The 110,737-nt window shown below is 64.0% G+C and carries 113 protein-coding genes, 2 tRNA genes and 2 pseudogenes (2 of these 117 cut by a window edge); 65 read left to right on the top strand and 52 right to left on the bottom strand.

The window, feature by feature from the left end:
- Positions 1-653, bottom strand: the 5' portion of a protein-coding gene (locus J4E58_RS32215; protein WP_370686818.1) for a methyl-accepting chemotaxis protein. It extends 211 nt beyond the left edge of the window; 653 of the gene's 864 nt are visible here — the first part of the coding sequence; its start codon is at positions 651-653; its stop codon lies beyond the left edge, outside the window.
- Positions 648-1,400: pseudogene (locus tag J4E58_RS32210) on the bottom strand (MCP four helix bundle domain-containing protein); the annotation flags it as partial. The gene J4E58_RS32215 and the pseudogene J4E58_RS32210, both read right to left, overlap by 6 nt.
- 405 nt (positions 1,401-1,805) lie before the next feature.
- Here J4E58_RS32210 and hpaB point away from each other — a divergent pair.
- From hpaB to J4E58_RS07435, 6 genes are all read left to right on the top strand, one after another.
- A complete protein-coding gene (hpaB, locus tag J4E58_RS07460; RefSeq protein ID WP_087090616.1) occupies positions 1,806-3,368 on the top strand; it encodes a 4-hydroxyphenylacetate 3-monooxygenase, oxygenase component in 1,563 nt (520 codons plus the stop codon).
- Between the two features lie 75 nt (positions 3,369-3,443).
- Positions 3,444-3,956, top strand: coding sequence for a 4-hydroxyphenylacetate 3-monooxygenase, reductase component (gene hpaC / locus J4E58_RS07455; RefSeq protein ID WP_007930913.1), 513 nt, complete (start codon positions 3,444-3,446; stop codon positions 3,954-3,956).
- Positions 3,957-4,274: 318 nt separating this feature from the next.
- On the top strand, positions 4,275-5,252 hold the full coding sequence (locus J4E58_RS07450; protein WP_087090614.1) for a helix-turn-helix transcriptional regulator: 978 nt from the start codon (positions 4,275-4,277) through the stop codon (positions 5,250-5,252).
- 136 nt (positions 5,253-5,388) lie between these two features.
- The gene (locus tag J4E58_RS07445) at positions 5,389-6,264 is read left to right on the top strand and encodes a transporter (protein WP_087090612.1); all 876 of its coding nucleotides are present in this window, start codon (positions 5,389-5,391) and stop codon (positions 6,262-6,264) included.
- 36 nt (positions 6,265-6,300) lie between these two features.
- Positions 6,301-7,464 carry an MFS transporter gene (locus J4E58_RS07440; RefSeq protein WP_087090610.1) on the top strand — a complete coding sequence of 388 codons (1,164 nt, stop codon included), beginning with the start codon at positions 6,301-6,303 and terminating at the stop codon, positions 7,462-7,464.
- A 147-nt stretch (positions 7,465-7,611) separates the two neighbouring features.
- Entirely contained in the window at positions 7,612-8,730 is a 1,119-nt protein-coding gene (locus J4E58_RS07435; RefSeq protein WP_087090608.1) for a class II histone deacetylase, read from the top strand.
- A gap of 276 nt (positions 8,731-9,006) precedes the next feature.
- On the opposite strand, the gene J4E58_RS07430 is transcribed toward J4E58_RS07435, so the two are convergent.
- A complete protein-coding gene (locus J4E58_RS07430; protein ID WP_087090606.1) occupies positions 9,007-9,969 on the bottom strand; it encodes a helix-turn-helix domain-containing protein in 963 nt (320 codons plus the stop codon).
- Positions 9,970-10,255: 286 nt separating this feature from the next.
- Here J4E58_RS07430 and J4E58_RS07425 point away from each other — a divergent pair, with 286 nt between their 5' ends.
- From J4E58_RS07425 to J4E58_RS07400, 6 genes are all read left to right on the top strand, one after another.
- Positions 10,256-10,789 (top strand): 2,4'-dihydroxyacetophenone dioxygenase family protein, encoded by a 534-nt coding sequence (locus tag J4E58_RS07425; RefSeq protein WP_087090604.1) that lies wholly within the window; start codon positions 10,256-10,258, stop codon positions 10,787-10,789.
- A 38-nt stretch (positions 10,790-10,827) separates the two neighbouring features.
- A complete protein-coding gene (locus J4E58_RS07420; protein ID WP_053261466.1) occupies positions 10,828-12,093 on the top strand; it encodes an MFS transporter in 1,266 nt (421 codons plus the stop codon).
- Positions 12,090-13,154, top strand: a complete 1,065-nt coding sequence (locus tag J4E58_RS07415) for a 2,3-butanediol dehydrogenase (RefSeq protein WP_053261467.1) — start codon at positions 12,090-12,092, stop codon at positions 13,152-13,154. The genes J4E58_RS07420 and J4E58_RS07415 overlap by 4 nt, the downstream gene beginning before the upstream one ends.
- Positions 13,155-13,305: 151 nt before the next feature.
- Positions 13,306-14,607 carry a carbohydrate porin gene (locus J4E58_RS07410; protein ID WP_102673005.1) on the top strand — a complete coding sequence of 434 codons (1,302 nt, stop codon included), beginning with the start codon at positions 13,306-13,308 and terminating at the stop codon, positions 14,605-14,607.
- Positions 14,608-14,639: 32 nt separating this feature from the next.
- Positions 14,640-16,319 (top strand): GMC family oxidoreductase, encoded by a 1,680-nt coding sequence (locus J4E58_RS07405; RefSeq protein ID WP_087090602.1) that lies wholly within the window; start codon positions 14,640-14,642, stop codon positions 16,317-16,319.
- A 226-nt stretch (positions 16,320-16,545) separates the two neighbouring features.
- Entirely contained in the window at positions 16,546-17,520 is a 975-nt protein-coding gene (locus J4E58_RS07400) for a helix-turn-helix domain-containing GNAT family N-acetyltransferase (protein ID WP_087090600.1), read from the top strand.
- Positions 17,521-17,526: 6 nt separating this feature from the next.
- On the opposite strand, the gene J4E58_RS07395 is transcribed toward J4E58_RS07400, so the two are convergent.
- Together J4E58_RS07395 and hpaA are read right to left on the bottom strand one after the other, a co-directional pair.
- Positions 17,527-18,621, bottom strand: coding sequence for a DUF1176 domain-containing protein (locus J4E58_RS07395; RefSeq protein WP_087090598.1), 1,095 nt, complete (start codon positions 18,619-18,621; stop codon positions 17,527-17,529).
- A 71-nt stretch (positions 18,622-18,692) separates the two neighbouring features.
- The gene (hpaA, locus tag J4E58_RS07390; RefSeq protein ID WP_087090596.1) at positions 18,693-19,604 is read right to left on the bottom strand and encodes a 4-hydroxyphenylacetate catabolism regulatory protein HpaA; all 912 of its coding nucleotides are present in this window, start codon (positions 19,602-19,604) and stop codon (positions 18,693-18,695) included.
- A 236-nt stretch (positions 19,605-19,840) separates the two neighbouring features.
- On the opposite strand from hpaA, the gene J4E58_RS07385 reads away from it, so the two are divergent.
- From J4E58_RS07385 to hpaI, 8 genes are all read left to right on the top strand, one after another.
- Complete coding sequence (locus tag J4E58_RS07385; RefSeq protein ID WP_087090594.1) at positions 19,841-20,527, top strand: fumarylacetoacetate hydrolase family protein; 687 nt, start codon at positions 19,841-19,843, stop codon at positions 20,525-20,527.
- 9 nt (positions 20,528-20,536) lie between these two features.
- Positions 20,537-21,337, top strand: a complete 801-nt coding sequence (locus tag J4E58_RS07380; protein ID WP_007923540.1) for a fumarylacetoacetate hydrolase family protein — start codon at positions 20,537-20,539, stop codon at positions 21,335-21,337.
- Positions 21,338-22,798: a 5-carboxymethyl-2-hydroxymuconate semialdehyde dehydrogenase gene (hpaE, locus tag J4E58_RS07375; protein ID WP_087090591.1), complete on the top strand. Its 1,461-nt coding sequence runs from the start codon at positions 21,338-21,340 to the stop codon at positions 22,796-22,798.
- 140 nt (positions 22,799-22,938) lie between these two features.
- Entirely contained in the window at positions 22,939-23,796 is an 858-nt protein-coding gene (gene hpaD / locus J4E58_RS07370) for a 3,4-dihydroxyphenylacetate 2,3-dioxygenase (protein WP_087090589.1), read from the top strand.
- Positions 23,797-23,886: 90 nt separating this feature from the next.
- A complete protein-coding gene (locus J4E58_RS07365; protein ID WP_087090587.1) occupies positions 23,887-24,276 on the top strand; it encodes a 5-carboxymethyl-2-hydroxymuconate Delta-isomerase in 390 nt (129 codons plus the stop codon).
- Positions 24,277-24,421: 145 nt separating this feature from the next.
- Positions 24,422-25,729, top strand: a complete 1,308-nt coding sequence (locus J4E58_RS07360) for an MFS transporter (protein ID WP_087090585.1) — start codon at positions 24,422-24,424, stop codon at positions 25,727-25,729.
- 2 nt (positions 25,730-25,731) lie between these two features.
- Complete coding sequence (gene hpaH, locus J4E58_RS07355; RefSeq protein WP_087090583.1) at positions 25,732-26,535, top strand: 2-oxo-hept-4-ene-1,7-dioate hydratase; 804 nt, start codon at positions 25,732-25,734, stop codon at positions 26,533-26,535.
- An 11-nt stretch (positions 26,536-26,546) separates the two neighbouring features.
- The gene (gene hpaI, locus J4E58_RS07350) at positions 26,547-27,347 is read left to right on the top strand and encodes a 4-hydroxy-2-oxoheptanedioate aldolase (RefSeq protein ID WP_087090581.1); all 801 of its coding nucleotides are present in this window, start codon (positions 26,547-26,549) and stop codon (positions 27,345-27,347) included.
- 172 nt (positions 27,348-27,519) lie between these two features.
- Here the strand turns inward: hpaI and J4E58_RS07345 are convergent, their stop codons facing one another.
- Together J4E58_RS07345 and J4E58_RS07340 are read right to left on the bottom strand one after the other, a co-directional pair.
- Positions 27,520-28,662, bottom strand: coding sequence for a glycerate kinase (locus J4E58_RS07345; RefSeq protein ID WP_087090579.1), 1,143 nt, complete (start codon positions 28,660-28,662; stop codon positions 27,520-27,522).
- A 248-nt stretch (positions 28,663-28,910) separates the two neighbouring features.
- Positions 28,911-30,038, bottom strand: a complete 1,128-nt coding sequence (locus tag J4E58_RS07340; RefSeq protein ID WP_087090577.1) for a sugar diacid recognition domain-containing protein — start codon at positions 30,036-30,038, stop codon at positions 28,911-28,913.
- Between the two features lie 181 nt (positions 30,039-30,219).
- On the opposite strand from J4E58_RS07340, the gene J4E58_RS07335 reads away from it, so the two are divergent.
- Positions 30,220-31,530, top strand: coding sequence for an MFS transporter (locus J4E58_RS07335; protein ID WP_087090575.1), 1,311 nt, complete (start codon positions 30,220-30,222; stop codon positions 31,528-31,530).
- Between the two features lie 215 nt (positions 31,531-31,745).
- Positions 31,746-33,647 carry an acyl-CoA synthetase gene (locus J4E58_RS07330; protein WP_087090573.1) on the top strand — a complete coding sequence of 634 codons (1,902 nt, stop codon included), beginning with the start codon at positions 31,746-31,748 and terminating at the stop codon, positions 33,645-33,647.
- Between the two features lie 258 nt (positions 33,648-33,905).
- Here J4E58_RS07330 and J4E58_RS07325 read toward each other — a convergent pair whose 3' ends face one another.
- Positions 33,906-34,316, bottom strand: a complete 411-nt coding sequence (locus J4E58_RS07325; RefSeq protein WP_007921777.1) for a hypothetical protein — start codon at positions 34,314-34,316, stop codon at positions 33,906-33,908.
- Between the two features lie 161 nt (positions 34,317-34,477).
- Here J4E58_RS07325 and J4E58_RS07320 point away from each other — a divergent pair, with 161 nt between their 5' ends.
- The 3 genes from J4E58_RS07320 (at position 34,478) to rarD (ending at position 37,556) form a co-directional block, all read left to right on the top strand.
- Positions 34,478-35,377, top strand: coding sequence for a LysR family transcriptional regulator (locus tag J4E58_RS07320; RefSeq protein WP_087090571.1), 900 nt, complete (start codon positions 34,478-34,480; stop codon positions 35,375-35,377).
- Between the two features lie 103 nt (positions 35,378-35,480).
- Entirely contained in the window at positions 35,481-36,488 is a 1,008-nt protein-coding gene (locus J4E58_RS07315) for an aldo/keto reductase (RefSeq protein WP_087090569.1), read from the top strand.
- A 186-nt stretch (positions 36,489-36,674) separates the two neighbouring features.
- Positions 36,675-37,556: an EamA family transporter RarD gene (gene rarD, locus J4E58_RS07310; protein WP_009044210.1), complete on the top strand. Its 882-nt coding sequence runs from the start codon at positions 36,675-36,677 to the stop codon at positions 37,554-37,556.
- Between the two features lie 131 nt (positions 37,557-37,687).
- Here the strand turns inward: rarD and hpaR are convergent, their stop codons facing one another.
- The 3 genes from hpaR to J4E58_RS07295 form a co-directional block, all read right to left on the bottom strand.
- The gene (gene hpaR, locus J4E58_RS07305; protein ID WP_007921772.1) at positions 37,688-38,110 is read right to left on the bottom strand and encodes a homoprotocatechuate degradation operon regulator HpaR; all 423 of its coding nucleotides are present in this window, start codon (positions 38,108-38,110) and stop codon (positions 37,688-37,690) included.
- Positions 38,111-38,254: 144 nt separating this feature from the next.
- Positions 38,255-39,331 (bottom strand): 4-hydroxyphenylpyruvate dioxygenase, encoded by a 1,077-nt coding sequence (gene hppD, locus J4E58_RS07300; protein ID WP_087090567.1) that lies wholly within the window; start codon positions 39,329-39,331, stop codon positions 38,255-38,257.
- A 254-nt stretch (positions 39,332-39,585) separates the two neighbouring features.
- Entirely contained in the window at positions 39,586-40,533 is a 948-nt protein-coding gene (locus J4E58_RS07295; protein ID WP_087090565.1) for a DMT family transporter, read from the bottom strand.
- A gap of 79 nt (positions 40,534-40,612) precedes the next feature.
- Here J4E58_RS07295 and J4E58_RS07290 point away from each other — a divergent pair, with 79 nt between their 5' ends.
- From J4E58_RS07290 to J4E58_RS07280, 3 genes are all read left to right on the top strand, one after another.
- Positions 40,613-41,488, top strand: a complete 876-nt coding sequence (locus tag J4E58_RS07290; protein ID WP_087090563.1) for a LysR family transcriptional regulator — start codon at positions 40,613-40,615, stop codon at positions 41,486-41,488.
- Between the two features lie 120 nt (positions 41,489-41,608).
- Positions 41,609-43,147, top strand: a complete 1,539-nt coding sequence (locus tag J4E58_RS07285; protein ID WP_087090561.1) for an EAL domain-containing protein — start codon at positions 41,609-41,611, stop codon at positions 43,145-43,147.
- A gap of 245 nt (positions 43,148-43,392) precedes the next feature.
- Positions 43,393-43,758, top strand: coding sequence for a histone-like nucleoid-structuring protein, MvaT/MvaU family (locus tag J4E58_RS07280; protein ID WP_007921761.1), 366 nt, complete (start codon positions 43,393-43,395; stop codon positions 43,756-43,758).
- A 227-nt stretch (positions 43,759-43,985) separates the two neighbouring features.
- Here the strand turns inward: J4E58_RS07280 and J4E58_RS07275 are convergent, their stop codons facing one another.
- Positions 43,986-44,513 (bottom strand): DUF4946 domain-containing protein, encoded by a 528-nt coding sequence (locus tag J4E58_RS07275; RefSeq protein ID WP_087091159.1) that lies wholly within the window; start codon positions 44,511-44,513, stop codon positions 43,986-43,988.
- 195 nt (positions 44,514-44,708) lie between these two features.
- Here J4E58_RS07275 and gloA point away from each other — a divergent pair, with 195 nt between their 5' ends.
- On the top strand, positions 44,709-45,230 hold the full coding sequence (gene gloA, locus J4E58_RS07270) for a lactoylglutathione lyase (RefSeq protein WP_007921757.1): 522 nt from the start codon (positions 44,709-44,711) through the stop codon (positions 45,228-45,230).
- Positions 45,231-45,391: 161 nt separating this feature from the next.
- Here the strand turns inward: gloA and ahpF are convergent, their stop codons facing one another.
- From ahpF to J4E58_RS07255, 3 genes are all read right to left on the bottom strand, one after another.
- Complete coding sequence (ahpF, locus tag J4E58_RS07265; RefSeq protein ID WP_087090559.1) at positions 45,392-46,957, bottom strand: alkyl hydroperoxide reductase subunit F; 1,566 nt, start codon at positions 46,955-46,957, stop codon at positions 45,392-45,394.
- A gap of 123 nt (positions 46,958-47,080) precedes the next feature.
- On the bottom strand, positions 47,081-47,644 hold the full coding sequence (gene ahpC, locus J4E58_RS07260) for an alkyl hydroperoxide reductase subunit C (protein ID WP_007921754.1): 564 nt from the start codon (positions 47,642-47,644) through the stop codon (positions 47,081-47,083).
- Positions 47,645-47,795: 151 nt separating this feature from the next.
- Entirely contained in the window at positions 47,796-48,734 is a 939-nt protein-coding gene (locus J4E58_RS07255) for a site-specific integrase (RefSeq protein WP_102673004.1), read from the bottom strand.
- A gap of 178 nt (positions 48,735-48,912) precedes the next feature.
- Here J4E58_RS07255 and J4E58_RS07250 point away from each other — a divergent pair, with 178 nt between their 5' ends.
- Positions 48,913-49,947, top strand: coding sequence for a DNA-binding protein (locus J4E58_RS07250; RefSeq protein ID WP_087090555.1), 1,035 nt, complete (start codon positions 48,913-48,915; stop codon positions 49,945-49,947).
- Here J4E58_RS07250 and gorA read toward each other — a convergent pair.
- The gene (gene gorA, locus J4E58_RS07245; protein ID WP_087090553.1) at positions 49,944-51,302 is read right to left on the bottom strand and encodes a glutathione-disulfide reductase; all 1,359 of its coding nucleotides are present in this window, start codon (positions 51,300-51,302) and stop codon (positions 49,944-49,946) included. The two genes, J4E58_RS07250 and gorA, sit on opposite strands and share 4 nt — an antisense overlap.
- A 131-nt stretch (positions 51,303-51,433) precedes the next feature.
- Positions 51,434-52,273: a UTP--glucose-1-phosphate uridylyltransferase GalU gene (gene galU / locus J4E58_RS07240; protein ID WP_007921743.1), complete on the bottom strand. Its 840-nt coding sequence runs from the start codon at positions 52,271-52,273 to the stop codon at positions 51,434-51,436.
- A gap of 362 nt (positions 52,274-52,635) precedes the next feature.
- Between galU and J4E58_RS07235 the strand changes: the two genes are divergently transcribed.
- Positions 52,636-52,824, top strand: coding sequence for a hypothetical protein (locus J4E58_RS07235; RefSeq protein ID WP_007921742.1), 189 nt, complete (start codon positions 52,636-52,638; stop codon positions 52,822-52,824).
- A gap of 155 nt (positions 52,825-52,979) precedes the next feature.
- Positions 52,980-53,261 (top strand): hypothetical protein, encoded by a 282-nt coding sequence (locus tag J4E58_RS07230; RefSeq protein ID WP_053261497.1) that lies wholly within the window; start codon positions 52,980-52,982, stop codon positions 53,259-53,261.
- Between the two features lie 12 nt (positions 53,262-53,273).
- Here the strand turns inward: J4E58_RS07230 and J4E58_RS07225 are convergent, their stop codons facing one another.
- The 4 genes from J4E58_RS07225 to J4E58_RS07210 all read right to left on the bottom strand — a co-directional run bounded on the left by J4E58_RS07225 (position 53,274) and on the right by J4E58_RS07210 (position 55,698).
- Positions 53,274-53,504: a hypothetical protein gene (locus tag J4E58_RS07225; RefSeq protein ID WP_007921740.1), complete on the bottom strand. Its 231-nt coding sequence runs from the start codon at positions 53,502-53,504 to the stop codon at positions 53,274-53,276.
- A gap of 68 nt (positions 53,505-53,572) precedes the next feature.
- Positions 53,573-54,496, bottom strand: a complete 924-nt coding sequence (locus tag J4E58_RS07220) for a c-type cytochrome (protein WP_087090551.1) — start codon at positions 54,494-54,496, stop codon at positions 53,573-53,575.
- Positions 54,493-55,164 carry a c-type cytochrome gene (locus J4E58_RS07215; RefSeq protein WP_007921737.1) on the bottom strand — a complete coding sequence of 224 codons (672 nt, stop codon included), beginning with the start codon at positions 55,162-55,164 and terminating at the stop codon, positions 54,493-54,495. The genes J4E58_RS07220 and J4E58_RS07215 overlap by 4 nt, the downstream gene beginning before the upstream one ends.
- Positions 55,165-55,347: 183 nt before the next feature.
- The gene (locus J4E58_RS07210; protein ID WP_053261499.1) at positions 55,348-55,698 is read right to left on the bottom strand and encodes a hypothetical protein; all 351 of its coding nucleotides are present in this window, start codon (positions 55,696-55,698) and stop codon (positions 55,348-55,350) included.
- A gap of 176 nt (positions 55,699-55,874) precedes the next feature.
- Between J4E58_RS07210 and J4E58_RS07205 the strand changes: the two genes are divergently transcribed.
- The 5 genes from J4E58_RS07205 (at position 55,875) to ada (ending at position 59,028) form a co-directional block, all read left to right on the top strand.
- Entirely contained in the window at positions 55,875-56,177 is a 303-nt protein-coding gene (locus J4E58_RS07205; RefSeq protein WP_007921735.1) for a DUF1883 domain-containing protein, read from the top strand.
- 34 nt (positions 56,178-56,211) lie between these two features.
- A complete protein-coding gene (locus J4E58_RS07200; RefSeq protein WP_007921734.1) occupies positions 56,212-56,382 on the top strand; it encodes a hypothetical protein in 171 nt (56 codons plus the stop codon).
- A gap of 110 nt (positions 56,383-56,492) precedes the next feature.
- Complete coding sequence (locus J4E58_RS07195) at positions 56,493-57,209, top strand: 2OG-Fe(II) oxygenase (protein ID WP_007921733.1); 717 nt, start codon at positions 56,493-56,495, stop codon at positions 57,207-57,209.
- Positions 57,199-57,867 (top strand): DNA oxidative demethylase AlkB, encoded by a 669-nt coding sequence (alkB, locus tag J4E58_RS07190; RefSeq protein WP_087090549.1) that lies wholly within the window; start codon positions 57,199-57,201, stop codon positions 57,865-57,867. The genes J4E58_RS07195 and alkB overlap by 11 nt, the downstream gene beginning before the upstream one ends.
- An 87-nt stretch (positions 57,868-57,954) precedes the next feature.
- A complete protein-coding gene (ada, locus tag J4E58_RS07185) occupies positions 57,955-59,028 on the top strand; it encodes a bifunctional DNA-binding transcriptional regulator/O6-methylguanine-DNA methyltransferase Ada (protein WP_087090547.1) in 1,074 nt (357 codons plus the stop codon).
- Here the strand turns inward: ada and J4E58_RS07180 are convergent.
- Entirely contained in the window at positions 58,992-59,480 is a 489-nt protein-coding gene (locus tag J4E58_RS07180; protein ID WP_087090545.1) for a GyrI-like domain-containing protein, read from the bottom strand. The two genes, ada and J4E58_RS07180, sit on opposite strands and share 37 nt — an antisense overlap.
- Positions 59,481-59,529: 49 nt before the next feature.
- The gene (locus tag J4E58_RS07175) at positions 59,530-60,513 is read right to left on the bottom strand and encodes an MDR family oxidoreductase (protein WP_087090543.1); all 984 of its coding nucleotides are present in this window, start codon (positions 60,511-60,513) and stop codon (positions 59,530-59,532) included.
- A 272-nt stretch (positions 60,514-60,785) separates the two neighbouring features.
- Here J4E58_RS07175 and J4E58_RS07170 point away from each other — a divergent pair, with 272 nt between their 5' ends.
- The 7 genes from J4E58_RS07170 (at position 60,786) to J4E58_RS07140 (ending at position 67,808) form a co-directional block, all read left to right on the top strand.
- Positions 60,786-61,850 carry a nitronate monooxygenase family protein gene (locus J4E58_RS07170; protein WP_087090540.1) on the top strand — a complete coding sequence of 355 codons (1,065 nt, stop codon included), beginning with the start codon at positions 60,786-60,788 and terminating at the stop codon, positions 61,848-61,850.
- A gap of 194 nt (positions 61,851-62,044) precedes the next feature.
- Positions 62,045-62,812: a molybdate ABC transporter substrate-binding protein gene (gene modA, locus J4E58_RS07165; RefSeq protein WP_007921726.1), complete on the top strand. Its 768-nt coding sequence runs from the start codon at positions 62,045-62,047 to the stop codon at positions 62,810-62,812.
- Positions 62,813-63,493 (top strand): molybdate ABC transporter permease subunit, encoded by a 681-nt coding sequence (gene modB / locus J4E58_RS07160; RefSeq protein ID WP_009044232.1) that lies wholly within the window; start codon positions 62,813-62,815, stop codon positions 63,491-63,493.
- Between the two features lie 3 nt (positions 63,494-63,496).
- Positions 63,497-64,585 (top strand): molybdenum ABC transporter ATP-binding protein, encoded by a 1,089-nt coding sequence (modC, locus tag J4E58_RS07155; protein WP_087090538.1) that lies wholly within the window; start codon positions 63,497-63,499, stop codon positions 64,583-64,585.
- An 87-nt stretch (positions 64,586-64,672) separates the two neighbouring features.
- On the top strand, positions 64,673-65,701 hold the full coding sequence (locus tag J4E58_RS07150; protein WP_087090536.1) for a DNA topoisomerase IB: 1,029 nt from the start codon (positions 64,673-64,675) through the stop codon (positions 65,699-65,701).
- A gap of 186 nt (positions 65,702-65,887) precedes the next feature.
- Positions 65,888-67,528: an ABC-F family ATP-binding cassette domain-containing protein gene (locus tag J4E58_RS07145; RefSeq protein ID WP_087090534.1), complete on the top strand. Its 1,641-nt coding sequence runs from the start codon at positions 65,888-65,890 to the stop codon at positions 67,526-67,528.
- A 70-nt stretch (positions 67,529-67,598) separates the two neighbouring features.
- A complete protein-coding gene (locus tag J4E58_RS07140; RefSeq protein WP_007921709.1) occupies positions 67,599-67,808 on the top strand; it encodes a hypothetical protein in 210 nt (69 codons plus the stop codon).
- Positions 67,809-68,051: 243 nt separating this feature from the next.
- On the opposite strand, the gene J4E58_RS07135 is transcribed toward J4E58_RS07140, so the two are convergent.
- Entirely contained in the window at positions 68,052-68,372 is a 321-nt protein-coding gene (locus J4E58_RS07135) for a YbjQ family protein (protein WP_038578481.1), read from the bottom strand.
- Between the two features lie 210 nt (positions 68,373-68,582).
- Between J4E58_RS07135 and J4E58_RS07130 the strand changes: the two genes are divergently transcribed.
- The gene (locus J4E58_RS07130; protein ID WP_087090532.1) at positions 68,583-68,909 is read left to right on the top strand and encodes an isochorismate lyase; all 327 of its coding nucleotides are present in this window, start codon (positions 68,583-68,585) and stop codon (positions 68,907-68,909) included.
- Between the two features lie 63 nt (positions 68,910-68,972).
- Here the strand turns inward: J4E58_RS07130 and J4E58_RS07125 are convergent, their stop codons facing one another.
- Entirely contained in the window at positions 68,973-69,173 is a 201-nt protein-coding gene (locus J4E58_RS07125) for a hypothetical protein (RefSeq protein ID WP_007921704.1), read from the bottom strand.
- A 114-nt stretch (positions 69,174-69,287) separates the two neighbouring features.
- Entirely contained in the window at positions 69,288-69,491 is a 204-nt protein-coding gene (locus J4E58_RS31850) for a DUF6021 family protein (RefSeq protein WP_007921703.1), read from the bottom strand.
- A gap of 405 nt (positions 69,492-69,896) precedes the next feature.
- Between J4E58_RS31850 and osmE the strand changes: the two genes are divergently transcribed.
- Positions 69,897-70,265, top strand: coding sequence for an osmotically-inducible lipoprotein OsmE (osmE, locus tag J4E58_RS07120; RefSeq protein WP_087090530.1), 369 nt, complete (start codon positions 69,897-69,899; stop codon positions 70,263-70,265).
- Positions 70,266-70,744: 479 nt separating this feature from the next.
- Here osmE and J4E58_RS07115 read toward each other — a convergent pair whose 3' ends face one another.
- Together J4E58_RS07115 and J4E58_RS07110 are read right to left on the bottom strand one after the other, a co-directional pair.
- On the bottom strand, positions 70,745-71,257 hold the full coding sequence (locus J4E58_RS07115; protein WP_087090528.1) for a fimbrial protein: 513 nt from the start codon (positions 71,255-71,257) through the stop codon (positions 70,745-70,747).
- Between the two features lie 416 nt (positions 71,258-71,673).
- Positions 71,674-72,117, bottom strand: coding sequence for an anti-virulence regulator CigR family protein (locus tag J4E58_RS07110; RefSeq protein ID WP_007921700.1), 444 nt, complete (start codon positions 72,115-72,117; stop codon positions 71,674-71,676).
- 115 nt (positions 72,118-72,232) lie between these two features.
- Here J4E58_RS07110 and J4E58_RS07105 point away from each other — a divergent pair, with 115 nt between their 5' ends.
- From J4E58_RS07105 to J4E58_RS07090, 4 genes are all read left to right on the top strand, one after another.
- Positions 72,233-72,694: a hypothetical protein gene (locus tag J4E58_RS07105; protein WP_007921699.1), complete on the top strand. Its 462-nt coding sequence runs from the start codon at positions 72,233-72,235 to the stop codon at positions 72,692-72,694.
- 241 nt (positions 72,695-72,935) lie between these two features.
- Entirely contained in the window at positions 72,936-73,109 is a 174-nt protein-coding gene (locus J4E58_RS07100) for a hypothetical protein (protein ID WP_172963006.1), read from the top strand.
- A gap of 307 nt (positions 73,110-73,416) precedes the next feature.
- Positions 73,417-73,746 (top strand): hypothetical protein, encoded by a 330-nt coding sequence (locus J4E58_RS07095; RefSeq protein ID WP_087090526.1) that lies wholly within the window; start codon positions 73,417-73,419, stop codon positions 73,744-73,746.
- Positions 73,747-73,915: 169 nt separating this feature from the next.
- Positions 73,916-74,344, top strand: a complete 429-nt coding sequence (locus J4E58_RS07090) for an N-acetyltransferase (protein WP_087090524.1) — start codon at positions 73,916-73,918, stop codon at positions 74,342-74,344.
- Positions 74,345-74,448: 104 nt separating this feature from the next.
- Here the strand turns inward: J4E58_RS07090 and J4E58_RS07085 are convergent, their stop codons facing one another.
- Together J4E58_RS07085 and J4E58_RS07080 are read right to left on the bottom strand one after the other, a co-directional pair.
- Positions 74,449-74,835 carry a DUF5329 domain-containing protein gene (locus tag J4E58_RS07085; protein WP_087090522.1) on the bottom strand — a complete coding sequence of 129 codons (387 nt, stop codon included), beginning with the start codon at positions 74,833-74,835 and terminating at the stop codon, positions 74,449-74,451.
- Between the two features lie 69 nt (positions 74,836-74,904).
- Positions 74,905-75,102: a hypothetical protein gene (locus J4E58_RS07080; RefSeq protein WP_178082609.1), complete on the bottom strand. Its 198-nt coding sequence runs from the start codon at positions 75,100-75,102 to the stop codon at positions 74,905-74,907.
- A gap of 336 nt (positions 75,103-75,438) precedes the next feature.
- Here J4E58_RS07080 and J4E58_RS07075 point away from each other — a divergent pair, with 336 nt between their 5' ends.
- Positions 75,439-75,831 (top strand): hypothetical protein, encoded by a 393-nt coding sequence (locus J4E58_RS07075; RefSeq protein ID WP_037033833.1) that lies wholly within the window; start codon positions 75,439-75,441, stop codon positions 75,829-75,831.
- Positions 75,832-75,882: 51 nt separating this feature from the next.
- On the opposite strand, the pseudogene J4E58_RS07070 reads toward J4E58_RS07075, so the two are convergent.
- The 4 genes and pseudogenes from J4E58_RS07070 to J4E58_RS07055 all read right to left on the bottom strand — a co-directional run.
- Positions 75,883-76,044 (bottom strand): annotated as a pseudogene (locus tag J4E58_RS07070) (DUF1993 family protein); the annotation flags it as partial.
- A gap of 179 nt (positions 76,045-76,223) precedes the next feature.
- Complete coding sequence (locus J4E58_RS07065) at positions 76,224-76,373, bottom strand: hypothetical protein (protein ID WP_007921689.1); 150 nt, start codon at positions 76,371-76,373, stop codon at positions 76,224-76,226.
- Positions 76,374-76,562: 189 nt separating this feature from the next.
- Positions 76,563-76,799, bottom strand: coding sequence for a YceK/YidQ family lipoprotein (locus J4E58_RS07060; RefSeq protein ID WP_087090518.1), 237 nt, complete (start codon positions 76,797-76,799; stop codon positions 76,563-76,565).
- Between the two features lie 215 nt (positions 76,800-77,014).
- Positions 77,015-77,101, bottom strand: a tRNA-Leu gene (locus tag J4E58_RS07055).
- A gap of 1,131 nt (positions 77,102-78,232) precedes the next feature.
- Between J4E58_RS07055 and J4E58_RS07050 the strand changes: the two genes are divergently transcribed.
- Both J4E58_RS07050 and J4E58_RS07045 read left to right on the top strand, forming a co-directional pair.
- Positions 78,233-78,955: a molecular chaperone gene (locus J4E58_RS07050; RefSeq protein WP_087090516.1), complete on the top strand. Its 723-nt coding sequence runs from the start codon at positions 78,233-78,235 to the stop codon at positions 78,953-78,955.
- Between the two features lie 196 nt (positions 78,956-79,151).
- Positions 79,152-80,069: a fimbrial protein gene (locus J4E58_RS07045; RefSeq protein ID WP_087090514.1), complete on the top strand. Its 918-nt coding sequence runs from the start codon at positions 79,152-79,154 to the stop codon at positions 80,067-80,069.
- A 314-nt stretch (positions 80,070-80,383) separates the two neighbouring features.
- Here the strand turns inward: J4E58_RS07045 and J4E58_RS07040 are convergent.
- Positions 80,384-80,457, bottom strand: a tRNA-Cys gene (locus tag J4E58_RS07040).
- A gap of 495 nt (positions 80,458-80,952) precedes the next feature.
- Between J4E58_RS07040 and J4E58_RS07035 the strand changes: the two genes are divergently transcribed.
- Both J4E58_RS07035 and J4E58_RS07030 read left to right on the top strand, forming a co-directional pair.
- Positions 80,953-81,927, top strand: a complete 975-nt coding sequence (locus J4E58_RS07035) for a quinone oxidoreductase (protein WP_087090512.1) — start codon at positions 80,953-80,955, stop codon at positions 81,925-81,927.
- Positions 81,928-81,985: 58 nt separating this feature from the next.
- Complete coding sequence (locus tag J4E58_RS07030) at positions 81,986-82,924, top strand: LysR family transcriptional regulator (RefSeq protein WP_087090510.1); 939 nt, start codon at positions 81,986-81,988, stop codon at positions 82,922-82,924.
- Between the two features lie 6 nt (positions 82,925-82,930).
- Here J4E58_RS07030 and J4E58_RS07025 read toward each other — a convergent pair whose 3' ends face one another.
- Positions 82,931-83,824 carry a LysR family transcriptional regulator gene (locus J4E58_RS07025; RefSeq protein WP_087090508.1) on the bottom strand — a complete coding sequence of 298 codons (894 nt, stop codon included), beginning with the start codon at positions 83,822-83,824 and terminating at the stop codon, positions 82,931-82,933.
- Between the two features lie 85 nt (positions 83,825-83,909).
- On the opposite strand from J4E58_RS07025, the gene J4E58_RS07020 reads away from it, so the two are divergent.
- Positions 83,910-84,686, top strand: coding sequence for an NAD(P)H-dependent oxidoreductase (locus J4E58_RS07020; protein ID WP_087090506.1), 777 nt, complete (start codon positions 83,910-83,912; stop codon positions 84,684-84,686).
- Between the two features lie 67 nt (positions 84,687-84,753).
- On the opposite strand, the gene J4E58_RS07015 is transcribed toward J4E58_RS07020, so the two are convergent.
- Entirely contained in the window at positions 84,754-85,533 is a 780-nt protein-coding gene (locus J4E58_RS07015; RefSeq protein ID WP_087090504.1) for an SDR family oxidoreductase, read from the bottom strand.
- Between the two features lie 35 nt (positions 85,534-85,568).
- The gene (locus J4E58_RS07010) at positions 85,569-85,964 is read right to left on the bottom strand and encodes a heme-binding protein (RefSeq protein WP_087090502.1); all 396 of its coding nucleotides are present in this window, start codon (positions 85,962-85,964) and stop codon (positions 85,569-85,571) included.
- A 94-nt stretch (positions 85,965-86,058) separates the two neighbouring features.
- Here J4E58_RS07010 and J4E58_RS07005 point away from each other — a divergent pair, with 94 nt between their 5' ends.
- Positions 86,059-86,982, top strand: coding sequence for a LysR family transcriptional regulator (locus J4E58_RS07005; RefSeq protein ID WP_087090500.1), 924 nt, complete (start codon positions 86,059-86,061; stop codon positions 86,980-86,982).
- 14 nt (positions 86,983-86,996) lie between these two features.
- Here J4E58_RS07005 and J4E58_RS07000 read toward each other — a convergent pair whose 3' ends face one another.
- Positions 86,997-87,557, bottom strand: coding sequence for a TetR/AcrR family transcriptional regulator (locus J4E58_RS07000; RefSeq protein ID WP_256583110.1), 561 nt, complete (start codon positions 87,555-87,557; stop codon positions 86,997-86,999).
- Positions 87,558-87,833: 276 nt separating this feature from the next.
- Here J4E58_RS07000 and J4E58_RS06995 point away from each other — a divergent pair, with 276 nt between their 5' ends.
- The 6 genes from J4E58_RS06995 to J4E58_RS06970 all read left to right on the top strand — a co-directional run bounded on the left by J4E58_RS06995 (position 87,834) and on the right by J4E58_RS06970 (position 93,318).
- The gene (locus J4E58_RS06995; RefSeq protein ID WP_087090496.1) at positions 87,834-88,862 is read left to right on the top strand and encodes a hypothetical protein; all 1,029 of its coding nucleotides are present in this window, start codon (positions 87,834-87,836) and stop codon (positions 88,860-88,862) included.
- Positions 88,863-88,892: 30 nt separating this feature from the next.
- Positions 88,893-89,837, top strand: coding sequence for a DMT family transporter (locus J4E58_RS06990; protein WP_087090494.1), 945 nt, complete (start codon positions 88,893-88,895; stop codon positions 89,835-89,837).
- Complete coding sequence (locus J4E58_RS06985) at positions 89,834-90,622, top strand: glutathione S-transferase family protein (protein ID WP_087090492.1); 789 nt, start codon at positions 89,834-89,836, stop codon at positions 90,620-90,622. The genes J4E58_RS06990 and J4E58_RS06985 overlap by 4 nt, the downstream gene beginning before the upstream one ends.
- Positions 90,612-91,055 (top strand): thioesterase family protein, encoded by a 444-nt coding sequence (locus J4E58_RS06980; protein WP_087090490.1) that lies wholly within the window; start codon positions 90,612-90,614, stop codon positions 91,053-91,055. Before J4E58_RS06985 ends, J4E58_RS06980 begins: the two co-directional genes overlap by 11 nt.
- Before the next feature lie 12 nt (positions 91,056-91,067).
- Positions 91,068-92,354 (top strand): cation:proton antiporter, encoded by a 1,287-nt coding sequence (locus J4E58_RS06975; RefSeq protein WP_087090488.1) that lies wholly within the window; start codon positions 91,068-91,070, stop codon positions 92,352-92,354.
- Between the two features lie 151 nt (positions 92,355-92,505).
- Positions 92,506-93,318 (top strand): enoyl-CoA hydratase/isomerase family protein, encoded by an 813-nt coding sequence (locus J4E58_RS06970; RefSeq protein ID WP_087090486.1) that lies wholly within the window; start codon positions 92,506-92,508, stop codon positions 93,316-93,318.
- Between the two features lie 130 nt (positions 93,319-93,448).
- On the opposite strand, the gene J4E58_RS06965 is transcribed toward J4E58_RS06970, so the two are convergent.
- Positions 93,449-95,044, bottom strand: coding sequence for a serine/threonine-protein kinase (locus J4E58_RS06965; RefSeq protein ID WP_087090484.1), 1,596 nt, complete (start codon positions 95,042-95,044; stop codon positions 93,449-93,451).
- Positions 95,045-95,381: 337 nt separating this feature from the next.
- On the opposite strand from J4E58_RS06965, the gene J4E58_RS06960 reads away from it, so the two are divergent.
- Positions 95,382-96,143 carry an alpha/beta hydrolase gene (locus tag J4E58_RS06960; RefSeq protein WP_087090482.1) on the top strand — a complete coding sequence of 254 codons (762 nt, stop codon included), beginning with the start codon at positions 95,382-95,384 and terminating at the stop codon, positions 96,141-96,143.
- Between the two features lie 29 nt (positions 96,144-96,172).
- Here J4E58_RS06960 and J4E58_RS06955 read toward each other — a convergent pair whose 3' ends face one another.
- The 3 genes from J4E58_RS06955 to J4E58_RS06945 form a co-directional block, all read right to left on the bottom strand.
- Complete coding sequence (locus J4E58_RS06955) at positions 96,173-96,388, bottom strand: DUF3079 domain-containing protein (protein WP_087090480.1); 216 nt, start codon at positions 96,386-96,388, stop codon at positions 96,173-96,175.
- A 127-nt stretch (positions 96,389-96,515) separates the two neighbouring features.
- Positions 96,516-99,659: an efflux RND transporter permease subunit gene (locus tag J4E58_RS06950; protein ID WP_007923598.1), complete on the bottom strand. Its 3,144-nt coding sequence runs from the start codon at positions 99,657-99,659 to the stop codon at positions 96,516-96,518.
- A gap of 12 nt (positions 99,660-99,671) precedes the next feature.
- Positions 99,672-100,868 carry an efflux RND transporter periplasmic adaptor subunit gene (locus J4E58_RS06945; RefSeq protein ID WP_087090478.1) on the bottom strand — a complete coding sequence of 399 codons (1,197 nt, stop codon included), beginning with the start codon at positions 100,866-100,868 and terminating at the stop codon, positions 99,672-99,674.
- A gap of 96 nt (positions 100,869-100,964) precedes the next feature.
- Between J4E58_RS06945 and soxR the strand changes: the two genes are divergently transcribed.
- The gene (gene soxR, locus J4E58_RS06940; protein WP_087090476.1) at positions 100,965-101,450 is read left to right on the top strand and encodes a redox-sensitive transcriptional activator SoxR; all 486 of its coding nucleotides are present in this window, start codon (positions 100,965-100,967) and stop codon (positions 101,448-101,450) included.
- A 54-nt stretch (positions 101,451-101,504) separates the two neighbouring features.
- On the opposite strand, the gene J4E58_RS06935 is transcribed toward soxR, so the two are convergent.
- From J4E58_RS06935 to J4E58_RS06895, 9 genes are all read right to left on the bottom strand, one after another.
- Positions 101,505-102,200, bottom strand: a complete 696-nt coding sequence (locus J4E58_RS06935; RefSeq protein ID WP_172963005.1) for an anaerobic ribonucleoside-triphosphate reductase activating protein — start codon at positions 102,198-102,200, stop codon at positions 101,505-101,507.
- A complete protein-coding gene (gene nrdD / locus J4E58_RS06930; RefSeq protein WP_087090474.1) occupies positions 102,197-102,364 on the bottom strand; it encodes an anaerobic ribonucleoside-triphosphate reductase in 168 nt (55 codons plus the stop codon). Before nrdD ends, J4E58_RS06935 begins: the two co-directional genes overlap by 4 nt.
- 32 nt (positions 102,365-102,396) lie before the next feature.
- Positions 102,397-104,415 (bottom strand): ribonucleoside triphosphate reductase, encoded by a 2,019-nt coding sequence (locus J4E58_RS06925; protein ID WP_087090472.1) that lies wholly within the window; start codon positions 104,413-104,415, stop codon positions 102,397-102,399.
- A gap of 1,264 nt (positions 104,416-105,679) precedes the next feature.
- Positions 105,680-106,672: a GTP 3',8-cyclase MoaA gene (gene moaA, locus J4E58_RS06920; protein ID WP_087092099.1), complete on the bottom strand. Its 993-nt coding sequence runs from the start codon at positions 106,670-106,672 to the stop codon at positions 105,680-105,682.
- A gap of 10 nt (positions 106,673-106,682) precedes the next feature.
- Complete coding sequence (locus J4E58_RS06915; protein WP_087092100.1) at positions 106,683-107,648, bottom strand: peptidylprolyl isomerase; 966 nt, start codon at positions 107,646-107,648, stop codon at positions 106,683-106,685.
- A gap of 10 nt (positions 107,649-107,658) precedes the next feature.
- Positions 107,659-108,339, bottom strand: coding sequence for a respiratory nitrate reductase subunit gamma (gene narI, locus J4E58_RS06910; RefSeq protein ID WP_007928747.1), 681 nt, complete (start codon positions 108,337-108,339; stop codon positions 107,659-107,661).
- Positions 108,332-109,087, bottom strand: a complete 756-nt coding sequence (gene narJ, locus J4E58_RS06905; RefSeq protein ID WP_087092101.1) for a nitrate reductase molybdenum cofactor assembly chaperone — start codon at positions 109,085-109,087, stop codon at positions 108,332-108,334. Before narJ ends, narI begins: the two co-directional genes overlap by 8 nt.
- Positions 109,088-109,089: 2 nt before the next feature.
- On the bottom strand, positions 109,090-110,628 hold the full coding sequence (gene narH / locus J4E58_RS06900; protein ID WP_087092102.1) for a nitrate reductase subunit beta: 1,539 nt from the start codon (positions 110,626-110,628) through the stop codon (positions 109,090-109,092).
- 9 nt (positions 110,629-110,637) lie between these two features.
- A protein-coding gene (locus tag J4E58_RS06895; protein ID WP_087092103.1) for a nitrate reductase subunit alpha crosses the window boundary here: on the bottom strand, positions 110,638-110,737 show its 3' end. Its footprint extends 3,668 nt past the window's final position; only the last 100 of its 3,768 coding nucleotides appear in the window; its start codon lies off the right edge, out of view; the stop codon is at positions 110,638-110,640.

Genomic DNA, 110,737 nt, shown 5'->3' with positions numbered 1-110,737 from the left:
GATTCGGCGATCTGCTCCAGGGCCACGCCGGCGGCGCGGGCCATTTCCAGGGTGTTCTGGGTGCGTTGGTTGCTTTGCTGCATCGACTGCACCGCCTCGCCCGTGCCGTTCTGGATGCCAGCGACCATCTTTTCGATTTCCTGAGTCGATTGCGCGGTGCGATGGGCCAGGGCCCGCACCTCGTCGGCCACCACCGCGAACCCGCGCCCGGCCTCGCCGGCGCGGGCCGCCTCGATGGCTGCGTTGAGGGCCAGCAGGTTGGTCTGCTCGGCGATGGCGCGGATCACATCGAGCACCTTGCCGATGTCGCGGCCCTGGGTGGCCAGGCCTTCGATCATCAGCGAAGTGCTCTGCACGTCGTGGGTCATGGTCTGGATCGCGTCGACGGTTTCCACCACCCGGTCGCGGCCTTCGCGGGCAGCCTGGGTCGACTGGTGCGAGGCTTCGGAAGTCGACACAGCGTTGCGCGCCACCTCTTCCACGGCGGCGGTCATTTCGTTGACCGCGGTGGCCGCCTGTTCGATTTCGTTGTTCTGCTGCTGCAAGCCACGGGAGGCTTCCTCGGTGACCGCGCTGAGTTCTTCCGAGGCCGAGGCCAGCTGGGTGGCCGAGCCGGAGATTTGCTCGATGGTCTTGCGCAGGTTGCCCTGCATCTCGTTCAGCGCCACCAACAGGCGGGCCGGCTCGTCCTTGCCGTCGACCTCGATGGCCTTGGTCAGGTTGCCCGCGGCGATGGTCTGCGCGGCCAGCAGCGCGCGGTTCAACGGGGTGACGATGCTGCGGGTCAGCAGCAGGGCCAGCACCACCGTGAGCAGGGCCGCGACCACCGCCACGGCGATGATGCCGGTGATGGCGCCGTGGTAATGCTCACCGGCCAGGTCAGACGCCTGGGTGGCCCCGGCCTTGTTGATCGCCACCAGTTTGTTCAGCTGTTCGCCCATCTGGTCGGTGCCGTCCTTGATCCGCGTATTGATCAGGGTGCGCAGCTCCTCGAGCTTGTTCTGTCGAGACAGCTCCAGCATGTCGTTCTGCGCTTGCAGGTACTTTTCCAGGGTGGCCGCGAAGGTCTTGTACAGGGCCACTTCCTCTTCCCCCGCCGGCAAGGCGGCGTAGCTGGCCTGGGCCTGCTTGAGCTTGTCCACCAGCACGCCGATACGCGTCTGCGCTTCCTGCAGGCCGGCCGGCTCGCGGTTGACCAGTACCCGGAACGAGAGAATCCGCAGGCGCAGCATGTTTTCGGTGACGTTGCCGAGGAACCCTACGCTGGGCAGCTGGTTGCTTTCCATTTCCAGGGAGGCCTGTCGGATGATCGACATGCGGTTGACAGCGAACACACCCAGCGCGATGACCAGCAACGCGATGAACGCAAAACCGAGGAAAGCTCGAGGCGCGATATTCATATTACGTAGGGACATAGGATGACTCTCGGGAATTGAGGACTGCGAGCATCCATGCACTGAACCCTGTCACCAGCGATGGCTGGCGGCCTGACAGGTGGGCGCCACTGTTGTAGTTGGTCTGTGGGCCTAATAGCGATATCGGCCGGGCTTTAGGTTTTTTGCAGGCCCCGGCGAAAATATTTTTCGTCGCCGCGAAAGTGTTTCAACGGTGAAACGGGTGGCCTTGCCGGATCGGTTCCGCGTCCATGATCTGCCCCATGACCAGGCCCATGACCTACTCCATGACCAGCCCCATGAAAAGTGCAATTCATTCGCCGGAAAAGCCATTCAGTCGCCGCCCCGTCCTGCCCATCATGGGCCCCAGCTCGCAATGGCAATTCATAACAACAACGACTGGAGTGGATGATGAAACCCGAAGACTTCCGTGCCGAGACCAACCGCCCGCTGACCGGCGCCGAATACCTGGCCAGCCTGCGCGACGATCGCGAAATCTACATTTATGGCGACCGGGTCAAGGATGTGACCAGCCACCCGGCGTTCCGCAACTCCGCCGCCTCCATGGCGCGCCTCTATGACGCCCTGCACGACCCCGAGACCAAGGACAAGCTGTGCTGGGCCACCGACACCGGCAACGGCGGCTACACCCACAAGTTCTTCCGCTCGGCGCAAAGCGCCGACGACCTGCGCCAGCAGCGCGACGCCATCGCCGAGTGGTCGCGCCTGACCTACGGCTGGATGGGCCGCAGCCCGGACTACAAGGCCGCCTTCGGCAGCGCCCTGGGGGCCAACCCGGAGTTCTATGGCAAGTTCGCGGACAACGCCCGCACCTGGTACAAGCGCATCCAGGAAGCCTGCCTATACCTCAACCACGCCATCGTCAACCCGCCGATCGACCGCGACAAGCCGGTGGACCAGGTCAAGGACGTGTTCATCTCGGTGGACGAAGAAGTCGAAGGCGGGATCATCGTCAGCGGCGCCAAGGTGGTGGCCACCAACTCGGCCCTGACCCACTACAACTTCGTCGGCCAGGGTTCGGCGCAGCTGTTGGGGGACAACACCGACTTCGCCCTGATGTTCATCGCACCGATGAACACCCGCGGCATGAAGCTGATCTGCCGCCCGTCCTACGAACTGCAGGCCGGCATGACCGGTTCGCCGTTCGACTACCCGCTGTCCAGCCGCTTCGACGAGAACGACGCGATCCTGATCATGGACAAGGTGTTCATCCCCTGGGAAAACGTGCTGATCTACCGCGACTTCGAACGCTGCCGGCAGTGGTTCCCGCAAGGCGGTTTCGGCCGGCTGTTCCCGATGCAGGGCTGCACCCGGCTGGCGGTCAAGCTCGACTTCATCACCGGGCTGCTGGTCAAGGCCTTGCAGTGCACCGGCTCCCTGGAGTTTCGCGGGGTGCAGGCGCAGGTTGGCGAGGTGGTGGCCTGGCGCAACCTGTTCTGGTCGCTGACCGACGCCATGCACGGCAACGCCAGCGAATGGCTCAATGGCGCCTTCCTGCCCAGCGCCCAGGCCTTGCAGGCCTACCGGGTCCTGGCGCCCCAGGCCTACACCGACATCAAGAAGATCATCGAGCAGGTGGTGGCCAGCGGCCTGATCTACCTGCCGTCCGGCTCCCGCGACCTCAAGGACCCGATGCTCAACCAGTACCTGAGCACCTATTGCCGGGGTTCGGCGGGCATGGGCCACGAGGAGCGAATCAAGATCCTCAAGCTGCTGTGGGATGCCATCGGCACCGAGTTCGGCGGCCGCCACGAGCTGTACGAAATCAACTACGCCGGCAGCCAGGACGAAATCCGCATGCAGTGCCTGCGCCATGCCCAGGCCACCGGTTCGATGAAAGCCATGACCGATCTAGTGGACCAATGCCTGGGCGACTACGACCTCGACGGCTGGACGGTGCCGCACCTGACCAATCCGGACGACATCAATATGCTCGACCGCATCCGCCAATAAGCGCCGCCCGACCTGAATGACCCGCGGGGCGCCCCCCGATTGCCGGCGCCCGCGGGTTCACCCGAGGAATCTGTCATGACTCAACTCGATCCCAAGCAACAGGCTTTTCGCGATGCCATGGCGCACATGACCGCGGCGGTCAACGTCATCACCAGCAACGGCCCGGCCGGACGCTGCGGCATCACCGCCACCGCGGTCTGCTCGGTCACCGACAGCCCGCCCAGCCTGATGGTCTGCGTCAACCGCAACAGCGCGCTGAACCCGGTGTTCAAGCGCAACGGCCAGCTCTGCGTCAACGTGCTCTGCGGCGAACACGAAGAGGTCGCCCGGCACTTCGCCGGCATGACCGGAGTGGAGATGGAGCAGCGCTTCAGCCTGCACCCCTGGCGCGACGGCCAGGGCGCCCTACCGGTGCTCGACGGCGCCCTGGCCAGCCTGCAGGGACGCATCACCGAGGTGCAGGAAGTCGGCACCCATTCGGTGATGCTGGTGCAGCTGGATGAAATCTGCGTGCGCGAACACGGCGACTCGCTGGTGTATTTCAGCCGTGGTTTCCATCGTTTGCAGCGGGCCGTCCAGGCGGCGTGATCTTCTGATCTTCTGATCTTCTGATCTTCTGTAGGAGCGGCAGGTCGACGCTCGATTGCTCGCGATAAATCTACAACGATAACGCGCGTTGTCAGGTCCATCGCCGCTGCGCGGCTATCGCGGGCAAGCCTCGCTCCTACAGGGATTACGCCACCCTTCATCTCCCATGCCATCCGCCTTCATCCTGCATCTGTAGGATAGCGATCCCCCGCCAACCCGACGATACTCGTGCCCAGGCCCTGCCCACGTCCCTGGACGTTCCGGTCCCTACTGACTCCGTGACGAAAACAATAAGAACGTCGCACAGAGGAACACCCGATGAGCCGTCATGATCATGCTCACGCCAGCCTGCTGGAAGCCTTCAGCTCGCTGACCCTGGAGTTGCAGCGCCTGGCGCAGCACAAGGACATCGAACATTTCCATGGCCATGCGCTGAACCGCATCGGCCAGTTGCTGCCCTTCGACAGCGCCTGGTGGGGCCGCGCCGCGCTGATCGACGGCCTGCCGGAAGAACACAGCTCCTACCTCCATCACTTGCCCCCCAGCTACCTGCCGGACTGGCAGTCGATCAAGCACGTCGACGTCACTGTCGGCCGGGTCCATGCGCACCCGGGCCGGGCGGTGATCGTCGACATGCGCGACCCGGCCAACGGCCCCGGCCTGAACTGGCTGGGCACGACCTATGGCATCGGCGAGTTGCTGTGCGTGGTGTACATCGACCCGCAGACCCACCTCAGCGACCACCTGGCGCTGTACCGCGCCCCCGGCGCCAAACGTTTCGACGCCGACGACTGCCTGCTGCTGAACAACCTGATGCTGCACCTGGTGGCCGCGGTGTCGGCCAACCAGATCCGCACCCTGGTGGCCATGCGCGAAACCCTCACCAGCCCGCGCAACCTGGCGCTGGCGGTGTGCGACCAGCGCGGCACCCTGCACTGCGCCGAACGCGGCTTCGTCGACCTGCTGCTCGGCGAGTGGCCGGACTGGAGCGGTCCCTGCCTGCCCGTGCCCATGGCCGATGGCGGTTACGAAGGCCGGCACCTGCAATTCGAGGCCTCGCCGGTGGGCGACCTGTTCCTGCTCGCCGCCCGCGGCCGCACGCTGCTGACCCAACTGAGCCCACGGGAAAACGACGTAGCCCTGGGCTTCGGCGAAGGCAAGACCTACAAGGAAATCGCCCGCGAGCTAGGCCTGTCGCCGAACACCGTGCGCCATCACATCCGCGCCATCTACAACAAGCTCGGGGTCAAGGATAAGACCCGCATCGCCCATCTGCTGCACGCCCCACCCAACTGACGTTTACCTCCCTCGCTGACTGACTTTCGCGCTGTCGTTTTGACGGCCACGGGCCGCTCTTGCCCTTTTTCCAGCCACTGCCGCGTACCGGCGAGCACTTCGCCGCACAACAACTCAAAGAACAGAGGTTACGCCCATGACCAGAACGCTTGCGCACCACACCGCCCTGGCCGTCACCGGCGCCCTGCTGAGCCTGAACGCCAGCGCCGCCGACCTCAACGCCCGCGACTTCTTCGGCGCGCCCTCGGGCACCAGCCTGGGCGTGCTGTACCTGCCGGCGACCCGCGCCGACGACTTCCACGGTCCTGCCGACAGCACCGGCAAGGCCGAGCTGAAGGTCAACGCCCTGGCCTATCGCCAGGTATTTTTCACCGACATCTGCGGCACCCTGTGCACCCCGCAATTCATCGTGCCTTTCGCCGATATCGACGCGCGCCTGCCCGGTGCCAATCGCCACACCGGGGAAAGCGGCTTCGGCGACCCGCAGGTCGGCGGCACCCTGTTTTTCATCAACGACCCGGCCAGCCGAACCTACAGCGGCCTGCTGACCCTGATCACCCTGCCGGTGGGCGAATACCACGGCGACAACCCGGATGTCTCGCCGGGCGCCAACCGCTGGGGCGCGACCTTCGTTTACAACTACACCCAGGGCGTCGGCGAGAAGTGGGTGCTGGAAGCCAACCTCGAAGCCCAGCTCTACGGCAAGAACGACGATTACTTCGGCAGCGACCTGAAGCAGGACCCGCTGTACCGCCTGCAAGCCTTCGCCTCCTATGACTTCACCAGCAGCACCTACGGCGCCCTGCGGCTGATCCACGCCGACGGTGGCGAGCTGCGGATCAACGACCAGCGCATCGACGACACCCACAAGCGCTACACCCAGGTCGGCTTCGAGGTCGGCCACTGGCTGGACCAGCAGAACCAGCTGATGTTCGGCCTCTCGCAAAACGTCGCCACCCGTAACGGCTACCACGGCACCGACGCCTTGCTGCGTCTGGTCCACGTGTTCTGAAGCGTTTTTCCGGAGCTACCCACCATGACGCCCCCCATGATCGACAAGAGCCAGGCGCTCACCGGCGAGCAGCCGCACACCGCTTCATCCCTGGCGTTGCTGGCGGCCATCGTGCTGTTCGCCGCCATCACCCCGACCATCCTCATGACCGCCCCGGCGGTGGCCGCGCAACTGGCCAGCCAATGGCAACTGAGCCCGTCGCAGATCGGCGACCTGTTCTCCACTGAACTGGGGGCCATGAGCCTCGCCACCCTGCCCGCCTTCTGGTGGCTCAAGCGCGTCGACTGGCGCCGCGCGGCGCTGCTGGCCGGGGCGCTGTTCATAGTCACTAACCTGCTGTCGATCTGGGCCCAGGATTATGGCGCGCTGCTGGCCCTGCGTTTCTGCAGTGCCCTGGCCGGCGGTTCGCTGATGATCATCTGCCTGTCCAGCGCCGCCTCCACCGCCAACCCCAGCCGGACCTACGGCCTGTGGGTCATGGGCCAACTGGTGGTCGGGGCAATCGGCCTGAGCATTCTGCCGCGGTTGTTCGAGCATTACGGCCTGGCGGCCTGCTACCTGCTGCTGGCGCTGCTGATGAGCCTGTGCCTGCCCCTGGCGCGCTACTTTCCCCAGGGCGCGCCGCCCCCGGAAAAAACCGCGGGGCAGGCAGCCGCCGCACCGAAGTGGAAGGCCCTGTGCGGCATTCTCGGCATCCTCGGCTTCTATATCAGCCTCAGCGGGGTCTGGACCTTTATCGGTTCGATCAGTGCCAAGGCCGGCATCTCCGCGCAAGCCAGCGGCGAGCTGCTGGCCGTCGCCACGGTCATGGGCATCGTCGGCGCCGGCTGCGCCTCGCTGATCGGCAATCGCCTGCCGCGCCTGCTGTTGCTGCTGTTCGGCTACAGCCTGATGGCCGGCTCGGTGCTGTTGCTGCTGGGCGCGCCGCCCCTGGCGCGCTTCGCCCTCGCCGCTCTGGTCTTCAAGTTCACCTGGACCTTCATCCTGCCGCTGATCCTCGCCTGCCTGGCCGACCTCGACCGCTCCGGCAAGCTGATGAACGCCTCCAACCTGGTGATCGGCGGCGGCCTGGCCATCGGCCCCGCGCTGGCCGGGCGGTTGATCGAAAGCACCGGTGGCTTCCAGCCCCTGCTGATCGGCGGGGCCGGCCTGACCCTGCTGTCGCTGGCGCTGATCCTCGGCTGCCGGCGCAATCCCTGAATCCCCTGAACCCCTGTAGCCGCTGCCGAAGGCTGCGATAGGTCCGAAGGACCTCTGGCGCCCGGGAGATCGCAGCGACCGTTCCGGTCGATCGCAGCCTGCGGCAGCGGCTACAAATTTTCGCCCCATAGATAGATGGATATGCCCATGCCCCGTAAAACCGCGTTTTTCTTCGATGAACTCAGCCTCTGGCACAGCGCCGGGCTGCATGCGCTGACGCTGCCGGTGGGCGGCTGGGTGCAACCGCCCGCCGCGGCCGGGCACGCCGAATCGCCGGAAACCAAGCGCCGCCTGAAAAGCCTGCTGGACGTCTCCGGCCTGACCCGCCACCTGCTGGTGCGCAGCGCCACGGCCGCCACCGAGGAGGACCTGCTGCGGGTGCACAGCGCCGAGTACCTGCAACGCTTCAAGGCCCTGAGCGAGGCCGGTGGCGGCGAACTCGGCCCGCAAGCGCCGATCGGCCCGGGCAGCTACGAAATCGCCCGGCTCTCCGCCGGCCTGGCCATCGCCGCGGTGGACGCGGTGCTCGGCGGCGAAGCCAACAACGCCTACTCGCTGTCGCGTCCGCCGGGGCACCATTGCCTGGCCGACGGCGCCATGGGCTTCTGCTTCCTGGCCAATATCGCCATCGCCATCGAGGCGGCCAAAGCCAGGCGCGGCCTGGGCAAGGTCGCGGTGATCGACTGGGACGTGCACCACGGCAACGGCACCCAGTCGATCTTCGAGGAGCGCGGCGACGTGCTGACCCTTTCCCTGCACCAGGACGGCTGCTTCCCGCCCGGCTACAGCGGCGAACAGGACCGTGGCCGCAGCGCCGGGCTGGGGGCCAACCTCAATATCCCGCTGCTGCCCGGCAGCGGCCACGATGCGTACCTGTATGCCCTGCAACGCATCGTGATCCCGGCCCTGGAGCGCTTCGAGCCGGAGCTGATCATCGTTGCCTGCGGCTACGACGCCAACGCGGTCGACCCGCTGGCGCGGATGCTGCTGCACAGCGACTCGTTCCGCGCCATGACCCGCCAGGTGCGCGAAGCCGCCGAGCGCCTGTGCCAGGGCCGCCTGGTGCTGGTGCATGAGGGCGGTTACTCCGAAGCCTATGTGCCCTTCTGCGGGCTGGCGACGGTCGAGGAGCTGGCCGGCGTCAGGACCGCGGTGACCGACCCGATGCTGGAGTTCGTGCAGCTGCAGCAGCCCAATCCTGGGTTCCAGGCCTTTCAACGCCAGCTGATCGACGATCTGGCACAAACCTTCCTCAACGACCACTGACCTGTAGCCGCTGCCGCAGGCTGCGATCGACCGGAACGGGCGTAGCGATCTCCCGACCGCTGGAGGTCCTTCGGACCTATCGCAGCCTGCGGCAGCGGCTACATGGGTTTGCGAATCTCGCTTGAGGCTGGCCGTAACGAGGCTTAAATGCCGCGAAATGCATCTGGCTGGCCACCGACCTGTAGCCGCTGCCGAAGGCTGCGATCGACCGGAACGGGCGTAGCGATCTCCCGACCGCAGGAGGTCCTTCGGACCTATCGCAGCCTACGGCAGCGGCTACAGGGTTTTGCGGACTTCGCTTGGGGTCTGGCCGTAATGGGCCTTGAACGCCCGGGCGAAGTGGGCCTGGCTGGTGAAGCCATGACGGTAGGCGATTTCGCCGATATCCAGGCCGGCTCCCCGTGGGCTGCTCAGCAGGTCATGGGCCTGTTGCAGGCGTTTTTCCAGGATAAAGCGGCTGGGCTGGCTGTCTTCCAGGGCGAACAGGCGGCTCAGGTGCCGTGGCGAAATGCCGGTCTGCGCGGCCACCCGTTCGCAGCTCAGGCCGGGGTCGGCCAGCTGTTCGCTGATGCACTGCTTGGCCGCCAGCAGATAGGACGCGCTCAGGGCATTGATCCGCCGCTCTCCCGCCTGCCCGGCGATCAGGCTGGCCAACAGCTCCAGCGTCTGGTTCTGATAACTCTCGGCGTCCTCGCTCAGCGGCTGCTGGAAAAAGCCTCCGGTGCGCTCGCCCAGGGTGCGCAGCAACAGGCGCTGCACCCCACTTTGCCCGCCGATCTTCAGCGGACGGTCGAAACGCTTGAGGCAGCGCTCGGCGAACAGCGCCTGGGGAATGTCGAAAATGAACTGGCGCATCGGCCCGGAGAACCCGAACAGATAGGGTTTGTCGGTGCGGTAGACGATCAGCTCGCCCGGTTCGAGCAACTGGCAGGCGCCATCCTGATAGAAGAACGAGCCGCTGCCGGTGACGAAGGACACGAACACCGACTCCTTGGGCACCGCGCGGATCATCGAGTTGTCACGCTCGACTACGTGCTCGTTGCCCTCGATCCGCGCCAGGCGCATGCCCTCCAGCTGCAGGTTGTCCTGGCTGGCGGCAAAACCGCTTTCACAAAAGGAAGTGCATTTGAGGCCGACCAGGGTGGAGGCGTTGTAGTCCTCCCAGAAGGCCAGCCGCTGGTCCAGGGCGATGCTCTGGGTGCAGGCATGCCGGGTTTCGAGCAAGGCGCATGGAGACATTTTTATTCTTCTCATGGCTAGGAAGCATTCCCGGTCGGCAAGGCAGTGACCGGATTCCGAGGCCGCGACAGGTGGCGCTCGCGGCGATTCATTAACATATGAAGCTTATGCCCTGTCAACGTGAAACGCAGTGGGCACAAGTCGATTGCCAGGGTAAACGGCGTCCCTGAAGCCTGTAGGAAAAGTCTCGTCCGATCCAGTCAACAATCCCGTCCGATTGGATAAAACCCCGCCCGCGCACCGCGCCTAAAGTCGCCTCGACTCCCACAACGAATAGAGGCCGACCATGCCCGAAGCCGCCCGCCGTGAATTCTGGAAAGACCTGCAACCGATCGCCAATTGCTTCAAGCCGGACGCCAAGCCCGAGGTCTACCTGGCCAATGCCGCCAGCGACGACCTGAAGCTGTATGTGCCCTTCACCGAAACCGTGTCCTCGCGGCCGCTGTGGATCTCGCCGAGCGAGAACCGCTGGTGCGACATCCTCATGGCCAGCAGCGCCGGCCTGGTGAACCGGCATTACCACCCCCACGAAGTGTTCGCCTACACCCTGTCCGGCAAGTGGGGCTACCTGGAGCACGACTGGACCGCCACTGCCGGCGACTTCGTCTACGAGACCCCGGGCGAAGGCCACACCCTGGTGGCCTACGAGCACGAGCAACCGATGCGCGCGTTTTTCATCGTCAAGGGCCCGCTGATCTGGCTCGACGAACAGGGCGAGCCGGACGGTTATTTCGACGTGCACTCCTACATCGCCCTGTGCCGCGCGCACTACGAAAAGATCGGCCTCGGCGCGGCCTATATCGACACGCTGTTTCGCTGAAGTCTCGACTTCACCTGTCCCTCCCGCGGAGAACGACCATGGCTTACAACAACAATAAAGCCGGTTACGAGAACATCCTGCTGGGCGTGCTGTTCCTGACGTTCGGCTTCGTCTTTTTCGATCGCCTGGCCCTGTCCTTCCTGTTCCCCTTCATGGCCGACGAGCTGCAACTGAGCAACAGCCACCTGGGCATGCTGTCGTCGATCCTGGCCCTGGCCTGGGCGGTGTCCGGCGCACTGGTCGGGGCCTGGTCGGACCGGCGCGGCAAGCGCAAGCCGCTGTTGATCGTCGCGGTGATCCTGTTTTCCCTGTGCTCGGCGCTGTCGGGGCTGGTCACCGGTTTTCTCAGCCTGCTGCTGTTCCGCGGCATCATGGGCCTGGCCGAAGGGCCGATCCTGCCGCTCTCGCAATCGCTGATGGTGGAGGCCTCCTCGCCCCATCGCCGGGGCCTGAACATGGGCCTGCTGCAAGGCTCGGCGGCCGGGCTGCTGGGCGCGGTGATCGGCCCGCCGGTGCTGATCGCCCTGGCCGAAGCCTACGGCTGGCGCCATGCCTTTATCGTCTCGCTGATCCCCGGGCTGCTGATCGCCCTGCTGATCTGGCGCTATGTGCGCAACGACGCGCCGCCGGCACCGATCACGGACAACGCTCCTGCTGCTCCGGTCAACCGCCTGGCCCTGCTGAAAAGCCGCAACATTGTGCTCTGCACCCTGATCAGCTGCGTGTTCCTCACCTGGTTCGTGATCCTGATTTCCTTCACCCCGACCTTCCTGGTCAAGGTCCGCGGCTACAGCCCGGCGAGCATGGGCACGGTGATGAGTTGCCTGGGCGGCGCCTGGGTGCTGTGGGGCTTCGGCGTGGCGGCGATTTCCGACCGTTTCGGCCGCCGCCCGACCCTGGTGCTGTTCTCGCTGATCGCCGCCTGCTGCCCGATCGCCCTGCTCTACGCCAACAGCCCGCTGCTGATGGGCGTGCTGATGCTGCTGACCTACACGGGCCTGGGCTGCTTCACCCTGTTCATGGCGACCATCCCGGCGGAAACCGTGCCCCGTGAGGTCATGGCCACCGCCCTGGGCATGATCATGGGCATCGGCGAGCTGGTGGGCGGTTTTGTCTCGCCGACCATCGCCGGCTTTGCCGCCGACCGTTTCGGCCTGTCCATCGTCATGTGGATCTCCTGCGGCGGCGCCCTGCTGGCGGCGCTGCTGGCACTGTTCCTCAAGGAAACCGCGCCGGCGGTCCTGGCGCGCAGCCGCCGCGCCGAACCTTCCCCCTCTCCTGTCCTGCAAGGAAACCAGCCATGAAAGCATTGCGTTGGCATGCCGCCCGCGACCTGCGCCTGAGCGATCTGCAACTGCCGCAGCCCGGCCCGGGCGAGGTGCTGGTCAAGGTGGCCTACTGCGGTATCTGCGGCAGCGACCTGCACGAATACGCCGACGGCCCGCACTCGATTCCACAACAGGTGCCCCACCCGCTGTCCGGTTGCCGCGCGCCGCTGACCCTCGGCCACGAGTTCTGCGGCCAGGTCCTGGCGGTGGGCGCGGGCGTCGACCGGGTCCGGGTCGGCAGCCGGGTGGCGGTGGAGCCGGAGTACCGCTGCGGCGATTGCCAGTACTGCCGCGTCGGCCAGTACAACCTCTGCCAGTCCATGGGGTTTATCGGCCTGATGGGCGACGGCGGTTTCGCCGAACAGGTGCTGGTGCCGGCGTACATGCTGCACCCGCTGCCGGATTCGGTGAGTTTCAAGCAGGCCGCGGTGCTGGAGCCGGCGGCGGTGGCCTTTCACGCGCTGAACCAGAGCAGCCTGCTGGCCGGCGACAGCTGCGTGGTGTTCGGCCTCGGTCCTATAGGCCTGCTCTTGATCCTGCTGGCGCGCTTGCGCGGCGTGGAGCGGATCTTCGCCGTGGACATCAGCCCGGAACGCCGGCGGCTGGCCCGCGACTTCGGCGCCCAGGAAGTGCTCGATGGCCACGCCGCCGACCTGTCGCAACGCCTGCACGAACTGAGCGGTGGTGGCGTCGACACGGCCTTCGAGGCCGCCGGCAGCCAGCAGACCCTGAGCCTGGCCCTGCACTCGCTGCGCAAGGGCGGCGAGGTGGTGCTGGTGGGCCTGATGGGCGAGGTCAGCGTCGATGCCTTCCACCTGGTCAACCACGAACTGCGCCTGCTCGGCAGCGTGGGCTATCGCAACGCCTACCCGCCGCTGATCGAGCTGCTGGCCAGCGGCCGCCTGGACCTGACCCGCGCCGTGACCCGCTGCGTGACCCTGGACCAGGCCGTGGAGCATGGCTTCGAGGCACTGCTGCGGGACAAGAGCCAGATCAAGGTGCTGGTCAATCCCAACCCCGAGCTGGCCAAGGCATGACCTGTAGCCGCTGCCGCAGGCTGCGATCGAGGACGCAGTCCTCGCCAGCGCAATCGGCAGCACCCTGGTAACCCGTTGGCGAACGCTGCGCGTCCGATCGCAGCCTTCGGCAGCGGCTACTCACAAAAACAACAAGAAACGAGTACCGACCATGAAAAGCACTCCCCTGCTGTGCCCGCTGCTGACGGCGGCGCTGTTCACCCCGTTGTGCCACGCCGAGACTCCAGCACCCAACCGCGAAGGCCCGCTGGCCGGGCTCGGCGAGCAACTGGCCGGCTACGGCATCCGACCCCATGTGCAGTTCTGGAGCCTGTCGATGAACAACCTCGACACCGGTCCGCGGCAACACAGCTTCGGCAACAGCGGCGACCTGTTCGTCGGCGCCGACTTCGACCTCGATACCCTCGCCGGCCTTACAGGCGCGGCCGTTCATTTCGAGGAAACCTTCTTCATCCTCGACACCGCCACCGGCCAGCCGACCTCGCGCAACTGGCAAGGCGCCGCCGGCAGCTATTTCGCCGGCGCGCCGATCCACAACGACATCACCAGCAACCAGCTGAGCCTGCTGACCTACCAGCAGACCTGGCTCGACGGCCAGCTCGACATGAGCCTGGGACGCACCAACGCGCGGCGCTACTTCTATATCTACAACTGCGAAACCGTGGTCACCTGCAACGACCCGATCATCGATTCGTCCACCGGCATCCTGCCGCCGCCCTACGGCAGCTGGGGCGGCTACCTGAAGTACCAGCCGACGCCGGGTTTGTATGTGCATGCCGGGGCCTTCGAATCGAACCCGGTGGACTACCTGAAAAAACGCAAGGGCCTGGACTTCAGCACCGACGACGCCAGCGGCACCAGCCTGTTGCTGGGCATCGGCAGCAAGCACGACGGCGCCTACAGCGCCCACTATGAACTCAATGGCTACTACAACACCGCCAACCAGCACGACCCGCTGACCGGCGCCAGCGAGCACGGCACCGGCGGCGCCTTCTTCAAGTTCCAGCAAGGCTTCTGGCGGGCCGACGGCGGCCAGCGCACCGCGCCCCAGGCGCTGCTGGCGTTCGGTTCGCTGTCCCTGGCGGCCGACGACAAGCAGCCCTTCAGCCATTTCGCCGAGATCGGCCTGACTTACCTGGCGCCCTTCGACCGCGCCCAGGACAAGCTCAACCTCAAGGCCAGCTACCTGCGCCTCAACGACCACCAACTGCGCTTCCAGCAACAGGCGCGGATCGCCAACGGCGGCGACCACCGCCTGGGCGAACGCAACGTGTACGCCATCGAGGCCAACGGCCACTTCGCCCTGACCCGGCACCTGGCGCTCGAACCCAGCGTGCAGTACCTGATCAACCCGGACAACTTCTACAACCCCGAGGCCCGCGAGCTCAGCGGCAACGGTTTTGTCGTCGGCCTGCAAGTCATGTACGACGTCGGCGCGGCGCTGGGGTTGTAAACCTGCTTTTCACTGCCAACGAGGTATCTCCCATGACTGACTCTGCCCCGCGTTCGTTCGACTACATCGTGGTCGGGGCCGGCTCGGCCGGTTGCGTGCTGGCCAACCGGCTGTCCGCCGATCCGCAGCTCAGCGTCTGCCTGATCGAAGCCGGCCCCAGCGACCGCAGCCTGTTTCCCGGCGCCTATGTGCGCACCCCGGCGGGCATCATCCGCCTGATCGCCAACCCGAAGTGGAACTGGATGCATCAGTTCAGCTCCCAGGCCGCCAGCGGCGAGCGCCCGATCCCCTGCCCCCGCGGCCGACTCTGGGGTGGCTCCAGCGCGATCAACGGCATGATCTACATCCGCGGCCACCGCAGCGACTACGACCGCTGGGCGGCGGCCGGCAACCAGGGCTGGAGCTACGACGAACTGCTGCCGTACTTCCTGCGCTCGGAGCATTTCGAGCCCGGCGCCTCGCCCTGGCACGGCCAGGGCGGCGAACTCAACGTCGCCGCGCAACGCAGCCCGAGCCCTATCAATGAGGTGTTCTACCAGGCCGCCCAGGAACTGGGCTGGCGCTACAACCCGGACTTCAACGGCGAGGAACAGGAAGGCTACGGCCCCTTCCACGTCACCCAGATCAACGGCGAGCGTTGCAGCGCCGCGCGGGCCTTCCTGTACCCGGCGCTGTCGCGGCCCAACCTCAGCGTACTGAGCTCGACCCTGACCCACCGCGTGTTGCTGGAGGGCAATCGCGCCTGTGGCGTCGAGGTCAGCCAGGATGGCGCGGTGTTCCGGCTGCAGGCCCGGCGCGAAGTGATCCTCAGCGCCGGGGCGATCAACTCGCCGCAGCTGCTGTTGCTCTCCGGCATCGGCCCGGCCGAGGAACTGGCGCGCCATGGCATCGCCCAGCGCCATGAACTGCCGGGAGTCGGCCACAACCTGCAGGACCATCAGGACGTGGTGCTGATGTACCGCTGCGACAGCGAGCTGACCTACGGCGTGTCGGCCAAAGGCCTGCTGCCCCTGGCCCGTTCGCCCTGGCAGTACCTGAGCCGGCGCAGCGGCCCGCTGACCTCCAATACCGTGGAGTCCGGCGGCTTCCTGCGCCTGCATCCCGAGGACGCCGCCCCGGAGCTGGGCCTGATCGTCGCCCCGGCGCTGAAAAACCAGCCCCAGCGCCTGGTGCCGCTGGGCCATGGGGTCAGCCTGCACATCGCCGTGATGCACCCGCACAGCCGTGGCCAGGTCCGGCTCAATTGCGCCGATCCCCATGACAAGCCGATCATCGACAGCAACTTCCTCAGCCACCCGGAAGACCTGCGCAAGCTGGTGGCGGGCGTGCGCCTGGTGCGCCAGCTGGCGGCGAGCCAGGCCTTCTCCCGGCGCCTCAAGGGCGAACTGGTGCCCGGCCCGCAGGTCGAGAGCCAGGCGCAGATCGAGCAGTGGATTCGCGACAGCCTGGGCACCGTGTTCCACCCGGTCGGCACCTGCAAGATGGGCCATGACGCCCAGGCGGTGGTCGACGACCAGTTGCGGGTCCACGGCGTGCAGGGCCTGCGGGTGGCCGACGCGTCGATCATGCCGAGCCTGACCACCGGCAACACCAACGCGGCGGCGATCATGATCGGCGAAAAGGCCGCGGACCTGCTGCTGGGTAAAGCGCCACCAATCATTCAGATCCCTGCTCGCCTGGAGCAACAGGCATCCACGCTGGCCATTGGCTGAAAGACGGCCCCTGTAGGAGCGAAGCTTGCTCGCGATGGTCGTTAACGATAACGCGTACAGATTGGATAAACGCGGCGCCCTCAAGCCTATCGCGAGCAAGCTTCGCTCCTACAGGGGATCACCTGCGCTTGACTGATCGGTGTTGACCCAGGCGCCCGCGTCCCTATGGATTTTGCCATCGGGCAGACATATAGTTGCACGATACAACAATATATGGAGCCTCGCCATGTCCTCCCCTTCGCCGCTGGTGGATCAGATCCGCAATGAATCGCGCAAACTGGTGCGCGAGCTGGGCTTTATGGGCGCCACCCTGGCCGGCTCCGATCTGCCGCCCTCGGCGGTGCATGCGCTGATCGAACTCGACCTGCACGCCCCGCTCACCGCCGCCCAGTTGGGCAAGACCCTGAATTTGGAAAAGTCCTCGGTCAGCCGCCTGCTGGGCAAGCTCATCGAGCGCGGCGATATCCAGGAAAGCCCCAGCCCCACCGATGCCCGGGAAAAGCACCTGGGCCTGACCGCCAGCGGGCGCAAACAGGTCGCCACGCTCCATGCCTTCGGCAGCGCCCAGGTGCAACAGGCGCTGCGCTTGCTGGCGCCCCGCGAGCAAAGCCAGGTAGTCGCCGGACTGCGCAGTTATGGCCAGGCGCTGCAGGCCTGCCGCCTGGGCCATGCGCAGATCGCCGCGGCCACCCCGACCGTGCTCCGTGGCTATCGGCCGGGCATGATCGGCCGCATCACCGAGCTGCATGCGCACTACTACTCACGCCTGGTGGGTTTCGGGCAGTTCTTTGAACAGCGCGTCGCGGCGGGTCTGGCGGAGTTCAGCGAGCGCCTGGACAACCCCGATAACGGCGTCTGGCTGGCGGTGCTGGACGAGCAGATCGTCGGCTCGATCGCCATCGACCTCGGCGACACCGCGGATCGCCCTCAGGCCGACAGAGTCGCCCATCTGCGCTGGTTTATCCTCGACGAGGCGACCCGTGGCACCGGCACCGGTCGCCTGCTGCTCAAGGCGGCGCTGGAGCATTGCGACCGGGTGCGGGCAACCTCCTGCTATCTATGGACCTTCAGCGGCCTGGACGCCGCCCGGCACCTGTACGAAGCCTTCGGCTTCCAACTGGTGGAGGAACAGCCGGCGGCGCAATGGAGCAAGACCGTGCTGGAGCAGAAGTTCGCGCGCCGCCATCCAGGCCTGGCCTGAAACGCCTCAGCGGTTGGCTGGCGGCGCGATGTTCCACAGCCGCGGCCAGTCTTCGGAGGACAAGCCATTGCAGGTCGGCATCTGCCGGTAATCGCTGAGCTGGAAGCTTTCACCGTCGAACAGCCAGCGCCCGGTTTCACCGCAGTCGCCGATGCCGCGCGCCAGATAGAAGGTGGTCAGCATCCCGGTCTTGGGGTCGTAGTGGGCGCCGCCCGAGCCGTCCGCGTTGTTCATGGGCAAGGCTTGCCGGCGCAATTCCTCGAGCTGCGGCGGGTTACCGCGCGACCAGCTGCTGATCAGGTAGTCGCAGTTGTAGGCCGCGCAGTCGCTCAGCACCACCGTCAACGCCCGCTGCGCGGTCAGCGGATAGACCTCGACCTGGGGCTCGGCCACAAAGTCTTCATCGTCGTTGGGCGTGCCTGGCGCGGCGAATTTCACCGCGGCCGCCGAGATCCGCGTGCGCTGCGCCTCCGTCAGTTCCGGTGCCCCCGGATAAGCCCGCAGCTGCGCCGGCAGCGGCCGCGCCGGCACCTCGCTGGCCGGACGCTGGCCTGGCCGCCACAGCGCCGTCACGCCATCGACCCGGCCCTGTACCGAGTCCATCAGCAGCAGCGCCGCCGACAACCCGGACAATGGCACCCGGGCTTCGTCGTTCCCCTCCAGCTTCAGTTCCTCGGCATTGCGCAGGCGTTCCAGCCACTGGCGGGCCCGGGCCGGGTCGGCGATTTCATAGCGGGTGACCTGGATCTGCGCGCCCTTCTTCTCCGGCAACAGCACCAGGGCATCCAGCAGTTGCGGCTCCAGCGCTTGGCCGTCGAGGCGCAAGGCAGTCAGCTCGGCGGGGTCGCCGCGCTGGTCCAGGCGTATTTCCAGCGGGCCGTCGGGGCCGGCGCGACGCTGGATATGCAGGGTCAGGCTGCTGTACTGCACACCGTGCTCACCGTTGGGCGCGCTCAGGGCGTGGCAACTGCGCAGGTTGTCGCAGCCGGTGATCCATTCCTTGGTCTGGCGCAGCAACGGCACCTTTTCCGCGGCGCTCTGCGCCAGCGCCTGGGCGGCGCTGGCGGTCAGCAAAAGAACCATCAGGGTGCGCTGCAACATGGGACTTTCCTTGTCGGGTAAAAGCGCCGATTGTCCCACGCAGCGCGCTGGCGCTCCCAGCTTTTTTGCCCTCAGGACGAGGGTTTCGCCGCGCCCTGGCGCGCCCGGTATTCCCCCGGCGTCATCTTCGCGTAGCGCTGGAAGAACCGGCTGAAATACGCCGGGTCCTTGAACCCCAGTTGGTAGCAGATTTCGTTCACCGAACTGGCGGTGAACAGCAGCAGGCGCTTGGACTCCTGCATCAGGCGCTCGTACACCAGGCGTTTCGACGGCAGGTCGGCGATGCGCCGGCAGACATCGTTGAGACGCGCCTCGGTGACGCCGATCTGCCCGGCATAGCGCGACAGCGGCCAATGCTCCAGATAGCAGGCTTCGATCAGTTCGTTGAAGCGATGGAAGATGTGCAGGTCTTCATGCCGCGCCGGGCGGGCCTTGAGGGAATTGGCCGAAAGCCTGAGCAGGCTGATCAGGATCAACCGGGTCAGGGCCTCCAGCGCCGGCGCGTGCCCGGCGCCCTGCCCGGCGACTTCCTCCTGCAACTCATCGAACAGCAGCGCCAGGCGCCGCGCCTCGCCGGCGAACCCCGGGTCCAGGCGCGCCAGGGCCACGCAGGCCGGCGCCACCTGGGGGCCGCTGGCGAGACGGCTGTCGGCTTCGATCAGCTCCCACACCAGCTGCTGGCGCACGGTCAGTACGTGGCCTTCACTGTCGGCCTCGGTGACGAAGGAATGGGCAATGGTCGGCGGCGTGAGGAAAAACATCGGCCCCGATTCCAGGTATTGCTGGTCGTCGAGGTAGACCCGCACCGCGCCGCTTTTCACGTAGTGCACCTGGAAAAACCGGTCGTGGCGGTGCACCGGCATGTTGCGGCCGAAGAACCCGGCCAGGTTGCTCAGCTTGTCGTAATGCACCTGCGAGTCGGCGTAGCGCTGGTCGTAGACCTGGCCGATGTTGATATTGGGGATCGGCTGGCGATCGCTCATGGTGGCATGTCTCTTTTTTCGCTCGCGGTGCTTTTTATTTTCGCCCGCGGCGCTTTTATTTTTTACCTGCGGCAAGCGCCCACATCCTGCGTGATTCGCGGCCTGTTCACCAGTACGGGGCAGACAGTTGGTGATCGGCTCCTGGCCGGCGCTTGACGATCGTTAACATATTAAATATAACGTTAACACATTAACGAAATCACCTCGTCTTCCGCGATGCTCAGGAGAACACCACAATGAGCCGTGCACTGCATGAAGTCGCCACCGGCACCCTGTTCGGCGTCGCGCTGAACTACCAGGGCCTGTTGCGCAGCCACCTGGAATCCTTCACCCAGCCGCCCTACCAGAAGCCACCGGTCAAGCCGGTGCTGTTCATCAAGACCCCCAACACGCGCAATGTCCACGGCGGCGCCGTGATCTATCCGCAAGGCGTCGAGCGCCTGCAACCCGGCCCGGCGCTGGGCGTGGTGATCGGCAAGAGCACCAGCCGGGTCAGCGTGGAAAACGCCCTGCAGCACGTGGCCGGCTACACCATCGTCAACGAGTTCAGCCTGCCGGAAGACAGCTACTACCGCCCCGCCGTCAAAGCCAAGGGCCGCGACGGTTTCTGCGCCTTCGGCCCGGAACTGGTGCCCGCGGCCCAGGTGCGCGATCCCCATGATCTGGAATTGAAACTGTGGGTCAACGGTGAACTGCTGCAACGCAACAGCACCGCCAACTTCGTGCGCGGCATACCGCAATTGATCGCCGAACTCAGCGAGTTCATGACCCTGCATGAGGGCGACGTGCTGATCACCGGCACCCCCGAAGGCCGGGTCGACGTCAAGCCCGGCGACCGCATCGAAGTGGAGATCAGCGGCCTGGGCCGTCTCGCCAATCACGTTGTCGCGGAAGAAATAGCCGCCGAAGTAGCCGCCGAATAAGGAGCTGCCATGAAACACGCCCGCATCCGTTATCAAGGCCAGGTCCACGAGGTCGTGGTCAACGCGCCCAACAGCGTGAAACTGGCCGATGGCCGCGTGCTCGCCGAGGATCAGGTCGAGTGGCTGCCACCGGCCACCGGCAGCATGTTCGCCCTGGGCCTGAACTACGCCGACCACGCCGCCGAACTGGCCTTCAAGCCGCCGACCGAGCCGCTGGTATTCATCAAGTCCCCCGGCACCTACACCGGCCACAACCAGGTCACCTGGCGCCCGGACAACGTCGCCTACATGCACTATGAGTGCGAACTGGTGGCGGTGATCGGCAAGACCGCGCGCAACGTCAAGCGCGAGGACGCCCTGGATTACCTGGCCGGCTACACGGTGTGCAACGACTACGCGATCCGCGACTACCTGGAAAACTACTACCGGCCCAACCTGCGGGTGAAGAACCGCGACGCCACCACCCCGGTCGGGCCGTGGATAGTCGACGTCGCCGACGTGCCCGAGCCGAACCGGCTGAAGCTGCGCACCTGGGTCAACGGTGAGTTGCGCCAGGAAGGCAGCACTTGCGACATGATCTTCGACATCCCCTACCTGATCGAATACCTGTCCAGCTTCATGACCCTGCAACCGGGCGACATGATCGCTACCGGCACCCCGGAAGGCCTGTCCGACGTGGTGCCCGGCGACGAAGTGGTGGTAGAAGTCGAAGGCGTCGGCCGGCTGGTCAACCGCATCGTCAGCGAGGCGGAGTTCTTCAGGATCAAGGCACAACACGACACGCAACTGGCGGCCAAGGAGCACGCATAAATGATCAAACACTGGATCAACGGCCGCGAGGTCGAAAGCCAAGACACCTTCGTCAACTACAACCCGGCCACCGGCGAGGCCATCGGTGAAGTGGCCAGCGGCGGCGCCGGGGAAATCGCCCAGGCGGTCGCGGCGGCCAAGGAAGCCTTTCCGAAATGGGCCAACACCCCGGCCAAGGAACGGGCGCGGCTGATGCGCAAGCTGGGCGAGCTGATCGACCGGAACGTGCCGCACCTGGCGGAGCTGGAAACCCTCGACACCGGCCTGCCGATCCACCAGACCAAGAACGTGCTGATCCCGCGCGCCTCGCACAACTTCGACTTCTTCGCCGAGGTCTGCACCCGCATGGATGGCCACAGCTATCCGGTGGACGACCAGATGCTCAACTACACCCTGTACCAGCCGGTCGGCGTCTGCGCGCTGGTGTCGCCGTGGAACGTGCCGTTCATGACCGCCACCTGGAAGACCGCGCCGTGCCTGGCGCTGGGCAACACGGCGGTGCTGAAGATGTCCGAGCTGTCGCCGCTGACCGCCAACGAACTGGGGCGCCTGGCGGTCGAAGCCGGCATTCCCAATGGTGTGCTGAACATCGTCCAGGGCTACGGCGCCACCGCCGGCGATGCCCTGGTGCGCCACCCGGACGTGCGGGCCATTTCCTTCACCGGCGGCACCGCCACCGGCAAGAAGATCATGCAGACCGCGGGGCTGAAAAAGTACTCCATGGAACTGGGCGGCAAGTCGCCGGTGCTGATCTTCGAAGACGCCGACCTGGAGCGCGCCCTGGATGCGGCGCTGTTCACCATCTTCTCGCTCAACGGCGAACGCTGCACCGCCGGCAGCCGGATCTTCGTCCAGGAAAGCGTGTACCCGCAGTTCGTCGCCGAGTTCGCCGCCCGCGCCAAGCGCCTGATTGTCGGTGACCCGCAGGACCCGAAGACCCAGGTCGGCTCGATGATCACCCAGGCCCACTACGACAAGGTCACCGGCTATATCCGCATCGGCATCGAAGAAGGCGCCACCCTGCTCGCCGGTGGCCTGGAGCGCCCGGCCAACCTGCCGGCGCACCTGGGCCGTGGCCAGTTCATCCAGCCGACGGTGTTCGCCGACGTCGATAACCAGATGCGCATCGCCCAGGAAGAGATCTTCGGCCCGGTGGTCTGCCTGATCCCGTTCAAGGACGAGGCCGAGGCCCTGCGACTGGCCAACGACACCGAGTACGGCCTGGCCTCCTATATCTGGACCCAGGACATCGGCAAGGCCCATCGCCTGGCCCGTGGCATTGAGGCCGGCATGGTGTTCATCAACAGCCAGAACGTGCGCGACCTGCGCCAGCCTTTCGGTGGGGTCAAGGGCTCCGGCACCGGCCGCGAAGGCGGCGAGTACAGCTTCGAGGTGTTTGCCGAGATCAAGAACATTTGTATCTCCATGGGCAGCCACCACATCCCGCGCTGGGGCGTGTAAGGTTTTGAGATCCTGTAGCCGCTGCCGAAGGCTGCGCTCGTCTCGGAACGAGACGCCGCTCTTTGAAGTCCCTGCGGGACTTATCGCAGCCTGCGGCAGCGGCTACGGGCCGAACAATAAGATGTTTCAGGAGAAGCACCATGGGCGAAGTCGTCATGGCCGCCAAGGTCTGCCACGTTCCATCGATGTACCTGTCCGAACTGCCGGGCAAGCACCACGGCTGTCGTGAAGCAGCGATCGCCGGGCACAAGGAAATCGCCCGTCGCGCCCGTGAGCTGGGGGCCGACACCGCGGTGGTGTTCGACGTGCACTGGCTGGTCAACAGCGGTTACCACATCAACTGCGGCGAGCACTTCAAGGGCACCTACACCAGCAACGAACTGCCGCACTTCATCAAGAACATGGACTACGACTACCACGGCTGCCCGGAACTGGGCGAGCTGATTGCCGCCCAAGCCAATGCCGCCGATGTGCGCACCCTCGCCCACAACATCCCCAGCCTGGAGCTGGAGTACGGCACCCTGGTGCCGATGCGCTACATGCACATGGACGTACCGCCGGAGCAGCATTTCAAGGTAATTTCCATCGCCGCCTGGTGTGCCTGGCACAAGCTCGAAGACAGTTTCACCTTCGGCGCCGCGGTGCGCCGGGCCATCGAGAAGAGCGACCGCAAGGTCCTGGTGCTGGCCTCAGGCTCCTTGTCGCACCGTTTCTCCGACGACCGCGAGGCCGAAGCCAACATCCACAACTGGACCCGCGAGTTCGACAAACAGATGGACCTGCGAGTGGTCGAGCTGTGGCAACAGGGGCGTTTTCGCGAGTTCTGCTCGATGCTCCCGGACTACGCCGAGCACTGCTTCGGCGAAGGCCGGATGCACGACACCGCCATGCTCCTGGGCCTGCTCGGCGGCCCCGAATACAACCGGCCGGCGGAAATCGTCACCGCGCCTTTCGGCAGCTCCGGCACCGGCCAGATCAACGCCATTTTTGAGATTTGAAGCAGCGGCAAGCTGCAAGCCACAAGCCGCAAGAGGGTTATCTTGCCGCTTGCAGCTTGTAGCTTGCCGCTGCCTCCAAAGGAGGCCCCTATGCCGCATTTCATCGCTGAATACACCGACAACATCGAGCAAGCCGCCGACCTGCCAGGGCTGTTCGAGAAGGTCCATGACTGCCTCGGGGCCAGCGGCGTGTTTCCGCTGGGTGGTATCCGCAGCCGCGGCGTGCGCCTGGACACCTGGCGCATGGCCGACGGCAAGCACGACTACGCCTTCGTCCATATGCGCCTGCAAGTCGGCGCCGGGCGCGACCTGGCGACAAGACGCAAGGTCGCCGAGGACCTGTTCGAGATCATCAAGGCGCACTTCGCCGAGCTCCAGGCCCAGCGCCTGCTGGCGCTGTCGTTCGAAATGAGCGAGCTGGATGCCGAGCTGAACTTCAAGCACAACAACGTGCATGAGTTTCTCAAGCGGCAAGCGTGACCTGTAGCCGCTGCCGCAGGCTGCGATAAGGCCGAAGGCCTTCAGCGAGCTTGAAGTCGCTGCGGCCGTCCCGGCCGATCGCAGCCTTCGGCAGCGGCTACAGAGTCCGTGCCCTATCGACAAGAACAATAAAAGAGACCCGCCCATGTCCAGCTCGACCCTTGCCCTGCCCAGCGCGGTGGAGACCAACGACACCTATCGCCGGATCACCTGGCGGCTGATGCCCCTGCTGTTCACCTGCTACATCTTCGCCCACCTGGACCGCATCAACATCGGCTTCGCCAAGTTGCAGATGACCCAGGACCTGGGCTTCAGCGACAGCGTCTACGGCTTCGGCGCCGGCCTGTTCTTCATCGCCTATGCGCTGTTCGGCGTGCCCAGCAACCTGGCTTTGGACCGGGTCGGGCCGCGCCGCTGGATCGCCACCTTGATGGTGGTCTGGGGCCTGCTGTCCAGTGCCATGCTGCTGGTGGACAACGCCGCCGGCTTCTACCTGTTGCGCTTTCTGCTGGGGGTGGCCGAGGCCGGGTTTTTCCCCGGCATCCTGGTGCTGCTCAACCGCTGGTTCCCGGCCAGCCGCCGCGGCCAGGTGACCGCGCTGTTCGCCATCGCCGTGCCCATGGCCGGGGTGATCGGTGGGCCGCTGTCGGGCTGGATTCTCGAAAGCTTTCACGACCTGGGCGGGATGCGCGGCTGGCAATGGATGTTCCTGATCGAAGGCCTGCCGGTGGTCCTGCTCGGCCTGGTGGTGCTCAAGGCGCTGCCGGAAAGCATCGACAGCGTCGCTTGGCTGAGTGCCCCACAAAAGCAGCAACTGCACGCGGCCCTGAGCGAGGAGGAACAGCACAAGCCGATCACCCGCTTCGCCGGCATCCTCCAGGACAAACATATCTGGCTGCTGGTGTGCATCTATTTCGCGGTGATGCTGGCGGTCAACACCATCGCCTTCTGGATGCCGACCCTGATCCACCACGCCGGCATCGCCCGCGACAGCCGCGTCGGCATGCTCAGCGCCCTACCGTACCTGGCCGGCTGCCTGTTCATGATCGGTGTCGGCCGTTCCTCCGACCGCCTGCGCGAACGGCGCTGGCACCTCGGCGTGCCACTGCTGATGTCCAGCCTCGGCCTGATCGTCGCAGGCGTCGCCCCGGACAACGCCTGGCTGGTGATGGCCGGGCTGCTGGTGGCCGGCATGGGCGCCAGCGCCGCGCTGCCGATGTTCTGGCAACTGCCGCCGGCCTTTCTCGCCAGCAACACCCAGGCCGCGGGAATCGCCCTGATCAGCTCCTTCGGCAGCATCGCCGCCTTCCTCGCGCCCTACCTGATCGGCGTGGTCCGCGACGCCACCCAGAGCGCCAGCCTCGCCCTGTATGCCCTGGCCCTGCTGATCGCCTTCGGCGCCTGGCTGGTATTGCGGGTGCCAGCTCTTATCGTCAATCCCCAGGAGAAATAACCATGCTCAGCCTTTCGGACATCCAGCAGGCCGCCGCCCGCCTCGACGCCGCCGAACGCAATCGGGAACAGATCGCCCAGCTGTCGCTGGAGTTTCCCGGCATCACTATCGAGGACGCCTACGCCATCCAGCGCAGTTGGGTGGAACACAAGATCCGCGCCGGGCGCAAGCTGGTCGGGCACAAGATCGGCCTGACCTCGCGGGCCATGCAGGTGTCGTCGAACATCAGCGAACCGGACTTCGGCGCCCTGCTGGACGACATGCTGTTCGAGGAAGGCAGCGACATTCCGTTCCAGCGCTTCATCGTGCCGCGGGTCGAGGTGGAACTGGCGTTCATCCTCGGCAAGCCGCTCAAGGGCCCGAACTGCACGCTGTTCGATGTGCTCGACGCCACCGAATGGGTGATCCCGGCCCTGGAGATCATCGACGCGCGCATCCAGCAGGTCGACCCGCAAACCCAGGTTACGCGCAAGGTGTTCGACACCATCTCCGACAACGCCGCCAATGCCGGGGTGGTCATGGGCGGCCGCGCGGTGCGCCCCAACGATATCGACCTGCGCAAGGTGCCGGCGGTGCTCTATCGCAACGGCGTGATCGAGGAGTCCGGGGTGTCCGCCGCGGTACTCAACCATCCGGCCAAGGGCGTGGCCTGGCTGGCCAACAAACTGGCGGCCTACGACGTCGGCCTGGAGGCCGGGCAGATCATCCTCGGCGGTTCCTTCACCCGCCCGGTGGCGGCCCGCCCCGGCGATACCTTCCACGTCGACTACGATCAGCTCGGCAGCATCGCCTGCCGTTTTGTCTGAGGAGAACGCTCATGCAACTGCCGATCAATCATTTCAAGCAACGCCTGCGCCAGGACGCGCCGCAGATCGGCCTGTGGCTGGGCCTGGCCAATGCCTATTGCGCGGAGCTGGCGGCCAACGCCGGTTTCGACTGGCTGCTGCTGGACGGCGAACACGCGCCCAATGACCTCAACAGCCTGCTCGGCCAGTTGCAGGCCATCGCGCCCTACCCGGTGCAAGGCATCATTCGCCCGCCGGTGGGCGACACCGCGCTGATCAAGCAACTGCTGGACATCGGCGCCCAGACCCTGCTGATCCCCATGGTCGAAAGCGTCGAGCAGGCCCGGCAGCTGGTACGCGCCATGCGTTATCCGCCCGCGGGCATCCGTGGTGTCGGCAGCGCCCTGGCCCGGGCCTCGCGCTGGAACAGCATCCCCGGTTACCTGGACCAGGCCGATGAGCAGATGTGCCTGCTGCTGCAGATCGAGAACCTCGAAGGCCTGGCCAACCTGGATGCCATCGCCGCCCTGGACGGGGTCGATGGTTTGTTTATCGGCCCGGCCGACCTCTCGGCGGCCATGGGCCATCGCGGCAACCCGGGGCATCCCGAGGTGGTCGCGGCGATCGAGGACGCCATCGCGCGCATCCGCAAAGCCGGCAAGGCGGCCGGGATCCTCAGCGCCGACCGGACATTGGCGCAGCGCTATATCGAGCTGGGAGCGAACTTCGTCGCCGTGGGAGTGGATACCACGGTGCTGATGAAGGGCTTGCAGGGCTTGCTGGGGCAGTACAAGGAGGTGGCGACGCCTACCTCGGGTGGCGGGGTCTACTAACCCCTGTAGCCGCTGCCGAGCCCCGCGAGGCTGCGATCGGTCGCGCAGCGGCCGCAACGGGGCCAACGCGGTTATCCAGACCCAAAGCAATCACAGGTTTTGCGCCTGCTGCGCAGTCGATCGCAGCCTCGCGGGGCTCGGCAGCGGCTACAGGTCTGCGCCCGCAATGGCCTCAACCCTGGCGCGCCGCCAGGCGCCAGACCCGGGCGATGTCCGCCGCCCTGTCGCGCAACAAGCGCGGCGCCTCGGCACAGGCCTGCTCCAGGGTCATGGGGCCAGAGGCCAGGGCAAAGGCCGCATCCACCCCGTGCTCATACATCTGCTCGTAGCCCTCGCCCAGGGTCCCGGCGATCACGATCACCGGCACCTGGTGCTGCTTGGCGATGCGCGCCACGCCAAAGGGGGTCTTGCCGCGCAGGGTCTGGGCGTCGAAGCGACCTTCGCCGGTAATCACCAGGTCCGCGCCCTGCACGGCTTCGGCCAGCCCCACCAGCTCGGCCACCACTTCCACCCCTGGACGAAACCGCGCGCCGAGGAACGCCTTGGCGGCGAACCCCAGGCCACCGGCGGCGCCGCTGCCCGGTTCGTCGCGCACGTCCTTGCCCAGCACCCGCGCGGCCTGGTCGGCGAACTGGCCGAGGGCGCGGTCCAGTTGTTCGACCTGCTGCGGCGACGCGCCCTTCTGCGGGCCGAAAATCGCCGAGGCGCCGTGAGGACCACAGAGCGGGTTGTCGACGTCGGCGGCGATCTCGAAACGCACCTCGGCCAGGCGTGGATCGAGGTGGCTCAGGTCGACCCGCGCGACCCGCGCCAGGGCCAGGCCGCCCAGGGGCAAGGCCTGGCCATCGCGATCCAGCAGGCGCACGCCCAGCGCCTGCAAGGCACCACTGCCGGCGTCGTTGGTGGCGCTGCCGCCGATGGCCAGGATCACCCGCCGCGCGCCGGCATCCAGGGCCGCGCGGATCAGCTCGCCGGTGCCGAGGGTGCTGCTGGTACAGGCATCGCGCTGGCCCGGCGGCACCAGTTGCAGGCCACTGGCCTCGGCCATTTCGATGATCGCGGTGTGGCTCTGCGGCAGCCAGCCCCAGCGCGCCTCCACCGGTGCGCCCAGCGGTCCCTGGACCCGGGTGGTACGCAACTGGCCCTCACAGGCATCGAGGATCGACTCCACGGTGCCTTCGCCGCCGTCCGCCATCGGGCACTGGATCAGCTGCGCGTCCGGCCACACCCGCGCCAGGCCGTCGGCGATGGCGCTGGCCACGCCAGAGGCACTCAGGCTGTCCTTGAAGGAGTCGGGGGCGATGATGATTTTCATGGGCTATCTCCGGTTCTTATGGCGCCCATGCTGCCAGTTGGCAGCGACCTTGACCCCGGTCCGCTGCACAAGTGTGGGGCGGCTTTATTGTTCATTTTCACAATAGCTGCATCGCCCGCGTCTGTAGCCGCTGTCGAGCCCTGGCGAGGCTGCGCACGACCGCGCAGCGGTCGCAGAACCGCGCCACACCGATAGACACGGGGCGCTGCCCCGATCGCAGCCTACGGCAGCGGCTACAGGGCCTGGCATTACAACGGGGATGGCTCGGTCTGCGGCAACAACTGCACCCCCAGGTACAGCGCCAGCATGCCGTCGAGCTTGAGCGGGTCGACGCCGCTGAGCTCGGCGATGCGTTCCATGCGGTAGCGCAGGCTGTTGCGGTGGATGCCCAGGGCGTCGGCGCAGGCCTGGCTCTGGCCGTCGTGATCGCACCAGCTGCGCAGGGTCGCCAGCAGCTGGCCATTGGCATCCTTGGCGATGACCTTGCGCAAGGGGTTGAGCAACTCGTCCAGGGCATCGTCATTGCGGTGGCGCCAGAGCATCACCGGCAGGCGGAAACGATTGAGGGTCAGCAAGCGCGACTGGGGCAGCACATCACGGCCATAGGCGAGCAAGTCGCCGACCCGCCGGTAGCAACGGCGCAGCCCCGCCAGCCCGTCGGCCTGGCCGCCCACGGCGATGCGCAGGATGTTCCAGCCCAGGCTGTCGAGTTTCTCCAGCAGCCGTGGGTTGTCGACGCTCAGGGTCGCCGGCCGGCACCACAGCAACGAGGACTTGGCCGAGCTGACGCACCAGCTGTCCGGGTAACGGGACATCAGCCAGGTACTCAGGGCCTCGACGGTCTGCGCCCCGCCCTCCTGGGGCTGGCCCAGTTCGAACAGATAAGGCGTGCGCGGCAACTGCGGCTTGAGGCCCATCTGCTGCGCCTCGTCCACCAGCCGCGGCGAATCCCCACTGTCGCTGAGCAACAGCGCCAGCAAGTCGTCGCAACGCTGGCGGCGCCATTGCTGTTCGGCCTGCTGGTGGCGCTGGCCCACCAGCATCTCGGCGGTCATGCGCACCAGCTCGGCATAGGTGCGCAGCAGTTCCGGCTCGCCGGTGATGCCCAGCACGCCGATCAACCGCTGGTCGTGCAGCAGCGGCAGGTTGATCCCCGGTTGCACGCCCTTGAGGTGCTTGGCGGTCTGCGCGTCGATCTCCACCACCCGGCCGTTGGCCAGCACCAGTTGCGCGCCTTCGTGGCGGGTATTGATGCGCTCGGGCTCGCCGCTGCCAAGGATCAGGCCCTGGCTGTCCATGACGTTGACGTTGTAGGGCAGGATGGCCATCGTCCGGTCGACAATGTCCTGCGCCAGGTCGTGATCCAGTTCGAACATAGCGGCGTATTCCTAGGAAAGCGGGCTCGGGGCGATGACAAAGGCTTGTTCACCGGCACAGGGGATGCCGGCAAAGCCTGTGCGCCGGCACAAAGACAGCGGCCCATGGGGTGACCGAGACTCTCGGGGCGATCAACGTTAACCTCGCATCGCAAAAAATCATAATAAAGAGAGACACGCCATGTCACAGAGCGCCGCTGCCACCCTGGCCACCGATGACGATAAAAACGCCGTCTACAAGCGCATCACCCTGCGCCTGATCCCCTTCATCTTTATCTGCTACCTGTTCAACTACCTGGACCGGGTGAACGTCGGCTTTGCCAAGCTGCAGATGCTCGATGCCCTGAAGTTCAGCGAAACCGTCTACGGCCTCGGTGCCGGGATCTTCTTCATCGGCTACGTGCTGTGCGGCGTGCCGAGCAACCTGGCGCTGAACAAGTTCGGCCCGCGGCGCTGGATCGCGCTGATGATGATCGCCTGGGGCACGCTGTCGACCTGCCTGCTGTTCGTCACCACCCCGACCCAGTTCTACAGCCTGCGCCTGCTCACCGGCGCCGCCGAAGCCGGCTTCTTCCCCGGCGTGGTGCTGTACCTCTCGCAGTGGTTCCCGAGCTTTCGCCGCGGGCGCATCATGGCCCTGTTCATGTCGGCGATCCCGGTGTCCGGCCTGCTCGGCAGCCCGTTCTCCGGCTGGATCCTCAACCACTTCGCCGCGGGCCAGGGTGGCATGGCCGGCTGGCAGTGGATGTTCCTGCTGCAGGGCATCCCCACGGTGATCCTCGGCGTCCTGGCGTACTTCCTGCTCAATGACAACTTCGCCCACGCCAAATGGCTGAGCCCGCAGGAACGTGCGCTGCTGGAAGCCGACCAGGCCGAAGACGCCGCGAGCAAGCCGCGCACCAGCGGCGACTCCCTGGCGGCGGTGTTCAAGAACCCGGCCATCTGGGCTTTCGGCCTGATCTACTTCTGCATCCAGAGTGGCGTGTACGCCATCAACTTCTGGCTGCCGTCGATCATCAAGAACCTCGGCTTCAGCGACAACCTGGTGATCGGCTGGCTCAGCGCCATTCCCTATCTGCTGGCGGCGCTGTTCATGCTGATGGTCGGTCGCTCGGCCGACCTGCGCCAGGAACGCCGCTGGCATTTGGTGGTACCAATGCTGATGGGCGCCATCGGCCTGGTGATCGCGGTCAACTTCGCTGCCAACCCGACCATCGCCATCCTCGGCCTGACCATTGCCACCATGGGCGCCCTCACCGGCCTGCCGATGTTCTGGCCGGTGCCGACCGCGCTGCTCAGCGCCGGCGCCGCCGCGGGGGGCCTGGCGCTGATCAACTCCATGGGCCAGATGGCCGGTTTCCTCAGCCCCTACATCGTCGGCTGGGTCAAGGACAGCACCGGCTCCACCGATGCCGCGCTGTACCTGCTGGCCGGTGTCATCGTCGCTGGCAGCCTGCTGGCGCTGCGCATGACCCGCACGCTGAAACGCTGAGCCATACCTCCGAGCCTGCCACCGGGCCTGCCCTCTGGCGGGCCCGGCTTCCCGGGACAAGCCGCGGGTTTGTCACCGCCTCGCTACAAAAAGCAACAGCCGACCTCAGCGCCCCCGTGGTATATCGGACAGACGTCCGGCCGCGGCAGTTTTCCATTGGCTGGATCGATTGATGACTCCCTCGCAGACCTTACCGAAGGAAGACCCACACGATCATGACCGCGCCCATCTCCCTCGCCCGCCTCAGCGATATCCAAGCCCTCGAACAACAACAGCCCCTGGCCCAGCGCAATCTTCCCGCCAGCACCTATGAACTGCTGCAACGCTCGGCCAGCCGTTTCGGCGAGCGCACCGCCCTGACCTTCCTGCCCCAGGGCAGCATCCAGGACCAGCCCTGGAACATCAGCTACGCCGAGTTGTTCGCCCAGGTCACCCGTACCGCCAACGCCCTGCACCGGCTGGGCATCCGCCCGGGCAAGGCGGTGTCGTTCCTGTTGCCCAACCTGCCGCAGACCCATTACGTGATCTGGGGCGGCGAGGCCGCCGGGATCGTCAACGCCATCAACCCGCTGCTGGAGCCTGCGCACATCGCCGAACTGGTCCGCGCCTCGCGCACCACGGTGCTGGTGACCCTGGCGCCCTTCCCCGGTACCGACCTCTGGCAAAAGGTCGCCAACCTGCGCGAACGACTGCCGGAGCTGGAGGCCATCGTCACCATCGACCTGGCCAACCTGCTGCCCGAGCCGCAACGCAGCGCGATCCAGAGCCAGCGCCCGGCGATGCCGGAAGACGTGCTGGACTTCGACAGCCTGCTGGCCGCCTGCCCCGCCGACCACCTGGAAAGCGGCCGGGCGATCCAGCCGGACGACATCGCCTCGTACTTCCACACCGGCGGCACCACCGGCACGCCGAAACTGGCGCCCCACAGCCACCTCAATGAAGTGGCGATGGCCGAGATCATTAGCCTGCACGGCGACTACGACAGCAGCGATGTGCTGCTCTGCGGGCTGCCGCTGTTCCATGTCAACGGCGTGATGGTCACCGGCCTGTCCGCCTTCCACCGCGGCGCCCGGGTGCTACTGGCCGGCCCCCAGGGCTACCGCAACCCGACCCTGATCAAGGATTTCTGGCAGTTGGTGGAGCGTTATCGGGTCAGCTGTTTCAGCGGCGTACCGACCATCTATGCGGCCTTGCTGCAGGTGCCCAACGACGGCATCGATGTCTCCAGCCTGCGTTTTGCCGTGTGTGGCGCCGCGCCCATGCCGGTGGAACTGATCCGTCAGTTCGAAGCGCGTTCGGGGCTGAAGATCATCGAAGGCTACGGCCTCACCGAAGGCACCTGCGCCACCAGTTGCAACCCCCAGGACGGCGAGCGCCGCCCCGGCTCCATCGGCCTGCGCCTGCCGTACTGCGAGGTCAAGATCGCCGTGCTCGACAACGACGGCCATTACCTGCGCGACGCCGCTACCGACGAACCCGGCAACGTCTGCCTGCGCGGGCCGACGGTGTTCAAGGGTTATCTGCAAGCCGACAAGAACCAGGGCCTGTGGCTCGACGGCGGCTGGTTCAACACCGGTGACCTGGGGCGCATCGACCGGGACGGCTACATCTGGCTGACCGGACGCAGCAAGGACCTGATCATCCGCGGCGGCCACAATATCGACCCGCAGATGATCGAAGAAGCCCTGCACCGCCATCCGGCCGTGGCCATGGCCGCGGCGGTGGGCAAGCCGGACATCAAGGCCGGCGAGCTGCCGGTGGTGTACGTCCAGCTCAAGGCTGGCGCCAGCGCCGCCCCGGCCGAATTGCTGGAGCACGCCGCGCGGCATATCCACGAACGGGCCGCGCTGCCCAAGGACGTCTGGCTGCTCGAGCAGATCCCCTTGACGGCCGTGGGCAAGACCTTCAAGCCGGCCCTGCGCCTGGACGCCATTCGCCGGGTGTTCGAAGACGAGGTGCGCCAGGTTGCCGAGGGTATCCGCGTCGAAGCCGTCAGCGACGATCGCCACGGGCAACGGGTGGATATCCATGTGCCCGGCCTGGATGCCACCCGCCGCGCGGCCCTGGAGCAGCGTCTGAGCAGTTATGCGGTGCGCTACCAGTTGCATTCGGCCTGAATTGCCGGCGGCCCCGGCCATCGGGGTCGCCGCGCTTCAAGGCATTCACCTGTAGCCGCTGCCGCAGGCTGCGATCGGTTTGGGCGGCACTCCGTGCGAAGCAGCCGTGACTGGAGAGAAGCCGTTTTGCTGACAGACCGCGTCATGGCTGATGGCGAGTCCTGCGGCCTCGATCGCAGCCTGCGGCAGCGGCTACAGTTTCGGCTTCTGCGCTGACGGACCAGATGCTTGCGACCCCCGTATTGGCGCGGCCATGTTTCAGGCCGGCGCGCCGCCATCCGCCGCATAGCGATACCCCGGATGCAGGTCGGGGCTCGCCGGTGCGTCCAGTTCCAGTACCAGGCCACCCGGTATCCGCACGAAAATCTGCCAGGTGCCGTCCTGCGGTACTTGCGCCACCTGATGCGGCAGGCCGCTGGCCTGGACCCGCTGCAATACCTGCGCGGCATCCTCCTCGGTCCTGAAGGCGATATGGCTAAGCGCGGTCTCGGCGAAAGTCGGTTGCTCGATCACGTGCACCAGCGCCTGCCCGTCCTGGTACAGCCAGCGTCCGGGAAAGGGAAACGGCGGGCGCCGTCCAGCCTGCAGCCCGAGCAGGGCCTGGAATGCCTGCTGCAAGGCATCGCCCTCGGCGGTGTTGAAGGCCAGATGGTCGAAGTGCCAGGTCATGACACACCTCCACCACCGATGACGGCGGAGCGATCCGGCAAGAACGTACTGAGCGTTTTCATGGGGTCACCCTGGTGCGATGGAAGTGACTGCATATTCTCAGCTTGATAATCGAGGAAAAATCCCGGTAAAACGCAAGGATCTTTAAAGGATTTTTAGCAATGAGCTCGATTCTCGACCTTGAGGTCTTCGTCCGTACCGCCGATTCCGGCAGCATTTCCGCCGCCGCCCGCAGCCTGGAATTGACCCCCGCCGCCGCCAGCATCGCCCTCAAGCGCCTGGAAACCCGCCTGGGCATGCGTTTGCTGGCGCGTTCGACCCGCAGCATGCGCCTTACCGAAGAAGGCCGGCGCTACCTGGACAGCGTGCGCGTGGCGCTGGCGGCCCTGGCGGAGGGCGAACAGGCGCTGAAGCAACAGAGCCAGGGCCTCAGCGGCGTGCTGCAACTGGCGGCGCCGTCGGACTTCGGGCGCAACCTGCTGCTGCCCTGGCTGGACGACTTCAAGCGCGAACACCCGCATATCCGCCTGCAACTGTTGCTCAACGACCGGCACAGCGACCTGTTCCGCGAAACCGTCGACATCGCCCTGCGCTTCGGCGTGCCCAGCGATTCCAGCCTGGTGGCGCTGCCGATCCTGCCGCGGCATCACCGGCTGGCTTGTGCCAGCCCCGATTACCTGGCGCGCCACGGCACCCCGCAGACGCCCGCCGAACTGGGCGAGCACAGTGCTCTGATCTATCTGCGCAATGGTCGCCCCTACAACAGCTGGCATTTCAGCCGCGACGGCGAGGTGCAGGAGGTCCAGGTGCGCGGCGACTACCTCAGCGACGACGGCGAAGTGGCGCGGCGCTGGGCCCTGGCCGGCCATGGCATCGCCTACAAGGCCTGGCTGGATGTGGCCAGCGATATCCGCGCCGGGCGCCTGGTACCCCTGCTCGGCGACTGGCAAGGCGAAAGCGTGCCGCTCAACCTGCTGTGCCCGCACCGTTTGCAGGTCTCGGAACGGGTGAAGGTACTGCAACGCTTTTTGCAGGCCCGCTGCCAGTTGCTGGCCGGATAATTCAGATTGCCCCCTACGCCCGTTCTGGTATTTGATGGGCGTCCCATGACCGGTCGCTGGCCGTTGTCGCGCCGGCCTTACCTCACGCACAAGGATTTCGTACATGAGCTATCGCATCCTCGGCCATTCCGGGCTGCACGTGTCCCCCCTGACCCTCGGCACCATGATGTTCGGCGAACAGACCAGTACTGAGGACTCCCTGCGCATCATCGACAAGGCCTGGGACCAGGGCATCAATTTCATCGACACCGCCGACGTCTACACCAGCGGCCGCTCCGAAGAGATCGTCGGCGAAGCCATCGCCAGCCAGCGTGACCAATGGGTGCTGGCGACCAAGGTCGGCTTCGGCCCCGTCGATGGCGTGCCCAACCGCAGCGGCCTGAGCCGCAAGCACATGTTCAATGGCATCGACGCCAGCCTGACCCGCCTGGGCACCGATTACATCGACATCTACTACCTGCACCGCGAAGACCACAACACGCCGCTGGAAGTCACGGTGTCGGCCATCGGCGACCTCCTGCGCCAGGGCAAGATCCGCTACTGGGGCCTGTCCAACTACCGCGGCTGGCGCATCGCCGAGGTGATCCGCGTCGCCGACCGGCTCGGCGTCGACCGACCGGTGATCAGCCAACCGCTGTACAACATCGTCAACCGCCAGGCCGAGACCGAACAGATCACCGCGGCCCAGGCCTACGGGCTCGGCGTGGTGCCCTACAGCCCGCTGGCCCGTGGCGTGCTCAGCGGCAAGTACGCGCCGGATGTCGCCCCCGACAGCAACAGCCGCGCCGGGCGCCAGGACAAACGCATCCTGGAAACCGAATGGCGCGTCGAGTCGCTGCGCATCGCCCAGCAGATCCAGCAGTACACCCAGGGCCGTGGGGTCGGCATGGTCGAGTTCGCCATCGCCTGGGTGCTGAACAATGCCGCGGTCAGCTCAGCAATCGTCGGCCCGCGCACCGAGGAACAGTGGGACGCCTACACCAAGGCGCTGGACGTGAAGATCAGCGCCGAGGATGAAGCCTTCATCGATTCGCTGGTCACTCCGGGGCATGCCTCGACCCCGGGCTTCAACGACGTCAGCCACTTCGTCTCCGGACGCACGCCACGCTGACCTCCCCCACAGCGGTGGCCCCTTCCGCGGGCCACCTGCTGCCGCGCTGCCGGTCAGTGGCGGCAAACGGGATATTTTCCCGTAACTTGCGATAAATCCGAGTAAACGTCTCGCGCCAAACCCTCTATATTCCCCGCAGTTTTTCCCTCCATCCCATTTGCCTGGTTCAGGTCACACGAGGACAGCTTGTCTAAAGGTATTGCTCTATCGGTCTTGGCGTCGGTGCTGTTTGCCGTCATGTATTTCTACACCTCCTTGCTGGCCCCGCTGACCGGGGTGGAGATTTTCGGCTGGCGCATGCTGCTTACCGCCCCATGCATGACGGTATTCATGCTGGTGAGCGGCGAATGGCGGCATGTCGGCGCCATCCTCAAGAGACTGCTGGGCCAACCGCTTCTGCTGCTGGCGCTGCCGCTGTCCGCGGCGCTGCTCGGGGTGCAGCTGTGGCTGTTCATGTGGGCACCGTTGAATGGCTACAGCCTGGACGTGTCGCTGGGGTATTTTTTGCTGCCGCTGACCATGGTCCTGACCGGGCGCATCGTCTACGGCGAACAGCTGTCGCGGCTGCAAAAGATCGCCGCCGGCCTGGCGACCCTGGGGGTGCTCAACGAGTTGTATCAGGTGGGCAGTTTTTCCTGGGCGACGCTCGTGGTGGCCATCGGTTATCCCGTCTATTTCGTGCTGCGTAAACGCCTGGCCGCCGACAACCTGGGCGGCCTGTGGCTCGATATGGCCCTGCTGTTGCCGATCGCGCTGTGGTTCGTGCAAGGCGGCGAGCAGGGTTTTGCCGTGGTCGATCAACACCCCTGGCTGTACCTGCTGATTCCGTTGCTGGGGTTGATCAGTGCTTCGGCGCTGGTGGCCTATATCATCGCCAGCCGTCTGCTGCCCTTCAGCCTGTTCGGCTTGTTGAGCTATGTCGAACCGGTGTTGCTGCTGGCCGTGGCCCTGCTGCTGGGGGAAAGCATCAAGGCCGGGGAATGGCTGACCTACCTGCCGATCTGGCTGGCGGTGCTGGTGCTGGTGTACGAGGGGTTCAAGCACTTGATGCGCCAGCGCAGAAGCTGATGCGGCTGTTGCTGTTGCTGTTGCTGTTGCTGTTGTAGGAGCGAAGCTTGCTCGCGATGAATGCGACGCGGATCACCTGTTGCTCCGAGTTGTCGGCATCGCGGGCAAGCCTCGCTCCTACGGAAGATGGGTCAGGGTTTGATCTGCTTCAGTTCGTTGAGCAGGGCCAGCAAGGCCTGCATCTTCTCCTCGCCGAACTGCTGTTGGATGCGCTGGTAGTTGATTTCCATGTCGCCGCTCATGGACTCGAAACAGGCCTCGCCCTTTTCCGTCAGGGTGATGAACAGGCGGCGCTGGTCCTCGGGGGATTTGCGCCGGCTGACATATTCGTCGCGCTCCAGGCGGGTCAGCACACCGGTCATGCTCGGAGGCAGGATGCAAGCCATTTTCGCCAGTTGATGACTTTCCAGTTCGCCGTTCTGGCGCAGGATGCGGATCACCCGCCACTGCTGCTCGGTCAGGTCGTGCTGGTTGAGGGATGGGCGAAAAAACGCCATGGCCGCTTCGCGGGCCTGGAGCAGGGTCAATGTCAGGGAAGGTCTTGGGTTGGTCATGTGCGGGTCGTTCACAGGGCTGGATGGCGACGCGGAGCGTCACAAAGACCGAACATTAACACATTCACAATCGCCAACCGACAGGCAAGAAAAAGCCCGGTCGAGAATGCCCCGACCGGGCTCGATTGTCAGGCAGGCCGCGACTTAGTCGGTGGACAGCACGCCACGACGGACCTGGTCGCGCTCGATCGATTCGAACAGCGCCTTGAAGTTGCCTTCGCCGAAACCATCGTCGCCTTTACGCTGGATGAATTCGAAGAACACCGGGCCCATCAGGGTTTCCGAGAAGATCTGCAGCAGCAGGCGCTTGTCGCCCTCTTCCGAGGAGCCGTCCAGCAGGATGCCCCGCGACTGCAGCTCGCTCACCGGCTCGCCGTGGTTCGGCAGGCGGCCTTCGAGCATTTCGTAGTAGGTATCCGGTGGCGCGGTCATGAAGCGCATGCCGATCTTCTTCAACTGATCCCAGGTCTTGATCAGGTCGTCGGTGAGGAAGGCCACGTGCTGGATGCCCTCGCCGTTGAACTGCATCAGGAACTCTTCGATCTGCCCCGCGCCCTTGGACGACTCTTCGTTCAGCGGGATGCGGATCATGCCATCGGGCGCGGTCATGGCCTTGGAGGTCAGGCCGGTGTATTCGCCCTTGATGTCGAAGTAACGGATCTCGCGGAAGTTGAACAGCTTCTCGTAGAAGCCGGCCCAGTAAGCCATGCGCCCGCGGTACACGTTGTGGGTCAGGTGGTCGATGATCTTCAGGCCGGCGCCTTTTGGATGACGGTCGACGCCTTCCAGGAACACGAAGTCGATGTCATAGATCGAGCTGCCTTCGCCGAAGCGGTCGATCAGGTACAGCGGCGCGCCGCCGATGCCTTTGATCGCCGGCAGGTTCAGTTCCATCGGACCGGTTTCGATGTGGATCGGCTGGGCGCCGAGTTCCAGGGCACGCTTGTAGGCCTTTTGCGAATCCTTGACGCGGAACGCCATGCCGCACACCGACGGACCGTGCTCGGCGGCGAAGTACGAAGCGACGCTGTGGGGCTCGTTGTTGAGGATCAGGTTGATCGCGCCCTGGCGATACAGGTGCACGTCTTTGGAGCGGTGGGTCGCGACTTTGCTGAAACCCATGATCTCGAAGATCGGCTCGAGGGTATTGGGGGTCGGCGATGCGAATTCGATGAATTCAAAGCCCATCAGGCCCATCGGGTTTTCGAAGATATCTGCCATGGTTTGGCGCCTCATCATTGCTTTTGGAATTAACGGATCGTCAGTGGCTGGCAATGCTGAGGAAGGCAGGTGGCGCGCAAGAGATGCCCCGCACGCTGCGCGCGAGGAAATCACCGTAAATCAGTTGAAACCCGAGAATCTTCATGTCGACCCTTGTCTTACCGGCTGGGGGGCGAGGCTTCTGCTGCCAGAAGACTTTATTATTGTATGCGTAACCAGATTCTACACAGCGTAAAACTGTTTGTCCGCACTCTCTATAAAATCCGCTTTTTTTCCAGGCCCGCAAGGGGTTTGTTGCACTGGTAAATGCCCCACAGGATCAACCCGCCGCCCAGGCACATGGCCAGGCTCAGGCGTTCCTCCAGCAGCAGCGCGCCTAGGATCACCGCGGTCAGCGGATTGAGCGCGATAAACACCCCCGAGCGGGTCGCACCGATCTTGCGCAGGCCGTCGTAATACCAGATGTAAGCCAGGGCCGAACCCAGCACGCCGAGGTACAGCAGGCTCAGGCCCTGCTCCAGGGTCAGGCTCACCAGCGCTTCGAGCCGTACCTCGCCGCGCAGGGCCGCGGTGCTGCAGAGCATTGCCGTGCCCAGCAGGATCGAATAGGTCACGGTCTGCAACGGGCCCAGGGTCTGGTTCAGGGTGCGCGAAAACAACGAATAGACGCCCCAGCCCAGCACGCAGCCGAAAATCAGCAGGTCCCCGCGCCAACTGCCCGGCCCGCTGGACAAGGCCCCCGGATCGCGGCTGAGGATCACCACCCCCGCTCCACCCAGGCACAAGGCAATGCCGAACAGCTTGGCGCCACTCAAGCGCTCCTTGAACAGCGCCCAGGACGCCAGGGCGATCACTGCCGGATTGAGGGCGACGATCAACGAGGCACGCGAGGCATTGATCGACTGTAGGCCCTCGAAGAAACACAGGTTGTAGAAGAAGATCCCGAAAAACCCCAGCAGCGCCAGCTGGGCGAACTGCGCCAGGCTCGGGCGCACCAGGGCAATCCGGGCGATCGCCATGAACAACAGCAAGGCCAGGCTGGCCAGGAGAAAGCGCAGGCTGGCGGCCAGCAAAGGCTCCAGGGTGCCGGCCAACAGGCGTCCGGCGACGAAGGTGCCGCCCCAGATCATGGTGACCGCCGCCAGTTTGCAATACACCGGCCAATCGGAAGGCCCGGCACAGGTTTGATCGACAGTTTTCATAAGACCCCGAGGCGCGGATAAAGGAAGGTTCGGGTATTCTTCGACTAATGCCTGATCATCGTAAAATGAGCTTTTACTCATGACCCTGAGCCAACTGCAGATCTTCTCCCTGGTGGCCGAGCTGCGCGGTTTCACCAGCGCCGCCAGCCGGCTGGGTATCAGCCAGTCCGCGGTGTCCCACGCGCTCAAGTCCCTGGAGCAGGAGTTGGGGGTCGAGCTGATCCGCCGGCATCAATCGCTGGTGGAGCTCACTGATATCGGCCAGCAATTGTTGCTGCGGGCCCGTGCCATCCTCGGCCTGGCCGCCACCATGGAACAGGAAGCCGCCGATGCCCGCGGCATGAAACGCGGCACCTTGCGCATCGGCTCGTTCGGCCCGACCTCATCAATGAAACTGCTGCCGGCGATCCTCCAGCGTTACCGCCAGGCCCATCCCGGTATCGAGGTGCACATCGACGAGGGGCCCGACCGCCAGGTACTGCAATGGCTGGAGGAGCGGCGCATCGATATCGGCTTCGTGGTACTGCCCCAGGAACGCTTCGACTGCTTCGCCCTGGTGGAAGACCAGATGGTGGCGCTGATCCCCAGCCAGCATGGGCTGGCCAGCAAGGACTCGGTGAGTCTCGCCGAGCTGTGCGACGACCCGTTCATCCTCACCGAGGCCGGTTCCGCCGAGCTGGTTTCCCGGCTGTTCCTCGCGGCCAGGCTCAGCCCCAACATCCGCTATCGCAGCTCGCAACTGCTCAGCACCCTGGAGACCGTGGCCCGCGGCGAGGCCCTGACCCTGGTCGCACAATTGTCGCTGCCCGAGGCCAGCGACCCGCGCTATCAGATCAAGCCGCTGTCACCTCCCGCCCGGCGCCAGGTAGGGCTGGCGGTGCTGGACCGGCGGCAAGCGTCACCAGCGACCCTGGCCTTTATCGAGCAGGCACGGAGTCTGTATCGCGGTGACTGAGCGCAACCCGGAGGCGCCGTCTATCATGCCCATGGACCGGATGCCGCCGGACCTGCCGCCATACCGCCCAGCGGCTTTTGAGCGTTCTCTGGCCCCCACTTCGCCACAGGTTTTTCCTCCATGCCATTGACCGCCAAAGGCCCGTTGAAACGCTCCACCCGCAACCTGCGAACCCTGCTGATCGGCTTGCTGCCGGTGGTGCTGGGCGTGGCGATCCTTTATATGCAGGCCGAGCGCGCGCTGACTCACAGCAGCCAGCAGACTGCCGAGGAAGCGATCCGCCAGTTCGACCTGATGCTCGATAACGCCGACCTCGCCGCCCGGGCACTGATGGCGCAAGTCGGCCAGCCCTGCGACGACTTCCGGCAACTGGCCCTGCGCGAACAGGTGACCCGCCGCCCGTTCGTGCGCTCGACCAATCTGGTGTGGCGCAATGACAATTACTGCAGCTCGCTGCTCGGCCAATCCTCGTTCCTACTGGACCCGGCGGACTATGTCGACGGTAAGCTGTGGTTGATGGACGGCAATCAGGTCACGCCCAATACCGCGCTACTGGTCTATCGCCTGCAAGAGGGTGAACGCGCGGTCCTGGCCACCATCGACGGCTATCACCTGAGCAACGCCTTGCGCCTGATCAGCCGCTTTGCCGAACTGCAACTGCAAGTCGGCCCCTACTGGCTGGCCGACGATGGCCAGGTCCATGAATCCATCGCTCCGCCGCCCCCAGTCACCCCTTATCAGATGGCCTCTTCGCGCTACCCCTACAGCGTCAATGCGGGGTTTCCCGAGGGCGATATCTGGCTCTACATGAAGTCCCAGTACCCTGCCCTGTTCAGCCTGTTGATCTTCTTCGGGGTGCTGGCGGCGGCCCTTGGCCACTGGCTGCAAAAACGCTCGTCGTCGCCCAGCCATGAACTGCAGCGCGCCCTGGAAGCGGCGGAGTTCATCCCGTACTTCCAGCCCGTGGTGCGCGGCGACACGAAACAGTGGGCCGGCATCGAAGTGCTGATGCGCTGGAAACATCCCCGGGAAGGCCTGGTGCGTCCGGACCTGTTCATTCCCTTCGCCGAGCACTCCGGCCTGATCGTGCCCATGACCCGTTCGCTGATGCAGCAGACCGCCCTGCTGCTGGCGCCCCACGCCCCGGCCTTCATCGACGACTTTCATATCGGTATCAATATCACCGCCAGCCATTGCCAGGACCTGGAGTTGCTGGAGGACTGCCGGCAGTTTCTCGGCATGTTCCCGCCAGGCAAGGTAAGACTGGTCCTGGAACTGACCGAACGCGAACTGATAGAACCGACCGCGATCACCCACAGCCTGTTCGAGGAACTGCACAAGTTGGGGGTAATGATCGCCATCGACGACTTCGGTACCGGCCATTCAAGCCTGGGTTACTTGCGCAAGTTCAATGTCGATTACCTGAAGATCGACCAGAGCTTCGTGGCCATGATTGGAGTCGATGCCCTGTCCCGGCACATACTCGACAGCATCATCGAACTCTCGGGCAAGCTCGAACTGGGGATAGTCGCCGAGGGCGTGGAAACAGTGGAACAACAGGACTATCTGGCCGCCCATGGCGTCGACTTCCTGCAGGGCTACTTATTCGGCAGGCCAATGCCCGGGGAAGAATTCCTACAAGCACTGGCGCGCCACTAAATAGCCATTTTTCATGAAGATTTATTGAACTCGGTAATTGTTTCGCGCACCAATTTGAATCAGAAAATGACAAATTGCGTGCATCAACAACGACATGATTTACTTGCGCCAGATTAACTACTACAATTTTTCAAGCCTGTACAAGATTCACAGGTGGGCCATTATAATCGAGTCGTTCTAAGGCTCTTGGCTTATAGCTTTGTTTGCGGTTGGTATCAGCCAAATACACTATTGGAGTAAAGATATTGTCCAGACTCGCTGAATTTCGTGCAGCAGAAAAGGCCCTTCAAGAACAGCTCGCCCAGCTGGAATCCCTGAAGAACGACGCCGGACTCAAGAAAGAAATCGAGTTCGAAGAAAAGCTCCAGGGCCTGATGAAGACCTACGGCAAAAGCCTGCGCGACATTATCGCCATTCTCGATCCTAATCCGGGCAAATCCGCTCTGCCGCTCTCGGGCGCGCCGAAAACCCGTCGTGCACGCGTGGTCAAGGTTTACCAGAACCCGCACACCGGCGAGTTGATCGAAACCAAGGGCGGCAATCACCGTGGCCTTAAAGCCTGGAAAGAACAGTACGGCGCCGCCACTGTAGATTCCTGGCTGCGCGGTTAAGCAACCGATGTATATAAAAGACCCTGCCAATGCAGGGTCTTTACCTTTAAGCCAAGGCTCTTTGTTTCGAAATCGAATAAGTTGCAACCCCTAGATTGCCTGAGCGGCCATAAACACCCAGTCGGAACTGCACCTGCCTACCAATCCCCCTGCTTGATCCTACAACTTTGTACTTAGTTCAAAGGCGCGAACCACGCCGATCGACGTAGGACAATCGCCCCCCTCCACTAAAGTTTCAGGCTACTTCGCACCCCTCGGATTTCCTCTTGGCTTTCGGCATAAATCGCAGCCTGTCCGGCATAAGACAATACATAGGCCTTATCGCCATCGACAGCCGCCACCAGTGTTTGCGACAACACATGACGGCCGTTTTCGGTAATGGTGCAAGTGGTTTCCAGCGCCACCAGACGACTCAATGTCGTGTCATGAATACGCGTGCATACACTTTGATAACCGCCGCGCCCGAAGTCCTTCTGCACCGACTTGCGCATTTCCAGCAAGACCGCCTGCAGATTGACCTGATGTCCGCTTTCAACTTGAGTCATGGTCAACTCCATGACCATCAGCGGCGTGCCGCCGGCATCGTTCTTCACCGCGCGCTGGCGGAATACCTTGGCCGGTTGTTCTTGCGCCTGTGGCAACTCTTCGATCTGCCAGCCGCTGGGCCAGGTGATCACCGGGTCCGCCGCCTCGGCCAGGGCCGGAACCAGAAGCCAGGGTGCAAGCAGACACAGGGTTTTGAACGATAAGCGCATGGTCATGAACACGTAAGGGACGAGCCTTGAAGTCTGAGGCTGGCACGAGTATCGAGCAACAGATTCGTAGCTTTGTGTTTGGTGCGCCCTGCCGCTCTTGCGTATTATTGGCCGACCGCAAGGACGCCCGAAGCCCTGCAAGCCAAGGGGCTCATTAGCATGAGTATTCTTGCCCACTTCTTTTCCGGAGGGCCCATGAGCCTGCACGAACTCAATACTTTCCCCGGCGTAACCGCCCAGCCTGACACCGCCACCGCCAACTTCGTGTTCAACCACACCATGCTGCGGGTCAAGGACATCACCAGGTCCCTGGACTTCTACACCCGGGTCCTGGGTTTCTCGCTGGTGGAAAAACGCGACTTCCCCGAAGCCGAATTCAGCCTGTACTTCCTCGCCCTGGTGGACAAGGCGCAGATCCCGGCCGACGCCGCGGCCCGTACCGAGTGGATGAAGTCGATCCCCGGCATCCTCGAGCTGACCCACAACCACGGCACCGAGAACGATGCGGACTTCGCCTATCACAACGGCAACACCGACCCGCGCGGCTTTGGCCATATCTGCATTTCGGTGCCGGATATCGTCGCCGCCTGCGAGCGCTTCGAAGCCCTGGGCTGCGATTTCCAGAAGCGCCTGAACGACGGCCGCATGAAGAGCCTGGCCTTTATCAAGGACCCGGACGGCTACTGGGTTGAAATCATCCAGCCGGCACCGCTGTAACTTGCGCTTCCTGCGGGAGCGGGACGCGCCCACGGTAGGCAGCGACTTGGCTGATCCAGCGCGTCATCCTTGATCGCGAGCAAGCTTCGCTCCTACAGAAGCCACCAACAAAAAACCCCATGAGCCAAGGCTCATGGGGTTTTGTTTTTTCCGCGGTCGGCTCAGGCCGGCGCGGAGGTGCGGATCAGGTGGTCGAAGGCGCTCAGCGAGGCCTTGGCGCCCTCGCCTACCGCGATCACGATCTGCTTGTACGGCACGGTGGTCACGTCACCGGCGGCAAACACGCCGGGCAGCGAAGTCTCGCCACGGGCATCGACAATGATTTCGCCACGAGGCGACAGCTCGACGGTGCCCTTGAGCCAGTCGGTGTTCGGCAGCAGACCGATCTGCACGAAGATACCTTCCAGGTCGACGGTGTTGAACTCGCCCGAATCGCGGTCCTTGTACACCAGGCCGGTGACCTTCTGGCCGTCACCCTTGACTTCGCTGGTCAGCGCACTGGTGATCACGTTGACGTTCGCCAGGCTGTACAGCTTGCGTTGCAGCACGGCATCGGCGCGCAACTTGCTGTCGAACTCCAGCAGGGTCACGTGGCTGACGATACCCGCCAGGTCGATGGCCGCTTCGACGCCCGAGTTACCGCCACCGATCACCGCCACGCGCTTGCCCTTGAACAGCGGACCGTCGCAGTGCGGGCAGAAGCACACGCCCTTGGCCTTGTATTCCTGCTCGCCGGGCACACCCATCTCGCGCCAGCGGGCACCGGTGGCCAGGATCAGCGACTTGGCCTTGAGGCTCGCGCCGCTTTCGAAACGCACTTCATGCAGGCCGCCGACTTCCTTGGCCGGCACCAGCGCACTGGCACGCTGCAGGTTCATGATGTCGACGTCGTACTGGCGAACGTGCTCTTCCAGGGCGCTGGCCAGTTTCGGCCCTTCGGTTTCCTGGACCGAGACAAAGTTCTCGATGGCCATGGTGTCCAGCACCTGGCCGCCGAAACGCTCGGCCGCGACACCGGTACGGATGCCTTTGCGGGCCGCGTAGATCGCCGCCGACGCACCGGCCGGGCCACCGCCGATCACCAGGACGTCGAAGGCGTCCTTGGCACTGATTTTTTCCGCCTGTTTCTCGATGGCCCCGGTGTCGAGCTTGCCGAGGATCTCTTCCAGGCCCATGCGGCCCTGGCCGAAGTTCACGCCATTGAGGTAGACACTGGGGACCGCCATGATCTTGCGATCGTTGACTTCGTCCTGGAACAGCGCGCCGTCGATGGCGACGTGGCGGATGTTCGGGTTCAGCACCGCCATCAGGTTCAGCGCCTGGACCACGTCCGGGCAGTTCTGGCAGGACAGCGAGAAGTAAGTCTCGAAGTTGAACTCGCCTTTGAGGGCGCGGATCTGTTCGATCACTTCGACACTGGCTTTCGAGGGGTGGCCGCCGACTTGCAGCAAGGCCAGCACCAGGGAAGTGAATTCGTGGCCCATGGGGATACCGGCGAAACGCAGGCTGATGTCGCTTCCCGGGCGATTGATCGAGAACGATGGTTTACGCCCATCGCTACCGTTGTCGAGCAAGGTAATCTGGCTGGAAAGACTGGCAACGTCTTTCAGCAATTCGAGCATTTCCTGGGATTTCGCACCGTCGTCGAGAGAGGCAACGATCTCGATCGGCTGGGTGACCCGTTCCAGGTATGACTTCAACTGGGCTTTAAGATTGGCGTCCAACATACGGGCGATTTCCTTTTATTCAGATCGAAAAAAAACGCCCGAGCGAATCTCGCCCGGGCGTTCTTGAGGGCGGTGCAGCTGACTTAGGTGCGGCGGTCCGCCCTGCTGTAGCGAGTCACAGGCTTAGATCTTGCCGACCAGGTCCAGGGAAGGAGCCAGGGTAGCCTCGCCTTCTTTCCACTTGGCTGGGCAGACTTCGCCTGGGTGGGCAGCGACGTATTGAGCGGCCTTGATCTTGCGCAGCAGCTCGGAAGCGTCACGACCAACACCGCCGTCGTTGATTTCAACGATCTTGATCTGGCCTTCAGGGTTGATCACGAAGGTGCCACGGTCAGCCAGACCGGCTTCTTCGATCAGCACGTCGAAGTTGCGGGAGATAGCCAGGGTCGGGTCGCCGATCATGGTGTAGCGGATCTTGCCGATGGCTGGCGAAGTGTTGTGCCAGGCAGCGTGAGCGAAGTGGGTGTCGGTCGAAACGCTGTAGATTTCCACGCCCAGTTTCTGGAATTCGGCGTAGTTGTCTGCCAGGTCTTCCAGCTCGGTTGGGCAAACGAAGGTGAAGTCAGCCGGGTAGAAGAACACGACGGACCATTTGCCTTTCAGGGTGGCGTCCGACACTTCGATGAACTCGCCATTCTTGAAGGCGGTTGCTTTGAACGGTTTGACTTGGCTGTTGATGATAGGCATCGGTGATTCTCCATCAGTGGGTAAAAACTTGGGTTGAAAACTTGATGGGGAGAATCCTAACCAATGCTCCCAGCCAAGGCTCATTGGCAAAGCTGATGCTGCTGATTAGGTTTGGCTATTAGCGCGCAGTATTAATAGAAGAAATGCGTATTTACTCGCCGACCGGCTTTTCCTGGGTCAGGGCCATGCCGAGAAACGGGCTGGCCTCGACGTAACGCATGGCCGACTTGATGTCCTTCCAGCCGACATAGCTCATCAGCGACTTGAGGTCCCAACCGCTGCGATGGGCCCAGGTGGCAAAACCGCGGCGCAGGGAGTGGCTGGTGTATTGCTCGGCGGCGACCCCGGCGCGCTCCAGTGCCTGGCGCAATAACGGAATCACACTGTTGGCGTGCAGCCCCTCCTCGCCCAGATGGCCCCAGCGGTCGATGCCACGAAACACCGGGCCACGCACCAGGGCGGCGACGTTGATCCACTCGATATAGGCCTGGACCGGGCACAGCCGGCGCAACGCCGGGGTGTGCCAGGTCTTGCCGAGGTTGTCGCGGTCGCTCTTGCTGCGGGGCAGATACAGGCTGATGCCGGAACCCGCCACCGCCTGCACATGCTCGACCCGTAGCCGGCACAACTCGTCGCTGCGAAAGCCACGCCAGAACCCCAGGAGAATCAGCGCGCTGTCACGCCGCGCCCGCAGCAGCGCCGGCTGGTTGTCATCGAGCCGGGCCTGGGTGGCTTCCTGCTCCAGCCAGGCGATTACCTGCTCCAGATGCTGCAACTGCAAAGGCTCGGCCTGTTTCTCCTGCGCCGGGTGCAGCGCGCGAATGCCCTTGAACACCTGGCGCACCACCGGGGCCTTGGTCGGGTCGACGAAACCCTGGCTGTTGTGCCACTGCGCCAGGGCCGAGAGCCGCAACTTCAGGGTGTTGATCGATAACTCCCCCGCATACGCCACCAGATAACGCGCCACGCTGTCGCTGGTCGCCGGCAGAAACCCGCCCCAGGTGACCTCGAAATGCTCGATGGCCGCCCGGTAACTGCGTCGGGTGTTGTCGCGGGTCGCGGCGTGCAGATAACGATCCAGATCACTCATGGCTTGCTCGACTCGTCTTGCGTACGGAAATGGCGGGTTGCAACAGGGCGTTCTGGTCATGACACGGGGTAATACCAGTATATCCCATGTCAATAATTCGAATATTTATCTTTGATTTTATTGTACAATTACACTTTATACATACCACGTAAAAAAGTACGTAATCGTAGGAGATCCCATGGCTCGTGGCGGCGTTAACAAGGCGGTGGTGCAAATCGCCCGTTCGGCAATCCTCGCTCGCGGCGAACACCCCAGCATCGATGCGGTGCGCATCGAAATGGGCAATACCGGCTCGAAAACCACCATTCACCGCTACCTGAAGGAGCTGGAGCAAAGCGAAGCCCGCCGCGCCGCGCCGCAGGAAGCCCTGGAAGAAGAACTGACGGAACTGATCCAGCGCATGGCCCAGCGCCTGCGCGAACAGGCTCAGGAGCCCGTGGCGCAGGCCCAGGCGCAAGTGGAGGAAATGAACCAGGAACTGGCGGCGCAGCAGGCCGCGTCCGAGCAGGCACAGGCCCAGTTGCGGCAGCAACTGCAGACCCAGGCTGCAGCCCTGGCCAGCGAAAGCACGCTGCTGCAGGAAACCCGCTCCACCCTGCAGAGCGAACAGACGCGCAATGCCGGACTGAACCAGGCCCTGGCCGACTTCGAATTGCGCCTGAAAGACAAGGACGAGCAGATTCGTTCACTGGAAGAAAAGCACCTGCACGCCCGGGACGCCCTCGAGCATTACCGCAGTGCGGTCAAGGAGCAGCGCGAGCAGGACCAGCGCCGCCATGAAGGCCAGCTGCAGCAAGCGCAACAGGAACTGCGCCAGGCCCAGCAAAGCGCATTGGTGCGCCAGGACGAGATCACCCAACTGCACCGCGACAACGAACGCCTGACCAGCGAGCAACGCGCCACCCAGAAAGAGTTGCGCCAGGCACAGGAGCAGGCACAGAAAACCGACAGCAAGCTTGGCCAGTTGCTGGAGCAATCCACCCGCCTGAACAGCGAACACACCCTCCTCCAGGAACGCCTGCGCGTCGCCTTGCTGGAAAGTCATGAGTTCAAGCAGAACCTGGAGCAGCAGTTGCAGGACAATCGACAACTGGAACTGCGTGTCGCCAAGGCCGAGGCCAGCCTGGAGGCCCTGCAACTGGCTGCCGCAGCGAAGACCGAGGCGCAGCCAGAAACAGAAGAGCAGCGGCCGGAACCGCCAGAGCAAGCTTAACCGGCGACCGGCGTGCGCATGGTGACGAACTCTTCGGCGGCCGTCGGGTGCACCCCGATGGTTTCGTCGAAGTCACCCTTGGTGGCGCCGGCCTTCAAGGCAATCGCCAGGCCCTGGACGATCTCGCCGGCGTCGGGGCCGACCATATGACAGCCCAGCACCTTGTCGGTCTCGGCATCCACCACCAGCTTCATCAGCGTGCGCTCCTGGCACTCGGTCAGGGTCAGCTTCATCGGCCGGAAGCGGCTTTCGAAGATCTGCACCTTGTGCCCGGCTTCCCGCGCCTGCTCTTCGGTCAGGCCGACGGTACCGATATTCGGCAGGCTGAACACCGCGGTCGGGATCATGTTGTAGTCCACCGGGCGATACTGTTCCGGTTTGAACAAACGCCGCGCCACAGCCATGCCTTCGGCCAGAGCCACCGGCGTCAACTGCACGCGCCCGATCACATCGCCAATCGCCAGGATCGACGGCTCGGCGCTCTGGTACTGCTCATCAACCTCAATGAAGCCACGCTTGTCGAGCTTCACCCCGGTATTTTCCAGCCCCAGGTTGTCGAGCATCGGCCGCCGGCCGGTGGCGTAGAACACGCAATCGGTAGCCAGCTCGCGACCATCCTTGAGCGTGACCTTCAGGCTCCCGTCGGCCTGCTTTTCGATGCGCTCGATATCGGCATTGAACTGCAGGTCGAGCCCACGCTTGGTCAGCTCTTCCTGCAAGTGCTTGCGCACCGCACCATCGAAGCCACGCAGGAACAGCTCGCCGCGATACAGCAGCTTGGTATCCGCGCCCAGGCCGTGGAAGATCCCGGCGAACTCCACCGCGATATAACCGCCGCCCACCACCAGGATGCGCTTGGGCAGTTCCTTGAGGAAAAACGCCTCGTTGGAGCTGATGGCGTGTTCGCGCCCCGGAATGTCCGGGATCTGCGGCCAGCCGCCGGTGGCGATCAGGATGTGCCTGGCTGTGTAGCGCTGGCCATTGACCTCCACCTGGTGCGGGTCGATCAGCCTGGCGTGGCCTTCGTGCAGGGTCACGCCACTGTTGAGCAGCAGATTGCGATAGATGCCGTTCAGGCGATTGATCTCGCGATCCTTGTTGGCGATCAGCGTGGCCCAGTCGAAGTCGGCTTCGCCCAGGCTCCAGCCGAAGCCTGCGGACTGCTCGAAGTCTTCGGCGAAGTGGGCGCCGTACACCAGCAGTTTTTTCGGCACGCAGCCGACGTTGACACAGGTGCCGCCCAGATAGCGGCTTTCGGCGACCGCGACTTTCGCGCCAAAACCCGCGGCGAACCGCGCCGAACGCACACCGCCGGAACCGGCGCCAATTACATAAAGATCAAAATCGTAGGCCATTTCACTCTCCCAGGCAGGCTGACAGCATAACCGCAGATGCGTATCCGGTCAGCGCTAGAGGATTTACATAGGGGCATAAAACGAAAAAGCCACCCGAAGGTGGCTTTTCAGTACAAGGACCAAGCGGGCTATCAGTAAGCCTTGCCAGTCTTGTAGAAGTTCTCGAAGCAGAAGTTGGTCGCGTCGATGTAGCCTTCGGCGCCACCGCAGTCGAAACGCTTGCCCTTGAACTTGTAGGCAATCACGCAGCCGTCCTGGGCCTGCTTCATCAGGGCGTCGGTGATCTGGATCTCGCCACCCTTGCCCGGCTCGGTTTCTTCGATCAGCTTGAAGATGTCCGGGGTCATGATGTAGCGACCGATGATCGCCAGGTTCGACGGCGCATCTTCCGGCTTCGGCTTCTCAACCATGTTGCGTACGCGGTACAGGTCATCGCCGATCAGGTCGCCGGCAATCACCCCGTACTTGCTGGTTTCTTGCGGGTCGACTTCCATGATCGCGACGATGGTGCAGCGGTACTGCTTGTACAGCTTGACCATCTGCTTCAGCACGCCGTCACCTTCGAGGTTGACGCACAGGTCGTCCGCCAGCACCACGGCGAACGGCTCGTCACCGATCAGCGGACGACCGGTCAGGATCGCGTGACCCAGGCCTTTCATTTCGGTCTGGCGGGTGTAGGAGAACGAGCACTCGTCCAGCAGACGGCGGATACCGACCAGGTATTTTTCCTTGTCGGTGCCCTTGATCTGGTTTTCCAGCTCGTAGCTGATGTCGAAGTGGTCTTCCAGGGCGCGCTTGCCGCGACCGGTGACGATGGAGATTTCGTTCAGACCGGCATCCAGTGCTTCTTCAACGCCGTACTGGATCAGTGGCTTGTTCACCACCGGCAGCATTTCTTTGGGCATGGCTTTAGTCGCTGGCAGGAAGCGAGTACCGTAACCGGCTGCTGGGAACAAGCATTTCTTGATCATATGAGTCCTTAAAAGGGCTGTACGTACGAATTTCGGCGCAGTCTAATCAGGCCGCGTGCGCCTTACAATGGGTCGCAGTGGCTAACCGCTGCCATCTAAGAGAAATATTGCCGCGGATAGTTCCCCATATAGCTCCCCACCTTGTTCTGCACATAGCTGCGCACATTGTTCTGCACGCTCCGCACATAGTTTCGAACAGGCTTGCAAACATGGCCTTGCAGCATCGTACAGATAGCCCGCGCCGTAAACCGCCATCTGGCTGCAAAGCCTTAATTTTCTGCGTCCCGCCCTTGTCCGCACTCTTACAGGAACTCGTTTACCGCTATCATGGCGCCCTTGAATCCCGCCAACGAGGCAGATAGATGTCGGCAACAAAAAGCGTAAACGGTTACCAGATCAAGCAGTTGAAAGACGGCCAGTGGTGGTTGGTCAGCGCCCAGGGCGAGAACGTCGCCGGACCTTTCGCCAGCGAGGCGATGGCGGTCGAAGTGGCATCGGTGTTCGAGGATTCCGCAGGCCACGCCTCGGCACGTCGCAGTCCCAAGTCCTGAGACGGCCTCTGCACTGAAGAGCCCTGCCCCGCGCAGGGCTTTTTCATGCCGATCTATACCGCAGTGGCGGTTCGCTATAGCATCTCGTCCCAGACGCTTGCCAAGGGTGTCCAGCCCTCCCCCGGGGCTCAAACTTCTCGACGACGACCACACCCATGCACAAACTTCTGGCACTGACTGCAGTACTGGCCCTGAGCGGATGCGCCACCGTTTCCGATACCTACCTGGAAAACGGCGAGCAAGGCCTGAGCATCGATTGCTCCGGCGAAGCCAGCTCCTGGGCCAGCTGCTATGAAAAGGCCGACGCCTCCTGTGCCGGCACCGGCTATCGGATCGTTGGCACCGACGGCACGCCGTCGCTCAAGGAAAGCGACAAGACCCTGGGGGCGGACGTTGGCAACTACAAAAGCCGCAGCGTGGTGGTGGTCTGCAAGTAGCAGGCGCACGGCCTACATATGAATCTCGGCAAACTTGATGCCCAGGTTGCGAATGGTTTCGATCAGGTCGTCCAGTCGGTCGAATGACTCGACTTCATCGTTGTCATCCACCAGAAAATAGCTGCGCCCCGCGCTTTTCTTGAAGAATACGATCCATTCCCCGGAATTCGCCGGATTCTGAATCACATGGGTCGCAGAGATATGCCCCTCTGCATGCCTCTCCCGGACTGTTTCGCGCTTCATGCTTTCTCCCAAAAAACGATGCCGCCGAAACCTGGGTTTCGACGGCATCTTTGACAATGGCCGACAGTTTATCGGATGCCCTGGCCAATCAGCACGCCATCTACCGTCTGGCCATACAGATTGACCCCGTCGTTGGCGTGGAACTTGAGCCGGGTCTTCTCGATGGAGCCCTCCACCAGCCGCGGGTCCTGCGGTCGTTCATGGCGGTTGACGAACGCCGCCACGTCCCAGGCCTGTTGGTCGCTCAAACTGCCGGCCTTGCCCAGGGGCATGTTGTATTTGATAAAGGACGCGGCCGTGTTGATCCGGTGCATGCCCGCGCCCCAGTTATAGGAATCCTTGCCCCAGAGCGGCGGCATGACATAGTCCGCGCCGACCTTCTGGCCCTGGCCGTTATCACCATGGCAGACCGCGCATTGCGCCCGGTATACCTGCTCGCCACGGGCCAGGTCGTAGCCCTGGGCCGGCTGCGGCACCTCGGGGTAACCCCGCCCGGGCAACTCGACAGCGATCGGCGCCTTGCTCGCCAGCCAGTAGGAATACACCGACAACGCGGTGATCTCGTAGCTGTCGGCGGCCGGCGGCGTGCCATTCATGCTGAACTGGAAGCAGCCCTGCAAGCGTTCGGCGTAGGTGTTCACCTTGTTGTTCTTCTTGCGATACGCCGGGTACATCGGATAGGCGCCCCACAGCGGCGCGGAGTTGGCCAGCCGCCCCTGATCCAGGTGGCAGTTGCTGCAATTGAGCCCATTGCCGACGAACTTCGGTGCCAGGCGTTTGGTATCGACGAACAGCGCATAACCGTCGCGGACCATCTTGCCGTAGGCATTGTCCGGTAGCTCGCTCTCCGCCGGTGGCTGGAAATACCCGGGATGGGCAGCGTTCACCACCGGTTCCCGCAACTGTGATTGGTCCTCCATGGCAACCGCAGCGCCATAAGCCTGGGCCGTCAGCAAGGCGAGGGAAAAGCCCAATAGAAGATCACGCTTCATGGCTTGGACTCCTGGTTATCGGCCTTGGCCAACTGACTGCCGACCTTGGCGAAATAATCGGCCACCGCCGTGATTTCCTCGGGGCTCAGGGCCTTGGCGATGTGTCCCATCAGGTCGTTCGGGTCGTTGCGGCGCGTGCCGTCGCGCCAGGCATTCAATTGCCCGGCGAGGTACGCCGCGGGTTGCCCGGCCAACGGCGGAAAGGCGTCTCCCACGCCCACGCCACCCGGCCCATGACAGGTCACGCACTCCGGAACCTGCCGCTCCCAGGCGCCGCGCAAGGCCAGCCTCGCCCCCACGCCTTCAGCCAGGGAACTGCGGTTGATCGGCGCTGGCGTCGCAGCCGGCATGGCCGCCAGGGTCTGGCTGACCGCGTCTATCTCGTCATCGCTCAGGGCCTTGGCCAGTGGCTGCATGACCGGGTTGCTGCGCGCACCGCTGCGAAAATCTTCCAGCTGCTTGCGCAGATAACCCGCCGACAATCCCGCCAGGCGCGGAAACCCGGCGGCCGCCAGGCCCAGGCCATCGCCACCATGACAGGCCAGGCACGCCGTGGCACCGGGCTGCGCTCCACCCTGGGTAAAGACTTTCTGCCCATCCACGGCCTGGGCATTGGCGACAAAAAACAGCATCAGGCTGCTCAGCAGTATTCGATCCACGGGGATCATGGCGAACTCCATTTTTCTAGTTATATTCTTAGGCTTATTTTATATAAGCCTACAAAGAGTAGGCCAATAGACCTTTGGCTACAACGCGAAACCAGCCGGGCCTGCCTTGCCACCGGGCACAAAAAAACCCGCCCTCACCACGGAATCCGGGCCAGGGCGGGCTGTTGAAAAATCGCTTGGCCATCAGCCGGAAATGCAGTCCTCCGCCGCCTTGCGGATATCGCCCGGACGCATGGGCACATTGGACATGCTTTCATGCAGCTTGATGCTGCTGCCGCCGGAACGCTCCTCGATATCGAATACCGCGGTCGGGCCCGACGAGACTTTCTGCGGAACGATAATGCGCATGCCGTCCTTATGCGGTTCGACCTGCAACTGGCCACGGCTGTCAGCCAGTTTGTCGCTGACGCACTTGGCGTACTCCTGCGGCTTTTTCCCTGAAATCACGTTCAGGGTGGGCAATGTCTGGTTAATATCCGAGACCGTCGCACAGCCACTGATCGCCAAGGCCAGAATCAACACACCCCACTTCATACATTTCCTCCAATAAAGACCGTCCGACCGCAGAAATGGCATTTTTCTCCGGATCAGTCAGATTTATCCTAAATAATCGGCAAATAACTGTTTTAAATTGTCAAAGCCGCCTGCCGCGGCCTGATAAACTGCGCCATCGTTTTGATTTTGTAGCAAAAGCCCTTCTGGAGGCGCCCATGAAATTTATCCACCAGCGCGAGCACCTCAACGAAGACGATATCGTCGTCATCGAATGCTCCCAGGTCTGCAACATCCGCCTGATGAACGACGCCAACTTCCGAAGCTTCAAGAACGGCGGACGTCACACCTATCATGGCGGTGCGTTCGACAAGTTCCCGGCCAAGATCACCGCGCCGAGCACCGGCTTCTGGAATATCACCATCGACACCGTCAACCGCCGGCCCATCAGCGTTACCCGCAAGCCGAACCTGACCCACTCGATCAAGATCATCCGCCGGTCCAGCTCGAAACTGCGCTGAACCCCGCCCCAGCCCGCGACCAACAGGTATCACCGTGGCCCAAACGACCAAGTACGTCATCAAATACAAACTCAACGGCGAGCGCCGTTTCGAGTTCGCCCAGCTGGAAAGCGGCACTCAGGAAGAAGCCAAGGCCGCGCTGGAAGCCCTGCATGGCCAGACCGACGACGTCATCAGCGATGTCAGCGTGAGCAAGGCGCTGTAAGTCCCTGCTCCTAGAACCTGTGACGAATTCGAGCGCAAGCAGCGGAGTGTGAGCGGCCCGCGCACTTCCCAGAATGGCGGGCCTCAGCCTCTACTCCGGGAACCGCCAGCATGTCCGCCCCCTCCCTCGAACAACGTCTCGCCTGCCTGGACTGGGCCTCGATCGAGCAGCAGCTCGACCAGGACGGCAGCGCGGTGATCGGCAACCTGCTCAGCGCCGAGCAATGTCATGAGCTCGGCAGTCTGTATCCCCACAGCGAGTTGTTTCGTTCGCGGGTGGTCATGGCCAGGCACGGTTTCGGCCGCGGCGAATACCAGTATTTCGCCTACCCCTTGCCGCAACGGGTCGCCGAATTGCGCGGCCAGTTCTATCCGCGCCTGGCGCCGCTGGCCAATCGCTGGAACCAGCTGATGAATATCCCCGTGCAATATCCGCCCCGGCATGAAGATTTTCTCCAGCGCTGCCACGCCGCCGGTCAGCAGCGGCCGACGCCCTTGTTGCTGCAATATGGCCCACAGGATTACAACTGCCTGCACCAGGACTTGTATGGCGACAACGTATTCCCCTTGCAGGTCGCGATCCTCCTATCCCGTCCCGGGATCGATTTCACTGGCGGTGAATTCGTCATCACCGAACAGCGCCCGCGCATGCAGTCACGGCCGCAGGTCATCGGTCTGAAGCAGGGTGATGCGCTGATCTTCGCCGTGCATCATCGTCCGGTAGCCGGCGTGCGCGGCCATTACCGGGTGACGTTGCGCCATGGCGTCAGCCGCCTGCACAGCGGTCGCCGCCATACGCTAGGAGTGATCTTCCACGATGCCCAGTAATTTCACCGGCGAGCTGTTCGGCGAACCCGAGCTGCAACAGGCCCCGCGCACCGAACAGGTCGGCCCGCAGTCCTTTGTGCTTCGTGGCTTCGCCCTGCCCTGGGTCGAGCGCCTGCTGCCGGCCCTGCGTGGCGTGCTACGCGCCGCGCCGTTCCGGCAGATGGTCACGCCGGGCGGTTTCACCATGTCGGTGGGCCTGAGCAGTTGTGGCCAGCTGGGCTGGACCACTGACCGCAGCGGCTACCGTTACACCGCCATCGATCCGCAGAGCGGCCAGCCCTGGCCGGCGATGCCCGAGGTGTTGCGCGAACTGGCCCGGGCCGCCGCGACCCAGGCCGGCTTTGCCGGGTTCGAACCGGACGCCTGCCTGATCAATCACTATGTGCCCGGCGCCCGCATGTCCCTGCACCAGGACAAGGACGAACGCGATTACGATGCACCGATCGTCTCCGTTTCCCTGGGCTTGCCGGCGGTGTTTCAGCTGGGTGGCGAGCGCCGCAGCGACCGCCCGTTGCGGGTGCCGCTGCTGCATGGCGATGTGGTGGTCTGGGGCGGTGTCGACCGTCTGCGTTATCACGGCGTGCTGCCACTCAAGGAAGGCACGCACCCGCTGCTGGGCCCACGGCGCATCAACCTGACCTTTCGCCGGGCCGGTTGATCCCGCGAGAATTCAAGCGCAAGACTCAGAGTGCCAGGCACCCTGCCCTTGGTTAATCTGAGCGACATCCGCCACCGAGTAGAGCCCATGACCATGGTCCAGCCCAAGCCCACCACCGCCAGCGATCCACGCTGGCTCGCCGTCCTGGCCCGTGATGCGAGCGCTGATGGCCAGTTCGTCTATGGGGTAAAAACCACCGGGGTCTACTGCCGCCCCAGCAGCCTGTCGCGCCTGCCACGGCCGGAGAATGTCGAATTCTTCGACACCGCGGAGCAAGCCGAAGCCGCTGGTTACCGGCCGAGCAAACGCAGCGCCAGCGACCAGACCCAGGTGGCCGCGTACCATGCCAGCCTGGTAGCCGCCGCGTGCCGGCAGATCGAGTCGGCCGAAGCGCTGCCCAGCCTGAAACAGCTGGCCGAGCAAGCCGGCATGAGCAGCTTCCACTTTCACCGGGTGTTCAAGGCCGCCACCGGGCTGACCCCGAAAGGCTACGCCAGCGCCCACCGTTCGCGGCGGGTGCGGCGCCAGCTGGAGCACGGCCACTCGGTGACCGACGCGCTGTACGACGCCGGCTTCAATTCCAACAGCCGCTTCTACGAAACCGCCGACCAGTTGCTCGGCATGAAACCCAGCGACTACCGCGCCGGCGGCCTGAACGCCGATATCCGCTTCGCCGTCGGCCAGTGCTCCCTGGGCGCGATCCTGGTCGCCCAGAGCAACCGCGGGGTCTGCGCGATCCTGCTGGGCGACGACCCCAATGCCCTGGTGCAGGATCTGCAGGACAAATTCCCGCGGGCCAACCTGATCGGCGCCGACCAGGGTTTCGAGCAACTGGTGGCCAAGGTGGTGGGGTTTATCGAAGCACCGGCCATTGGCCTGGACCTGCCGCTGGACCTGCAAGGCACGGTGTTCCAGGAGCGGGTGTGGCTGGCTCTCAAGGAGATTCCGCCGGGCAGCACCGCCAGCTACGCCGAGATCGCCCAGCGTATCGGCGCGCCGAAATCCTTTCGCGCCGTGGCCCAGGCCTGTGGGGCCAACAGCCTGGCGGTGGCGATCCCTTGCCACCGGGTGGTGCGCAGCGACGGCAACCTGTCCGGCTACCGCTGGGGCGTGGAGCGCAAGCGTCAGTTGCTCGAACGCGAGAACTCGTCCGAGGCCTGAATGCCGATGTACACCGACACCGATTCCGGCCCGGTGTACACCTCGAAGTCTGTGGCGAAGCGCCGGCGGACCTGCGGGTTGTCCTCGAAGTAAGCCCAGACCAGGCCCCAGGTCTGGATCACCACGTCGGGCATCGGCCCCTTGGCGGAGAACGCCAGGTACTCGCCGCCCTGCACCTGCACCAACGGATAACCGGCGTTGCCTTCGCCCACCGCTACGCCGGCGGTGACATCGAAGTACCCCGAGGCATCGGACTCGTAGTTGGAGTACACGCCATAGATGAACGAATCCGACTGCCGGTGACCGATGCTGTCGAACAAACCTTCGACAAAAAACCGCTCCCACATCGGCCCGATCCGCGCGCTGTCCGCTTGTTGCTCGTCGGCATTGCAGGTGCGTACCTGCAAGCCCGAGACACAGAACGGCTGAACCTCTCGCAGTTTGACATCCATGCTGGGTACTCCTGTCTGGCGTTTATCTGGGTGACCGGCGCGCACGGTATCAGCGATTCACATCCACCACCACGCGCCCGCGCAGCTCGCCGGCCAACAGGCGCGACGCGGCAGCGATGGCTTCACTGAGGCCGATCTCATGGCTGATCAACGGCAGCAGGGCCGGGTCCAGATCGCGGGTCAGGCGCTGCCAGGCCTCGATCCGCCGGGCCTTGGGCTGGGTCACGCTGTTGATCCCGGCCAGGGTCACGCCCCGCAGGATGAAGGGCGCCACCGACGCCGGGAAGTCCATGCCCTGGGCCAGCCCGCAGGCGGCCACGGTGCCGTTGGCCTTGGTGCTGGCGCAGGCATTGGCCAGGGTATGGCTGCCCACCGAGTCGATCACCGCCGCCCAACGCTCCTTGGCTAACGGCTTGCCCGGCGCGGACAGGCTGGCGCGGTCGATGACCTCGCTGGCGCCCAGGCGCTTGAGGTAGTCCTGCTCGGCAATGCGCCCGGTGGACGCCACCACCCGATAACCCAGCCGGGCCAACAGGGCTATGGCAAAGCTGCCGACCCCGCCATTGGCCCCGGTGACCAGCACCTCGCCCTGGTCCGGGGTCAGGCCGTGGCGCTCCAGCGCCAGGATACTGAGCATCGCCGTATACCCCGCCGTGCCGATGGCCATGGCCTCGGCCGCGCTGAACGCCTGGGGCAAGGGAATCAGCCAGTCGCCGTCCAGCCGTGCCTTCTGCGCCAAGCCGCCCCAATGCCCTTCACCCACGCCCCAACCGTTGAGCAGCACCGAGTCGCCGGGCTGATAGTCCGGGTGGCTGCTGGACTCGACAATGCCTGCCAGATCGATCCCCGGCACCATGGGAAACTTGCGCACCACCGGGCTGCTGCCGGTGATGGCCAGGCCGTCCTTGAAGTTCAGGGTGCTGTAGGCCACCCGCACCGTCACGTTGCCCTCGGGCAGCTGCTCTTCGCCAATACCACGCAGCGCCGCGCGATAACCGGCGTCGTCTTTCTCGATCAAAATACCCTTGAACATCACTGCCTCCCACCAGGCCCATGGCCGGGCCGTGAACTTGAGTTTCAGGTTACAAAGTCGCCACCTTCCCAGCCCGGGCGCAAAAAATCCACGCTCTTTTCGTCGTAGGACGCTCGCGCCCTGACCTGTCTGTAGGAACGAGGCTTGTCCGCGATAGCGTTATCACTGGCAACCCGGGTAGCGGCCAAAGTCGACTGGCCTTGATCGCCTGTCTCCTGATACAAACCCCGGGTTGCCGTCCTTCTTTTTTTGACGTCGGAGAATCATTCAACATGAGTCAATGGCCTGACACCCGTATTCTCGACCTGCTGGGCATCGAACTGCCGATCCTCCAGGCGCCAATGGCCGGCGCGACCACTACCGCCATGGTGATCGCCGCCGCCCAGGCCGGTGGTCTGGGTTCCCTGCCCTGCGCCATGCTGACGGCCGAGCAGATCCGCCAGGATGTCCAGAGCATCCGCCAGGCGACCCGCGCGCCGCTGAACCTGAATTTCTTCTGCCACCAGAACCCGACACCCGACCCGGAACGGGAAACCCGCTGGAAAAATACCCTGGAACCCTACTACCGCGAGCTCGGCGTCGATTTCGATGCGCCGACCCCGGTCAGCAGCCGCGCGCCCTTCGACACCGTCAGTTGCGAACTGGTGGAAGAACTGCGCCCGGAAATCGTCAGCTTCCACTTCGGCCTGCCGGAGCCGGCCCTGCTCGCGCGGGTCAAGGCCACCGGGGCGAAGATCCTGTCATCGGCCAGCACTGTCGATGAAGCCGTCTGGCTGGAACAGCACGGCTGCGATGCGATCATCGCCATGGGCTACGAGGCCGGCGGCCATCGGGCGATCTTCCTCAGCGAAGACCTCAACAGCCAGGTCGGCACCATGGCCCTGGTGCCGCAGATCGTCGATGCGGTGCGGGTGCCGGTGATCGCCGCCGGCGGGATCGGCGACGCCCGCGGCATAGTCGCGGCCTTTGCCCTCGGGGCCTCGGCGGTGCAACTGGGCACCGCCTACCTGTTCACCCCGGAAGCCAAGGTCAGTGCCGCCCACCACAAGGCCCTGCGTACCGCCAAGGAGAGCGAAACAGCCCTGACCAACCTGTTCACCGGGCGCCCGGCGCGGGGCATTCTCAACCGGGTGATGCGCGACATCGGCCCGATCAGCCCCCTGGCGCCGGCCTTCCCCCTCGCCGGTGGCGCGCTGATGCCGCTGCGCGCCAAGGACGACGCCGACTTCGCCAGCCTCTGGTCCGGCCAGGCATTGCGCCTCGGGGTCGAACTGCCGACCGCGGAACTGACCCGCACCCTGGCCGCCCAGGCCCTGGCCAAGCTGACCGGCCGCTAAACCCGGCACGCCGCGACTGCGGTCGCGGCGTTTTGCGCAAAACCTCCATTTGCCCTCAAGGCCGCGCGACCTTTGCAGTTCCGTTCGCTGGCGATTCGCTATATATTTCCATATACAGCGTTTCACCCACCCCCGGTGCCGTCCATTTCCAATACCGCCAACCGCCCAACGTCCCTTCGCCAATGGAGCTGTTCATGAACCGTCGTCTCTCAGGTTTTGCCCCGACCTGCCTTGCCGCCTTGCTCGCCGCCTGCGCTTTGGGCCCGGCCCAGGCCGCTGAAGTGCAGGTGGCGGTCGCCGCCAACTTCACCGCGCCGATCCAGGCCATCGCCGCCGACTTCGAGAAAGACACCGGGCACAAGCTGGTGGCCGCCTATGGCGCTACCGGGCAGTTCTATACCCAGATCAAGAACGGCGCGCCGTTCGAAGTGTTCCTCGCCGCCGACGACAGCACCCCGGAAAAACTCGACAGCGAAGGCGCCACCGTCAAAGGCTCGCGCTTCACCTACGCCATCGGCACCCTGGCGCTGTGGTCGGCCAAGGCTGGCTACGTCGACAGCCAGGGCCAGGTGCTCAAGGCCAACCAGTACCAGCACCTGTCCATCGCCAACCCGAAAGCCGCGCCTTACGGCCTGGCCGCCACCCAGGTATTGGCCAGGCTGGGCCTGAGCGAGCAGGTCAAGGGCAAGCTCGTCGAAGGCCAGAACATCACCCAGGCCTATCAGTTCGTCTCCACCGGCAACGCCGAACTGGGCTTTGTCGCCTTGTCGCAGATCTACAAAGACGGCAAAGTCAGCAGCGGCTCGGCCTGGATAGTCCCGGCCGAGATGCACGACCCGATCAAACAAGACGCGGTGATCCTCGACAAGGGCAAGGACAACCCGGCGGCCAAGGCCCTGGTTGACTACCTCAAGGGACCGAAAGCCGCTGCCATCATCCAGTCCTACGGTTACCAACGCTAAATGCCGCTATCGAGTGCCGACTTTTCCGCCATCTGGCTGACCCTGCAACTGGCGTCGCTGACGACCCTGATCCTGCTGATCGTCGGTACGCCGATTGCGTTATGGCTGTCGCGCACTCGCTCGTGGCTGCGGGGACCGATCGGCGCCATCGTCGCCCTGCCCCTGGTCCTGCCGCCGACGGTGATCGGCTTTTACCTGCTGCTCGCCCTCGGCCCCAACGGCTCTATCGGCCAGCTCACCCAGGCCCTCGGCCTGGGCACCCTGACCTTCAGTTTCAGCGGCCTGGTGATCGGCTCGGTGATCTATTCCATGCCCTTTGTCGTGCAGCCGCTGCAGAACGCCTTTACCGCGATCGGCACCCGTCCGCTGGAAGTGGCGGCGACCTTGCGCGCCAACCCCTGGGACACCTTCTTCAGCGTAATCCTGCCGCTGGCCAGGCCCGGCTTCATCACCGCGGCCATTCTCGGGTTCGCCCACACCGTCGGCGAGTTCGGCGTGGTGCTGATGATCGGCGGCAATATTCCCGAGAAGACCCGGGTGGTCTCGGTGCAGATCTACGACCATGTCGAAGCCCTGGAATACGCCCAGGCCCACTGGCTGGCCGGTGCCATGCTGGTGTTCTCGTTCCTGGTGTTGCTGGCGCTGTACTCCAGCCGCAAACCCCGCGCTGGCTGGAGTTGAATCGTGAGTGCATCGATCCATGTGCGCCTCAAGCGCACCTATAAAGATTTCAGCCTCGACCTCGACCTGGAGTTGCCGGGCCGTGGCGTCACCGCGTTGTACGGGCATTCCGGCTCCGGCAAGACCACCTGCCTGCGCTGCATCGCCGGCCTGGAACAGGCCGAGCAGGGCCTGGTGCGGATCAACGACGAAGTCTGGCAGGACAGCCAGCGCCAACTGTTCGTGGCGCCGCACAAACGCTCCCTGGGTTATGTGTTCCAGGAAGCCAGCCTGTTCACCCACCTGTCGGTGCAGGCCAACCTGGAGTTCGGCCTCAAGCGCATCCCGCGCGCGCAGCGTCGTGTGGACATGGCCCAGGCCACCGAATTGCTGGGCATCGGCCATCTGCTGCGGCGCCACCCGCACAACCTGTCCGGCGGCGAACGCCAGCGTGTCGGCATTGCCCGCGCGCTGCTCACCAGCCCGCGGCTGCTGCTGATGGACGAACCCTTGGCGGCCCTCGACAGCAAACGCAAAGGCGAGATCCTGCCGTACCTCGAACGCCTGCATGACGAGCTGGAAATCCCGGTGCTGTACGTCAGTCACTCGCAGGATGAAGTGGCGCGCCTGGCCGACCATATCGTCCTGCTGGAAAACGGCCGCGCCCTGGCCAGCGGGCCGATCGGCGAAACCCTGGCCCGTCTCGACCTGCCCCTGGCCCTGGGCGACGACGCCGGAGTGGTGATCGAAGGCCAGGTCAGCCACTACGACGCCGGCTACCAACTGCTGGCCCTGCAACTGCCCGGCAGCCAGCTGCGGGTGCGGGTCGCCCATGCGCCGATGGCCATCGGCAAGCACTTGCGCTTCAAGGTCCAGGCGCGGGACGTCAGCCTCAGCCTGCAAGCCGGCGAGCACAGCAGCATCCTCAACCGCCTGCCGGTGAAGGTCAGCGGCGAAATCCCCGCCGACAACACCGCGCATGTCCTGGTGCGCCTGGATGTCGCCGGCAACCCGCTGCTGGCACGGATCACCCGCTACTCCCGCGACCAGCTGGAGCTGCACCCGGGCCAGCAACTCTGGGCCCAGATCAAGGCGGTGGCCGTGCTCGCCTGACTCCCCGGCAAATCGGTTGGCACCCCGGCGCCGCACCGCGGTCAATCGCCAGACAGGCCTGATCGATTGATTGCCAAGGATTCCGCCATGCCCGATAGCCCACTGCGCCCGGACCTGCCACCTGACCTGCATTACGTCGACGATACCCAGCCGGGGATCAGCCGCAAAAAAGTGCGCGGCACGTTCGTCTATTTCGACCCGCAAGGCCAGCGTATCCGGGCGCCCGACGAGATCCAGCGGATCAACGCCCTGGCCGTGCCGCCGGCTTATACCCAGGTTTGGATCTGCGCCGACCCGCGCGGTCACCTGCAAGCCACCGGCCGCGACGCCCGCGGGCGCAAGCAGTACCGCTACCACCCGCGCTGGCGGGAAGTGCGCGACGCCGACAAGTACTCGCGCCTGCTGGAATTCGGCAGCGCCCTGCCGCGCCTGCGCCAGCGACTGGAAGCCCTGCTGGCCACGCCCGGCTTCAGCCGCGACAAGGTCATGGCCACGGTCATCAGCCTGCTCGACGCCACACTGATTCGTGTCGGCAACAGCCAGTACGCCCGCGACAACCGCTCCTACGGCCTGACCACCCTGCGCAACCGGCACGTGGCAATCAAAGGCAGCTCGATCCTCTTCCAGTTCCGCGGCAAGAGCGGCATCGAACACCAGATCAGCGTCAAGGACCCGCGCCTGGCGCGGATCCTCAAGCGCTGCCTGGAGCTGCCCGGACAGAACCTGTTCCAGTACCTCGACGAGAACGGCGAGCGCCACAGCGTCAGCTCCTCCGACGTCAACGCCTACCTGCAGGAGCTGACCGGTGCCGATTTCACGGCCAAGGACTACCGCACCTGGGCCGGCAGCACCCTGGCCCTGGCGGTGCTGCGCGAGCTGCACTGGGAACCCGAGGCCGAGGCGAAAAAGCACATCGTCGAAATGGTCAAGGACGTCGCCCGGCAACTGGGCAATACCCCCGCCGTGTGCCGCAAGTGCTACATCCATCCGGCGCTGCTCGAGGGCTTCGTGCAGGGGCACCTGGCCGCCCTGCCGAGGCCGCGCAAACGCAAAGGGCTGCGGGCCGAGGAAGTCAGCCTGAGGATATTTCTCGAGCGCCTGACGCAGCAGGCCTGAGGCTTTTGGCAATAGCCGCCCGGGTACCGCCGGGTTGTCATCCGGGACGCTGGCGCGTTAGGCTAGCCGCCCTTCCCCGTCACCGGACGATTGCCGACGTGAACAACTAAGCCTTCCAGAAATGTACTCGCGACAAGCCGCCTTGCAGCGCTTGTTGGCCTTTTTCGACATTTTCCGGAGGTGCTGATGACTCACGTCACATGGCTGCCTGCGCTGGTCTCCCTGAACCAGCTGACCTTCCAGTTCGCCCATGGCGAAACCCTGTTCGACTCACTCGACCTGACATTCGATGCCTTGCCCACCGGCATAGTCGGACGCAATGGCACCGGCAAGAGCGTGCTCGCGCGCCTGATCGCCGGCGAGCTTTCGCCATCCTCGGGCAGCGTCACGCGCTTCGCCCGCGTGGCCTATGTGGCCCAGGAACATCTGGCGCAGGAGGGCCAGAGCGTTGCCCAGGTCGCCGGCATCGCTGAGACCCTGGCCGCCCTCGAGCGCCTCGCCGCGGGCCAGGCCTCGATGGCCGACCTGGCGCAGGTAGACGAGCGCTGGGACCTTGGCGAACGCCTGCGCCGCCTGCTGGACGAGGCCGGTCTCGACAGGGTCGGCCCCGACGATCCGGCCGCCAGCCTCAGCGGCGGGCAACGCGCGCGTATCGCGGTGATCGGCGCCCTGCTCAGCGATGCCCAGCTGCTGATACTCGACGAACCGAGCAACCACCTCGACGAGCCCGGTCGCCAGTGGCTGCTGGCGCAGCTTCGGCAGTGGCGCGGCGGACTGCTGCTGATCAGCCATGACCGCCAGCTGCTGGCGCAGATGCAGCGCATCGTCGAACTCACGCCCCAGGGCGCGCGAATCTACGGCGGCAACTACGCGGCGTTCCGCGCCCAGCGCGAAGCCGAGCACGGCGCCGCGCGGGCCGCCCTGGAACACGCCCGAACCGAACGCAGTCGCGAACAAAAGCGCCTGCAGCGCGAGCACGACACTATCCAGCGCCACGCCGCCGGCGCCCGGCGTTATGCCGACACTGCCAACATCGCCAGCTTTGAACGGATGAAGATAAAGGGCGCCGCCCGGGACATCATGGGCCATGTACGCAACCGCCAGCAGGGCCACAAAGACAGTCTCGATCAGCAGGTCCGCGACGCCTACGCGCGGCTGGTGCCGCAGGCGCCAACCCTGGTGACGCTGCCCGGCACCGCGGTGCCCCAGGGGCAACAGGTGTTCTGCCTGACCCGAGCACAACTGCCCTGGCTGCCGCCCGAGGCCGCTGCCAGCTACCTCGACCTGACCGTCACCGGGCCCATGCGCATCGCGGTCAGCGGGCCCAACAGCTGCGGAAAATCCACCCTGCTGAAGATGCTGGCCGGCGAGATCCAGCCCTTGAGCGGCCAATGCGAAGTGCGGGTGGCCAGTGCTTGCCTTGACCAGCGCCTGTCGCTGCTCGATCCCGAGCGCTCGATCCTCGAACACCTGGGAGCCCTCGACCGGCCACTGCAAGAAGGCCTGCTGCGTAGCCGCCTGGCCTTGCTGCAACTCGACGCCCGGCGCGTGACCCAGCCCTGTGGCCGGCTCAGCGGCGGCGAACGGCTCAAAGCCGCGCTGGCGATTGCCCTGTGGCGCGACACACCGGCCAAGCTGCTGCTCCTGGACGAGCCGACCAACCACCTGGATCTGGAATCGGTGGAAGCCTTCGAAAGCGCCCTGCGCGATTTCCCCGGCGCGATGCTGGTGGTGTCCCACGACCGCGAGTTCCTCGCCGCCATGGCGCCCAGCCACCGGCTGCAATGGACACCAGCCGGCTGGAGGCTGGACGAGGAAAACCAATGAACAGGCTTTTGCACGAATTTCAAAGTTGCTTCTATAGTTGCTCTGAGCAGCTATCAACCAGGGAAGCGCCATGGAAGACATTTTTGTCGTAAAGCGCTGCAACAAGATCATCATCCAGGGGCGACGCGCCGGGGAAGCCGCCCACGGCGCGCCGATCGCCGCCCACTGGTATCGCATCGCCGACACCCGCACCGATGGTTTCATCGGCGATGGCTACGACCTGCAAGAGGACGCCGTGCGCGAGTGCCGCAGGCTCAATGCCGCCAGCCGCCGCGCCTGAAACCATGAACAACCGGGGGCTGCGGCCACTCGCTGGCAATGATGAAATTTCTTTCACTGTGAACCCGCCAAGGCTTCGCTAAAGTGGCTCACGCTTATTGAAGACTCCCGACTGGCCCACCGCTCCCCCGGTGGGTCTTTTTTATGGGCGATCAGCAAGGGCCGGTCGGCGCTCTGGCAGAGGATGCCAGGCATAAAAAAGCCCCGCACACGGGCGGGGCTGTGCGATGCGGGTAGCCGTCGCTTACTTGAGCCTGACAGCGGTGCCGGTGACAAAAACCACCACCATGCCGCCACGGCCGCTGGGCATGCTGATCTCGTAGTCCAGGCCGATCACCGCATCCGCGCGCAGATCGCGGGCGCGCTCCTTGATCTCGTCGGTCGCCTGCACCCGGGCTTCTTTCAGCGCCCGCTCCAGGGTCTGGGAACGCCCACCGAAAAAATCGCGCATCCCGGCGAAGACATCCCGCACGACGTTGATCCCCTGCACGGACTCGGCGCTTACGATATCCAGGTACTCGGCGATCTCTCGCCCTGCGATCGCGTGGGTGGTAGTGATAATCACGGCATTCTCCTTTGACCGGCGCACCCCTGCCCTGAACCCGGGCGGGGTCGCAAAAAAACGCGATGGTAACAGACCCTCCGCGGGTGGCCACGGAGAGCATGCCGGACGCGGTTGCCGCAGCGGCCTGCAAGGCGATGCCAAGGGCGAGCCTGTCCGTGATTAAATCCGCCAGCGGATAACCGCAGATCCTTTCCCACCTGGAGTATTCACATGGATGTCATTCAGTCGCGAGCCCCCGAACGATGCGCAGGCATGGAGGATATCCGCCGCGAGATCGATCGCCTCGACCAGGCTGTCATCAAGCTGCTGGGCGAACGTTTCCGGTACGTCTTGGCCGCGTCGAAATTCAAGACCTCGGAAACCGCCGTGCGCGCCCCCGAGCGCTTTCGCGCCATGCTCCTGCAACGCCGGAAATGGGCCCAGGCCGAGGGCCTGAGCGCCGACGCCATCGAAAAGCTCTACAGCGACCTGGTGCAACACTTCATCGCAGAGGAGCTCAAGGGCTGGAAATCCGCCCAGGCCCAGTCGCCGGCCTGAGGGCAAAAGAAAACCCGACAGCCGGGGAACAAGCCAGGCTGCCGGGCAGGGTCGTGGATGGGGTTATCGGGTATTGGCCCCTCGCGCAGCCTTCTTGGCCTTCGCCTTGTAGGCCGGCAAGGCTGCCGCGTAGGCCAGGGCCTCCTCCCGGGTGCCAAAGGAGCCAAGACGGTCGCCCTTGGTGCAGACCCGCCAGGGGCCGCTGTTGACGCTGACCACGTCATAGCCGTTCATGTGCATCTTGTTCAGCATTGGAACGCTCATAATCGCCTCCCTTTCGGTAGAGATCGGCCGAGGTTGTCGCGAACACCTTACACCCGGTCAGCGCGGGTGGGGGTTCCATCCATCGCCACCGGGCGGGAACGCGCTGCCGGTCTTTCACTTGGGCTTCAGGTTTCCCAGAGGGTCATACGCCCGGGACTTGGGTTCTTTCTCCGGCCTGTTGTCCCTGGGCGCTTTCGCCGGACCTATCGGGTCCACCTGCGGATCGGCCAGATCCGGAGAGTCAGGGTCGAAGCCCAGTTCGTCCTTGCCGGAAGCATGCTCGGATGAACGCGGGCCCGTTGGCCTGTTCGTACTCATGGATACCTCCCGACCACGATGGAATGTCTTTCAATGAGAGGGCCATTCTCATGCAAGGTGCAAAACAGCTGACGAATGGTAATCGATCAAACAGCGTTTTCTGCCGTGCTTATGGCGTTTTGACAGGTCTGCCAGAGCCGAATCATCAGCTGCGTTATCAGCCCGTACCCTGGCCTGCGTTTCGTCGCCCTGTCGTTGCTAGGGCCATAGCGCAAGCGCACACTGGCTGCAGCTGACGGATCAGCTCCCCCTCTGCAAAAAGCCCGCCCATGCGGGCTTTTTGTCTATCTGCCCTCCCCGCGTCCCGTCTTTCGCGAATACGACCCGCTGCCCTCGTCGCTCGGCTTTACTTCAACTGATGCACCCAGGTGTCTCTTCATGACACCTACCATCGGGAGCCCTGCCATGAACAAAACACTTATCGTCATGACCGCTCTGCTGTCAGCCGTCGCCGGTTGCACCAGCGACGCTCATGTCTACCGCAATCAGCCGCTGGTGGCGAAGGTCGAGACCGGCATGACCCAGGAACAAGTCCGGCAGATCGGCGGCGAACCTGTGGCCGTCACCCCTCGCACCGTGGAACTCGGCACCTGCTTCGACTATGTGTTGACCCAGGCCGGCCATAAACAGCCGTTCAATGTCAGCTTCGACGGCAACGGCAAAGTCGATCACAAAAGCTTCCTCACCTGCGCCGAATGGAGCCACGCCCAGCAGAAAGCCAGGGCTCCAGGCAGCGGCACGGGTGGCATGGGCGGTATGGGTGGCGGCTATTGAGCTGCGCTGGCCAGAATTGGCGGCGATAGCGGGTATGCATGGCCAGATGAAATTTCTTTCACTGTGAGCCGAGCGCCAGGTGGGTAGATTCCACCCTGCTCATTCAACTATTGGCCCGCTCTCCGCGGGCTTTTTTTTACCTTGCAGGAGGCCCTTGAGGAAGGAGCCAAAGTGGCTTCGAGTGGCGGGAAGGCCCGCCGAAGGCAAATTCCAGGCAAAAAAAAGCCCAAGTAGCTGATGGACACTTGGGGCTAAAAATGCATAAACCGTGGTAGGTGAACGCGGGGCTATCTTAACGTCCCGAAGAACATGTAACAATATATTTTGAGGTTATTTTTACCCTAAATATTTTATAAGCCCTTAAATAACCACATGTTTTTTCTGGCAATGGCCGATTCGTCACCTTGTTGGCGCCAGCAAAAAAGCGCCACCGCCCTTCTTTTCACATGACTACGCCTGCGTGAACCGCTTGCCTGCCATCAGGCATACAGGATCACGCACTCCGAAAACGAGGAAAACTCACCGGCTTCCACTGGCCCGTTGGCGCTGACCAACCTTGCCGCGAAGGACAGCCTGAAACCCGGCGCCACCGGGTATTCGGCACGCCCTTCATGGCCCAGAAGCACGACTTTTCCCTCGCTGTCCAGCAGTTGAACGCCCACATTGCATGCGGAGCCAGCCTCTTCATAGTCATTCATCAAGATCACACCATCGCTGGTGATGCCATCAAAGTAGACCTGGACCTTGCTCGCCCCCTTGAGCCTGTCTTCGTTCAACTCGACGCTGAAAAACTGCGGAAGGCTGCCACCCGCCTGAAGCACATCAAGGCTCGATGTACCCAGTTCGACCACCTGCTCCATGCCGCTGGAGCGCCGACGTGAGGCGCCGGGAATACCACTCGCCCCCAGGCCATTATCAGGATCGATCGTCCACGCGGGTGCGGTAACCCTGGCGCGAAAATCAAAGAACTTACCAACATTTTGAGTGGGCATTATTTATTCCTTTAATTGAATGCAAACATGCGATCGGTTCAGTCCGGAGCAGCCACCCAGGCCGCTCTCCCTGCCTGTCGCCATGCACTTTTTCAATGGGCGAAACGCAGCCGGCTCGATAGTCGGTGCCAGTCAAAAAAGCGCACACGGCGAACGCTGAAACCTTAGAACGGCGCCAAATCGGCGTCCCTAGGACACTTCCGAAACGCTCCACTCAATTATCAGATCGCGCTGGAATGTTGCTGAAGAGGTGGCTCGGCAAAATCTCCGCCAAGGCGGTTATCCGTACTTGAGCCAACGAAAAACAGGGGGCACTGGAATCGAACCAGCATCAGGATGTTAGGGGAGTGCCGGACGCTGTATGTCAGGCAAAAAGCCCGGTCTTGCACCGGGCTTGCTGGTGGGCCGGCCCGGAATCAGTCCAGGGCGTCGTGCAGGACTTCGTAGATGATGCCTGTCGCGATGGCGACTAGGATCAAGTCAGTGCCGGCCTGTTGCCACTCATAGCCGTCATAGTGCGGTAGGCGACCGAGCATCCGGCCATCGAGTTTTTTCGCGATGCCCGGCGGCAGTGGCTTGCCTCGGGCCAGGTTTTTCTGGATGCCCGGCGGCAGGGCCGGCCCGGGTGACCAGTAGTCACGACTGTCGCCAATGATCACGCGAACACCGCCGACATCGACTTGAGGGCCGTCATACCTCCCGCCCTGCTTGTAGTCCTGGGATTTGTTGCCTTTATTGCCATGTCCGCCCTGATTGCCATGGGGGTTGCCCTTGCCGTTCCCTGGGTCCGCATACAAGGCAGTCGAGCCGAATAAAAACGCGGCGCTTGCTAAAACAGCTACAACCGAACGAGTCGTCATCTCTGCAATCCTCTGCATGAATCCAGCCGTGGTGCCATTCGTCATGACACCCGAACTATAGACAGCCGATTGCGTCTTAGTTCATGCAAACCTCTCCTTATCTATGGAAGCGATCATGCTTTTAAAGAAAAAAAATCTCGTGACTGCCGTGACCTGTGTACTGATGCTGGCTGCAGCTCCTCTGCTCCCCATGACGTCCGCTTATGCCAAGGACGGTGGTGGCCATGGTGGCGGAAATGGCGGTGGCAACGGCGGGGGGCATGGCGGTGGTAACAGTGGTGGTCATGGTGGCCAGGCAGGTGGTCACTCGGGAGGGGTCAGCAGCAAGGGCCATAACGGCGGCCTGAAAAGCGACCCAGCCGGCAAATCGGTTCGCAATCTTGGAGAAAATGGCAACCATTACGGCAGCATTCGTAATGACAGCAACGGCCATGGCTCGACCACTTCCGGCGTGGCTCATTCCAAAGATACCCGCGGACTGTCAAAAGCCACTGCGATCTCGGACACCACGCCCGGGGACCACAACTCGAAAGGCCTGGGCAACGCCAGCGTCTCCTCGAGCAAGAATGATCGATAGACCCAGCCTCATGCTCTCCAGCTGAATCGGTTTCAACACCCTCGGTTGGTCAGCATCGCCCCGCATGAAAAGCCCGGTCCAGCGCCGGGCTTTTTCGTACCTGCCTTCGCCCGGCAGCACCCTCGTCTGCCCTCATGGCTCGGGCACAGATGAAACTATCTTTAAGTAACCTTCATGAAGCGAAGCGTCTGAGTGCCTACCCTTGCGGGACCGACAAAGTGAACTACAGGAGTAACCCACGATGTTTTCCCATGAAGGTCTCGGTCTGATGTCCATCTTCATTGTCCTGCTGCTGTGCGTGCTGGCGATGTTCATTCATCCTGTGCACGCACTCTGGAGCTGGGTTCAAAGGCGTAGACGCAGGTTGTCGGTAGAAAACGCAGGGCGTGAAGGCAAGCCCTTTTCTTCGCGCTGAACAGGCACCCATCCAACGAGGCCCGGCCATGTCCGGGCTTCTGCTTTCTTGCTTCTACAGAACCGCTCAGCTCTGGCTCAGGCGCCATCAGTGGGTACCACTCGTCCAGACCACGGGACCCTGTCCCGTTCCTCATCTACACCTTTAACCATGGACTTCCGGTCGTATTCATCCGACCTCTTCAGCACCGCTCTTGGATATGGATAGAGAGGATCGGGCAGCCGGTATTCGATTCGATGGCACACGAAGCGCCATACGAAACCGCAGTACCCCAAGCTTCGGGCTTCATTTCTCAAGGAACGGAAAAATGATCACGAACTGCACGAACTGGCATGCCTGGCTGGACACCATGCCACCCAAACCGGACGAGCTTCATGTCGTTGGAGACGTTGAAGTTGCCAACCCAGGGGTCAAGGCCTATCTGACGGTACGAGTCCCGCAGGGTATCAACCCGGCAATACTCCTGCTGGATCTGCACCTGTACCAAAGGCCAGGGGATTGGATTCAGACAATCACCTGCACACAAGTCAGGTTCACCCGGGTGCTGCCGCCCAACGCCACGCTCTACAGCGCGATTGAAATCTTCCACAACGGCGAGCGAATCGCGTACATCGACAAAATCCCACACATCTCCTGACTGATCCGTACTGCATCAGTGGAGCCTTGATATCCGACTGCGACCGCCTGATCCTCGATCAGTCGGTCGCCTCCCTCGCCGCACTCCTGCATCTTTTAATATGTTGGCTATTGAACTGGCCAGCGCCTGCTTCTAGCCTGCAACCCGTTATCAGGAAAGCGCAAGAGAAATGATCAGAAGATTTGAACAGCAAGATATGGATGCCGTGCTGGACATCTGGCTGCAGGCCTCGCTGAAAGCCCACAATTTTATCGACGCCTCATTCTGGCAGTCGCAAGTCGACAACATGCGCAACCTGTACCTCCCGGCGTCAGAGACCTATGTCATCGAGCGACAATCCAAAGTGCGGGGTTTCTATTCGCTGCACGACGACCAGTTGGCCGCCCTCTTTGTTGCACCTGAATTCCAGGCCAAGGGGATTGGCAAGCAACTGCTCGCCCATGCCAGGGCACAGCGTCCCGTGTTGAGCCTGGCGGTGTACAAGGACAATATGGCCAGTTGCGGCTTTTACCTGGCACAAGGCTTTGTCGTGACCCACGAGCAGACGGATGAGCAAACGGGACAGCAGGAATACCTTATGAGCAGCAACCTGCTCTGATCCATGTAGCCCGTCACGGTATATCCAGCCCTGACTTTTTATTGCCCTCCAAAAAACCAAAAAGCCCAGCGTACGAGCTGGGCTTTGCCTGGCCAAAAACTGAATCAATGAGGCTGACGCTGCCTCTGCAACTCTGCCTTTAACCAGCTGCTTGCCGGTTGCGATCCCGTAGCACAGTGCACCTCATAGGCCTTGCCACTCATGCTGCTTTTAGTGGCCGCGAGGTCGATAAAGTCCTCCGCGCTGCTCACCATGTTCTTGCCTTCGAGGTAATTCAGTTTTTTCTCCAGGTGCTGCCGTGCCTGGGGGGCTGGATACTCGGTGCCATTACGCACGAACTGGCACTGGCTGTGCTCGACAAAGTCTAGCAAGCCCTTTATCTCCCGGGCTGCCTGAGGCGTCGTTTGCGCCTGCGCGTTAGTCGCCATTGCCAAGGCGGTGATACCAGCCGCCATCAGCCATCGAGCCCACTCACCGGTAAAAATTCGCATCCTTCGTCCTTGTCTTGAAACTGAGCAATATTGTCGGATCTGGCCGAGTATCACCCGGCACCAGGTCGGTCAAACTTCGATAGGGAAAATCGGCTGAACTTCCTGCTCCATATCCGCGTTTTCTATCGCGGCCTCAAGTTTGGCCAGGAAGGCTGGGTTCAATTTAGCTTCAAGCAGATTGACCTGCTCTACCGCCCTCTTTTGCTCAACCATCTTGGCAAGTTCTGCATAAGAAAGTCTGGGTGCCGCGTTTTGAATAGTTATCACTGAAGCTCTTCCTTGGTTCATCCGTCCAGCCCACCAGGGGCTTGGCGGCAAGTGTATCCCCTGTTCCGCGCCCGTCCCAACTCATCCGGCCAGCGCTTGAGCATATCGGTACTCAATATCTTCTTTTTATCGATACCTGGCGCATCCGGGCCTGGAAAGCCACACCGCTCAAGCGCAGCCTTAAGCTGCCGCGCATGACTGTCCATGCCCAGGTCTGGCAGTGTTTTCGCCCTGCCATAGACCAATGGTGCCGCCAGTCGTCGTCGCAGCGTTGACGCTCTACCCCTTAAGGCGCGCAATGGCCCCCTAAAAATGATCGCCTTGGGGCCTTTCCAGATGGCAAAGATCATAGTGCTGGCCGGTGACTTCCCCCAGGGTGATGCGGAGTATCTGCGCGGAACCATCACGCTCAAGACCCCCAATAAACCTCTAGTAGGGAAAAGCTTTCTCGTCTCCGAATTCAAGGAACTCATCGTCGAAAATACCGATTCGAACAAGAACATAAAGAGTGCCATAGGCCTTGGAGTGGTGGGTGCCATGTTTCTTGGGCCGGTAGGAGCCGTCGCCGGCTATCTTCTGGCGGGCCACAATACCGAAGTGACATTTCTGGCCACCTTGAAGGATGGTCAGACACTGCTCGCTGCAACCGATAACGAGACCTACCAAGACATCTCGGCGCGCTTCAACAGAAAAAACCCTCCTGACAAACGCGATAAAACCGAGCCTTGACGCCCGGTTCAGCACTTTTCTTTTAGTCCGCCTGGGAAATCAGACAGTCGCTTACTGCCGCAAGTAGGCGAACATGTGCTGCACATAGTCGGCTTTACCGAACGGCACGCCGTTATGTCGCAGGATGTTGTAGGCCGTGACGAGGTGAAAGTAGAACTGTGGTGTCTCCCAGTTCACCGCGTACTCATTACCAGTCATACAGACTGCTGCGTTTTGCCAGCCAGCAGAACCGTCCCCTGCGCAACCGGCAAATATTGACCAATGGCCGGATGGCGGATTGAGAACCGCGCGATAAATGCGCAGGAATGGAAAAACAACAAGGCTGACCGGATTGAGCGGCCATTCACAGTCAGCCTTGTCGTTGGGACAGCTTCAACCCGGGAAACGGCGGATTACCATTGGCCCGAGAAGATGCAGGTCAGTGCTTCGATACCGCTGAACTTCCACAGCGAGTCGTTACAGTCTCTGGCGAATGCGTGGGCGTTCGAGGCGGTGAGGGCCAAAACCACTGCGGAGGCGTAGACGATTTTCTTGAATGACATGGTGAATCTCCTTTTTCGTATCGGCACTTTCTTGTGAGAGCCACCCCGACGAGGATGGTCATCCGCACTATATGCCCGGCCTCGGCAGCAGACGATTAGGGCTGGTGTGCTAATGGCGAATACGCATCACCCCAGGCCATCGACAAATTGCGCAGGGCTCCCGCTTTGCAGACGAAAGCCAAAAACAGATTAGTCATTGCAGCTGTACTGATACTCGAATGGAAAAAACACCGTATCGACCACCAAGGAAAACGGTGCATCGATCAGTAAAAAGGGAATCAGCTTTCCATGGGAGGTGCCTACCAACCACCAGTCCAGGCGCACGCCCTTGTAGGGGCAAGAGTGGTCGTAGTCCATGCGCATCGCCACCGCGGCGCAGCCGCTCAGGCAATTGACCAACACCAACAGAATCACTTTCCGAAACACCTAATGTCCTTATTACATCCATCTGCAGAGCTGTGTAGACGTCTCTGCGATACGCCAGTGACTTTTGCCCAATGGCAATGACAGAGAAATACCTCCGCCAGCAGAAAGGCAAGAAAGCCTCTCCAACCGCGTAAATCGCAGACCGGATTTGAATTTGCGGGCCGGAAACGAACAAGGGTTTGCATCAGCTTTCGCCAGCAAACCCTTGAAATAGATGGTGCCCGAAGCCGGAATCGAACCGGCACGCCCTTACGAGCGGGGGATTTTAAGTCCCATGCGTCTACCAGTTTCGCCATTCGGGCGGTAGCGCGGTGTTGCGGTCTGAAAGGCTTGAGCCGTTTCAGCGCCTTGCGGCAAGGGGGTGAAATATATACATCCCCTCCCTTTGAAGCAAGTTCGTTGGCGTCAAATTCAAGACTGAATATCGAGCCTGCCCATAAACAAAAAGCTCCGTAAATCATAGATCTACAGAGCTGTTTCTATCGGTGGGGGCTACGGCCGGAACCGAACCGGCGCAGAAGAAAGCTGCATGCCACTGATAAAACCAGAGATGCCAGCAGGCTATCACACCAAAAAAATCATAACCATATGATTTTAAAAGAATTATCAATTAAGAGACAGGCAAAGGCAGATTTTGCCCAACCGGCGCAGGGATCCTGGGATGGCTGAACTCATGGGCCAGCGGAGCCGAAGACACAGGCCATAGGCCAAACCGCGAAGGAGCGATCAGCGAAGCCTAAGGACAGAGAAAGAGCTGCATCACTCTTCCGGATTTTTTCAGCGAGGGATTATGCAAAGGCACCGCAACATCACCCGGCACAATGCCGGATCTGAATTGGCGCCCACCCTGACCAGCTGTTGGCCGTTCAGCAATCCATCGTAAACACACCTGGCCGGGCAAGCGGGACCACTCTAATCAGAGCGGCCGCGCATGTCTCGAAGACAATTCTGAAGAAACCTGAACGGTTTGAGGAAAACCTGGGCGTAGCCGGCAGAAGCACGCGTGCGAGCAACTCGGTTGAGCGGTGATCGGACGGGCTAGCGTATCGACGCAAGCGTTCGAGGCGGGGCTGGCTTGCTGCTTATCCAACTCGGCGAACAGGGCACAGCAACTCCCTTACCCGCCAAGCCAATATCTTGAACGGACTGCGATAGCGAACCGGTGGATGGGACGCCATCAATATAGCGAGTAGGTCGCGCTATACCTGCCAAAAGTCGCGGAATACTCCCGATTGTGCACTTCTATCCCAGGGCCCCAGGGGTCACCAGCGTTTTAAGAATCGACTGATACCTGGGAAAGTCCAGTGCCACTAGTATCCCCAGGCTTTTATAAAGGCATGCGATGAAAGTCCCACAATCACCCGCATTGACTAATGAACACGCCATAAGAAAGAAGCGCACCGATGTCTCTTTCAACACTTTCGAGAAACTCCATGAAAAAGTCCCTTGCCATGAGTGTGGCATTTGCCGGACTTCTGTCGTTGTTTGCCCTGCCCTCCCATGCCGGTATCTCATTGAATGAAACTCGAGTGGTACTGACCGGACCGAAGAAAGAAACTTCCATGCTGGTGCTGAACGATGAATCGACACCCATCATGATCCAGTCCTGGATCGAGCCCTTCGGCACGAGCACCGATCAGGACGTCCCCTTTGCCCTCACCCCTCCGCTGAAACGCCTGAACGGGAACGCCCGGCAGCAGTTGCGCATTCTCTACCAAGGCATGGGGCTACCCGCGGACAGGGAGTCGGTGTTCTGGTTGAGCGTGCAGGAAATCCCCCAGAAGTCGAAGGATGAAAACATCCTGCAGATTGCCGTGCGCCAGCGCATCAAGTTGTTTTACCGGCCCGCCGGCTTGCCAGGCGACGTTGACCAGGCCCCCTCCAGGCTGCAATGGCGCAGGGTGCCCAAGGAGGGCAAGCCCGGCCTGGAAATAAGGAATGATTCCGCGTTTCACATTTCTTTCGGCACGGTGAACGTCAAGAGCGGTTCGAACAGCTATCCGGTTCCCGCGACAATGCTGCCCCCCTATTCAAGCCAATCATTCGCAATCGAGGGGGCATCTTCCCTGGCGCCAGGCGGAGCAACAAAGATCGAGTTCGAAAGCATCAACGACGATGGCGTAGCGGTACAGCACTCAGGCGACCTATCCAGTTGAGCCAGGTTAAAGATCAGAACTCTTTGTTTGTCGCTGAACCCGCGTCTTGTTATCGGCTGAATGCTTAGTGAAATACACACGTCGCCAACAATCTTCGCCTAAACAAAGAGATTCATTTCCGAACGCATGGAACCAGGGTGCGCAAGAGCGATTCACCCACGACCCCTATTCAAGGTCGATCAGAGAGAAACAGCCAATGAAGACCACAGCAGAAAGAATTTTCAGCGCAATATTTATCGCACCGTGCGTAATAGCATTCATAGCCCTCGCCATGTCACCGGCCGCGAAGGCAGCAGATGTAACAGCATTCGGGCTGGAGCTCTCGATCCCGAAAAACATGGCCAGCGGCACCATACTGGCTCGACATTACATCACTCCGCAGCAGGCATGCGGCGAATCGAAGTGCACAGTCCAATACGTTACCGCCTACCCAAATGGCGGCGCTATAACCTCAAGTGCAACAGTAATCACCACGAACGTCTCGGGCATATCGACTCGTTTGTTGATCAATGGGAGAGCCTACGGAACTTCACAGTTAGGGGTCGAATTCACCCAGCCAATCGAAGTACAGTTACTTAGCGATGGTCGAACAAATCTAGGCGGTTCCCTGGCTGGCAGCCAGTACAATCCGAACTACTACACCATCGGCATGAGAAATTCTTTGTACATTTACCTGAAGGGCACTATCACCCCGATTGACGGTACCTGTTCGGTGCCGGGCCAAACGGTAAAGCTACCCAAGACCATGCTGAACCGCCTGGACCGTATCGGCTCGACAGCCGGCACCCAGAGTTTCCAGATACAGATCAACAACTGCCCCAAGGGCTATAACCGGATTGGCTATACCCTTGATCCGGTTGGCGGCGTGATTGCGAACTCGCCTGGGGTATTGCCGCTTACTGGCGGTTCGACCGCCAGCGGCATAAAGATCCGGGTTGAAAACGCCCAGGGCGCTCCGGCAACCATGGAGAACTCGATAACGGTCGATGGATACAACAAAACGGCAGGTGGCTCGTTTGCCATTCCGATGCAGGCGTCCTACATCAGGACTGACGTGACGGCTACACCCGGAACGGTAAACGGAGCAATGATCGTGCTTCTGGATTATCGGTAACCTTTCCCGCTCGTTATCCTGCTTGCCTCCTTCGAACCAACGGCAGGAGGCTCCGCCAGTCGAGCCCATCGCTTCCACACAGCGGACGATGCCCCCCGAAAGAGCCAGCCGGAACAAAATGGCGCCCAGTCCACCCATCTCGCAGCCAAAGTCCTGCGCACGAACGAAGGCTCCCATGAAGGCAGGTTCGCCGACCAGAGACACCCGATCCAGCGGCTCCGTCGCGTCTACCGCCTGGCCCCAACGATGGAACGCCTACTTTCCTCCAGCCAATAAAAAAGCCCGTAGATCATTGATCTACGGGCTTTTCAGTTTGGAGGCCGAGGTCGGAATCGAACCGGCGTAGGCGGATTTGCAATCCGCTGCATAACCATTTTGCTACTCGGCCAAACTTTCGATGCTTTGCAACCGCATCAAAGGCATACAACTCGAAGCTGGAAACCTGAACTTGATCTAGCTTCCAACCCTTTGAATTCTAAGGGATTTTTCGCGTTCCTGAATCAGGAATGGACGCAATTCTGGACTTGTTCACCGGGCATGTCAAGAACAGGAATAAAATAATTCAATGCGTTGCGCCTGCATGGCCATCACTGGCGCAAGCCGCTTGCTTGCATCATTTGGCTTTGCGACGAGGCTTCGACAGGCTCCCCCACCCGCGAACCCACCTTACCGGTCGAAAGAGTCCACCCGCGCTATCAGGGCCCGCGATAAGCGGCGAACGGCGGTGCAGCTGCCCTGGCCTGCGCACCGAAGCTCTCAATTGATTACTGCACTTTATGCAGCAGTCAAATGCAAACAGGCCAGATTGTTGATCATGGAGCGTAGCCCTATCCTCGTTTCCTACACCCAGCTTCCTACCGCAAAGCTTCCAAGGAGATCGAGCATGCTCACCCGCGTACAGCTTCACCAAGTCGGCACCCCCCAGGTCCTGCAGTTCGAACAGGTGCAAGTCCAGGCGCCCGGTGCCGGCGAGGTCTGGCTGGAGCAGACGGCCATCGGCGTCAATCCGCTGGACCTCAGCCAGCGCAACGGCGCGGTGCCGGTTGCCCTGCCCTGCGGGCTCGGCCTGGAAGGCGCGGGGCTGGTCAAGGCGATCGGCCCTGGCGTCACCCAGGTCCAGGTGGGTGATCGCGTCGCCTATGCCACCGGGCCCCTCGGCGCGTATGCCAGCGCCCGCCTGTACCCGGCCGAGCGCCTGGTCAAGCTGCCGCCGGCGCTGGCCTCGGACGCCGCCGCGGCGCTGCTGTTCAAGGGCATCACCGCCCAGTACCTGCTCAAGACCACCTACCCCGTCGGCCCTGGCACCCGGGTGCTGATCTATGGCGCCGCCGGGGCCCTGGGCCAGTTGATGGTGCCCTGGGCCAAGCACCTGGGGGCCACGGTCATCGGCGTCATCTCCAAGGCGCAAAGCGTCGACCGGGCCCGGGCCGCCGGTTGCGACGAGGTGCTGATGTTCGACGCCGCGACCCTCGCCCAACAGGTCGTCGAGGTCACTCAAGGGCACAAGGTCGATGTGGTGTACGACCCGATCGGCCGGGTGTCCTTCGAAGCCTCACTCGACAGCCTGCGTCCCCGCGGCCTGCTGGTGTCCTTCGGCGCGGCGTCGGGCGCTCCCGAGGCGGTGCCGGTCGGCACCCTCAACGCCAAGGGCTCGCTGTTTCTCACCCGCCCGTCCCTCGCCGCCCACACCGCCAGCGCCAGCGAATACCAGATGCGCGCCGCCGATGTGCTGGACGCCTTCGCCGCGGGTATCATCCAGCCGCGGATCTGGCAGCGTTATCCCTTGGCCGACGTGGCCCAGGCCCACGCCGACCTGCACGACGGACGCGCGCAAGGCGCCATTGTGCTGATACCTTGAGGCCGATCCTTTCCGTTCCTTCCGGCCATTTGGCCGCACAACGAGGCAGCCCAGGCACATGGATCCGTTCGACAGCCGACAGGCCGATGAACTCGCCACCTTGATGGCGCTCTTCGAGCACGGCTCTTTCGCCGCCGCCGGGCGGGCCTTGCAGCGCCACCCTTCGGTGCTGTCCAAGCGCCTGGCGGCACTGGAAAGCCGCCTGGGCATTCGCCTGGTGCAACGCACCACCCGGCAATTGCGCTTCACCGACGAAGGCGCGCGGTTAGTGGAGCGCTTGCGGCAGGCGGCGGGCCTGATCAGCGCAGCCGAACACGAAGCCTCCCAGGGCGCCGCGCAGATCCGCGGGCGCCTGCGCCTGGCCTTGCCGGCCGCCATGGGCCGGCGCTGGCTCAGCCCGATCCTTGCAGAATTCGCCCTGGCCCATCCCGGGGTGACGCTGGAGACCGAATATTCGGACCGTTTCGTCGACATCGTCGGCGAAGGTTTCGACGCGGCGATCCGCATCGGCGAACTGGCCGACAGCCAGCTGGTGGCGCGTAAACTCTGTGCGCACCAGCGCATCCTCTGCGCGTCGCCCGACTACCTGCAACGCCATGGCGAACCGCAGGTGCCCGCCGAACTTGCCAGCCACAACTGCCTGGGCTTTACCGGCCTGCGTTCCTGGCCCGACTGGCGGCTGACCCGCCAGGGCCGGCTGGAAACCGTGCGTATCCACGGCACCTTGCAGAGCAACGACAACGAAGCGCTGCTCGCCGCGGCCCGGGCCGGTGTCGGCATTCTTGCCGGCGGCGACTGGCTGATGAACCAGGACCTCGCCTCGGGGCATCTGGTCCGGGTGCTGCCGCAGTGGCAGCTGGACAGCGACTCGGGGATCTTCCTGCTGCGCCCGTCGGCGCGCTTCAGCAGTGCCACCACCCAGGCCTTCAAGCACTGGATCGAGGCGCGCTTTGCCCAGGGCGCGCCGTGGGAAACGCCGGCCAGGGAAGAGCCGTAGCAGCGTTCACAGCGAAGCGACGATGAACTCCCGCAGCCATTGATGGGCCGGGTCGCGGTGGCAGCGCTCGTGCCAGAGCATGGCCATGTCATAACCCGGGACTTCCAGCGGCGGCTCGACCACCTTCAGCGCCGGGTTGTCGCGCACCAGGCGCGACGGCAGCATCGCCACCAAGTCGGTGCTCGCCAGCGCCGAGAGGACAAACAGAAAATGCGGCACCGACAGCACCACCCGGCGCGTCAGGCCCACCTCGCCCAGCGCGCTGTCGGTGACACCCTGGAAACCGCCGCCATCGGGCGACACCACCACATGTTCCAGCTTGGCGAACTGCGCCAGGCTCGGGCGTCGTTGCAGGCGTGGATGGCCCGCGCGGCCCACCAGCACGTAACGCTCGCTGAACAGCACGCGGCGGCGCAGCCCCGGCGGCGAGTCCTCGCTGGTGTGCAGGGCCAGGTCGATGATGCCCTGCTCGGCCTGCTGGACCAGACGCCCCGGCTCCAGTTCGAGCACCGCCAGCCGGGTTCCGGGGGCCGCCGCGCGCAAGCCGGCCAGCGCCGGCAGGATCACCGTCGACTCGCCGTAGTCGGACGCCGACACGCTCCAGGTATTGGCCGCCGCGCCCGGGTCGAACGGGCTGGCCGGCGACACCGCCAGCTCCAGGGCCTCCAGCGCCCGGCGCAACGGCTCGCGCAAGGCGTCGGCCCTGGCGGTGGGCCGCATGCCGCGCGGGCCCGGCAGCAACAACGGGTCGCCGAAAATCTCCCGCAGCTTGGCCAAATGCACGCTGACCGAGGGTTGCGACAGGTTCAGGCGTTGCGCCGCGCGGGTCACGTTGTGCTCGGCGAGCAGCACATCCAGGGTCAGCAGCAGGTTGATGTCCAAGCGCCTTAAATTATTCACGACAATACCTGGGATATTGGATATTCATTTCCAATATACCTGGCAGCGACCGATCCTGCTGTCTCCCGACATTGGAGACCCTGTGATGAATGTACTGCTGGTGTATGCCCACCCCGAACCCCGCTCCTTGAACGGCTCGCTCAAGGACTTCACGATCAAGCGCCTGGAGGCCGCCGGCCACGCGGTCCAGGTTTCGGACCTGTATGCGATGAACTGGAAGGCGCCGCTGGATGCCAACGACAGCCTGGGCCGTGCGGACAACAGCCGCTTCGATCCGTCCCTGGACTCCAAGCGCGCCTTCGAAGAAGGCCTGCAGTCGGCGGACATCGCCCGCGAGCAGGAAAAACTGCTCTGGGCCGACACCGTGCTGCTGCAATTTCCCCTGTGGTGGTTCTCTATGCCGGCGATTCTCAAGGGCTGGGTGGAGCGGGTCTACGCCTATGGTTTTGCCTATGGCGTGGGCGAGCATTCGGATGCGCGCTGGGGCGACCGCTACGGCGAAGGCACCCTGACGGGCAAGCGGGCGATGCTGATCGTCAGCGCCGGCGGCTGGGAATCCCACTATGGCCCGCGGGGCATCAACGGGCCGATGGACGACCTGCTGTTCCCGATCCACCACGGCATCCTCTATTACCCCGGCTTCGACGTGCTGCCGCCCTTCGTGGTCTACCGCACCGGGCGCATCGACGAAGCGCGTTTCGCCACGATCTGCGACCAGCTCGGGCAGCGCCTCGACCAGTTGCAACAGACCGCGCCCATCGCCTTCCGCCCACAGAACGCCGGTGCCTACCGGATCCCGGAACTCACCCTGCACCCGGAGATCGCCACCGGCCAGCAAGGCTTCGCCGCCCACCTGATATAGGCCGTGGGCTCACTGCTCGGCCAGGCGCGTACCGGCTGGCTGCCGAGACGCAAGCGTCGGCATTCACCTACGACTGCTGGCGCGTCCAGGCGTCCTGCTGGTCCTGCTTGACGATGTCGACGAAGTGCGCCGGCAGCAGGTTCCTGAAAGCCCCACCATCCGCCTCCACCACCTCGACCATCTTCGCCACCATTTCCTCGGGATCGTATTGCTCGAACGGGAACTTCAGCCCGGAGTGATCGGTGAAGTGTTTCTGCGGGTCGTACCAGCTTTTCCAGGTTTCCATCATCCGGTCGTTGAAGCCGGTGGAATACGGCCCGGGGTTGATGGTCGCGACCTGGATGCCGAACTCCGCCAGCTCCATGTGCAGGGCCTCGGCGATGGACTCCAGGGCATGCTTGGAGGCGCAGTAGGCGCCGGTGAAGGGCCCGGTGAGCAGGCCGGCGATCGACGACACGAAGACGATCTTGCCCTTGCGCCGCTCGACCATCTGCCGCACGAAGCCCTGGGTCAGCTCCAGGTTGGCGAACACATTGGTCTCGAACTGGGAACGCAAGATATCCACCGGGATTTCCGCTATGGCGCCGGTCTCGGCGTCGCCGGCGTTGTTCAGCAGCACGTCGATGTCCCACTGCCAGGCATGGGCCCGGTCGCGGGCCGAGGTGATGTCGAGCTTCTCCACCCGCAGCTTGAGGTCCAGGCTGGCGGCGAGTTCGCGCAGTTCGGTGACCTGCGGGGTGATCTGCACCCCGGCGATCACTTCATGGCCGTTGGCTGCCAGGCGCAGCGCCACCTCACGGCCAAAGCCCGAGCCGGCGCCGGTGACCAGAATACGTTTTTTGCACATTGTGGGTTCTCCAGGAGAATGTCGGGGGCCAGGGCTCAGAGGCAAGCCCGGGCGATGATGTCGTCTTCAACCGCGGTGCCGCCGGAGACGCCGATGGCGCCCAGGCAGCGCCCCGCCTGATCGACGATGGGCAGGCCACCGGCAAAGCTGGTCAAGCCGCCGTTGCTCTGCTCGATCGACCACAACGACTGCCCCGGCCCGGACAAGGCGCCGAGTTCGGCGCTGGCGGTCCGGAACAGCGCCGAAGTCCGGGCCTTGCGCTGGGCCAGGTCGATCGCCCCCGGCACGGCGTCGTCCATGCGCACGAACGCCAGCAGGTTGCTGCCCGAATCGACGATGGCGATGCACACCGACAGCTGCATCTGCATGGCTTTGGCGATGCCTTTGTCGAGCATCTGCCGGGCGGGTTTGAGGGTGACGGGCCAGTGCATGGCGGGACTCCTTTGCGGTTGAAAAGAGTCTATGAAGCTCGTAGCTTTAAGAGAATCCACATTCTCCCTACAAGACTATTAAGTATTCCTAACAATGAGCCGACGCGATCCACTGGCCGGTCTGCACCTCTTCATGGCGGTGGTCGAGACCGGCAACTTCACCCGCGCCGCCGCCGTGCTGGGCGTGACCCCGGCGGCCGTGAGCCTGGCCATCAACCAACTGGAAAGCGAACTGCAGACCAGGCTGTTCCACCGCACCACCCGTGGCGTCAGCCTGACGGAGAGCGGCCAGCGCTTTCACGAAAGCAGCGAAGCCGGTTACCGCAGCCTGCTGCAGGCCAGGGAGGAGCTGGGGGAAACCCAGGGCGAGCCGTCGGGGCACCTGCGCATCAGTGCCTTGCATATGGCCAAGCACCTGATCGTCGCCCCGCTGCTCGAGGACTTCTTCCAGCGCTACCCCAGGGTCACCCTGGAAATACGCTACGAAGATCAGTTGGTGGACATCGTCAAGGAACAGCTCGACGCCGGCATCCGCCTGGCCGACGCCCTGCACCCGGGCATGCACGCGGTGCAGATCACCCCGCCGCTGCAATGCGCCCTGGTGGCCAGCCCGCAGTACCTGGCGCGCCACCCGGCGCCGCGCAGCATCGACGAGCTGCACCAGCATTGCTGTGTGCGCTTTCGTTTTCCCAGCAGCGGGCAGATGCACAAATGGCAGCTGCACGACGGCCAGCACGAGGTGAAGCTGGATGTGCCCGGGCGCTTCATCAGCACCGACACCCAGGCGGTGATCGAGGCCGCCCGCGCCGGGGTGGGCATTGCCCATGTGTTCATTCGCGAACGGATCGCCGCCGACCTCGCCAGCGGCCAGCTGGTGGAAGTCCTGCCCGGCACCTGCCAGCCGCTGCCGGCCATGTGGCTGTACTACGCCAACCGCCGGCACGTCCCGCCCAAGCTGCGCGCCCTGATCGAGGTGCTGCGGGACTGGAAGCAGTCGCTCGGGCGCGACAACCGCTAAAACGGCGCAGAGGCTCAGGCCCGCGCCTGGACGCTCGGCACCAGCATGCGCACCAGGGAGTCGGCCGTACTGCGCAAACGTTCCGGCTCCTGATAGATGCGTTCCATCACCGCCAGCCCGCGGGTGAAGGTGACCATGACCTGCGCCGCTTCATCCGGCGCCAGGACCAGGTCGCCCCGGATCCGCTCAGCCGACAGCGCAGTGCTGATGGTCAGTTGCAGGGCGTCCAGCAGCTCGCGCAAGCGTTGCTGGATGCGTGGGCCGATGGTGTCGGCGTCGGTGGCCGTCTTGGTGGTCAGGCAGCCTTTGGCCGGTGTGCCGCTGGTCATGTTGCTGATCGCCACCTGGAAAAACCGCCGTAGCGCGGTTTCGGCATCCGCGGCCTCGAGGGCCTTGGCGGCGTTGCCCAAAAAGCGCATGGCGTAGGCTTCGAACGCCAGCAGGAACAACGCTTCCTTGCCGCCGTAGGCATGGTACAGCGAGCCGCGCTGGACCTCGGCCGCCTCGGCCAGGTCGGCCATGGAGGTGGACTGCCAGCCCTTGCGCCAGAACACTTCAAGGACCGCCGACAACACTTTTTCTTCGTCAAACTGCCTGACACCCGCCATAAAAATCACTGCTCACATAATTGTTGACAACGTTGTCAAAGATACCAACACTGCGATCTTTGACAGCCTTGTCAATCATAGCCGATAGGCGCTGTCCGGTAAGCATGCTTGATGTACTGGTCCACGACTTTCGTTCCGCGCCACGGAAGGAAGTCGGCTTCACCTGCGCAGCCACGCCCGGTAACAACGGTCGTGGGCGCGAGCGGTTTTCTCTTTTTACGTCAGGAAAAAGGAGTCTACGAAATGGTTTCGAACAGTCGTATCCAGTATGGCTACATCAACGTCATCGAGCCCTCCGAGCACAAGGGCGAGCTCACCCGCGACAAGGTCGAGCGCTTCACCGAGGGGTTCAGCAAACCGGCCCTGCTGCGCAAGCTCGCGCCCATCGGCGAGGAGTTCGCGCAACGGGCGTTCTTCGATCAGGTCGGCTCGGGGAAAAACCTGCAATGGCGGGTCAAGTCCGGCGACCAGCCGGTGTCGATGCGCGACGAAAACGGCGCCTCGGACTACAACTACGTCACCGGTCGCGTCGGCACCGGGCAGGAATTCCTCGACGACATCTTCACCCACCACCTCGACGTCTACTCGCACCTGGGCACCATTTCCTCGAGCTACAACGACCCCTACGAGTGGGGCAAGGACGCCTTCAACCTGGTCAAGCAGCACGTCTTCAGCAAACCCTGGTTCAACATCGACGCCTGGAAAGTCACCGGCCATATGTTCCTCGGCTACAGCACCCAGGAATACGGCGAGCCGGCCCGCGGCGCGGTGGGCAGCGACTGGCACATTTTCCCGACCCTGAATATTTTCGTGATGATCGCCGGCACCAAGAAGTGGAGCACCCGCCCACCGCAGTTGGGCGACCAGTTCCGCGACTACGACCTGATGTTCGAAACCAGCAGCGGCCGCGAAGCGCCAGGCGGCGACTACGAGGCCGACACCGTCTACGTCGAGCCGGGCGATGTGCTGATCAACCCGCCCTTCGAATGGCACAAGGTGCTCAATGCCCGTGGCCTGAGCATCGGCGCGGCGTTCCGGGTGATCGACATCGACTACCTGGACAAGCTGGAGAACCGCCGCAACCTGGACCTCTCCAAGGTCGCCCATGACAACGGCCACTTTGCCGAGACCGAGGAGCTGGCGCACTTCCTCACCAGCGTCAACTACGCCTCGCGCCACATCAACCGGGCGCAGATGCTGCTCAACGACATCGAGTACGCCTACCTGCGCAAGCGCGGCAACGCCGGCTCGGTGAAGATCGGCCACCGCTAGCCCCCGGGACGCCGCAGCGAGGACCCGCTCATGACGCTTACCGTCAGTCCCGAACAGCGCTGGGCCGGCATTCTGTGCGGCCTCGCCGCGGCCTTGATCTGGGGCGCGTTCCCGGTGGTCACCCGGCTGGGGCTGACGCGCACGCCGCTGGATGCCTACGACATCACCTGCATCCGCTACAGCGTCTCCGGGCTGATCCTGCTGCCCTACCTGCTCCGCCATGGCCGCCGGGGCCTGAGCTGGACAAGCATCGGCCTGATGGTCATCGGCATCGGCGCGCCGTACATGCTGGTGGTGGCCCAGGGGCTGGCCCTGGCCCCGGTGGAGCTGTTCGCGGTGGTGACTCCCGGCAGCATGATCCTGTTGTCGATCCTGATCAGCGCGCGGCTATTCGGCACCCGCCTCGGCGCCCGGGCGAACGCCGGCACCGCGCTGATCATCGGCGGCGTGCTGCTGGCCGGCTGGCACAGTTTCGCCGGGGCCCAGGCCTCGCCCTACGCCTACCTGATGTTCCTGCTCGGCGGCCTGCTGTGGGCGATCTACACCCTGGTGTCGAAATGGTCCGGCAGCGCCGCGCTGCACGCCACGGCGATCGTCTCGGTGTGCTCGATGGTCCTGTACCTGCCGGTCTACCTGGCCAGCCGCGGGCTGCGGATCCTCCAGGCGCCGCTCTGGGATATCGGCATCCAGGTGGTCTACCAGGGCCTGCTGGTGTCGACGGTGGCGTTGTTCTTCTACAGCCGCTCGGTCCAGTTGCTCGGCGCTTCGCTCGGTTCCACCTTCGCCGCGCTGGTGCCGGGCACGGCCATGGTGCTGGCCGCCCTGCTGCTCGGCGAGCGCGCGGACAACAGCGCCATCGCCGGCTTGCTGGTGGTGACCGCCGGCATGCTCCTGACCCTGCTGCCGCAACGCCCGCGCCCGCTGCCGGGCGCCATCGGCCAGCCGACACCCCGGCCGCCAGGACCCACGCCATGAACGACCTGCATGAGCGGATAGCGGCTACTGTCCACAACCAAGGAAAATCAAGCATGAGCAGCGCATCCCTGACTCTCTACGAACTGGCCGGCGCCGACCCGGACCTGCGCTTCAGCCCGCACTGCTGGAAAACCCGCATGGCCCTGGCCCACAAGGGGCTGCAAAGCCAGCGCATCGCCTGGCGTTTCAGCGACAAGGCGCGTATCGCCTTCTCCCGACAAGGCGCGGTTCCGGTGCTGGTGGATGGCGACCAGAGCATCAGCGACTCCTGGCGCATCGCCCTGCACCTGGAACAGCGTTACCCCGAGCGCCCGTCCCTGTTCGGCGGCCGCGAGGCCCTCGCACTGTCGGCTTTCGTCAACCGCTGGGCCGACAGCATGCTGCTGCCCGCCGTGGCCCGGGTGATCCTGCTGGATGTCTACGCACAACTGGCCGCCGAGGACCGGGCCTATTTCCGCAGCTCCCGCGAAGCGCACTTCGGCACCTCGCTGGAACAGCTGGTGGCCCCCCAGGCCCAGCATCTGGAACAGCTGCGTCAGGTCCTGACCCCGCTTCGCCAGACCCTCAAGGGCCAGCCCTTCCTGGCCGGCGAGGCCCCGGCCTACGCCGACTATTGTGTGTTCGGCATGTTCATGTGGGCGCGCTGCACCAGCAGTGAGGAACTGCTGGGCCCCAACGACGCCCTGCATGCCTGGCGCGAACGCCTGCTGGACGCCTTTGGCGGGCTGGCGCGCGCGGCCACCCTGGCCACCCCCCTCGAGACTGGAGCACGCCATGTCCAATGATCCCGCCCTGCACGACTTCGCCGTCCGTTCCTCGGACAAGATCCGCTACGCCGACACCGACCGCCAGGGTCATGTGAACAACGCGGTGTTCGCCACCTTCCTGGAAACCGGGCGGGTGGAGATCATCTACGACCCGCATGCGCCGCTTGCCGAGCCCAGCAGCGAATTTGTCATCGCGCGCCTGGAGCTCGACCTGCGCGCCGAACTGCGCTGGCCCGGCACGGTGCAGATCGGCACCCGGGTCGCGACCCTCGGCAAAAGCTCGATGACCCTGGAGCAGGCGCTGTTCCAGGACGGTCGCTGCGCGGCCCTGGCCAGCACCGTGATCGTGCAGATCGACGCCCAGAGCCGGCGCTCGAAACCCTTTGGCGAAACGGCGCGGCTCCGGTTGGGCGCCCTGACCACGGCCGCGGAGTCGTTCGCGGAAAAATAGGCGGAGGACGCCATGTCGACGCTCCAGCAACTGTTCTCGGCCCTGCCGTTTTTCCAGCTGGCGGTGATCATCGTCGCCAGCCAGCTGTGCGGCGCGCTGCTGGCCCGCTGGGGGCAGTCGCGGGTGATCGGCGAAATCTGCGTGGGCATCCTGCTCGGTCCCTGCCTGCTGCTGGCCCTCGGCGCGCAGTGGCATGCCGCGGTCTTTCCGGCGGCCATCCGCCTGGGCATCGAGACCCTGGGCAATATCGGCCTGGTCCTGCTGATGTTCCAGATCGGCCTGCGCTTCGACAGTAACCACCTGGGCAACCAGAAGATTGGCTTCAGCGCCCTCTCGGTGGCCGCCGGCGGGGTGATCCTGGCCTTCGCCCTCGGGGCCATGGTCGGGCTGCTCTCCCACAGCGCCCTGGCGCCCGCCCAACCCCGGCTCGGCTATGTGCTGTTCTGCGGCATCGCGTTGTCGATCACCGCCCTGCCGGTGCTGGTGCGAATCATCAGCGACCTGGGGCTGGAGCACTCGCTGGCCGGAACCGTCGGCATCGCGGCCGCCGCCATCACCGACATCATTGGCTGGGTACTGCTGACGATCATCGTCGCCCTGTCCAGCAGCGACAGCTCGCTGTTCGGGGTGCTACGCCAACTGACCTTCATCGTCCTGTTCCTCGCCCTCGCCCGCTGGGGCTTGCGCCCGCTGCTGCACACCTTGTTTACCCGGCTGCCCGCGACCCGCGGCGCGGCCCCCGCCGCCGATATGAGCATGGCGCTGATGCTGGCGACCGCCCTGCTGTGTGGCTGGATCACCACCCTGATCGGCCTGCACAGCGCCCTGGGCGGGCTGATCGCCGGCTGGCTGCTGCGCGAGCGGCGCCAGCACTGGCACCGCCACATGGAAGGCTTCGTCAACATCGCTCTGGTGCCCTTCTACTTCGCCGCCACCGGGCTGAAGATGGACCTCGGCGCCCTGGCGCCGCTCGACAGCTGGCTGTGGCTGCTGGCCTTCTTCGTCGCCGCGGTGCTGGGTAAAACCGCCGGCTGCTACCTCGCCGGACGCCTGGCCGGCCTGTCCGTGGAGGTCTCGCGCAGCGTTGCGATATTGATGAACACCCGTGGCCTGATCGAGATCATCGTGCTCTCCGTGGGCCTGGACATGGGGCTGATCTCCCAGAGCGCGTTCTTCCTGTTGCTGATGGTGGCCATCGCCACCACCCTGATGACCACCCCATTGCTCAGGCGCCTGGCCAGGATCGAGGCCGTTCCATCCGCCCTGGCGAAAGGCGAGCTGCAGACTTCCGATCGGTAAGCATCGGCCGACCGGGTATCCAGCATAAAAATCAGGCACGGCACGGAGCCGGGAAACCCGCCGGCTACACTCGCAGGTTGTGCCTTGCCTGCGCCCGAAAGCCAGGCCTGGTAATGGACTTCCCTCGCCAACCACAGGAGGTGCGGCGGCCATGGCCTTCACCGAAATCGACTACGAAACCCAGGGACCGATCAGGATCATCCGCTTCAACCGGCCGCAGAAACGCAATTGCATCGGCCCCACCACCCACCTGGAACTGATCGAGGCCTGGAGCCGTTTTCGCGACGATCCGCACGCCCTCGTGGCCATCATCACCGGTGCCGGCGACCAGGCCTTCTGTGCCGGCGGCGACCTCAAGGCGGCGCTCGACCTGGTGCCCACCACCCCGGACGAGATCGCCGCGCACAATCGCGGCGAGCGCCCCGGGATCATCGGCCCGAGCCGCTGGACGGATATCTACAAACCGGTGATCGCCGCGGTGAATGGCGTGGCCTACGCCGGCGGCCTGGAGTGGGCCTGCTTCGCCGATATGCGCATCGCCGAGGAACACGCCACCTTCGGCGTGACCTGCCGCCGCTGGAATATCGGCCTCGGCGATGGCGGCACCCAGCGCCTGCCACGCATCGTCGGCATGGGCCGGGCACTGGAGTTAATCCTCACCGGCAAGGTGATCTGCGCCAGCGAGGCGCTGGCTATCGGCCTGGTCAACGAGGTCGTCGCCAAGGGCCGCTCGCTGGAGCGCGCGCTGGAACTGGCACGCCTGCTCTGCACCCTGCCCCAGCCCGCCATGCGCTCGGACAAGGAAGCGGTCATCCGCGGCTACGGCCAGCCCCTGGCCGAGGGCCTGCGCATCGAAGCCGAGTGTTTCAACCGCTCCATCCATGAGCCGGAAACCCAGGAAGGACTGCGCCGCTTCCGCGAACGCGACCATCCGGACCTGCGCGGCGACGCCAGCCAGTGGTGAAAGGCTTGCGTATCCATGATCGGTAGGCCTCCTGGGTGGATGCCTACCTTTCAGACCAGTTCTTGCAACAGGCTATTGAGACATAGCCTTCTTTTATGTCTCGGCCTCGGCTCCGCGTGCCCTGGTCACCTCAAAAGAGCCTGTTCCACAGGCGCTTGAGCGCATTCGGCTGTTCCGCCCGCTCGCCGGTCGATTGAGGTGCCGAGGGCCGCGGGGAAGGCGGCGCAGCGGACGGGCGCGGCGCTTGGCCACTGCGTTTGCGCTGCTCATGCTGGTCCCGGAGTGCGAGCAGTTCGGGGTTGTCCGGACGGGCTTCCAGGCCATGCTTGATATAGGCCCGCGCCAGGTCTTTATCGCCCTTGGCATACGCGCTTTCGCTCATCTCGGCGTAGAGCAGCGCCACCTGGTTCAACCCGCCCAGCGCCTGGGCGTTACTCGGCTCCAGGTCGAGTATCTGCCGGTAATAGAACACCGCGCTGTCATCCTCGGGCTCCAGCAGGTGTTCTTCGGCGATGCGCTGCTCGGCCAGTTGCCGGTAGCCGGCGATCCGCGCCGTGGCTACCCGTTGCAGTCCTTGCCGAGCCTGCGCGCTGGCTTCGTCGAGCTGCAAGGCCTGGTTGAAGAAATACTCGGCATTGTCCTGCGCCGGCTCGACCAGCTGGCCCGCCGCCAGGCGCTGTTCGCCACGTGCCAGCAGCTCGGTGATCTCGATCCGCTGCTGCAGGTACAGGCCGGTGCCGCTGGCCGCGCCGAGCAGCAGCAGGCTGCCGAGTGCCCACAGCGCCAGGCGCCTGTTCGGGCTGCGCCGGCGGGCGGGCTCAGGCTCGGCCTCGGCCTGGGGCGGCGCAGGATCGATCAGGGCCGGCACGAAGCGGGTAGATTCCAGCTCCACCTCGCTGGGCGAGTCCGGTTCGTCCGGTTGCTCTGGCTGGTCCAGCTCATCGAGTGCCTGCAGCAGCGCCCGGCAGTCGGCGAAGCGCTGGTTGGGGTCCTTCGCCAGCATCCGCTCGAGCAGCGCCTTGTACGGGCTGATGTGCGCCGGCAAGCTCGGCGCCGGCATCTGCACGTGGTTCATCACGGTCTGGGTATAGCTGGCACCGCGGAACGGGTTGGTGCCGATGAGCATCTCCAGGAAGATCACGCCCAGGCTGTAGATGTCGGTGCGGATATCCAGCGGCTGGCACTGCGTCTGTTCCGGGCTGCTGTAGGCCGGGCTGCCGACCGCGATGCCGAGCCCGGTGAGCTCACTGTCCATCTCCAGCGCCTTGGCGATGCCGAAATCGGTGATCACCACCGTGCCGTCGCTGCGGAAGAGGATGTTCGCCGGCTTGATATCGCGGTGGATCAGGCCCTGCTCATGCACCACGGCGAGGCCGGTGGCGATCTGCCGGACGATATCCAGGGCGCGCGTCGGCTCGAACACCTCGCCCTTGTGCCGGGCCAGGTCGCCGCCGCCGACAAACTCCATGGCCAGGTAGTAGCGGCCATCGGCCAGTCTGTTGATGTCGTGGATGGTGATGATCGTGGGGTGGTGCAACGAGGCGACGATATGCCCCTCGCGGATGAAGCGCTTGCTGAACGCCTCGTCATTGGCGTTGAGCAGTACCTTCACCGCCACCTTGCGGTGCAGCGACTCCTGGGTTGCCAGGTAGACTTCGGCCATCCCGCCTTGGCCAAGCCGGCTATGCACGCTGTAGCCGGGTATCTCGGGTAATCGTTCGTCCATGAAAGAATCCGTGCGCAGCCACTGATTGGGGGATCGCCGATACTGTCGGGTCGAATGTCACCCGTCGGATCGGGTCTCTAATTAATAAGAGCGGGGAACTTTTCCGATAGTTCCCGGCTCGCCGTCTGCCGCCGTCCTGGCGTTTTGCGCTGCGCCTGGCTGGGGACGATCCTTCTGGCGGTGAGCAATGCCACAAGTTTAGCGGAGCAGGCGCCGACGCCAACCCCGGGCGCCGGGTCGAGTGCGCAATGCCGGCATATGAGCCTATCCTGGGGCGCCGCAAGCGACCGCCGGCGGTCGTTCAGCAGCGCTTCGTCGCCCAACGGAGGTGAGCCACATGTCACGAATGGTTTCGTTCCTGGCATTGCTCGGCGCCTTGTACCTGGCGCTCTGCGTCGCGGCGTGGGCGTTGCAGCGTTCGCTCATCTACTTCCCCCAGCCTAGCGCCATCGCCAGCCCCGCCACGCTGCTCAGGCTGCCGGTCGCCGACGCCGAGGTGCTGGTTTCCGTGAGGCCCCACGACGGCCCGAAGGCGTTGCTCTACTTCGGCGGTAACGCCGAGGACGTGTCCCTCAACCTGCCGGAATTTACCCGGGCCTTTCCCGAGCATGCACTCTACCTGCTGCACTACCGAGGCTATGGCGGCAGTTCCGGATCGCCCTCCGAGGCGGCCATCACGCGCGATGCCATGGCCTTGTTCGACAAGGTGCAAGCCGCCCACCCGCATATCGTGGTGGTCGGGCGCAGCCTCGGCGCGGCTGTCGCCGTGCGCCTGGCCAGCCAGCGTCCGGCATCGCGCCTGGTGCTGATCACGCCGTTCCACAGCCTGCAGGAGTTCGCCGCCAGCCAGTTTCCCTATCTTCCGGTGAGGTGGCTGCTGCGGGACAAGTTCGAATCCTGGAAATACGCACCGCGCATCGCCGTGCCGACTTTGCTGATCGCCGCCGAACACGACGAAGTCATCCCGCGTTCGAGCACCGAGACGCTCTATGCGCATTTCGCCCCCGGCGTGGCCAGGCTCGAGGTCGTCCCGGGCGCGGGGCACAATTCGATAGCCGCGAGCCCGCGGTTCCTGGAACTGCTCCGCAGCGGGCTGTGAGCGCGCCGGCCTTCCGGCGAGGCGCCGGATTATGCCGGCTCCTCGTCCAGCGCCTTGTCCGACGCGATCGGCGGCTCGATGCCCCAGTCGCCGTGCAAGTACCAGTCGTCGCCGAGCATCTCGGCCGGGTGCATGGTGCGGTCCGCGCCATTGCCGCAGGCCAGGGCATTGGCCGCGCAGTAGCGGTCGCAGCCCCAGCAGATGCGTTCGGGGTGCTTGGGGCTGATGGGAAAATTCTTGGCCATGGCGTTCCCCGGGGTGCGGGTGGGACTGGGAATGGCTCCCAGGCTACGACGCCCACAGGGAAAGGCCCTTGATCGGGGTCAAGAATGACAGGCCCGGGGCGCCCGTCTTGGCACCCCGGGCCACCTGTTACGCCGTGACCGCCGGCGCGTAGCGCACCGCCAGCTTGCGCAAGGCGACGTAGAACACCGGGGTCAGGAACAGCCCGAACAGGGTCACCCCGAGCATGCCGGAGAACACCGCGACCCCGGTGGCGCGGCGAATCTCGCTGCCCGCGCCGCTGCCGATCAGCAAGGGCACGGAGCCGGCGATAAACGCCACCGAGGTCATGACGATCGGCCGCAGGCGCAAGCGGCAGGCCTCCAGCGCCGCCTCGATGATGCCCTTGCCCTGGAGCTCCAGCTCCCGGGCGAACTCGACGATCAGGATCGCGTTCTTGCAGGCCAGGCCCATCAGCACCACCAGCCCCACCTGGACGAAAACGTTGTTGTCGCCGCCGCTGAGCCACACCCCCGACAAGGCCGCGAGCATGCACACCGGCACGATCAGGATCACCGCCAGGGGCAGCGTCCAGCTCTCGTACAGGGCGGCGAGGACCAGGAACACCAGCATCACCGCCAGCGGGAACACCACCGCCGCGGCATGGCTTTGGGTGACCTGCTGGTAGCTCAGGTCGGTCCATTCCAGGGTGATGCCGCGGGGCAATACCCGGGCAGCGATCTCTTCCAGCTTGGCGATCACCTGGCCCGACGACAGCTGCTTGGGATCGGAGTCGCCGATCAGGTCGGCCGCCGGGTAGCCGTTGTAGCGCACCACCGGGTCGGGGCCGTAGCTGGGCGTCACGGTGATCATCGCACCGAGCGGCACCATCTCGCCCCGGTCGTTGCGCACCCGCAGGCTGGTGATGTCCTCGGCGGTCTGCCGGTAGGAGCTGTCGGCCTGGGCCATGACCCGGTAGACCCGGCCGAACAGGTTGAAGTCATTGACGTAGACCGAGCCCAGGTAGGTCTGCAAGGTATTGAACACATCGCTCAACGACACCCCTTGCGCCTTGACCTTGACCCGGTCCACCTGCACCTCCAGCTGCGGGATGTTGGCCTGGTAGGAGCTGACCGGGTAAGTCATGCCCGGGGTCTGCGCCACCGCGGCCTGGAAGGCGCTCAAGGCATTCTGCAGGGCGCCGTAACCCAGGCCCGCGCGGTCCTCGAGGTACAGCGAATAGCCCGAACCATTGCCCAGCCCCTGGATCGGCGGCGGCAACAGCGCATAGGCAAAACCTTCGTGGACCTGGGACAGCTTGGCGTTGAGTTCGGCATTGATCTCCACCGCGCCGCGCTGACGCTGGTCGAACGGCTTGAGGATCACGTAGGCGGCCATGACATTCGGCGTGTTGACCGATTGCAAGGCATTCAGGCCGCTGAAGGCCGGCACGGTCTCCACGCCCTCCACCGAGAGTGCCGTCTCGATCAGTTCGCTGGTCACCGCATCGGTGCGGGCCAGGGACGCACCTTCCGGCAGCTTGGCGCCGGCGAACAGGTAGAGTTTGTCCTGGGTCGGGATAAAACCGCCCGGCACCAGGTTGAACAGCCAGGCCGTGCCGATCAGCAGCAAGGCGTAGAGGAAGAACACCGAGCCGCGCCGCCCCAGGGAGTAGGACACCAGGCCGTGATAACCGTCGGAGCGGCGTTTGAACATCCGATTGAAGGCGCGGAAAAAGCCCCCGAACACCTTCTGGATGCCCCGCTCCAGCCAGTCCTGCGGCGCGCCGTGGGGCCTGAACAGCTTGGCCGCCAGGGCCGGCGACAGGGTCAGGGAATTGATCGCCGAGATCACCGTGGAAATCGCGATGGTCACCGCGAACTGCTTGTAGAACTGGCCGGTGACGCCGGAGAGAAAGGCCATGGGAATGAACACCGCGCAGAGCACCAGGGCGATGGCGATGATCGGCCCGGACACCTCCTTCATCGCCCGGTGCGCGGCCTCCCGCGGGTCATAGCCCTTCTCGATGAAACGCTCGACGTTTTCCACCACCACAATCGCGTCGTCGACCACGATGCCGATGGCCAGCACCAGGCCGAACAGGGTCAGGGTGTTGATCGAATACCCCAGCAAATACAGCCAGGCGAAGGTGCCGATCACCGACACCGGCACCGCGATCAGCGGGATGATCGAGGCGCGCCAGGTCTGCAGGAACAGGATCACCACCAGCACCACCAGCACCACCGCTTCCATCAGGGTGTGCTGCACCGCGCTGATGGATTCCCGGACGAACACCGTCGGGTCCCACACCGCCTTGTAGGCCACGCCTTCGGGGAAACGCTGGGACAACTCGTCAAGCTTGCCGTAGACCGCCTCGGCGACCTGCAAGGCGTTGGCCCCCGGCGAGAGGAAAATCCCCACCGTCGCCTGGTTGCGGTCGTCCAGGCGCGCGCGCAGGGTGTAGTCGCCCGCGCCGAGCTCGACCCGCGCCACGTCCGACAGCTTCACCAGCTGCCCGTCCGCCCCGCTCTTGAGGACGATATCGGCAAACTCCTGCTCGCTGCGCAAGCGCCCACGCACGCTGATCGACACCAGGAAGTCGGCGCCCTGGGGCGAAGGCTCGGCGCCCAGCTGGCCAGCCGAGACCTGCACGTTCTGCTCGCGGATCGCGTTCACCACGTCGGCCGCGGTCAGTCCCCGGGCCGACAGGCTGTTGGGGTCCATCCAGATGCGCATCGCGTAGTCGCCCGAACCGTAGACCCCGACATCGCCGATCCCGGACAGCCGCGACAGCTCGTCCTTGACGTGCAGGGTCAGGTAATTGCGCAGGTACAGCGAGTCATAGCTGTTGTCCGGGGACAGCAGGCTGACGTACATCAGCGGCGTCGGCGATTGCTTCTGGGTGGTCACGCCATACTGCCGCACCTCTTCCGGCAGCCGCGACAGCGCCTGGCTCACGCGGTTCTGCACGCGCACCGCGGCGGTGTCCGGATCGACGCCGGGGACGAACGTGATGCTCAGCGCCAGGCTGCCGTTGGAGCCGGTGACCGACTTCATGTACATGATCCCTTCGACGCCGTTGATCGCCTCTTCCAGGGGCACGGCGACCGACTCGGCGATCTCCTTGGGGTTCGCCCCCGGGTAGGTGGCGCGCACCACCACGCTGGTCGGCACCACCTCGGGGTATTCCCCCGACGGCAGCACCGGGATGGCGATCAGGCCGAGGGCGAAAATGATGATCGACAGGACGATGGCGAAGATCGGTCGGTCGATGAAAAACTTGGAAAAATCCATGGCCGCTCTTCCTTATTTCGCCAAGGGCGTCTGGGGCACGGTGGCCGCGGCCTGCTGCGGCGGCGCGGCGATGTCCTTGGGCTCCACCGCCATGCCCGGGTAGAAGATCTTCTGCGCCCCGTTCAGCACCACCCGATCGCCGGCGGCCAGCCCGGCGCTGATCACCCGCAGGCCATCGAGCTGGCGGCCCAGGGTCACGTCCTTGCGCAGGGCCTGGTTTTGCGGGCCGATGACGTACACGTATTTGCGGTCCTGGTCGGTTTGCACCGCGCGGTCGTCGATCAGCACCGCACGGGTCTCGCTGCCGCCTTCAAGACGCACCCGGGCGAACAGGCCCGCGGTCAGCCGGCGCTCGGGGTTGGGCAGCACCGCGCGCACGCGGATGGTGCCGGTGGCCGGGTCGACCTGGTTATCCAGGAAGTCCACGGTGCCGGTCAGGGGGAAGGTCCCGACATCGTTGGCCAGGCCGACCCGCACGGTATTGCTCACCCCCGGGCGCTGGCCCTTGCCCAGCAGCTCGGTGTAGCGCAGCAGGCTCTGCTCGTCGGCGTCGAAATAGACGTACATCGGGTCCTGGGAAACGATGCTGGTCAGCACGCTCTGGTCGGCCTGGGCCAGGTTGCCGAGGGTCAGCATGGCCCGGCCGACACGCCCGGAAAACGGCGCGCGGACCTGGGTGAAATCGAGGTTGAGCTGGGCCGTGGCCACCTCGGCGACGGCCGCGTTCACGTCCGCCACGCCCTGGGCCAGGGAGGCGCTGCGAATGTCGCCCTCCTCCCGTGACAGCGCCGACTGCTTGACCAGGGCCTGGCCGCGGCGGTCCTGCTCGCTGGCCAGGCGCACCGTGGCGCGGGCCCGGGCCAGCCGGGCCTGGGCGCTGGCCAGCGCCTCGCGGTAAGGACGCGGATCGATGACGAACAGGGTCTGGCCCTTCTCCACCTCGTCGCCCTCGCGGAACGCCACCCGGTCGACATAACCGCTGACCCGTGGCCGCAGGTCGACGGCGTCGATCGCGCTGATGCGGCCATTGAACAGGTCCCACTCACGCACCGCCTGCACGCTCACGGTCGTCACCTCGACCACCGGCGCCGCGGCGGCGACCGGCTCGCCCTTTTCGTTACAGCCGCCCAGCGCCAAGAGGAGGCACAACGCGCCCAATCGATGGGTTGAAGAACAGCCTCGACCGACTACTCGGCGAATTCGATTCATGAACGTGGACTCCCGCTGCACCAGAGGTGTTGATTTATAGGCAGATGGAATATAAAAGTTAAAGCTAACTTTAAGTAAAGCCCCTTCGGAGGCCCCATGAAAAAGCCCAGCGAACCGCTGCTGACCATCACCGAAGTGGCCCGGCGCAGTGGCGTCATGGCCTCGGCGCTGCGTTTCTACGAGACCCGCGGCTTGCTCCACTCGATCCGCGTGGGCAGCGGCCACCGCCGCTACCCGCGCTCGATCCTCAGGCGCATCGCCTACATCGTGTTCGCCCAGCGCATCGGTTTCTCGCTGGATGAAATCATCCAGCAACTGACCGGCCTTCCCATCAATACCGCCCCGGCGGGCGCGGACTGGCGGCGCCTGACCGCCACCTGGAAAACCCGGGTGCAGCAACGCATCGCCGAACTCGAACGGCTGAACATGAGCCTGGAGGAATGCATAGGTTGCGGCTGCATGTCGATGGAACACTGCCAGCTCAACAACCCCGAGGACATCTACTCGCGCAACGGCTGCGGCGCCCGGCGCTGGCTGGGGGACCAGAAAATCGCGATCCCCAGCGAGCCGCAGGCCGATTGACCGAGAGGGCCGCCTGCCCTCCCCGGCGGCGACCGTCCCATCCGCGCCAGCGCCTTAGCCGCGCAGCACGAACACCGGGAACATCTCGCGCAGGTGCTGCCACAGGTCCGGCACCAGCACCTGTTGCGGCGTGCTCGGCAATTGCGGGTCGAGCATGCGCGCGGTGCGCACCATCTGCACCGCGAAGCGCTTGACCCCCAGGGCTTGCAGGCGCTGGCCGAGGAGCAACAGGCGGGCCGGCTGCAACAGGTGCCAGTGCACGGTGGTGCGGCATTCGTAGTCGACGCCGCTGGCCAGCAGCAGCTCCAGGCTGCGCCAGTTGGCCTTGCCGCTGCCCGGCACGCCGGTAATCATCGGGCCGTCTTCGGCCAGGGCCTTGACGTCGAAGCCGACCCAGTCGGCGCCGGCCACCGCCCGGGCAAAGGCCGCCGGCTTGATGCCAGCGCTGTGCAGGCCGATGCGGAAACCCATGGCGCGCACTTCATCCATCGCCGCCGGCAAACCGTCCTGCAGGGTCGGCTCGCCGCCACTGAACACCACCGCGTCCAGCAGGTCCTGGCGGCGTTGCAGGAAACTCAGGACCCGGCACCAGTCCAGCTCCTCGCTGCCGCGCGGCGGGATCAGTTGCGGGTTGTGGCAGTAGCGGCAACGCCAGGCGCAGCCCTGGCAGAACAGCACGCAGGCGAGCAGCCCCGGGTAGTCGAGAGTGGTCAGGGGCACCATGCCCCCGACCCGCATCTTTCGGCTCATGGGCGCCCTGCCGCGGTCGCCTGTTCGGTGAAGTGCACGCGCTCGCGGTGCTCGGACTGTTTACCCGGGTTGAAGGCCGAGACCGGGCGGTGATAACCCATCACCCGGGTCCAGACTTCGCAGCGCTGGCGTTGCGCCTGGGGCAATGTGGATTGTGCGTTCATGGTGGAACTCCTTGCAGTTGGGGGAAGACAGGTCAGTGCGCGGTGGCCATGTCCGTGGCCTGGGCCTGCAGCAGGACTTCGTCGCACTTGGGGCAGAACTCGTGCTCGCCGTCGAGGTAGCCGTGCACCGGGCAGATGGAAAAGGTCGGGGTCACCGTCAGGTACGGCAGGCGGAAGCGCCCCAGGGCCTTGCGCACCAGCTGCTTGCAGGCCGCGGTCGAGGAAATCCGCTCGGCCATGTACAGGTGCAGCACGGTGCCGCCGGTGTATTTGCATTGCAGTTCGTCCTGCAGCTCCAGGGCCTCGAACGGATCGTCGGTATGGCCCACCGGCAACTGCGAGGAGTTGGTGTAGTACGGGGCCTCGCGGCTGCCGGCCTGGAGAATGCCGGGGTAACGCTTGAGGTCCTCCTTGGCGAAGCGATAGGTGGTGCCTTCGGCCGGGGTCGCCTCAAGGTTGTAGAGATGGCCGGTTTCCTCCTGGAAGCGCACCAGGGTCGCGCGCACATGGTCCAGCAGCCTGAGGGCGAACTGGCGCCCCTGTTCGGTGTGCATGCCCTGCTCGTCGCCGCTGAAGTTGCGCAGCATTTCGTGCAGGCCATTGAGGCCGATGGTCGAGAAGTGATTACGCAGCGTGCCCAGGTAACGCTGGGTGTAGGGATACAGGCCGGCGTCCATATGGTGCTGGATCACCTTGCGCTTGACCTCCAGGCTCTCCATTGCCAGTTCCATCAGCGCGTCCAGGCGTTGCAGCAGGCCGCTGGTATTGCCCTTGAACACATGGCCCAGGCGCGCGCAGTTGAGCGTCACCACGCCGAGCGAGCCGGTCTGCTCCGCCGAGCCGAACAGGCCGCCGCCGCGCTTGAGCAGCTCGCGCACGTCCAGTTGCAGGCGGCAGCACATGGAACGCACCTGGTTGGGCTGCATGTCCGAATTGAGGAAATTCTGGAAGTACGGCAGCCCATAGCGGGCGGTCATCTCGAACAGGCGGTCGGCGTTCTCGCTGTCCCAGGGAAAATCATGGGTGATGTTGTAGGTCGGGATCGGAAAGGTGAACACCCGGCCCTTGGCGTCGCCGGCCTGCATCACTTCGATATAGGCGCGGTTGAGCAGGTCCATTTCCGCTTGCAGCTCGCCATAGGCGAAGGGCATTTCCTCGCCGCCGATCACCGGGACCTGCTCGCGCAGATCCTCCGGGCAGACCCAGTCGAAGGTCAGGTTGGTAAAGGGCGTCTGGGTACCCCAGCGCGACGGCACGTTGAGGTTGTAGATGAACTCCTGGATCGCCTGGCGCACCTGCGGGTAGCCCAGGCGGTCCTTGCGCACATAGGGCGCCAGATAAGTGTCGAAGGAACTGAAGGCCTGGGCCCCGGCCCATTCGTTCTGCAGGGTACCGAGGAAATTCACCATCTGCCCCAGGGCGCTGCTCAGGTGCTTGGGCGGCCCGGCCTCGACCCGCCCCGGCACGCCATTGAGACCTTCATGCAACAGGGTACGCAGGGACCAGCCGGCACAGTAACCGGCGAGCATGTCGAGGTCGTGGATATGCAGGTCGGCCTCGCGGTGGGCGCGGCCGATGGCTTCACTGTAGACCTCGTCCAGCCAGTAGTTGGCGGTGACCTTGCCGGACACGTTGAGCACCAGCCCGCCCAGGGAATACCCCTGGTTGGCGTTGGCCTGCACCCGCCAGTCCTCGCGGTCGAGGTACTCGTTCATCGAGGCCGCCACCTCGACCAGGGTCTTGCGGTCGCGGCGCAGGCGCCCGTGCTGTTCGCGGTAGACGATGTAGGCGCGCATGGCGAGGAAGAATCCGGCGTCCATCAGCACCCGCTCGACCCGGTCCTGGATCTGCTCCACATGCAGCCGCGCATGTCCCTCAAGATGGGCCAGCACCGCCTTGAGCAAGCCCTCGGCCTCGACTTCGGCGTACTCGCCGCTGGCCTTGCCGGCGGCGATCAACGCCTGGCGGATCTTGTCCGCATCGAAGGCAACCCGGCTGCCATCGCGTTTGTGCAGGCGGTTGTTGCCCACCCTGATCAGCGTGCTGTGCATTTGACCCCCAGATACTACATATAGATGTTTTTAATTCTTAAGACACAAGATGCAGTGAGATTACGGAGTGGCGGTTGGGTTGCCATTGATCGTGATCAAGTATTTTTTGGTTTGTGTACATATCCGTTTCTGCGGTAACGGCTACCTAAGGTTCCGCCCTTACGGCGGCTCACTTTTGAAGAGCGCAAAAGTAAGCAAAACGCTTTGCCCCACCACTTGGTGCCTCGCTGAGGCTCGGCATGCCCTCACTCCGGCATTGATCCGTGGGCCGCCGCCACAGGCCATCCATGGCCTGGGGCGGCTAACCCGGCATCCCTGCCGGGTTACCCACGGCTCAATGCCTGCGTTCGGCCATCGTGGTTAACGGGGCTTTCAGATCAAAAGCCAAAGCAAGAGCAAGACGGCGGCCTGCCGGCCGGCCTGGCTGAGAACGTGGGCCCTGTAGCCGCTGCCGAGCGCAGCGAGGCTGCGATCGAGGCCGAAGGACTCGCCAGGCGGGCACCGCATATCCCCAGACCCTGCGAGGCGTCAGGTTTAGCGGCCCTGCGGGCCGATCGCAGCCTCGCTACGCTCGGCAGCGGCTACACAAAGCGTGTCTGGCAGAAGAGCGGTAGCGTGGCGATGGCCTGTGGCGGCGTGCCCCCGGAGCAATGCCTGCGTTCGGCCAGCGCGGTTAACTGGGTGCTCAGATCAAAAACAAAACAGCAGGCTACCGGCCTGGCTGAGAATGCACTCCCTGTAGCCGCTGCCGAGTGCAGCGAGGCTGCGATCGAGGCCGAAGGACTCGCCAGGCGGGCACCGCGTTTCCCCAGATCCTGCGAGGTGTCAGGTTTAGCGGCCCTGCGGGCCGATCGCAGCCTCGCTGCGCTCGGCAGCGGTTACACAAAGTGTGTCCGGCAGAAGAGCCGTAGCGTGGCAAAAACAGCAAGCTCCGCCCGGCGAAGGCTTTGTTTTGGCTTTGGCTTTGGCTTTTGATCTTGATCTTGATCTTGATCTCCAACGCCCCGTTAACCACGCTGGCCGAACGGAGGTATTACGGAGCGGGTAAACCGGCAGGGATGCCGGTTTAGCCGCCCCGGGCCATGGATGGCCCGTGGCGGCGGCCCGCTCCGTAATGCCTGCGTTCGGGCACACCGAGCCTCAGCGAGGTGCCGAGTGGTGGGGCAAGAGCCCTTTGGTTACTTTGGGGCTTTTCCAAAGTGACCCGCCGTAAGGGCGGAACCCTAAGCCGCCGTTACCGCAGCAACGGATATACACACAAGTTTCACCCCCCACTCATATTCATAAACCGCACCACCTGCACCGTACCTCCAGGATTGAAATCATGCCGCAACGGCTTGCGCCGCAAAGCCTGCTGCAAGGCATCGATCAGCGGCTGGTCGTCCAGCGGATAACGCCGCAGCAGGCCGCGCAGGTCCAGGGCATCGTCCTGCCCCAGGCACAGCAGCAGCTTGCCTTCGACTGTCATCCGCACCCGGTTGCAGCTGCCACAGAAGTTGTGGCTGTTGGGCGAGATAAAACCGATGCGCGTCTGCGGATGGCGCTCCAGGCGCACGTAACGCGCCGGCCCGCCGCTGTTCTCGGTGCTGTCGAGCAAGGCATGGCGGCTGGCGATCAGCGCCCGTACCTCGTCGCTGGAACAGAAGGATTCGCCCCGGGAACGGCCGACGTCACCCAGGGGCATTTCCTCGATAAAGCTGATATCGATGCCCTGCTCGATGGCGTACCGCACCAGTTGCGGCACTTCCTCGAAGTTGCGCCCCTTCATCACCACACAGTTGAGCTTGACCCGCTCGAACCCCGCCCCGCGCGCCACCTCGATGCCGCGCAGCACCTGGTCGAGATCGCCGTTGCGGGTGATGGCGCGAAACTTCTGCCCGTCCAGGCTATCGAGGCTGATGTTCATCCGCTTGACCCCGGCTTCCGCCAGCGGCCGGGCCAGGCGCTCCAGCTGCGAGCCGTTGCTGGTCATCACCAGTTCGCGCAGGCCCGGCAAGGCGGCGATGTTGCGGCACAGATCAACGATGCCCGGGCGAATCAACGGCTCGCCGCCGGTGAGGCGGATCTTGCGCACGCCCTGGCCGACGAACAGCGCCGCCAGGCGCTGCAACTCTTCCAGGGTCAGCACCTGCTGGCGCGGCAGGAAGGTCATGTTCTTCGCCATGCAATACACGCAGCGAAAATCGCAACGGTCGGTCACTGACATCCGCAGATAGTCGATCTGCCGCCCGAAGCCGTCCTGCATCACATTGCTCATGGCCTTCCCCTTACTGCACCAGCGGCGAGTCGGCGCCTTGCAGATGAATGCCACGGATGTCCGCGGCCCCGACCAGGGTTTGCAGGTACTGCACCACGGCCTTTTGCCAGACGCCCTGTTGCAGCTGGTTGCGGATCACCAAAGCCACTGCCTCGTAGGGCAAGGCCTGGCCCTCGACCCGCTGATCGACGCAGACCACATGCCAGCCATAACGGCTTTCCAGCGGCTTGGCCGCCAGCCCCGTCGGCAGGCTGAACAGCTGGCGCTCCAGTTCCGGCACGGTCTGGCCCTTGCTGATCTGCCCCAGGGAACCGCCCTGGGCCTTCGACGGGCAGGCCGAATACTTCAGCGCCAGTGCAGCGAAACTGTCGGGCTGCTCGTCCAGGCGTTGCAGCAAAATCTCCGCCTGGACCTGGGCCGTGCTGCGCGCCCCGGCATCGTCCGGCGCGCATTCGAGCAGGATGTGCCGCACCGCCAGCAACGGTGCGCTGTGAAAACGCCCGCGGTTGTTGTCGTAGTAACGCCAGCACGCCGCCTCGTCGCACTCCGGCACCTGCACCTCGCGTTCGAGCAGCAGGCGGGTGGCGGCCTCCTCCTCGTTCTCGCCGGCGCCAATCTGCAGGGTCAGGCCGAGTTCGGCGATGCGCTGCTGCAACAGCTCGCGGATCACCAGGGCCCTGGCCGCCAGGTACACCGCCTCCTCGCGGCTGGCCGCCGGGTGATATTGCAGCTCCTGGGCCAGCGCCTGCGGGGTGATCGGCACCTGGTTGACACTGATGATCGGCCACTCCTGCTCACTGCTGGCGATCAGTTGCACAGGCGCCTCGTCCGCGGCCACGGGCTCATGCCCCGGCGGCGTGAACGCCTGCACGCCCACCTCCACTTCACTCTCTGGCACCAGCGTTTCCTCGCGGGCCGAAGACCCGCAACCGCCGCTGCCGCCGTTACCGCCGCCACATCCACATCCACCTGACATGACTGCCTCCTCAGATCTTCTGCCGAACGATTTGATAACGCCGCCCCAGGTACCAGACCGGCGCGCTGACCATGTGCACCAGGCGGGTAAAGGGGAACAGCACGAACAGGGTCAGGCCGAGAAACACGTGCAGCTTGTAGGTCAGGCCGACCGGCGCGATGGCCGCCGCCGCGTCCATGGGCCGCAACAGCACGATGCTCTGCGCCCAGTCAGCGAGCATCACCATCACCGAGCCGTCCATATGGGCGGTGGAGGCGACTATGGTCAAAAGGCCGAGCAGCAACTGCGCCAGCAGCACCAGCAGGATCAGGATGTCCGAAGGGCTGGAGGTGGCGCGCACCCGCGGGTCAGTGAGGCGGCGCTTGATCAGCATCAGCAGGCCGACCAGGCACAGCAGGCCGAAGAAGCCGCCGGAGACCATCGCCAGCAACTGCTTGTGCTCGGTGCTGATCACATGGTGATAGACCGAGGCCGGGGTCAGCAGGCCGACAAAGTGTCCGGCCAGCACGAACAGCACGCCGACATGGAACAGGTTGCTGGCCACGCGCATGCCACGCTTGTCGAGCATCTGGCTGGAGCCGGCCTTCCAGCTGTACTGCGACAGGTCGAAGCGTGCCCAGCTGCCCAGCAGGCAGATCGCCAGGGCGACATAGGGATAGATCCCGAACACCAACAGATTCCACTTAGACATTGCCCACCTCCCCGGCTGGCGCGGCGGCCAGCCCCTGATGCTGAAAATCCACCCAGTGCAGCGGTACCGCGCTTTCCTCCCGGGGCTTGCCCGGCGCGCTCGGCATTGAGCTGCAACGCTCCTGCTGCTCGGCCTTGAGAAAGTCCACCGCCTCCTCTTCCCAGATCCGGTCCAGGGCTTCGAGGGAATCGTCGCGCGGCTCGGCCGCCACCTGTTCGCGCAGGTCGGCCACCGCCTGGTGCGGCTCCGCGCCAGCGATTTGCAGCAAGGCGCGAAAGCAACTGGCGTAGGCGCTCTCGCGTTCCTCCAGGCGCGCCGCGAGCAAGGCCAGCAGGTGCGCGACATCGGCCAGGCCCTCGCGGGCCTCGAGGTCGTCGCGGGTGGAAAGGAACTCCAGGTACAGCGGGATGTAGTCCGGCAGCTCCTTGATGCCGATGGCAAAGCCCGCGGCTTCATACTGGGCGAGCATGTCGACCATGGCCTGGCCGCGGTCGCGGGACTCGCCGTGCACATGCTCGAACAACAGCAGCGACAGCGAGCGGCCACGACCGAACAGCGCGCCGTAGTGCTCCTGGCCATCCATCAGGTCGTTGGTGCAGATCAGTTCCAGCAGCTCGAACAGCGCACCGCGCTGCTTCGGGCTGATTTCCCGAGCCTGGATGATCGCCTGCTCCAGTTCGTCGCGGCCCTCGACCAGGGTTGCGCTCGGGTAGTCGAGCAGTAGCGAAATCACTTTCAGGATGCGCATGCTCATTCCTCCCACAGCTGCACGGTTTTCAGGACGTCGCGGCGGTTGGCCTTCTTCGCCCCGAACATGTTGGTGTCGGAGCTGCCGCTGCAGCCGCTGCCGAAACTGAAGCCACAACCGGAACGCTCGGCGAAGGCATCGCTCATGGCTTCCTCGCGGTGCGCGCTGGGCACCACGTAGCGGTCTTCGTAGTTGGCGATGGCCAGGTAGCGGTACATCTCCTCGACCTGGCTCAGGCTAAGGCCGACCTCCTCCAGCACTTGCAGGTCCTGCACGCCTTCGACCTGTTCGGCGCGCTTGTAGGCGCGCATCGCCAGCAGGCGCTTGAGGGCGCGCTTGACCGGCTTCTCGTCGCCGGCGGTCAGCAGGTTGGCCAGGTAACGCAGGGGGATGCGCAGGCTGTCGACATCCGGGATCACTCCGTTCATGCCCACGGTGCCGGCGGCGGCCGCGTTCTGGATCGGCGACAGCGGCGGCACGTACCAGACCATCGGCAAGGTGCGGTATTCCGGGTGCAGCGGCAGCGCCAGCTTCCAGTCGACGGCCATCTTGTACACCGGCGAACGCTGCGCGGCGTCGATCACCGACTGCGGCACCCCGTCTTCCAGGGCCTGGCGGATCACTGCCGGGTCATGCGGATCGAGGAAGATTTCCAGCTGCTTCTCGTACAGGTCCTGCTCGCTGGCGGTGCTCGCCACCTCGGCGATGCGGTCGGCGTCATACAGCAGCACGCCGAGGTAGCGGATGCGCCCGACACAGGTCTCGGCGCACACGGTGGGCATGCCCGCCTCGATCCGCGGGTAGCAGAAGATGCACTTCTCCGACTTGCCGCTCTTCCAGTTGAAATAGATCTTCTTGTACGGGCAGCCGCTGATGCACATGCGCCAGCCGCGGCACTTCTCCTGGTCGATCAGGACGATGCCGTCCTCTTCGCGCTTGTAGATCGCCCCGCTCGGGCAGGACGCCGCGCACGCCGGGTTCAGGCAGTGCTCGCACAGGCGCGGCAGGTACATCATGAAAGTGTTTTCGTACTCGCCGTAGATGTCCGCCTGGATCTGGTCGAAGTTCCGGTCCTTGCGCCGCTTGGCGAACTCGCTGCCGAGGATCTCTTCCCAGTTCGGCCCCCACTCGATCTTTTCCATGCGCTTGCCGGACACCACCGAACGCGGCCGCGCGGTCGGCTGGTGGTCGCCCAGGGGCGCGGTGTGCAGGTGCTGGTAGTCGAAGTCGAACGGCTCGTAGTAGTCGTCGAGGCTCGGCAGGTCGGGGTTGGCGAAGATGTTCGCCAGCACCCGGAACTTGCCGCCGATCCGTGGGTTGATCGAGCCGTTGGCGTTGCGCACCCAGCCGCCCTTCCACTTGTCCTGGTTTTCCCATTCTTTCGGGTAGCCGATCCCGGGCTTGGTCTCGACGTTGTTGAACCAGGCGTATTCCATGCCTTCGCGGCTGGTCCAGACGTTCTTGCAGGTGATCGAGCAGGTATGGCAGCCGATGCATTTGTCCAGGTTCAGGACCATGCCGATTTGTGAACGAATCTTCATGACAACTCCTCAATCCATCTCGGTCGGCAGGGGGCGTGGCAGCTCATCGCCGTCCGAGCCATCGAGCCAGTCGACGCGGGCCATCTTGCGCACCACGACGAACTCGTCG

Origin of the sequence: Pseudomonas sp. FW305-25, assembly GCF_017351415.1 — a bacterium.
Classification (GTDB): domain Bacteria; phylum Pseudomonadota; class Gammaproteobacteria; order Pseudomonadales; family Pseudomonadaceae; genus Aquipseudomonas; species Aquipseudomonas chlororaphis.
Note: the sequence above shows the minus strand (reverse complement) of the source record. Positions and strands in the feature narration are given on the sequence as shown.

Excerpts from the sequence above, each read along its gene's own strand:
- hpaB (WP_087090616.1), top strand. The coding sequence starts at position 1,806 with ATGAAACCCGAAGACTTCCGTGCCGAGACCAACCGCCCGCTGACCGGC.
- hpaC (WP_007930913.1), top strand. The coding sequence starts at position 3,444 with ATGACTCAACTCGATCCCAAGCAACAGGCTTTTCGCGATGCCATGGCG.
- J4E58_RS07450 (WP_087090614.1), top strand. The coding sequence starts at position 4,275 with ATGAGCCGTCATGATCATGCTCACGCCAGCCTGCTGGAAGCCTTCAGC.
- J4E58_RS07445 (WP_087090612.1), top strand. The coding sequence starts at position 5,389 with ATGACCAGAACGCTTGCGCACCACACCGCCCTGGCCGTCACCGGCGCC.
- J4E58_RS07440 (WP_087090610.1), top strand. The coding sequence starts at position 6,301 with ATGATCGACAAGAGCCAGGCGCTCACCGGCGAGCAGCCGCACACCGCT.
- J4E58_RS07435 (WP_087090608.1), top strand. The coding sequence starts at position 7,612 with ATGCCCCGTAAAACCGCGTTTTTCTTCGATGAACTCAGCCTCTGGCAC.
- J4E58_RS07430 (WP_087090606.1), bottom strand. The coding sequence starts at position 9,969 with ATGTCTCCATGCGCCTTGCTCGAAACCCGGCATGCCTGCACCCAGAGC.
- J4E58_RS07425 (WP_087090604.1), top strand. The coding sequence starts at position 10,256 with ATGCCCGAAGCCGCCCGCCGTGAATTCTGGAAAGACCTGCAACCGATC.
- J4E58_RS07420 (WP_053261466.1), top strand. The coding sequence starts at position 10,828 with ATGGCTTACAACAACAATAAAGCCGGTTACGAGAACATCCTGCTGGGC.
- J4E58_RS07415 (WP_053261467.1), top strand. The coding sequence starts at position 12,090 with ATGAAAGCATTGCGTTGGCATGCCGCCCGCGACCTGCGCCTGAGCGAT.
- J4E58_RS07410 (WP_102673005.1), top strand. The coding sequence starts at position 13,306 with ATGAAAAGCACTCCCCTGCTGTGCCCGCTGCTGACGGCGGCGCTGTTC.
- J4E58_RS07405 (WP_087090602.1), top strand. The coding sequence starts at position 14,640 with ATGACTGACTCTGCCCCGCGTTCGTTCGACTACATCGTGGTCGGGGCC.
- J4E58_RS07400 (WP_087090600.1), top strand. The coding sequence starts at position 16,546 with ATGTCCTCCCCTTCGCCGCTGGTGGATCAGATCCGCAATGAATCGCGC.
- J4E58_RS07395 (WP_087090598.1), bottom strand. The coding sequence starts at position 18,621 with ATGTTGCAGCGCACCCTGATGGTTCTTTTGCTGACCGCCAGCGCCGCC.
- hpaA (WP_087090596.1), bottom strand. The coding sequence starts at position 19,604 with ATGAGCGATCGCCAGCCGATCCCCAATATCAACATCGGCCAGGTCTAC.
- J4E58_RS07385 (WP_087090594.1), top strand. The coding sequence starts at position 19,841 with ATGAGCCGTGCACTGCATGAAGTCGCCACCGGCACCCTGTTCGGCGTC.
- J4E58_RS07380 (WP_007923540.1), top strand. The coding sequence starts at position 20,537 with ATGAAACACGCCCGCATCCGTTATCAAGGCCAGGTCCACGAGGTCGTG.
- hpaE (WP_087090591.1), top strand. The coding sequence starts at position 21,338 with ATGATCAAACACTGGATCAACGGCCGCGAGGTCGAAAGCCAAGACACC.
- hpaD (WP_087090589.1), top strand. The coding sequence starts at position 22,939 with ATGGGCGAAGTCGTCATGGCCGCCAAGGTCTGCCACGTTCCATCGATG.
- J4E58_RS07365 (WP_087090587.1), top strand. The coding sequence starts at position 23,887 with ATGCCGCATTTCATCGCTGAATACACCGACAACATCGAGCAAGCCGCC.
- J4E58_RS07360 (WP_087090585.1), top strand. The coding sequence starts at position 24,422 with ATGTCCAGCTCGACCCTTGCCCTGCCCAGCGCGGTGGAGACCAACGAC.
- hpaH (WP_087090583.1), top strand. The coding sequence starts at position 25,732 with ATGCTCAGCCTTTCGGACATCCAGCAGGCCGCCGCCCGCCTCGACGCC.
- hpaI (WP_087090581.1), top strand. The coding sequence starts at position 26,547 with ATGCAACTGCCGATCAATCATTTCAAGCAACGCCTGCGCCAGGACGCG.
- J4E58_RS07345 (WP_087090579.1), bottom strand. The coding sequence starts at position 28,662 with ATGAAAATCATCATCGCCCCCGACTCCTTCAAGGACAGCCTGAGTGCC.
- J4E58_RS07340 (WP_087090577.1), bottom strand. The coding sequence starts at position 30,038 with ATGTTCGAACTGGATCACGACCTGGCGCAGGACATTGTCGACCGGACG.
- J4E58_RS07335 (WP_087090575.1), top strand. The coding sequence starts at position 30,220 with ATGTCACAGAGCGCCGCTGCCACCCTGGCCACCGATGACGATAAAAAC.
- J4E58_RS07330 (WP_087090573.1), top strand. The coding sequence starts at position 31,746 with ATGACCGCGCCCATCTCCCTCGCCCGCCTCAGCGATATCCAAGCCCTC.
- J4E58_RS07325 (WP_007921777.1), bottom strand. The coding sequence starts at position 34,316 with ATGACCTGGCACTTCGACCATCTGGCCTTCAACACCGCCGAGGGCGAT.
- J4E58_RS07320 (WP_087090571.1), top strand. The coding sequence starts at position 34,478 with ATGAGCTCGATTCTCGACCTTGAGGTCTTCGTCCGTACCGCCGATTCC.
- J4E58_RS07315 (WP_087090569.1), top strand. The coding sequence starts at position 35,481 with ATGAGCTATCGCATCCTCGGCCATTCCGGGCTGCACGTGTCCCCCCTG.
- hpaR (WP_007921772.1), bottom strand. The coding sequence starts at position 38,110 with ATGACCAACCCAAGACCTTCCCTGACATTGACCCTGCTCCAGGCCCGC.
- hppD (WP_087090567.1), bottom strand. The coding sequence starts at position 39,331 with ATGGCAGATATCTTCGAAAACCCGATGGGCCTGATGGGCTTTGAATTC.
- J4E58_RS07295 (WP_087090565.1), bottom strand. The coding sequence starts at position 40,533 with ATGAAAACTGTCGATCAAACCTGTGCCGGGCCTTCCGATTGGCCGGTG.
- J4E58_RS07290 (WP_087090563.1), top strand. The coding sequence starts at position 40,613 with ATGACCCTGAGCCAACTGCAGATCTTCTCCCTGGTGGCCGAGCTGCGC.
- J4E58_RS07285 (WP_087090561.1), top strand. The coding sequence starts at position 41,609 with ATGCCATTGACCGCCAAAGGCCCGTTGAAACGCTCCACCCGCAACCTG.
- J4E58_RS07275 (WP_087091159.1), bottom strand. The coding sequence starts at position 44,513 with ATGCGCTTATCGTTCAAAACCCTGTGTCTGCTTGCACCCTGGCTTCTG.
- gloA (WP_007921757.1), top strand. The coding sequence starts at position 44,709 with ATGAGCCTGCACGAACTCAATACTTTCCCCGGCGTAACCGCCCAGCCT.
- ahpF (WP_087090559.1), bottom strand. The coding sequence starts at position 46,957 with ATGTTGGACGCCAATCTTAAAGCCCAGTTGAAGTCATACCTGGAACGG.
- ahpC (WP_007921754.1), bottom strand. The coding sequence starts at position 47,644 with ATGCCTATCATCAACAGCCAAGTCAAACCGTTCAAAGCAACCGCCTTC.
- J4E58_RS07255 (WP_102673004.1), bottom strand. The coding sequence starts at position 48,734 with ATGAGTGATCTGGATCGTTATCTGCACGCCGCGACCCGCGACAACACC.
- J4E58_RS07250 (WP_087090555.1), top strand. The coding sequence starts at position 48,913 with ATGGCTCGTGGCGGCGTTAACAAGGCGGTGGTGCAAATCGCCCGTTCG.
- gorA (WP_087090553.1), bottom strand. The coding sequence starts at position 51,302 with ATGGCCTACGATTTTGATCTTTATGTAATTGGCGCCGGTTCCGGCGGT.
- galU (WP_007921743.1), bottom strand. The coding sequence starts at position 52,273 with ATGATCAAGAAATGCTTGTTCCCAGCAGCCGGTTACGGTACTCGCTTC.
- J4E58_RS07235 (WP_007921742.1), top strand. The coding sequence starts at position 52,636 with ATGTCGGCAACAAAAAGCGTAAACGGTTACCAGATCAAGCAGTTGAAA.
- J4E58_RS07230 (WP_053261497.1), top strand. The coding sequence starts at position 52,980 with ATGCACAAACTTCTGGCACTGACTGCAGTACTGGCCCTGAGCGGATGC.
- J4E58_RS07225 (WP_007921740.1), bottom strand. The coding sequence starts at position 53,504 with ATGAAGCGCGAAACAGTCCGGGAGAGGCATGCAGAGGGGCATATCTCT.
- J4E58_RS07220 (WP_087090551.1), bottom strand. The coding sequence starts at position 54,496 with ATGAAGCGTGATCTTCTATTGGGCTTTTCCCTCGCCTTGCTGACGGCC.
- J4E58_RS07215 (WP_007921737.1), bottom strand. The coding sequence starts at position 55,164 with ATGATCCCCGTGGATCGAATACTGCTGAGCAGCCTGATGCTGTTTTTT.
- J4E58_RS07210 (WP_053261499.1), bottom strand. The coding sequence starts at position 55,698 with ATGAAGTGGGGTGTGTTGATTCTGGCCTTGGCGATCAGTGGCTGTGCG.
- J4E58_RS07205 (WP_007921735.1), top strand. The coding sequence starts at position 55,875 with ATGAAATTTATCCACCAGCGCGAGCACCTCAACGAAGACGATATCGTC.
- J4E58_RS07195 (WP_007921733.1), top strand. The coding sequence starts at position 56,493 with ATGTCCGCCCCCTCCCTCGAACAACGTCTCGCCTGCCTGGACTGGGCC.
- alkB (WP_087090549.1), top strand. The coding sequence starts at position 57,199 with ATGCCCAGTAATTTCACCGGCGAGCTGTTCGGCGAACCCGAGCTGCAA.
- ada (WP_087090547.1), top strand. The coding sequence starts at position 57,955 with ATGACCATGGTCCAGCCCAAGCCCACCACCGCCAGCGATCCACGCTGG.
- J4E58_RS07180 (WP_087090545.1), bottom strand. The coding sequence starts at position 59,480 with ATGGATGTCAAACTGCGAGAGGTTCAGCCGTTCTGTGTCTCGGGCTTG.
- J4E58_RS07175 (WP_087090543.1), bottom strand. The coding sequence starts at position 60,513 with ATGTTCAAGGGTATTTTGATCGAGAAAGACGACGCCGGTTATCGCGCG.
- J4E58_RS07170 (WP_087090540.1), top strand. The coding sequence starts at position 60,786 with ATGAGTCAATGGCCTGACACCCGTATTCTCGACCTGCTGGGCATCGAA.
- modA (WP_007921726.1), top strand. The coding sequence starts at position 62,045 with ATGAACCGTCGTCTCTCAGGTTTTGCCCCGACCTGCCTTGCCGCCTTG.
- modB (WP_009044232.1), top strand. The coding sequence starts at position 62,813 with ATGCCGCTATCGAGTGCCGACTTTTCCGCCATCTGGCTGACCCTGCAA.
- J4E58_RS07150 (WP_087090536.1), top strand. The coding sequence starts at position 64,673 with ATGCCCGATAGCCCACTGCGCCCGGACCTGCCACCTGACCTGCATTAC.
- J4E58_RS07145 (WP_087090534.1), top strand. The coding sequence starts at position 65,888 with ATGACTCACGTCACATGGCTGCCTGCGCTGGTCTCCCTGAACCAGCTG.
- J4E58_RS07140 (WP_007921709.1), top strand. The coding sequence starts at position 67,599 with ATGGAAGACATTTTTGTCGTAAAGCGCTGCAACAAGATCATCATCCAG.
- J4E58_RS07130 (WP_087090532.1), top strand. The coding sequence starts at position 68,583 with ATGGATGTCATTCAGTCGCGAGCCCCCGAACGATGCGCAGGCATGGAG.
- J4E58_RS07125 (WP_007921704.1), bottom strand. The coding sequence starts at position 69,173 with ATGAGCGTTCCAATGCTGAACAAGATGCACATGAACGGCTATGACGTG.
- J4E58_RS31850 (WP_007921703.1), bottom strand. The coding sequence starts at position 69,491 with ATGAGTACGAACAGGCCAACGGGCCCGCGTTCATCCGAGCATGCTTCC.
- osmE (WP_087090530.1), top strand. The coding sequence starts at position 69,897 with ATGAACAAAACACTTATCGTCATGACCGCTCTGCTGTCAGCCGTCGCC.
- J4E58_RS07115 (WP_087090528.1), bottom strand. The coding sequence starts at position 71,257 with ATGCCCACTCAAAATGTTGGTAAGTTCTTTGATTTTCGCGCCAGGGTT.
- J4E58_RS07110 (WP_007921700.1), bottom strand. The coding sequence starts at position 72,117 with ATGACGACTCGTTCGGTTGTAGCTGTTTTAGCAAGCGCCGCGTTTTTA.
- J4E58_RS07105 (WP_007921699.1), top strand. The coding sequence starts at position 72,233 with ATGCTTTTAAAGAAAAAAAATCTCGTGACTGCCGTGACCTGTGTACTG.
- J4E58_RS07100 (WP_172963006.1), top strand. The coding sequence starts at position 72,936 with ATGTTTTCCCATGAAGGTCTCGGTCTGATGTCCATCTTCATTGTCCTG.
- J4E58_RS07095 (WP_087090526.1), top strand. The coding sequence starts at position 73,417 with ATGATCACGAACTGCACGAACTGGCATGCCTGGCTGGACACCATGCCA.
- J4E58_RS07090 (WP_087090524.1), top strand. The coding sequence starts at position 73,916 with ATGATCAGAAGATTTGAACAGCAAGATATGGATGCCGTGCTGGACATC.
- J4E58_RS07085 (WP_087090522.1), bottom strand. The coding sequence starts at position 74,835 with ATGCGAATTTTTACCGGTGAGTGGGCTCGATGGCTGATGGCGGCTGGT.
- J4E58_RS07075 (WP_037033833.1), top strand. The coding sequence starts at position 75,439 with ATGGCAAAGATCATAGTGCTGGCCGGTGACTTCCCCCAGGGTGATGCG.
- J4E58_RS07065 (WP_007921689.1), bottom strand. The coding sequence starts at position 76,373 with ATGTCATTCAAGAAAATCGTCTACGCCTCCGCAGTGGTTTTGGCCCTC.
- J4E58_RS07050 (WP_087090516.1), top strand. The coding sequence starts at position 78,233 with ATGAAAAAGTCCCTTGCCATGAGTGTGGCATTTGCCGGACTTCTGTCG.
- J4E58_RS07045 (WP_087090514.1), top strand. The coding sequence starts at position 79,152 with ATGAAGACCACAGCAGAAAGAATTTTCAGCGCAATATTTATCGCACCG.
- J4E58_RS07035 (WP_087090512.1), top strand. The coding sequence starts at position 80,953 with ATGCTCACCCGCGTACAGCTTCACCAAGTCGGCACCCCCCAGGTCCTG.
- J4E58_RS07030 (WP_087090510.1), top strand. The coding sequence starts at position 81,986 with ATGGATCCGTTCGACAGCCGACAGGCCGATGAACTCGCCACCTTGATG.
- J4E58_RS07020 (WP_087090506.1), top strand. The coding sequence starts at position 83,910 with ATGAATGTACTGCTGGTGTATGCCCACCCCGAACCCCGCTCCTTGAAC.
- J4E58_RS07015 (WP_087090504.1), bottom strand. The coding sequence starts at position 85,533 with ATGTGCAAAAAACGTATTCTGGTCACCGGCGCCGGCTCGGGCTTTGGC.
- J4E58_RS07010 (WP_087090502.1), bottom strand. The coding sequence starts at position 85,964 with ATGCACTGGCCCGTCACCCTCAAACCCGCCCGGCAGATGCTCGACAAA.
- J4E58_RS07005 (WP_087090500.1), top strand. The coding sequence starts at position 86,059 with ATGAGCCGACGCGATCCACTGGCCGGTCTGCACCTCTTCATGGCGGTG.
- J4E58_RS06995 (WP_087090496.1), top strand. The coding sequence starts at position 87,834 with ATGGTTTCGAACAGTCGTATCCAGTATGGCTACATCAACGTCATCGAG.
- J4E58_RS06990 (WP_087090494.1), top strand. The coding sequence starts at position 88,893 with ATGACGCTTACCGTCAGTCCCGAACAGCGCTGGGCCGGCATTCTGTGC.
- J4E58_RS06985 (WP_087090492.1), top strand. The coding sequence starts at position 89,834 with ATGAACGACCTGCATGAGCGGATAGCGGCTACTGTCCACAACCAAGGA.
- J4E58_RS06980 (WP_087090490.1), top strand. The coding sequence starts at position 90,612 with ATGTCCAATGATCCCGCCCTGCACGACTTCGCCGTCCGTTCCTCGGAC.
- J4E58_RS06975 (WP_087090488.1), top strand. The coding sequence starts at position 91,068 with ATGTCGACGCTCCAGCAACTGTTCTCGGCCCTGCCGTTTTTCCAGCTG.
- J4E58_RS06970 (WP_087090486.1), top strand. The coding sequence starts at position 92,506 with ATGGCCTTCACCGAAATCGACTACGAAACCCAGGGACCGATCAGGATC.
- J4E58_RS06965 (WP_087090484.1), bottom strand. The coding sequence starts at position 95,044 with ATGGACGAACGATTACCCGAGATACCCGGCTACAGCGTGCATAGCCGG.
- J4E58_RS06960 (WP_087090482.1), top strand. The coding sequence starts at position 95,382 with ATGTCACGAATGGTTTCGTTCCTGGCATTGCTCGGCGCCTTGTACCTG.
- J4E58_RS06955 (WP_087090480.1), bottom strand. The coding sequence starts at position 96,388 with ATGGCCAAGAATTTTCCCATCAGCCCCAAGCACCCCGAACGCATCTGC.
- J4E58_RS06950 (WP_007923598.1), bottom strand. The coding sequence starts at position 99,659 with ATGGATTTTTCCAAGTTTTTCATCGACCGACCGATCTTCGCCATCGTC.
- J4E58_RS06945 (WP_087090478.1), bottom strand. The coding sequence starts at position 100,868 with ATGAATCGAATTCGCCGAGTAGTCGGTCGAGGCTGTTCTTCAACCCAT.
- soxR (WP_087090476.1), top strand. The coding sequence starts at position 100,965 with ATGAAAAAGCCCAGCGAACCGCTGCTGACCATCACCGAAGTGGCCCGG.
- J4E58_RS06935 (WP_172963005.1), bottom strand. The coding sequence starts at position 102,200 with ATGAGCCGAAAGATGCGGGTCGGGGGCATGGTGCCCCTGACCACTCTC.
- nrdD (WP_087090474.1), bottom strand. The coding sequence starts at position 102,364 with ATGAACGCACAATCCACATTGCCCCAGGCGCAACGCCAGCGCTGCGAA.
- J4E58_RS06925 (WP_087090472.1), bottom strand. The coding sequence starts at position 104,415 with ATGCACAGCACGCTGATCAGGGTGGGCAACAACCGCCTGCACAAACGC.
- moaA (WP_087092099.1), bottom strand. The coding sequence starts at position 106,672 with ATGAGCAATGTGATGCAGGACGGCTTCGGGCGGCAGATCGACTATCTG.
- J4E58_RS06915 (WP_087092100.1), bottom strand. The coding sequence starts at position 107,648 with ATGTCAGGTGGATGTGGATGTGGCGGCGGTAACGGCGGCAGCGGCGGT.
- narI (WP_007928747.1), bottom strand. The coding sequence starts at position 108,339 with ATGTCTAAGTGGAATCTGTTGGTGTTCGGGATCTATCCCTATGTCGCC.
- narJ (WP_087092101.1), bottom strand. The coding sequence starts at position 109,087 with ATGCGCATCCTGAAAGTGATTTCGCTACTGCTCGACTACCCGAGCGCA.
- narH (WP_087092102.1), bottom strand. The coding sequence starts at position 110,628 with ATGAAGATTCGTTCACAAATCGGCATGGTCCTGAACCTGGACAAATGC.